The 112299-nt window shown below is 62.8% G+C and carries 113 protein-coding genes, 1 tRNA gene and 3 pseudogenes (2 of these 117 running past the window's edge); 52 read left to right on the forward strand and 65 right to left on the reverse strand.

What is annotated here, in order from left to right; translation table 11 throughout:
• Positions 1-122, reverse strand: partial view of a family 16 glycosylhydrolase gene (locus JQ627_RS13080; RefSeq protein ID WP_212484616.1) — the beginning only. The gene continues 880 nt to the left of window position 1, outside the view; 122 of the gene's 1002 nt are visible here — the first part of the coding sequence; its start codon is at positions 120-122; its stop codon lies beyond the left edge, outside the window.
• 345 nt (positions 123-467) lie between these two features.
• Between JQ627_RS13080 and JQ627_RS13085 the strand changes: the two genes are divergently transcribed.
• Positions 468-1715 (forward strand): glycosyltransferase family 87 protein, encoded by a 1248-nt coding sequence (locus tag JQ627_RS13085; protein ID WP_212484617.1) that lies wholly within the window; start codon positions 468-470, stop codon positions 1713-1715.
• A 5-nt stretch (positions 1716-1720) separates the two neighbouring features.
• On the opposite strand, the gene JQ627_RS13090 is transcribed toward JQ627_RS13085, so the two are convergent.
• Positions 1721-2602, reverse strand: a complete 882-nt coding sequence (locus JQ627_RS13090) for a DMT family transporter (RefSeq protein ID WP_212484618.1) — start codon at positions 2600-2602, stop codon at positions 1721-1723.
• Between the two features lie 146 nt (positions 2603-2748).
• On the opposite strand from JQ627_RS13090, the gene JQ627_RS13095 reads away from it, so the two are divergent.
• The 3 genes from JQ627_RS13095 to JQ627_RS13105 all read left to right on the forward strand — a co-directional run bounded on the left by JQ627_RS13095 (position 2749) and on the right by JQ627_RS13105 (position 4028).
• Entirely contained in the window at positions 2749-2970 is a 222-nt protein-coding gene (locus JQ627_RS13095; RefSeq protein WP_028159220.1) for a dodecin, read from the forward strand.
• A 26-nt stretch (positions 2971-2996) separates the two neighbouring features.
• Positions 2997-3278, forward strand: coding sequence for a helix-turn-helix domain-containing protein (locus tag JQ627_RS13100; RefSeq protein WP_249143063.1), 282 nt, complete (start codon positions 2997-2999; stop codon positions 3276-3278).
• An 87-nt stretch (positions 3279-3365) separates the two neighbouring features.
• Positions 3366-4028 (forward strand): HAD family phosphatase, encoded by a 663-nt coding sequence (locus JQ627_RS13105; protein ID WP_249143064.1) that lies wholly within the window; start codon positions 3366-3368, stop codon positions 4026-4028.
• A 377-nt stretch (positions 4029-4405) separates the two neighbouring features.
• Here the strand turns inward: JQ627_RS13105 and JQ627_RS13110 are convergent, their stop codons facing one another.
• The 9 genes from JQ627_RS13110 to JQ627_RS13150 form a co-directional block, all read right to left on the reverse strand.
• Positions 4406-6304, reverse strand: coding sequence for a TRAP transporter large permease subunit (locus tag JQ627_RS13110; RefSeq protein WP_212484816.1), 1899 nt, complete (start codon positions 6302-6304; stop codon positions 4406-4408).
• The gene (locus tag JQ627_RS13115) at positions 6304-6972 is read right to left on the reverse strand and encodes a TRAP transporter small permease subunit (protein WP_028159213.1); all 669 of its coding nucleotides are present in this window, start codon (positions 6970-6972) and stop codon (positions 6304-6306) included. Before JQ627_RS13115 ends, JQ627_RS13110 begins: the two co-directional genes overlap by 1 nt.
• An 82-nt stretch (positions 6973-7054) precedes the next feature.
• Entirely contained in the window at positions 7055-8191 is a 1137-nt protein-coding gene (locus tag JQ627_RS13120) for a TRAP transporter substrate-binding protein (protein WP_028159212.1), read from the reverse strand.
• 223 nt (positions 8192-8414) lie between these two features.
• Positions 8415-9383, reverse strand: a complete 969-nt coding sequence (locus tag JQ627_RS13125; protein ID WP_212484620.1) for an ABC transporter ATP-binding protein — start codon at positions 9381-9383, stop codon at positions 8415-8417.
• Positions 9380-10375, reverse strand: a complete 996-nt coding sequence (locus tag JQ627_RS13130; RefSeq protein WP_212484621.1) for an ABC transporter ATP-binding protein — start codon at positions 10373-10375, stop codon at positions 9380-9382. Before JQ627_RS13130 ends, JQ627_RS13125 begins: the two co-directional genes overlap by 4 nt.
• Entirely contained in the window at positions 10375-11292 is a 918-nt protein-coding gene (locus tag JQ627_RS13135; protein ID WP_212484622.1) for an ABC transporter permease, read from the reverse strand. The genes JQ627_RS13130 and JQ627_RS13135 overlap by 1 nt, the downstream gene beginning before the upstream one ends.
• On the reverse strand, positions 11258-12217 hold the full coding sequence (locus tag JQ627_RS13140; protein WP_212484623.1) for an ABC transporter permease: 960 nt from the start codon (positions 12215-12217) through the stop codon (positions 11258-11260). Before JQ627_RS13140 ends, JQ627_RS13135 begins: the two co-directional genes overlap by 35 nt.
• Positions 12218-12246: 29 nt before the next feature.
• On the reverse strand, positions 12247-14037 hold the full coding sequence (locus JQ627_RS13145) for a peptide ABC transporter substrate-binding protein (RefSeq protein WP_212484624.1): 1791 nt from the start codon (positions 14035-14037) through the stop codon (positions 12247-12249).
• A 260-nt stretch (positions 14038-14297) separates the two neighbouring features.
• Entirely contained in the window at positions 14298-15716 is a 1419-nt protein-coding gene (locus JQ627_RS13150; RefSeq protein WP_212484625.1) for a M20 family metallopeptidase, read from the reverse strand.
• A gap of 285 nt (positions 15717-16001) precedes the next feature.
• Between JQ627_RS13150 and JQ627_RS13155 the strand changes: the two genes are divergently transcribed.
• The 3 genes from JQ627_RS13155 to JQ627_RS13165 all read left to right on the forward strand — a co-directional run bounded on the left by JQ627_RS13155 (position 16002) and on the right by JQ627_RS13165 (position 18368).
• Positions 16002-16973, forward strand: a complete 972-nt coding sequence (locus JQ627_RS13155) for a S1C family serine protease (RefSeq protein WP_212484626.1) — start codon at positions 16002-16004, stop codon at positions 16971-16973.
• A gap of 35 nt (positions 16974-17008) precedes the next feature.
• Positions 17009-18079, forward strand: coding sequence for a phospholipase (locus tag JQ627_RS13160; RefSeq protein WP_212484627.1), 1071 nt, complete (start codon positions 17009-17011; stop codon positions 18077-18079).
• Between the two features lie 82 nt (positions 18080-18161).
• A complete protein-coding gene (locus JQ627_RS13165) occupies positions 18162-18368 on the forward strand; it encodes a hypothetical protein (protein ID WP_028159206.1) in 207 nt (68 codons plus the stop codon).
• A gap of 79 nt (positions 18369-18447) precedes the next feature.
• Here JQ627_RS13165 and JQ627_RS13170 read toward each other — a convergent pair whose 3' ends face one another.
• The 3 genes from JQ627_RS13170 to JQ627_RS13180 all read right to left on the reverse strand — a co-directional run bounded on the left by JQ627_RS13170 (position 18448) and on the right by JQ627_RS13180 (position 20107).
• Complete coding sequence (locus tag JQ627_RS13170; RefSeq protein ID WP_212484628.1) at positions 18448-19107, reverse strand: DsbA family protein; 660 nt, start codon at positions 19105-19107, stop codon at positions 18448-18450.
• A 61-nt stretch (positions 19108-19168) separates the two neighbouring features.
• Positions 19169-19678 (reverse strand): PaaI family thioesterase, encoded by a 510-nt coding sequence (locus JQ627_RS13175; RefSeq protein ID WP_212484629.1) that lies wholly within the window; start codon positions 19676-19678, stop codon positions 19169-19171.
• A gap of 3 nt (positions 19679-19681) precedes the next feature.
• Positions 19682-20107 (reverse strand): thioesterase family protein, encoded by a 426-nt coding sequence (locus tag JQ627_RS13180; RefSeq protein ID WP_212484630.1) that lies wholly within the window; start codon positions 20105-20107, stop codon positions 19682-19684.
• Between the two features lie 111 nt (positions 20108-20218).
• On the opposite strand from JQ627_RS13180, the gene JQ627_RS13185 reads away from it, so the two are divergent.
• A complete protein-coding gene (locus JQ627_RS13185) occupies positions 20219-20767 on the forward strand; it encodes a TetR/AcrR family transcriptional regulator (RefSeq protein WP_212484631.1) in 549 nt (182 codons plus the stop codon).
• Between the two features lie 45 nt (positions 20768-20812).
• On the opposite strand, the gene JQ627_RS13190 is transcribed toward JQ627_RS13185, so the two are convergent.
• Entirely contained in the window at positions 20813-21295 is a 483-nt protein-coding gene (locus JQ627_RS13190) for a hypothetical protein (protein WP_038942687.1), read from the reverse strand.
• Positions 21296-21499: 204 nt separating this feature from the next.
• On the opposite strand from JQ627_RS13190, the gene JQ627_RS13195 reads away from it, so the two are divergent.
• On the forward strand, positions 21500-21787 hold the full coding sequence (locus tag JQ627_RS13195; protein ID WP_212484632.1) for a PsiF family protein: 288 nt from the start codon (positions 21500-21502) through the stop codon (positions 21785-21787).
• 101 nt (positions 21788-21888) lie between these two features.
• Positions 21889-22974, forward strand: coding sequence for an AbrB family transcriptional regulator (locus tag JQ627_RS13200; protein ID WP_212484633.1), 1086 nt, complete (start codon positions 21889-21891; stop codon positions 22972-22974).
• Positions 22975-23086: 112 nt separating this feature from the next.
• Here JQ627_RS13200 and JQ627_RS13205 read toward each other — a convergent pair whose 3' ends face one another.
• Positions 23087-23629, reverse strand: a complete 543-nt coding sequence (locus JQ627_RS13205; protein WP_212484634.1) for a disulfide bond formation protein B — start codon at positions 23627-23629, stop codon at positions 23087-23089.
• Positions 23630-23785: 156 nt separating this feature from the next.
• Here JQ627_RS13205 and JQ627_RS13210 point away from each other — a divergent pair.
• Positions 23786-23870 (forward strand) — tRNA-Leu (locus JQ627_RS13210).
• Positions 23871-24383: 513 nt separating this feature from the next.
• Here the strand turns inward: JQ627_RS13210 and JQ627_RS39775 are convergent.
• The 4 genes and pseudogenes from JQ627_RS39775 to mobF form a co-directional block, all read right to left on the reverse strand.
• A pseudogene (locus tag JQ627_RS39775) lies at positions 24384-25688 on the reverse strand (recombinase family protein); the annotation flags it as partial.
• The gene (locus JQ627_RS13225; protein WP_212484635.1) at positions 25636-26004 is read right to left on the reverse strand and encodes a hypothetical protein; all 369 of its coding nucleotides are present in this window, start codon (positions 26002-26004) and stop codon (positions 25636-25638) included. The pseudogene JQ627_RS39775 and the gene JQ627_RS13225, both read right to left, overlap by 53 nt.
• Before the next feature lie 24 nt (positions 26005-26028).
• Positions 26029-26208 carry a hypothetical protein gene (locus JQ627_RS13230; protein WP_212484636.1) on the reverse strand — a complete coding sequence of 60 codons (180 nt, stop codon included), beginning with the start codon at positions 26206-26208 and terminating at the stop codon, positions 26029-26031.
• Positions 26209-26850: 642 nt separating this feature from the next.
• Complete coding sequence (gene mobF / locus JQ627_RS13235; protein ID WP_212484637.1) at positions 26851-29523, reverse strand: MobF family relaxase; 2673 nt, start codon at positions 29521-29523, stop codon at positions 26851-26853.
• Between the two features lie 288 nt (positions 29524-29811).
• Between mobF and JQ627_RS13240 the strand changes: the two genes are divergently transcribed.
• From JQ627_RS13240 to JQ627_RS13290, 11 genes and pseudogenes are all read left to right on the forward strand, one after another.
• Positions 29812-31182 (forward strand): hypothetical protein, encoded by a 1371-nt coding sequence (locus JQ627_RS13240; protein WP_212484638.1) that lies wholly within the window; start codon positions 29812-29814, stop codon positions 31180-31182.
• A 124-nt stretch (positions 31183-31306) separates the two neighbouring features.
• Positions 31307-32008 carry a hypothetical protein gene (locus JQ627_RS13245; protein WP_212484639.1) on the forward strand — a complete coding sequence of 234 codons (702 nt, stop codon included), beginning with the start codon at positions 31307-31309 and terminating at the stop codon, positions 32006-32008.
• 116 nt (positions 32009-32124) lie between these two features.
• Positions 32125-32358: pseudogene (locus JQ627_RS13250) on the forward strand (ATP-binding protein); the annotation flags it as partial.
• 279 nt (positions 32359-32637) lie between these two features.
• Complete coding sequence (locus JQ627_RS13255; RefSeq protein WP_212484640.1) at positions 32638-33216, forward strand: hypothetical protein; 579 nt, start codon at positions 32638-32640, stop codon at positions 33214-33216.
• Positions 33213-34595: a 7-cyano-7-deazaguanine synthase gene (locus tag JQ627_RS13260; RefSeq protein ID WP_212484641.1), complete on the forward strand. Its 1383-nt coding sequence runs from the start codon at positions 33213-33215 to the stop codon at positions 34593-34595. The genes JQ627_RS13255 and JQ627_RS13260 overlap by 4 nt, the downstream gene beginning before the upstream one ends.
• On the forward strand, positions 34579-35760 hold the full coding sequence (locus JQ627_RS13265) for an XRE family transcriptional regulator (RefSeq protein WP_212484642.1): 1182 nt from the start codon (positions 34579-34581) through the stop codon (positions 35758-35760). Before JQ627_RS13260 ends, JQ627_RS13265 begins: the two co-directional genes overlap by 17 nt.
• Positions 35761-35794: 34 nt before the next feature.
• Positions 35795-36361: a hypothetical protein gene (locus tag JQ627_RS13270; RefSeq protein ID WP_212484643.1), complete on the forward strand. Its 567-nt coding sequence runs from the start codon at positions 35795-35797 to the stop codon at positions 36359-36361.
• A gap of 901 nt (positions 36362-37262) precedes the next feature.
• Positions 37263-37484 carry a hypothetical protein gene (locus JQ627_RS13275; RefSeq protein ID WP_212484644.1) on the forward strand — a complete coding sequence of 74 codons (222 nt, stop codon included), beginning with the start codon at positions 37263-37265 and terminating at the stop codon, positions 37482-37484.
• 132 nt (positions 37485-37616) lie between these two features.
• Entirely contained in the window at positions 37617-38312 is a 696-nt protein-coding gene (locus JQ627_RS13280) for a Crp/Fnr family transcriptional regulator (protein WP_283817098.1), read from the forward strand.
• Positions 38312-38707, forward strand: a complete 396-nt coding sequence (locus tag JQ627_RS13285) for a DUF6894 family protein (protein WP_038959699.1) — start codon at positions 38312-38314, stop codon at positions 38705-38707. Before JQ627_RS13280 ends, JQ627_RS13285 begins: the two co-directional genes overlap by 1 nt.
• A gap of 360 nt (positions 38708-39067) precedes the next feature.
• Positions 39068-39379 carry a hypothetical protein gene (locus JQ627_RS13290; protein ID WP_309248130.1) on the forward strand — a complete coding sequence of 104 codons (312 nt, stop codon included), beginning with the start codon at positions 39068-39070 and terminating at the stop codon, positions 39377-39379.
• 335 nt (positions 39380-39714) lie between these two features.
• Here the strand turns inward: JQ627_RS13290 and JQ627_RS13295 are convergent, their stop codons facing one another.
• Both JQ627_RS13295 and JQ627_RS13300 read right to left on the reverse strand, forming a co-directional pair.
• Complete coding sequence (locus tag JQ627_RS13295; protein WP_212484646.1) at positions 39715-42855, reverse strand: chemotaxis protein CheB; 3141 nt, start codon at positions 42853-42855, stop codon at positions 39715-39717.
• A gap of 903 nt (positions 42856-43758) precedes the next feature.
• Positions 43759-44166, reverse strand: a complete 408-nt coding sequence (locus JQ627_RS13300; protein WP_212484647.1) for a transposase — start codon at positions 44164-44166, stop codon at positions 43759-43761.
• A 94-nt stretch (positions 44167-44260) separates the two neighbouring features.
• Between JQ627_RS13300 and JQ627_RS13305 the strand changes: the two are divergent.
• The 3 genes and pseudogenes from JQ627_RS13305 to JQ627_RS13315 all read left to right on the forward strand — a co-directional run.
• Positions 44261-45427: pseudogene (locus JQ627_RS13305) on the forward strand (chromosome partitioning protein ParB); the annotation flags it as partial.
• A 746-nt stretch (positions 45428-46173) separates the two neighbouring features.
• Entirely contained in the window at positions 46174-46485 is a 312-nt protein-coding gene (locus JQ627_RS13310; RefSeq protein WP_212484649.1) for a DUF736 domain-containing protein, read from the forward strand.
• A gap of 397 nt (positions 46486-46882) precedes the next feature.
• A complete protein-coding gene (locus JQ627_RS13315) occupies positions 46883-48076 on the forward strand; it encodes a DUF932 domain-containing protein (protein WP_212484818.1) in 1194 nt (397 codons plus the stop codon).
• 281 nt (positions 48077-48357) lie between these two features.
• On the opposite strand, the gene JQ627_RS13320 is transcribed toward JQ627_RS13315, so the two are convergent.
• From JQ627_RS13320 to JQ627_RS13350, 7 genes are all read right to left on the reverse strand, one after another.
• On the reverse strand, positions 48358-49992 hold the full coding sequence (locus JQ627_RS13320) for a type IV secretory system conjugative DNA transfer family protein (RefSeq protein ID WP_212484650.1): 1635 nt from the start codon (positions 49990-49992) through the stop codon (positions 48358-48360).
• A 4-nt stretch (positions 49993-49996) separates the two neighbouring features.
• Entirely contained in the window at positions 49997-50581 is a 585-nt protein-coding gene (locus JQ627_RS13325) for a hypothetical protein (protein WP_212484651.1), read from the reverse strand.
• Positions 50578-51321: a chromosome partitioning protein gene (locus JQ627_RS13330; protein WP_212484652.1), complete on the reverse strand. Its 744-nt coding sequence runs from the start codon at positions 51319-51321 to the stop codon at positions 50578-50580. Before JQ627_RS13330 ends, JQ627_RS13325 begins: the two co-directional genes overlap by 4 nt.
• A gap of 128 nt (positions 51322-51449) precedes the next feature.
• Positions 51450-51929, reverse strand: a complete 480-nt coding sequence (locus JQ627_RS13335; protein WP_212484653.1) for a hypothetical protein — start codon at positions 51927-51929, stop codon at positions 51450-51452.
• Between the two features lie 794 nt (positions 51930-52723).
• Entirely contained in the window at positions 52724-52936 is a 213-nt protein-coding gene (locus JQ627_RS13340) for a hypothetical protein (RefSeq protein ID WP_212484654.1), read from the reverse strand.
• A gap of 609 nt (positions 52937-53545) precedes the next feature.
• A complete protein-coding gene (locus JQ627_RS13345; protein WP_080669694.1) occupies positions 53546-53743 on the reverse strand; it encodes a hypothetical protein in 198 nt (65 codons plus the stop codon).
• Positions 53744-54331: 588 nt separating this feature from the next.
• Positions 54332-54727 (reverse strand): response regulator, encoded by a 396-nt coding sequence (locus tag JQ627_RS13350; protein WP_312015758.1) that lies wholly within the window; start codon positions 54725-54727, stop codon positions 54332-54334.
• Positions 54728-54817: 90 nt separating this feature from the next.
• On the opposite strand from JQ627_RS13350, the gene JQ627_RS13355 reads away from it, so the two are divergent.
• The 4 genes from JQ627_RS13355 to JQ627_RS13370 all read left to right on the forward strand — a co-directional run bounded on the left by JQ627_RS13355 (position 54818) and on the right by JQ627_RS13370 (position 57752).
• Complete coding sequence (locus JQ627_RS13355; RefSeq protein WP_212484655.1) at positions 54818-56077, forward strand: GAF domain-containing sensor histidine kinase; 1260 nt, start codon at positions 54818-54820, stop codon at positions 56075-56077.
• A gap of 262 nt (positions 56078-56339) precedes the next feature.
• Positions 56340-56540 (forward strand): hypothetical protein, encoded by a 201-nt coding sequence (locus JQ627_RS13360; RefSeq protein WP_212484656.1) that lies wholly within the window; start codon positions 56340-56342, stop codon positions 56538-56540.
• Positions 56541-56798: 258 nt separating this feature from the next.
• A complete protein-coding gene (locus JQ627_RS13365; protein ID WP_014491583.1) occupies positions 56799-57035 on the forward strand; it encodes a DUF6894 family protein in 237 nt (78 codons plus the stop codon).
• 477 nt (positions 57036-57512) lie between these two features.
• On the forward strand, positions 57513-57752 hold the full coding sequence (locus tag JQ627_RS13370) for a DUF6894 family protein (protein ID WP_014491582.1): 240 nt from the start codon (positions 57513-57515) through the stop codon (positions 57750-57752).
• 60 nt (positions 57753-57812) lie between these two features.
• Here JQ627_RS13370 and JQ627_RS13375 read toward each other — a convergent pair whose 3' ends face one another.
• The gene (locus tag JQ627_RS13375; protein WP_035701104.1) at positions 57813-58622 is read right to left on the reverse strand and encodes a transglutaminase family protein; all 810 of its coding nucleotides are present in this window, start codon (positions 58620-58622) and stop codon (positions 57813-57815) included.
• Positions 58623-58667: 45 nt separating this feature from the next.
• Here JQ627_RS13375 and JQ627_RS13380 point away from each other — a divergent pair, with 45 nt between their 5' ends.
• From JQ627_RS13380 to JQ627_RS13390, 3 genes are all read left to right on the forward strand, one after another.
• Positions 58668-59015, forward strand: a complete 348-nt coding sequence (locus JQ627_RS13380; protein WP_212484657.1) for a hypothetical protein — start codon at positions 58668-58670, stop codon at positions 59013-59015.
• Positions 59012-60019, forward strand: a complete 1008-nt coding sequence (locus tag JQ627_RS13385) for a putative zinc-binding metallopeptidase (protein WP_028160515.1) — start codon at positions 59012-59014, stop codon at positions 60017-60019. Before JQ627_RS13380 ends, JQ627_RS13385 begins: the two co-directional genes overlap by 4 nt.
• Positions 60020-60329: 310 nt before the next feature.
• Positions 60330-60512 carry a hypothetical protein gene (locus JQ627_RS13390; RefSeq protein WP_014491578.1) on the forward strand — a complete coding sequence of 61 codons (183 nt, stop codon included), beginning with the start codon at positions 60330-60332 and terminating at the stop codon, positions 60510-60512.
• A gap of 14 nt (positions 60513-60526) precedes the next feature.
• On the opposite strand, the gene JQ627_RS13395 is transcribed toward JQ627_RS13390, so the two are convergent.
• The 3 genes from JQ627_RS13395 to JQ627_RS13405 all read right to left on the reverse strand — a co-directional run bounded on the left by JQ627_RS13395 (position 60527) and on the right by JQ627_RS13405 (position 61346).
• Positions 60527-60742, reverse strand: a complete 216-nt coding sequence (locus JQ627_RS13395) for a hypothetical protein (RefSeq protein ID WP_014491577.1) — start codon at positions 60740-60742, stop codon at positions 60527-60529.
• 55 nt (positions 60743-60797) lie between these two features.
• A complete protein-coding gene (locus JQ627_RS13400; RefSeq protein WP_212484658.1) occupies positions 60798-61040 on the reverse strand; it encodes a transcriptional regulator in 243 nt (80 codons plus the stop codon).
• Positions 61041-61136: 96 nt separating this feature from the next.
• Positions 61137-61346, reverse strand: a complete 210-nt coding sequence (locus JQ627_RS13405) for a cold-shock protein (RefSeq protein ID WP_212484659.1) — start codon at positions 61344-61346, stop codon at positions 61137-61139.
• A 448-nt stretch (positions 61347-61794) separates the two neighbouring features.
• On the opposite strand from JQ627_RS13405, the gene rpsU reads away from it, so the two are divergent.
• Complete coding sequence (gene rpsU, locus JQ627_RS13410; protein ID WP_014491574.1) at positions 61795-62073, forward strand: 30S ribosomal protein S21; 279 nt, start codon at positions 61795-61797, stop codon at positions 62071-62073.
• Between the two features lie 495 nt (positions 62074-62568).
• On the opposite strand, the gene JQ627_RS13415 is transcribed toward rpsU, so the two are convergent.
• The 3 genes from JQ627_RS13415 to JQ627_RS13425 all read right to left on the reverse strand — a co-directional run bounded on the left by JQ627_RS13415 (position 62569) and on the right by JQ627_RS13425 (position 63464).
• Positions 62569-62847 carry a DUF1488 domain-containing protein gene (locus JQ627_RS13415; RefSeq protein WP_014491573.1) on the reverse strand — a complete coding sequence of 93 codons (279 nt, stop codon included), beginning with the start codon at positions 62845-62847 and terminating at the stop codon, positions 62569-62571.
• A gap of 61 nt (positions 62848-62908) precedes the next feature.
• The gene (locus JQ627_RS13420; RefSeq protein ID WP_014491572.1) at positions 62909-63205 is read right to left on the reverse strand and encodes a hypothetical protein; all 297 of its coding nucleotides are present in this window, start codon (positions 63203-63205) and stop codon (positions 62909-62911) included.
• Positions 63198-63464, reverse strand: a complete 267-nt coding sequence (locus JQ627_RS13425) for a hypothetical protein (protein ID WP_212484660.1) — start codon at positions 63462-63464, stop codon at positions 63198-63200. Before JQ627_RS13425 ends, JQ627_RS13420 begins: the two co-directional genes overlap by 8 nt.
• 346 nt (positions 63465-63810) lie before the next feature.
• Between JQ627_RS13425 and JQ627_RS13430 the strand changes: the two genes are divergently transcribed.
• Positions 63811-64158: a hypothetical protein gene (locus JQ627_RS13430; RefSeq protein WP_212484824.1), complete on the forward strand. Its 348-nt coding sequence runs from the start codon at positions 63811-63813 to the stop codon at positions 64156-64158.
• 114 nt (positions 64159-64272) lie between these two features.
• Here JQ627_RS13430 and JQ627_RS13435 read toward each other — a convergent pair whose 3' ends face one another.
• Complete coding sequence (locus tag JQ627_RS13435) at positions 64273-64518, reverse strand: DUF6894 family protein (RefSeq protein WP_014491569.1); 246 nt, start codon at positions 64516-64518, stop codon at positions 64273-64275.
• Between the two features lie 275 nt (positions 64519-64793).
• Between JQ627_RS13435 and JQ627_RS13440 the strand changes: the two genes are divergently transcribed.
• Positions 64794-65051 carry a hypothetical protein gene (locus JQ627_RS13440; RefSeq protein WP_014491568.1) on the forward strand — a complete coding sequence of 86 codons (258 nt, stop codon included), beginning with the start codon at positions 64794-64796 and terminating at the stop codon, positions 65049-65051.
• 541 nt (positions 65052-65592) lie between these two features.
• Here the strand turns inward: JQ627_RS13440 and JQ627_RS13445 are convergent.
• Positions 65593-65766 carry a DUF3606 domain-containing protein gene (locus tag JQ627_RS13445; protein WP_080669711.1) on the reverse strand — a complete coding sequence of 58 codons (174 nt, stop codon included), beginning with the start codon at positions 65764-65766 and terminating at the stop codon, positions 65593-65595.
• A gap of 676 nt (positions 65767-66442) precedes the next feature.
• Between JQ627_RS13445 and JQ627_RS13450 the strand changes: the two genes are divergently transcribed.
• Positions 66443-66745, forward strand: coding sequence for a hypothetical protein (locus JQ627_RS13450; protein WP_212484661.1), 303 nt, complete (start codon positions 66443-66445; stop codon positions 66743-66745).
• Positions 66746-66779: 34 nt separating this feature from the next.
• Here JQ627_RS13450 and JQ627_RS13455 read toward each other — a convergent pair whose 3' ends face one another.
• Positions 66780-67241, reverse strand: a complete 462-nt coding sequence (locus tag JQ627_RS13455; RefSeq protein WP_212484662.1) for a DUF6314 family protein — start codon at positions 67239-67241, stop codon at positions 66780-66782.
• Between the two features lie 123 nt (positions 67242-67364).
• Here JQ627_RS13455 and JQ627_RS13460 point away from each other — a divergent pair, with 123 nt between their 5' ends.
• The 4 genes from JQ627_RS13460 (at position 67365) to JQ627_RS13475 (ending at position 73198) form a co-directional block, all read left to right on the forward strand.
• On the forward strand, positions 67365-67598 hold the full coding sequence (locus JQ627_RS13460; protein WP_212484663.1) for a hypothetical protein: 234 nt from the start codon (positions 67365-67367) through the stop codon (positions 67596-67598).
• A gap of 158 nt (positions 67599-67756) precedes the next feature.
• Positions 67757-70453, forward strand: coding sequence for a DUF2235 domain-containing protein (locus tag JQ627_RS13465; protein WP_212484664.1), 2697 nt, complete (start codon positions 67757-67759; stop codon positions 70451-70453).
• 127 nt (positions 70454-70580) lie between these two features.
• The gene (locus tag JQ627_RS13470) at positions 70581-71264 is read left to right on the forward strand and encodes a response regulator transcription factor (protein WP_212484665.1); all 684 of its coding nucleotides are present in this window, start codon (positions 70581-70583) and stop codon (positions 71262-71264) included.
• Positions 71261-73198, forward strand: a complete 1938-nt coding sequence (locus JQ627_RS13475; protein ID WP_212484666.1) for a sensor histidine kinase — start codon at positions 71261-71263, stop codon at positions 73196-73198. The genes JQ627_RS13470 and JQ627_RS13475 overlap by 4 nt, the downstream gene beginning before the upstream one ends.
• 136 nt (positions 73199-73334) lie before the next feature.
• Here JQ627_RS13475 and JQ627_RS13480 read toward each other — a convergent pair whose 3' ends face one another.
• Positions 73335-73616: a hypothetical protein gene (locus JQ627_RS13480; RefSeq protein WP_085399488.1), complete on the reverse strand. Its 282-nt coding sequence runs from the start codon at positions 73614-73616 to the stop codon at positions 73335-73337.
• Positions 73617-73842: 226 nt separating this feature from the next.
• Between JQ627_RS13480 and JQ627_RS13485 the strand changes: the two genes are divergently transcribed.
• The gene (locus JQ627_RS13485; protein WP_212484667.1) at positions 73843-74067 is read left to right on the forward strand and encodes a hypothetical protein; all 225 of its coding nucleotides are present in this window, start codon (positions 73843-73845) and stop codon (positions 74065-74067) included.
• A 130-nt stretch (positions 74068-74197) separates the two neighbouring features.
• Here JQ627_RS13485 and JQ627_RS13490 read toward each other — a convergent pair whose 3' ends face one another.
• From JQ627_RS13490 to JQ627_RS13515, 6 genes are all read right to left on the reverse strand, one after another.
• On the reverse strand, positions 74198-76081 hold the full coding sequence (locus tag JQ627_RS13490) for a hypothetical protein (RefSeq protein WP_212484668.1): 1884 nt from the start codon (positions 76079-76081) through the stop codon (positions 74198-74200).
• A 2-nt stretch (positions 76082-76083) separates the two neighbouring features.
• Positions 76084-76551 carry a hypothetical protein gene (locus tag JQ627_RS13495; protein WP_212484669.1) on the reverse strand — a complete coding sequence of 156 codons (468 nt, stop codon included), beginning with the start codon at positions 76549-76551 and terminating at the stop codon, positions 76084-76086.
• Positions 76552-76910: 359 nt separating this feature from the next.
• Positions 76911-77576 (reverse strand): hypothetical protein, encoded by a 666-nt coding sequence (locus tag JQ627_RS13500; protein ID WP_212484670.1) that lies wholly within the window; start codon positions 77574-77576, stop codon positions 76911-76913.
• Positions 77577-77663: 87 nt separating this feature from the next.
• Positions 77664-78371 carry a hypothetical protein gene (locus JQ627_RS13505; RefSeq protein ID WP_212484671.1) on the reverse strand — a complete coding sequence of 236 codons (708 nt, stop codon included), beginning with the start codon at positions 78369-78371 and terminating at the stop codon, positions 77664-77666.
• A gap of 131 nt (positions 78372-78502) precedes the next feature.
• Positions 78503-78751 (reverse strand): hypothetical protein, encoded by a 249-nt coding sequence (locus tag JQ627_RS13510; RefSeq protein ID WP_014491549.1) that lies wholly within the window; start codon positions 78749-78751, stop codon positions 78503-78505.
• A gap of 167 nt (positions 78752-78918) precedes the next feature.
• Positions 78919-79884, reverse strand: a complete 966-nt coding sequence (locus JQ627_RS13515; RefSeq protein WP_212484672.1) for a nitronate monooxygenase family protein — start codon at positions 79882-79884, stop codon at positions 78919-78921.
• 124 nt (positions 79885-80008) lie between these two features.
• Between JQ627_RS13515 and JQ627_RS13520 the strand changes: the two genes are divergently transcribed.
• Positions 80009-81571, forward strand: a complete 1563-nt coding sequence (locus JQ627_RS13520) for an AMP-binding protein (protein ID WP_212484673.1) — start codon at positions 80009-80011, stop codon at positions 81569-81571.
• Between the two features lie 420 nt (positions 81572-81991).
• On the opposite strand, the gene JQ627_RS13525 is transcribed toward JQ627_RS13520, so the two are convergent.
• The 7 genes from JQ627_RS13525 to JQ627_RS13555 form a co-directional block, all read right to left on the reverse strand.
• Positions 81992-82765, reverse strand: a complete 774-nt coding sequence (locus JQ627_RS13525) for a thioesterase family protein (protein ID WP_212484674.1) — start codon at positions 82763-82765, stop codon at positions 81992-81994.
• A 185-nt stretch (positions 82766-82950) separates the two neighbouring features.
• Positions 82951-83919: a nitronate monooxygenase family protein gene (locus JQ627_RS13530; RefSeq protein WP_212484675.1), complete on the reverse strand. Its 969-nt coding sequence runs from the start codon at positions 83917-83919 to the stop codon at positions 82951-82953.
• Positions 83920-84104: 185 nt separating this feature from the next.
• Positions 84105-85505 carry an aspartate ammonia-lyase gene (locus tag JQ627_RS13535; protein ID WP_212484676.1) on the reverse strand — a complete coding sequence of 467 codons (1401 nt, stop codon included), beginning with the start codon at positions 85503-85505 and terminating at the stop codon, positions 84105-84107.
• 36 nt (positions 85506-85541) lie between these two features.
• Complete coding sequence (locus tag JQ627_RS13540) at positions 85542-86066, reverse strand: hypothetical protein (protein ID WP_212484677.1); 525 nt, start codon at positions 86064-86066, stop codon at positions 85542-85544.
• Positions 86067-86111: 45 nt separating this feature from the next.
• The gene (locus JQ627_RS13545) at positions 86112-86714 is read right to left on the reverse strand and encodes a YqaA family protein (protein ID WP_212484678.1); all 603 of its coding nucleotides are present in this window, start codon (positions 86712-86714) and stop codon (positions 86112-86114) included.
• Positions 86715-86748: 34 nt separating this feature from the next.
• A complete protein-coding gene (gene hisE, locus JQ627_RS13550; RefSeq protein ID WP_212484679.1) occupies positions 86749-87153 on the reverse strand; it encodes a phosphoribosyl-ATP diphosphatase in 405 nt (134 codons plus the stop codon).
• Positions 87154-87316: 163 nt separating this feature from the next.
• A complete protein-coding gene (locus JQ627_RS13555) occupies positions 87317-87694 on the reverse strand; it encodes a hypothetical protein (RefSeq protein ID WP_212484680.1) in 378 nt (125 codons plus the stop codon).
• 230 nt (positions 87695-87924) lie between these two features.
• On the opposite strand from JQ627_RS13555, the gene JQ627_RS13560 reads away from it, so the two are divergent.
• The 6 genes from JQ627_RS13560 to JQ627_RS13585 all read left to right on the forward strand — a co-directional run bounded on the left by JQ627_RS13560 (position 87925) and on the right by JQ627_RS13585 (position 95541).
• A complete protein-coding gene (locus JQ627_RS13560) occupies positions 87925-88974 on the forward strand; it encodes an ABC transporter substrate-binding protein (RefSeq protein ID WP_212484681.1) in 1050 nt (349 codons plus the stop codon).
• A 91-nt stretch (positions 88975-89065) separates the two neighbouring features.
• Positions 89066-90862: a glucan ABC transporter ATP-binding protein/ permease gene (locus tag JQ627_RS13565; RefSeq protein ID WP_212484682.1), complete on the forward strand. Its 1797-nt coding sequence runs from the start codon at positions 89066-89068 to the stop codon at positions 90860-90862.
• A 190-nt stretch (positions 90863-91052) separates the two neighbouring features.
• Positions 91053-92501, forward strand: a complete 1449-nt coding sequence (locus JQ627_RS13570) for a D-alanyl-D-alanine carboxypeptidase family protein (RefSeq protein WP_212484683.1) — start codon at positions 91053-91055, stop codon at positions 92499-92501.
• A 189-nt stretch (positions 92502-92690) separates the two neighbouring features.
• Positions 92691-94376: a long-chain fatty acid--CoA ligase gene (locus JQ627_RS13575; RefSeq protein ID WP_212484684.1), complete on the forward strand. Its 1686-nt coding sequence runs from the start codon at positions 92691-92693 to the stop codon at positions 94374-94376.
• Between the two features lie 16 nt (positions 94377-94392).
• Entirely contained in the window at positions 94393-94947 is a 555-nt protein-coding gene (locus tag JQ627_RS13580) for a DUF924 family protein (protein WP_212484685.1), read from the forward strand.
• 108 nt (positions 94948-95055) lie between these two features.
• Positions 95056-95541, forward strand: a complete 486-nt coding sequence (locus JQ627_RS13585; RefSeq protein ID WP_007597501.1) for a peroxiredoxin — start codon at positions 95056-95058, stop codon at positions 95539-95541.
• 155 nt (positions 95542-95696) lie between these two features.
• Here JQ627_RS13585 and rnhA read toward each other — a convergent pair whose 3' ends face one another.
• Genes rnhA through ispH form a run of 3 tightly spaced genes read right to left on the reverse strand, consistent with a single transcriptional unit; the run spans position 95697 to position 98116 of the window.
• Positions 95697-96161, reverse strand: coding sequence for a ribonuclease HI (gene rnhA, locus JQ627_RS13590; RefSeq protein WP_212484686.1), 465 nt, complete (start codon positions 96159-96161; stop codon positions 95697-95699).
• On the reverse strand, positions 96158-97141 hold the full coding sequence (locus JQ627_RS13595) for a homoserine kinase (protein WP_212484687.1): 984 nt from the start codon (positions 97139-97141) through the stop codon (positions 96158-96160). The genes rnhA and JQ627_RS13595 overlap by 4 nt, the downstream gene beginning before the upstream one ends.
• A 6-nt stretch (positions 97142-97147) precedes the next feature.
• Complete coding sequence (ispH, locus tag JQ627_RS13600; protein ID WP_212484688.1) at positions 97148-98116, reverse strand: 4-hydroxy-3-methylbut-2-enyl diphosphate reductase; 969 nt, start codon at positions 98114-98116, stop codon at positions 97148-97150.
• Positions 98117-98381: 265 nt separating this feature from the next.
• On the opposite strand from ispH, the gene JQ627_RS13605 reads away from it, so the two are divergent.
• Entirely contained in the window at positions 98382-99077 is a 696-nt protein-coding gene (locus tag JQ627_RS13605; RefSeq protein WP_014491531.1) for a DUF1013 domain-containing protein, read from the forward strand.
• Between the two features lie 121 nt (positions 99078-99198).
• Here JQ627_RS13605 and JQ627_RS13610 read toward each other — a convergent pair whose 3' ends face one another.
• From JQ627_RS13610 to JQ627_RS13625, 4 genes are all read right to left on the reverse strand, one after another.
• Entirely contained in the window at positions 99199-99468 is a 270-nt protein-coding gene (locus JQ627_RS13610) for a hypothetical protein (RefSeq protein ID WP_212484689.1), read from the reverse strand.
• 192 nt (positions 99469-99660) lie between these two features.
• Complete coding sequence (locus tag JQ627_RS13615) at positions 99661-101583, reverse strand: propionyl-CoA synthetase (protein WP_212484690.1); 1923 nt, start codon at positions 101581-101583, stop codon at positions 99661-99663.
• A 269-nt stretch (positions 101584-101852) separates the two neighbouring features.
• A complete protein-coding gene (locus tag JQ627_RS13620; protein ID WP_212484691.1) occupies positions 101853-103238 on the reverse strand; it encodes a tetratricopeptide repeat protein in 1386 nt (461 codons plus the stop codon).
• 132 nt (positions 103239-103370) lie between these two features.
• A complete protein-coding gene (locus tag JQ627_RS13625) occupies positions 103371-104135 on the reverse strand; it encodes a tetratricopeptide repeat protein (RefSeq protein WP_212484692.1) in 765 nt (254 codons plus the stop codon).
• Positions 104136-104242: 107 nt separating this feature from the next.
• Here JQ627_RS13625 and JQ627_RS13630 point away from each other — a divergent pair, with 107 nt between their 5' ends.
• Together JQ627_RS13630 and JQ627_RS13635 are read left to right on the forward strand one after the other, a co-directional pair.
• Positions 104243-105820 carry a sodium:proton antiporter gene (locus JQ627_RS13630; RefSeq protein WP_212484693.1) on the forward strand — a complete coding sequence of 526 codons (1578 nt, stop codon included), beginning with the start codon at positions 104243-104245 and terminating at the stop codon, positions 105818-105820.
• Positions 105821-106033: 213 nt separating this feature from the next.
• Entirely contained in the window at positions 106034-106804 is a 771-nt protein-coding gene (locus JQ627_RS13635; protein ID WP_212484694.1) for a hypothetical protein, read from the forward strand.
• Between the two features lie 64 nt (positions 106805-106868).
• Here the strand turns inward: JQ627_RS13635 and JQ627_RS13640 are convergent, their stop codons facing one another.
• The 5 genes from JQ627_RS13640 to JQ627_RS13660 form a co-directional block, all read right to left on the reverse strand.
• Entirely contained in the window at positions 106869-107675 is an 807-nt protein-coding gene (locus tag JQ627_RS13640; RefSeq protein WP_212484695.1) for an SDR family NAD(P)-dependent oxidoreductase, read from the reverse strand.
• A gap of 46 nt (positions 107676-107721) precedes the next feature.
• Positions 107722-108099 carry a DUF1850 domain-containing protein gene (locus JQ627_RS13645; protein ID WP_312015759.1) on the reverse strand — a complete coding sequence of 126 codons (378 nt, stop codon included), beginning with the start codon at positions 108097-108099 and terminating at the stop codon, positions 107722-107724.
• Positions 108096-110204, reverse strand: a complete 2109-nt coding sequence (locus tag JQ627_RS13650) for a TRAP transporter permease (RefSeq protein WP_212484697.1) — start codon at positions 110202-110204, stop codon at positions 108096-108098. The genes JQ627_RS13645 and JQ627_RS13650 overlap by 4 nt, the downstream gene beginning before the upstream one ends.
• 184 nt (positions 110205-110388) lie before the next feature.
• Positions 110389-111336 (reverse strand): TAXI family TRAP transporter solute-binding subunit, encoded by a 948-nt coding sequence (locus tag JQ627_RS13655; protein WP_212484698.1) that lies wholly within the window; start codon positions 111334-111336, stop codon positions 110389-110391.
• 196 nt (positions 111337-111532) lie between these two features.
• On the reverse strand, positions 111533-112012 hold the full coding sequence (locus JQ627_RS13660) for a hypothetical protein (RefSeq protein ID WP_212484699.1): 480 nt from the start codon (positions 112010-112012) through the stop codon (positions 111533-111535).
• A 196-nt stretch (positions 112013-112208) separates the two neighbouring features.
• Between JQ627_RS13660 and JQ627_RS13665 the strand changes: the two genes are divergently transcribed.
• Positions 112209-112299: the 5' end (the start) of a hypothetical protein gene (locus JQ627_RS13665; RefSeq protein ID WP_212484820.1), read on the forward strand. 227 nt of this gene lie beyond the right edge of the window; the window shows 91 of its 318 coding nt (coding positions 1-91); its start codon is at positions 112209-112211; its stop codon lies beyond the right edge, outside the window.

Genomic DNA, 112299 nt, shown 5'->3' on the forward strand with positions numbered 1-112299 from the left:
GTGGTCACTTGCAGCGTCATCGTGCCGGGCGCAGCATCGAGATCGTCCTGCGCAAAGCCCGGCGCGGGCACGGCAGACAGGCCGATCGCAACCAGAACGCCCTTCGTCCAACTGTCGATCATCACCGCACATCGAACTTGGCAGAAGACTTGGCAGAACACTTGGCAGGACATGCGCAGGTTAGCTCGCCTGTCTTCGAGCGGGCAAGCACGGCCATCTGTGCGGGCGGGCGATTTCGAAAAGGTCATTTCGACACCGCATTCAGGTCGGCCGGAAATCGCGTCACCCCGGCGCAAGATCGGCGGTTAACCGGGCCCAGTTCCGCGCACCCCAGCTCCGCCAGAGAGGCGCCGGCGCGAAATCCTTCCGCATTCGTTACCGTCCCTTAAGCCTCCGATGGCAGTTTGGCCGGGATCCGCGGCCCTGCCCGTCCCACCGCCGATCCGTCAGGTCCAAGGTCGTCGCTCATGTTTGCCGAGACGCTGGAAGCGGTTCAGTCCTCGCCGTCGAAGCGGACTGCCTATGTCCGCTTCGTGCTGGCGGCGCTGGCGGCGATCGCCGTCTTCAAGGCCTTCTGGTTCGCACGCTTCGGCGGCTGGACGGATCGCGAGCTCGCCGATTTCGATGCCTTCCACATCGTCGCGCAGCACGTCTGGCGCGGTGATCTCGACCAAGTCTATCATTTCGATGCCCTGCTGAAGATGCAGATGGAGGCGGCCGGCGGCGCCACCGGCTTCATGCCCTGGACCTATCCGCCGCAATACGACCTCCTGCTCGCGCCGTTCGCATTCCTGCCGGTCGGCATCGGCTATCTCCTGTTCACCGCCGCGACACTTGCGCTCTATCTCGTGACGCTGCGGGCTATCGCCGGCCGGAATTTCGCGCAGGTGCTGGTGATCCTGTTTCCGGCGATGGCGATCACCATCGGCTGCGGGCAGAACGGCTTTCTGACGGGGGCGCTGATCGGGCTCGTTTGCCTCAACGTGCAGCGCCGGCAGCTGTTGGCCGGCCTCGCGCTCGGCGCCATGGTGATCAAGCCGCATCTTGCGATTGCCGCCGCCGTCTATCTGCTGGTGACGCGGCGCTGGATTGCGCTCGGAACGGCCGCGGCTGTCGTCATGGCGAGCTCACTACTCTGCACGCTCCTCTTCGGTTGGCAGATCTGGTTCGCGTGGCTCGGGGCGATCAGGGAATCGGCGAGCTATCTCGAGCAGGGCTTCTATCCACTCTTTCGCATGATCTCGACCTATGCGGCGCTGTACAAGGCCGGCTTTCCCGCAAGCGCCGCCTTCTGGGGACAGACGGCCGTTGCCGGGCTGGCCTTGTTCGCCGTCCTTCTCGGTGCAGCGCGGGGCGCTTCACACGCCTTCACGCTCGGCGCCGCCGTGATGGTATCCGTGATGATCAGCCCCTATGCGTATGATTACGATCTGCCGATGCTCGGGATCGGTCTGGCCCTGATGCTGCCCGATCTCGCCAGGATGGCGAGCCCGCGCGAGCGGAGCGTCATATACGGACTGATCCTGTTCGCCGGAGCCTATGGGCTGTTGCAGTCGGCGCGGCTCGCGGTGCAATTCGGGCAGAAGGCCGATCCCGATCAACATTTCGCGCCCGCCCTGGGCGGCTTCGCCCTGATGGCGCTCCTGGTCCTGCTGCTGCGGCTGCTGTGGCGCGGGACGCAGCCGGCGCCCATCCTGTCGCAGCCCGCGGAATAACGTCTCTAGGCCCGCTGCAACGCCAGCGTCACGCCGCCGAGCGTGAGCGCCATCGCCGCCCATTCGCGCAGGCCCAGCGGCTCGCCCAGGATGATCGCGGCGGAGACGACGCCGATCACGGGGACGATCAGCATGCCGGTCGAGGCCGAGGTCGGCGGCAGGCGGCGCAATGTCTCGAACCAGGTGACGTAGCAGACGCCCATCGGCACCAGCGTCATATAGACGAAGCAGCCGAGTCCCAGCGGGGAGATCGCGGTGACATCGGGATGCTCGAACAGGATGCCGAGGATCAGCATCGTGGCGCAGCCGAGCCCAACCTGCCATGCGACGACCACAAGCGGCGGCATCGGCAGCGGCTTGCGATTGAGCACATTGCCGAGCGCGAACAGGATGGCGCAGAGCAGCGCGAGCGCGATGCCGAGCAGTTTGTCTGCGCCGAACGCAAAGCCGTGGCCGCCGAGGAGCAGCGCGACACCGGCGACACCGAGGGCGAGACCCAAAATATCCCGCATGGTCGGCCGCGTACCCAGCACCGGCCAGGCGAACAGCATGGCCCAGATCGGCATTGTATAGGCGAGCAGAGCCCCCTCGCTCACGGTCACATATTTCATCGCGACCGTGCCGAGCCCCATCCAGGCAAGGACGTTGGTGAGAGCCGCAAACAACAGCCGCGGAATCGCCTCGCGCGGAACGGCGAAAGATTCTTTTCGGCTTAGTGCCAGCGCGCCGAGAATGAGCGAGGCGCAGACGCCGGCCAGCCCGCGCGCGAACAGCGGCGGCCATTGCTGGAGCAGCAGCTTCATCAATGGCCAGTTCAGCGCCCAGCCGAACGCGGTCACACCGAGGCATAGAGAGCCGATCGTCCTGTCGCGCCGCGCCGAATCCATGAACAGCGCTTAGCAGGCGGGTGGGACGCACTCCACCTCGCCTGGCGCATGCGGGCCATGGCGGACGATGGAACCCGGAACGCCGGTACCCGTTCAAATGGGAGCGGGTGGCGGTGGTGCCGCAACGCAAACGAGGGAGACGTACCATGCCCACAGCCGAAACGGATCACGTCTACAAGATCCTGGAGCTGGTCGGATCATCCGAAACCTCCATCGAGGATGCGATCAAGAACGCGATCAGCCGCGCCGCCAAGACCGTTCGCGAGATGAAATGGTTCGAGGTGGTGCAGACACGCGGTCACATCGAGAATGGCGCCGTCCGCCACTACCAGGTGACGCTGCGCGTCGGCTTCACGCTGGTCGGCTGACGCGGCGGACGGCGCGCGAAACCGGCATGGCCGCGGCGGCGTGGTTAACATCCGACGATGAGAGTCAGCGGCTCAATCTCGCTTTCCGGCAGCTGATATCGCCGTCCGCGGAGGACACGCGGCTGATCGACCTTGCCGTCGGCATGCGCTTCAGCAGCGATTCCACCTTCATTCGCGCATTCCGCCGCAAGTTCGGCTTGACGCCGGGCGAACTGAGGGAGCTGGCCGACAATTGGCTCCGCGAGACCGGTGCAGTCCCGACCATCGGCACGGTGCTGCATCAACTGGCCCGCCGCCGCACCTCGTAGCCATGAAACTGCCACGCTCGACACCTGTGTCGCAACGTTCGGCCTTTGCGCCCGGATTTGTCGCCCACGTTCCGGTGGGATATGACCTTGAGCACGGCCGGACGTTTCGGCCCGGCCGGGAGCGTTGCCGTGCCTGACGAGATCAAGCTTGTCCTCTTCGACTTGGACAATGTCCTCTGCGAATACGACAGAGGCAGGCGCGTCGCTTTTCTGGCGGAGCTTGCGGGCACCACCAATGAATTCGTCTACAAGGCGATCTGGGAGACCGGATTCGAGCTGCTCGGCGACTCCGGCGCGCTCGATGCAGCCGACTATTTGCGGGGATTTGGCGAGCGCATCGGCTATCCCCTGTCCCTCGACGAGTGGGTCGAGGCGCGGCGCCGTTCGATGCAGGCCGATCGCGCGATGCTGGAGATTGTCCGCCGCCTGCGTGAAACCGTCGATATTGCAATCCTGACCAACAATACCACGCTGGTCTCCGACCATATCGAAAAGCTGCTGCCGGAATTGCGCCCGCTGTTCGGCTCCGGAATCTACACCTCGGCCCAGTTCAAGGCGGCGAAGCCGGACCCGCGCTGCTATCGGCTCTGCCTGTCGGAGCTGCAGGCGACACCGGAGACCGTCCTGTTCGTCGACGATCTCATGGCCAACGTTGCCGGCGCGCGTGAGGCGGGGCTGTTCGCGCATCGCCACACGTCGATGGAGGCGTTCAGGCAGGCCCTCTCGGAATATGGCCTGCTTCATGGATGAATATGCGTAACATCGTAACGTCGGTGAAGGCGTCCAGGCAGGCTCGGCCCGGGCGCGATCACCTGTCGTGGTTGGGGACCCATTCCTCCGCGGTCGAGTCCCAATGATGGGTATCGTCGAAGTGCCGCCACGGGGCCCGCTGTGGTTTGGGCTCAGCGGGCTCTTTGCGCGGTTGGGGCATGAGCGCGCCAAGCCTCATCGTCCAGTCACGGGCGCTCTGTTCCCAGTACGACCCGTTGAAGGGTGTCAGCATCGGGGCCTCCTTCAAGCAAGAAGCCTGGCCATTCTAGCACCATCGGAGGCATGTGGTGTAAGATGGTTCACAGTCCGAAATGAGTTTTTCCGCCCACTCCTTCGCCCAAGGGGCGGCCCGATGCTCAACTTCCGTACAGATAGTTCGGCAGCCACAGCGTCAGGCCCGGCCAGATGTACATGAACACCATGCAGAGGATCACGATCAGCATGTAGGGCATCATGCCGGAGAAGATCTGGTTGAGCGTGACGTGCTTTGGCGCCACGCCCTTCAGATAGAAGGCCGACATCGCCACGGGCGGCGACAGGAATGCAGCCTGGAGGTTGACGAAGACCAGCACGCCCCACAGGATCGGATCGATGTTGAAGTGCTTCAGCATCGGCAGGAAGATCGGCACGAAGATCACGATGATCTCGGTCCATTCCAACGGCCAGCCGAGCAGGAAGATGATCGCCTGCGACAGGATCATGAACTGGACCGGCGACATGTTGAGCGAGAGCACCCACCTTTCGAGTAGCGCCTGGCCGCCGAGGATCGCGAACACCGCCGAGAACAGCGCCGAGCCCACGAAAAGCCAGCACACCATCGAGGTGGTCTTGGCGGTCAGGAACACCGCCTCCTTGGTGCGCTTCCAGTCCAGCGTCCTGGCCTGGAACGCGAGCAGGAAGGCGCCGGCCGCACCCACTGCCGCCGATTCTGTCGCGGTGGTGATGCCGAACAGGATCACGGCGAGCACGACCACCGTCAGGATGCCGAGGGGCATCACGGACATGACCAGGAGCCGCAGCACCTCGAACTGCTCGGCCTCCATGGTCCAGTAATAATAGAGGAGCATGAGCGCGCAGATACCGGCGACGACGGCAAAGTAAGTATAGAACTCGGGCGGCGGTCCGGACTCCGTGGGCGCGGCCGTGGTCTTGCCCCGCAGCTCGGCACTGCCCATTTGCTGGAGCACCTCGGGCTCGTTCGGCGTGGCCCTCTCCGACCGGCTGGCGGCGCCGCCGAGCTCCTCGAGCTTTTCTTCGGCGCTCTCCTGCTCCTGGGCGCCCGCGCCGAGCGGCTGGAGCGTCTCCTCTGCGCGCGGCTGTTGCTGCGTTGCGGCCGCGACCGGCGTTTGAATGTCAGCCTGCTGGTGGATCACGACATACCACCAGGCGGCCCAGAGCGTTGCGAGCGTGAGGACCAGCGGCACCAGCGCATAACCGAGACTCCTCACCAGCGTCAAATAGGTGACGCGGGCGCCATCGACGCCGGCATTGACGATCCTGGCAGGCGCCAGCAGCGCCGCAACGAGCGCCGGCAGCACTTTGCGCGAATAGGCTTGCTGCAGCGTGACGATCCACGGACGGACCGGAACCTTGACTTCGCTTTCGGGAAGCTTCGGCGCAATCTTCGGATTGAGGAGTGCCCAGCCGACGATGTAGACGAGATAGAGGAAGGCCAGGAAGAAGCCAGGAAACATCGCCGCCGCGTAGAGCTTCACCACCGACTGTCCGGCCACGGCCGCGTAGACGATGATCATCACCGAGGGCGGAATCAGGATGCCGAGCGTGCCGCCGGCGGTGATGACGCCGGAGGCGAGCTTGACGTCATAGCCGGCCTTCAGCATCGGATTGAAGGCGATGACGCCCATCAATACCACGACCGCGCCGACGAGCCCGCTTGCGATGCCCCAGAACGTGCAGACAATCAGCGTCGCCACCGCGAGCGAAGCAGGCAAGCGGCGGAAGGCGAGCTGGATCGAGTAGAACATCTTGTCGACCAGCGCGCCGCGCTCCATGACGTAGCCCATCAGCACGAACAGAGGGATCGAGATCAGGACGTCGTTGGTCATCGCACCATAGGTGCGCTGAACCATCAGGTCGAAGATGTGGTTGTCGCCCCAGGCTTCGCCCGCCCGGTGATAGGCGAAGAAGCCGAAGAACATGCCGAGCCCCATCAGGGTGAAGGCGGTCGGAAAGCCCATCATGATCACGACCACGATGAGGGCGAGCATCAAGAGTCCGAGTGCCGGATCGCTGATCATCCCTGCAGGTCTCCGCCCATGCCGCGCTGCCGCGCGCTTTCCTCGATGTCCTGTGCGCGTGCGATCGCGGCCTTCCGCGCCTCTTCGTCGACATGTTCGCTGTGCGCAAGCTGCTCCTCGATGACGTCGATTTCGGAGACATCGGCGAGCCGGCTCGGCCAGGTCCCCGTCTTGAGACAGAGCACGCAGCGGGCGATTTCGGCTGCCCCCTGCAGCAGCACCAGAGCGCCCGCGAGCGGAATCATGAACTTGAAGTGGTAGACCGGCGGCCCTTCGGCGGTGACATTGGAATGCTCGTTGATGCGCCAGGAATCCAGCGCATAGTCCCATCCCGCATAGACCAGCGCGGCGATGCCGGGCAGGAAGAACGCGAAGTACAGCACGAGGTCGAGGCTCGCCTGGGTGCGCGGCCGCATCGAAGAGTAGAGGAAGTCGCCACGAACATGGGCGTTCTGGGCCAGCGTATAGGCGCCCGCGACCATGAACAGGGTGCCATACAGCATGTTCGAGGCGTCGAAGATCCAGGCGGTCGGCATGTTGAGGATGTAGCGCTTGAAGACCTCGGCGCAGACCAGTGCCATCAGGCCCACGACCAGCCAGGCCGCGATCTTGCCGGTCCACGTGCTGATCGCGTCAATGGTGTACAGAAAGCGCTGCGCATTCATTGCGTTGCCACCGCCAATCCTAGAAGACGAGCGCCATCCGGGTTGCGGTCCCGGATGACGCTTCGATCGTGCGATGAGCCGGCTAGCTCTTCTTCTTGGCGTTCGGACCAAAATAGTGGGTATAGGCCATGCGGCGGCTGACCACCGTATCCTGCTCCCACTGCGTCGCCCGCTTGGCGAAGGCCAGTTGCGATTCGATGATCTCCTTGAACAGCGGGTTCTCTGCCGACTTCTTCTCGGCCACCTGGTCGAACACCTCCAACTGCTTCTGGAGGATCGTGTCCGGCGTCTTGTAGAACTTGACCTTGTCCTTGGTCTGCAGCTCCTCGTAGTCCCTGGAGTAGCGGTCGATCGCCTTCCAGGCCATGTCCTGGCCGGCCGCGTCGACAGCATTGGCGATGATCGCCCTCATCTTCTCCGGCAGCGCGTCGAACTTGGTCTTGTTGAATAAGATCTCGAACTGCTCGGCGTTCTGGTGGTAGCTCTGGAGCATGCAGATCTTGGAAACATCCGGGAAGCCGAGGACGCGATCGGATGTGGCGTTGTTGAATTCGGCCGCGTCCAGGAGGCCACGGTCCATCGCCGAAACGATCTCACCACCCGGCAACGCGTTGACCGCTGCGCCGAGGCCAGTGAACACGTCGATGGAGATGCCGACGGTGCGGAATTTCAGGCCCTGGAAATCCTCCACCTTGGTCATCGGCTTCTTGTACCAGCCGAGCGGCTGGGTCGGCATCGGCCCGTATGGGAACGAGACGACGTTGGCGCCGATCGAGGCGTAGAGCTTCTCGAGGAGCTCCTTGCCGCCGCCATAGCGGTGCCAGGCGAGCAGCATGTTGGCATCCATGGCATAGCCCGGACCCGAGCCCCACAGCGCCAGCGCGTTCTGCTTGCCATAGTGATAGGCGAGCACGCCGTGCCCGCCGTCGAGCGTGCCCTTCGACACCGCATCCAGCAGGCCGAAGGCCGGCACCACGGCGCCGGCGGGAAGCACCTCGATCTTGAGGTCGCCGCCGGTCATGTCGTTGACCTTCTTGGCATAGTCGAGCGCGTATTCGTGGAAGATGTCCTTGGCCGGCCAGGTGCTCTGCCAACGCATGCTGATCGGCCCCTGCGCCAGCGCGATGGTTGGCGCGGCGACAGTGGCGGCCGCCCCTGCTGCGGCCGTCCTGAGAAAACGGCGACGCGTCGACGCGCCGTCCTTGCTCGTCTTCGTCATGATGTCCTCCCTCAGCGCGATCCGTGACGGATCGCCCCTTTTTTTGTAAGGAGAAGACAAGGACTTGCGCCGGACTTTGGCAAGAAAGTTCCTGACGATGCGACGCTACGACGCGGCGGGCGTGCAGGACGCCGCCAACTCGCCTGTTCGAATTATTCCCCGCCTGTCGGATTAAATTAAGCGGCAGCGTAAAGGCGCCTGCTGCGCTTGGCGCTCTGCACCATTACGCCAAGTGGCACGCCACGAAGTGCCCGCCCGCCCCTTCCCTCAGCTCGGGCGCGCTTTCCGCGCAGCGCGGCTGGGCGATCGGACAGCGGGTGTGGAAGTGGCAGCCAGATGGCGGCTTCATCGGGCTCGGCACGTCGCCCTTGAGGCGAATGCGTTCACGCTTGAGCTTGGGATCGGGCACCGGCACCGCCGACAACAGCGCCCTGGTGTAGGGATGCTGCGGATTGCGATAGAGATCGCTCGCTTTCGCCAGTTCGACGATCCGCCCGAGATACATCACGGCGACGCGGTCGGAAATGTGCTCGACCACCGACAGGTCGTGCGCGACGAACAGATAGGTGAGGTTCAGCTCGGCCTGGAGATCCTCCAGCAGATTGATCACCTGCGCCTGGATCGACACGTCGAGCGCGGATACCGGCTCGTCGCAGACGATCAGCTTCGGCTCGACCGCGAGCGCCCGCGCGATCACGATGCGCTGGCGTTGGCCGCCGGAGAACTCGTGCGGATAGCGACGCATGTGCTCGGCCTTGAGACCGACTTTCACCAGGAGGCCCGCGACGCGCTCCTCGCGCTCCTTGGCCGAGGACGTGAGATTGTGGATGGTGAAGGCCTCGCCGAGGATCGCACCGACCGTCATGCGCGGATTGAGCGAGGCGAAGGGATCCTGGAACACGAGCTGCATGTTCCGCCGCATCGCGCGCAGATCGGTGCCGCTGAGCCGGCGCACGTCCTGGCCGTCGAACACGACCTCGCCGTCGGTCGGCTCGATCAGGCGCAGCACGCAGCGACCCGTCGTGGACTTGCCGCAGCCGGATTCGCCGACGAGGCCGAGCGTCTCGCCGCGATTGACCGAGAACGAGACCCCGTCGACCGCATAGACGCTGCCGACCTGGCGCGACAGCAGGCCGCCGAGCACGGGGAAATATTTCTTCAGGCCGCTGACGCGGAGCAAGGGCTCGGTCATGCCGTGCCTCCCAACTGCGTATCTCCGAGGTGACAAGCCATGCGATGGCCGGGCGCGATCTCGCGCAGCAGCGGCTCCTTCTCGGTGCAGACGTTCATGGCAAACTTGCAGCGCGGGGCGAAGCGGCAACCGACCGGCGGATTGATCAGGATCGGCACCGAGCCGCCGATCGCTTCGAGCCGGGTTTTGTGCTCGCTGTCGAGATCGATGCGCGGGATCGAGCGGATCAGGCCCTGCGTATAAGGATGACGGGGATCGCCGAAGAGGTCGTCGACGGGCGCTTCCTCCACTACCTTGCCGGCATACATCACGACGACGCGCTGCGCGGTCTCGGCGACGACGCCCATGGCGTGGGTGATCAGCATCACCGCCATGCCGAACCGCTCCTTCATGTCCTGCAAGAGGTCGAGGATCTGCGCCTGGATGGTGACGTCGAGCGCGGTGGTGGGCTCGTCGGCGATGATCAGCTTCGGCCTGCAGGCGAGCGCCATCGCGATCATCACGCGCTGGCGCATGCCGCCTGAGAACTGGTGCGGATAGTTGTGCACGCGGCCTTCGGCGTTGGGGATCTGCACCAGCTTCAGCATCTCGATGGTGCGCTCGAGCGCCTGCTTCTTCGTCACCGCTTCATGCCGGCGCAGGCTCTCGGCGATCTGCTCGCCGATGGTGAGCACCGGATTGAGCGAGGTCATCGGCTCCTGGAAGATGAAGCCGATCTCCTTGGCCCGGATATCGTCGAGCTGACTGCTCGTCAGCGGCACGAGATCGCGGCCCTCGAAGATGATCTGGCCGGCCGCGATGCGGCCCGGCGGCATGGCGATCAGCTTCAGGATCGACATCGCGGTCACGGTCTTGCCGCAGCCGGATTCGCCGACGACACAGAGCGTCTCGCCCTTGTTGATGGAGATGTCGACGCCGTCGACGGCCTGCAGGATGCCGTCGTCGGTCGAGAAGTGGGTTTTCAGCCCCTTGATTTCCAGCAACGGTGCCATCAGATCACCCGTCGCGCATCGAGCGCGTCACGCAAGCCGTCGCCGATGAAGTTGATGGCGACCACCGCGATGAAGATCGCGCCGCCCGGGAACAGCGCCCAGTGCGGGCCGATGTCGAGGAAATCCTTGGCGTCGAACAAGAGCCGGCCCCACGTTGGCGTATCCGGCGGGAAGCCAAGGCCGAGGAAGGACAGCGTCGATTCCGCGATGATGGCGGCAGCGACGTCGATGGTGCCGGCGATGATCACCGGACCGAGCGCATTGGGCAGGATGTGCCGCACCACCTGGCGCACCGGACTTGCGCCGAGCGCACGGGCGGCCTCGACGAACTCCTTCTCGCGGATCGACAGGAACTGCGCACGCACCAGCCGCGCGACAGGCATCCAGCGCAAGCCGCCGATCACGAGCACGATCAGGATGAAGATGCCGCCCTCGGGACCGAACATCTGCTTCAGCCCGTCGCGGAAAAGGTAGATCAGCAGCAGCAGCAGCGGCAGTTGCGGCAGGGACAGGAAGAGGTCGGTGAGCCACATCAGGCCGTGGCCGAGCGCGCCGCGCGACATGCCGGCAAGCGCGCCGATCAGCACACCGATAAAGACCGAGACCAGCATCGCGGCAAGGCCGACCGCAAGCGAGATGCGCCCGCCATAGATCATGCGGGCAAGGATGTCCTGCCCGAGATCGTCGGTGCCGAAGGGATGGGCAAGCGACGGCCCCTGCATGCCTGCCACGATATCGATGTCGTCGATCTTGACCCGCCAGACGAAGGGGCCGGCCACCACCGCCACGATCAGAATGAGGAGCAGAAAGGCACTGACCACGGCAAGCTTGTGGCGGCTATAGCGCCGCCACATCTCGCGCCAGGGCGAGTAGACGCGCCGCTCAACGGAGGGAGATGCGAGGGTCAAGCCAGCCATAAAGGACGTCCGCGATGAGATTGAACAGCACAACGAGGCACGCGAAGACGAAGGTGACGGCCATCACCACCGGCGTGTCGTTGGAAAGGATGGAGGAGATGAGCAGCGAGCCGATGCCGGGGATGCGGAATATCTGCTCGGTGACGATGGCGCCGCCGAACACGGCCGGCATCTGCAACGCAATCAGGGTAACGACCGGGATCATGGCGTTGCGCATGACGTGCTTGACGATGACCTTGGCCTGCCCGAGGCCCTTGGCGCGGGCGGTGGTGACGTAGTCGAGCCGGATCACGTCGAGCATCGCCGAGCGAACGAAACGCGTCATCGATGCTGCCTGAAACAGACCGAGCACCGCCACCGGCATGATCGCCTGCCGGATCATCTCCAGCACCCAATGGATGCCGGTGCCCTTGATGTCGGTCGTATAGACGAAAGGCAGCCAGTCCAGCGTGACCGAGAAGATCAGGATGAACAGGATGCCGGTGAAGAAGGTCGGCAGCGAGAAGCCGACGAAGGCGAGCGTGTTGGCGATCTGGTCGAACAGCGAATAGGGTTTTGTCGCCGCATAGACCCCGACCGGGATCGCAACCAGGAGCGCCAGAATCTGCGCCGAACCGATCACGTAGAGCGTCGCGGGCAGACGCTGGAGGATCAGCGTGTCGACGTTCATCCGGCTGACGAAGGAGAAACCCCAGTCGCCGTGCAGCATGGCGTTGAGCCAGTGCAGGTAACGGAGGTAGATCGGATCGTCGAGGCCGAACTTCGCCCGAAGCGCGGCCTGCACTTCGGGCGGGACGTTCGGATTCGTCGCCAATTCCGAGAACGGATCGCCTGGCGCAAGCGCCAGCACGACGAACAGCACGACCGAGATTCCGAGAAGACTCGGAATCGCGATCAGGAGGCGACGCAGGACGTACTGACTCATAGGGAAAGACCCCGTCTAGAGCTGGGGGATCATTCCTCGCGGTACCAATCGTGCAGATTGTCGGTTTCGTTGGCCCAGCCGCTGATGATCGGACGCAGGTTGTTGGCCGCCGCTTCCACCTTTAGGCGATGCTGCGCCGGGATGAACACGGTGTCCTGGAACATGAGATCGTTGGCCTTGATATAGTGCGCCGCGCGCTTGACCGGATCCATTTCGCTTTCGGCTGCTTCGATCGCTGCGTCATAGTCCTTGTTGACCCAGCGCGGGAAGTTCGTGCCCTGCCACTTGTTTTCCTTCGTGGCGACGTTGGTCGACAGATAGCGACGCATGTGCTGGGCCGGATCCGGCTGGCTCAGCGGGATCTGGAACATCTCGAGATCGGCGTAGAAATGCGCATAGGTGTCGGGGTTGGCGACATCGGAGGAGAAGAACACGGACGCCACCACCGATTTCAGCTCGACGTCGATGCCGGCCTTCTGACAGGCCTGCTTGACGATCGCCTGGGTCTTCTGACGCGGACCGTTGATCGAGGTCTGGTACAAAAGCTTCAGCTTCTTGCCGTCCTTCTCGCGGATGCCATCCGCGCCGGGCTTCCAGCCGGCGTCGTCGAGCAGCTTCGAGGCCTTCTCGATGCTGAACTCCCAGGAGGTGTTCTTGGAGACGAACTTCTCGGGACCGTTGAGGAAGTTGGCGGTGGTGCGGCCGGCGCGGCCGTAGATCGCCTTCTTGATGGACTCGCGGTCGACCAGCATCGACAGCGCCTTGCGTACCGCCGGATCGGAGAACAGCGGATGCTTGGTCTTCATCGAGGAGCGCTCGCCGTCGACCTCGACGTTCGGATCGGTGAAGTTGAGCGCGATGAATTCGGTGTCGCCGCCCACGGCATAAATGGTCTTGCCCTTGCCGCCCTTTTCGAGGCGCAGCAGCACGTCGTCCTCGACCTGGATGTTCCATCCGAAATCATATTCGCCGGTCTGGATCACCGCGCGCGCCGCAGAGACGGCGTCGCCGCCGCCCTTCATCTCGACCGTGTCGAAATAAGGCCGGTTCGGCATGTGGTAATCGGGATTGAGCTGGCCGCGGACGAGATCGCCCGGCTTGAACTCGACGAACTTGTAGGGGCCAGTGCCGACCGGGGAGAGATTGGTGGGCGCCTCCCGCGATTTCGATCCCTTGTAGTCGGCGAACAAATGTTTGGGGATGATGGTGTTGGGAGCACCGACGAAGGCGTCGGCCCAGAACGGCGTCGGCTTGTTGAAGAGGATGCGGACCGTGAGATCATCCACCTTCTCGACCGTGATGTCGCGGTGCGTCGCGATCGTCAGTGCAGAGGTCGCCGGATCCCTGGCATATTCCCAGTTGAACACGACGTCATCGGCGGTGAACGGCTTGCCGTCATGCCATTTGACGCCGGGTTTGAGCTTCCAGGTTACCGACTTGCCGTCGGCGGCGAGGCCGCCGTTCTGGATCGAGGGAATTTCGGCCGCCAGAACCAGCTTCATGTTGCCGTCCGGATCCCAGCAGGCGAGCGGTTCATAGAACAGCCGCGAGCCGTCCTGGTCCTTGGTGCCGGTGGCGAAATGCGGATTGAGCAGGGTCGGCCCCTGCCACCACAGCAGCTTCAGCGCGCCGCCGCCGCCGCGCTTGGTCGGCTTGTAGGTCTGGGCACCTTCCGCCATGGCGACGCCGCCGAGCGCGAGGATCTGGTTGGCGAGGGGTGCGGTGAGGCCGACCGCGGCCATGCGCTTGATGAAGGCGCGCCGATCCATTCGGCCGTCCTTCACGTCACCGATCATCGAACGCAGTTCTTTATCCAGCATCGTTGTCCCCCGTCTGGTTCCCGTATGGATGCAGGCAGCCGCAAGGCGGCCACCGGGTTTTGCTGGCGGTAGATGGCACACCGAATGGGCCGCGCGTCAACTCCGACCGTGTGTATGCAAACGGTGTTCTGACTGTCTGTTGGGCAAAAGCAACGTTCGCAGCCCATCAGCACGGCAATCCAGCATCAAAACGCGCTGGATTTCACGTTGCACTGCGGAAAATTTGTTCGCCGGATCAGACGAAGTATCAAGGCCAAATTCTACGCCACGGACATGTTCAGCGGCGGCGCGACGTGGTCCGGCAGCGGACATACGTAAGGCGTCTTGGCCGTCCGCTTCTGAAGGTCCGCCTTCGCGGCCTTTATCAGCTCGACATCCGTCAAAGCCTTGATGCCGATACCGGCCATCGCCTTGGCCGCCTGCACCATCGCCTTGTGGGCATGTCCGCTCTTGCCCTGCGCCACCACCTGCCAGGTGTGGAACGGCGTGCCGATTGCAACCGTCGGTGCATGGACCTGCACGGTCGGCACCACCCAGCTCACGTCGCCGACGTCGGTCGAGCCGACCAGCGGGTTTCGCTTGGCATCGAGCGGCACCAGGAAGTCGGCCAGCGGCCGATCGGTCGGCTCCATGCCGATCGCGTAATAGACCGACGCGATGTCCTTGTCGCTGAGCGTCGCGCGGATCTGGCCGGCAAAACCCTTGTCGGCGTCGTCGAAATGCGGCGGCCCCAGCTCTTCCATCACCCGGTGAAGCGCTTGCTCCAGCGGCGTATTCGGCAGGATGTTGGAGACCGCCGAGATGATCTTCATCTCGACCTTGGTCTCGGTCATCAACGCCGCGCCTTCTGCGATCTTGCTGACGCGTCCGACCAGCTCGTTCATTCCGGGCAGATCGCGGGCGCGGATCGAATAGCGCACGCGCGCATGCGCCTGCACCACGTTGGGAGCGATGCCACCGGTGTCGAGCAGGGCGTAATGCACGCGCGCGTCGCTCGGCATGTGCTCGCGCATGTAGTTCACGCCGACATTCATCAGCTCGACCGCGTCGAGCGCGGAGCGGCCGAGATGGGGCGAGGCCGCCGCATGCGAGGTGCGGCCGGTGAAGATGAAGTCGGCGCGGGTGTTGGCGAGCGACGGCGTCACGGCCACTTCCCAGAAGCTGTGCGGATGCCAGGTGATGGCGATGTCGGCGTCTTCAAACGCGCCCGAGCGCACCATGAAGGCTTTTGCCGCGCCGCCCTCTTCGGCCGGGCAGCCATAATAGCGCACGCGGCCCGGCACCTTGTTCTCGGCGAGCCAGTCCTTCACCGCGGTCGCGGCGAGCAGCGCCGCGGAACCGAGCAGATTGTGGCCGCAACCATGGCCGTGGCCGCCGCTCTCGACCGGGCGGTGTTCCGCGACGCCCGCCTCCTGGCTGAGGCCCGGCAGCGCGTCATATTCCCCCATGAACGCAATGACCGGACCGCCCTCGCCCCACTCGCCCATCAGCGCGGTCGGGATGCCCGCGACGTTCTCGGTGATACGGAAACCCTGGTGGCGCAGCTCGGCGAGATGCTCGGCGGCGGACCGCGCCTCGGTGTAGCACACCTCCGGCATGCCCCAGACCCTGTCGCTGAGGTCGATGAAACGCGCCTTGATCGTGTCGACGCCACGCCAGATGTCGCTGCGGTTATCCATGCTTCGGTCCGTGATCTCTTGGTCAAACGAAGCGGCAATGGTTAGCAGCTTCATTGCACCCCGCCTAGCACCTCGCGGGACAGCAGCCATGCGGCCGGTGCCGGATCGCGCGGCCGGTTGCCGCTTGTGCAGGCGTTCCTGTGCCTGTCGAAGATTTCACGCGGCGTTCTCCGGAATAATTGGGGAGCGAGGCTTTCAAGACGGCCTCCTCCGGCCTAAATTATGCGTGCTTCGCGCGTCGTTCCGCTAGCAAGGCGGAGCAATGCTCTCAGCCAGGAGAACTCCATGCCCGCCCTGACCGAATGGAGAGTGCCGCCGGCCAATCAACCGCGCGCGAGCGATTACGGCTTCGATCTCGACCGCGCGCTCGCGTCCGTCGTCGGCCTGCACGCCATCATTCCGCCCGACGCCTTCAGCGCCGAAACGCTGGGCACCGAACGCGCCGGCAACGGCGTCGTGATCGACAACGGGCTGGTGCTGACCATCGGCTATCTCATCACCGAAGCAGAGTCCGTGTGGCTGCACCTCGGAGACGGGCGCGTGGTGGAAGGGCATGTGCTCGGCTTCGATGCCACCACCGGCTTCGGGCTGGTGCAGGCGCTCGGCAAGCTCGACGTCGAACCCTTGCCGTTCGGCACCTCGGCCGAAACCCGGATCGGCGACCGCGTCGTGGTCGGCGGCGCCGGCGGACGCACGCGCTCGGTCGCAAGCCAGATCGTGGCCAAGCAGGAATTCGCCGGCTACTGGGAATATCTGCTGGACGAGGCCATCTTCACCTATCCCGCACACCCGAACTGGGGCGGCACGGCGCTGCTCAACGAGCGCGGCGAGCTGATCGGCATCGGCTCGCTCCAGCTCGAGCGCGAACGCGACGGCAAGGCCGAGCATGTCAACATGATCGTGCCGATCGACCTGCTGAAACCGGTCCTGGACGATCTGCGCAAGTTCGGCCGCGTCAACAAGCCGGGGCGGCCCTGGCTCGGGCTCTACTCGACAGAGATCGACAACCGGGTGGTGGTGATCGGGATCTCCGCCAACGGCCCGGCCGCGCTCGCCGAACTCAAGACCGGCGACGTCATCCTCGCGGTCGACGGCGAGAAGATCACGAGCCAGACCGCATTCTACAAGAAAATGTGGGCGCTCGGCGCCGCCGGCGTCGACGTGCCGCTCACCGTGCATCATGAAGGCGTCACCTTCGACGTCACGGTGACGTCGACCGACCGCTTCAAGCTGTTGAAGGCGCCGAAGCTGCACTGACAAGATCGACATGACATCAGGCAAGGAAAGCGGCGATGAGCGAGGCCGTCGTTGACGACATCGTGACCGTGCTGCCGCCGCTGCTCAATGCGCTGGAAGCACTCGGCTTCTTCACCCGGCATCTGCATCCGCCGGCCTTTGCCTCGGTGATGAATGCGATCGGCACGCCAGACGAGGCGCTGCAAGCGACGCACGCTGCGATCGGCACCTGGCCCGAGCAGTTCACCGGGCTGCGCGAGCGGCTCGACCGCGCCTGCAACGAGACGCTCGCTGCCTTTGCCGGCATACGCGAGGTCGAGCGCGGCAATGGCGATCTCGTCGCGGTCTTCCGCGCGCTGCGCCATCTGCCTCGCGCACAGGAGGCGCTGTATTCGCTGTCGACCCAGTTTCCGCCGGTAAGCTGCTTCTTCCTCAACGCCGCCAATCGCGAGAATGACGATCTGCTGGCGCGGCTGGAAGCCGGCGCGGGCGAACACACCGGCATCTTCCACGACCACAATGAGCCCGGCAGCCGCGGCGGCTTCTCGGTCTATGTGCCGGAATATTATTCGCCGGAGCGCGCCATGCCGCTGGTGATGGCGCTGCATGGCGGCAGCGGCAACGGCCGCGGCTTTCTCTGGAGCTGGCTCCGCGACGCCCGCAGCCTTGGCGCGATCCTGGTGGCGCCGACCGCGACCGGCCCGACATGGGCTCTGATGGGCGACGATAGCGACACGCCGAACCTCATGCGCATTCTCGACACGGTGCGCAGCCGCTGGACCATCGACGCCTCGCGCCTGCTGCTGACAGGCATGAGTGACGGCGGCACCTTCTGCTACGTCACCGGGCTCGACGGCGCCTCGCCCTTCACGCATCTCGCGCCGGTGTCGGCGACCTTCCATCCGCTTATGGCGGAGATGGCGGACGCCGCGCGCCTGCAAGGACTGCCGATCTTCATCACCCACGGCAAGCTCGACTGGATGTTTCCAGTGCAGACCGCGCGCCAGACGCAGGCGGCCCTCTCCGCCGCCGGCGCCGACGTCATCTATCGCGAGATCGACGACCTCAGCCACACCTATCCGCGTGAGATCAACGCGGAGCTGTTGGAGTGGCTGAACGGCGGATGAACGGGGCGTCCTTACCTGCGCCGTACTGCCGCGGAACCATCACTCCGGGCCGACGTTATCGCCCGTCACCGGAGGTTCGCAGATGCAGACTTTTTTCGGAATGATTTTGGGCGCGCTGCTGCTCGGTTGCGGTGTGTACGTCTATGACTCCATGCAGACGTCGTCGGTCGCCAATGGCGAGGTCGCGACGACCAATCGCACTATCGTGAACTGGGATGTCGCCAAGGCCGATTGGGACGCGCTGCGCGATCGCGCGCACAAGGACTGGGTCCGCATCTCGTCGAAGTAACGACGCCGTATCATGAACAAGGCGCCGTCGCGGGTTCGCGGCGGCGCCTTTGTGTTGACGGCGATCGACGCGGCTCGCGTCAGTTCATCTTGGCCTTGCGGGCATCGGCGATGACCTGCTCGAACTCGGTCATGCTGAGCACGCCCGGCACGCGGTATTTGCCGACGATGAAGGAGGGGGTACCGCGGAAGCCGAAGGCTTCGGCCTGCTCGTTGTTGCGCTTGAGGACGGCGTCGATGTCCTTGGCGCGGTCGGTGAGATCGCGCTTCAGGCGGTCCATGTCGACGCCGGCGGCCGCGAGCAGCTCGTTGATGCGCGGCTCCGTCAGGCGCGAGCTGACTCCCATCATGGCGTCATGCGCCTGATGGTATTTGTCCTGGAATTTTGCCGCGAGCGCGATCCGCGCCGCGGTGACCGAGACCGGCCCGAGGATCGGCCAGTCCTTCATCACCAGCCTTACCTTGCCATCGTCCTGGACGACCTGGCGCAGCTCCGGCTCGAGCTTGCGGCAATAGGGACAATTGTAGTCTGACCATTCGATAATGCTGATGTTGCCGTCGGGATTACCGGCGACGGGAACATCGGGGTCGCGCAGCACCTTGGCTTCGGTCAGCACCTCGTCATCGCTGGCGGCCGCGCGCGCCGAAGTGATCCTGCCCGCCGCAAGGGCACCCGCCCCGATCAGCGTCAGCGCCGCACGCCGCGTCGCCACGAGGCCCTTGTTCCTGAATCCAGCCATATCTCGTCCCGTTTCGGTCCCATCGCCGCAGATACGGTTCGGGACCGGGAATTGTTACGCGTCATATAGAGCCTTGCGCACGCGATGTCATCGCCTGGGCGCGGATCGCGGCCGGCGTTTGCGAAGCCGCAGCGCGGGGCAGCATCGCCATCAGCGTCCCGGTCATGGTGGCGATCAGCGTGGTGTTGCCCTCGTGCTCGGCAAAGGCCCTGGCCTCGCAGAAAGTGAGCGTGCGGCCGGGCTTGACCACCTCGGCCTTGAAGACGAAGCGCGCGCCGCGGGCGGGCGCGAGCAGCGTGGTCTTGAACTCGACGGTCAGGATGTCGGCTTCACGCGGCATCAGGGTGAAGGCGGCGACGCCGCAGGCATTGTCGAGGCCTGCGGTGATGATGCCGGCATGGACAAAACCGTTCTGCTGCGTGAAGGCAGCCGAATGCAGCATTGCCAATTCAACCTCGCCCGGCGCCAGGCGGACGATCACGATGCCGAGCGTGCGCATCGCCGGCTGGCCGTCGAACATGGCAATGGCCGCGGCACGATAGCCCGGATTTTTCGGCTCGAAAGCGGCCATGGCTCAGGCCTCGGCCGGCTCGGCAAGGTGCTTCAGAGCAACCGCGCGGATCGCATCGGTGAACGGCGCCGATTTGCGCTGGCCGCGGTCCATGTGCACGCCGGTGATCTCGCAGAACGCCGCGATCTCGCCGCTCTCGGCATTCGTCATGTCGTGCCGGAAGCGGATCGACTTGTCGCGGACCTCGAGCAAATGGCTGCGGACCTCGATGATGTCGCCGGCGAGCAGCTCCCGCTTGTAGGTGATGTTCTGCTGCACGGCGGCCATGCCGCGGCCGGACGAGCGCAGATAGCTCGGCGTCAGCCCGAGGCGGGCGAACAGGTTCCAGTTGGCCTCGTCGAATTTGCCGACATACCACATGATGTTCATGTGGCCGACGTGATCGCACTGCCACGGATAGACCGTGCCGCGATAGGTCGCCTCCTGCATCGCAATTCCTCCTGCCGTTTTTCCGCCTTCCGGTCATTGATACGGTAGCGTATCAGCACCTGCTCGCGTTAGCAATACGGTACCGTATCAAGAACCGGTGAGGCTTTTTTCATGAGCGACGGCAAGGGCGATGTCTGGGTCGAGGCAGGGTTTGCGGAGCTCGCCCGCTCGGGGATCGAGGGCGTGCGGGTCGAGGTGCTCGCAAAGAACCTCGGCGTCACCAAGGGCGGCTTCTACCGCCGCTTCGCCGACCGTGCCGCGCTGCTCGATACCATGCTGGAACGCTGGCGTGAGGGACGTTCCGCGTCGATCGCGCAGCAGACGAGCCTCGACGGGCAGGAGCCTCGCGAGCGGCTGAAGGCGGTGATCCAGCTCTATTCCGAGCGGCTCAATCCGGAGGGCATGGCGATCGAGCTCGCGATCCGGCAGTGGGCCCGCTCGGACGAACACGCCGCGGCGGCAGTCGCGAGCGTGGACGCGGCGCGGCTCAAGCACGTCGCCGAACTCTATCGCGCGACCGGCCTCGAGGCCGAGGCGGCCGAGGCGCAGGCCTTCCTGTTCTACTGCTTCATCTTCGGCCAGAGTTTGCTGTTCGTCGAGCGCGGTCCGCGCAAACGCTCGCAGCTCGTGGCGAAGTCGGCCGAGAAGCTGCTCGGCTAGCGAAATGGCCGGAGCCTGGCTCCGGCCATCGCATCATGTCGAAGCTCAGGCGGCGCCCTTCAGCTTCTTGTTGCACTCGCTGTAATAGCCGCCGCCCTTCTCGATCCACTTCATGCCGCCATTGCCGTTGGTGGTCTTGTTGGCGTTGTACTGGTCGACGCAGGTGTGGAGGCGCGCCTTGCCGGCGGTCTCCTTGGCGTATTTCGGGTCGACCGCATTCGGATAGATCGCGGGTCCGGCCGGCAGGGTCGGTGCCGCAGCGGGGGCCGCCTCCTTCTTCGCCTGCTTCGGCTCGGCGGGCGCAGCCGGAGCCGCCGCAGTCGGCGCAGCGGCCGGCGTCGCGTCCGCACCGCACTGGGCCTTGCGGAAGTCATTCCACTTCGTGGTGCCGAGCGAGCCGTCCTTCTTGGCGGCCTGGTACTTGGCGCTGCACTCCTGCGAGGTCAGCGCCTGCGCCGGCGCACTCGCCACCAGCGCGGCAAAGCCCGTCAACGCAACCGCACACAGCAATTTTGATTGAATGGTCATCCTTGGGTCCTCCTCCTTGGTCTTCCCCGACGGAAGTGAAACGAGGATTGCTATCCTAGCGTGCCGCCCGCTCGCGACAAGGAAGCGATGGCTCCTGCCGCCAAAATATAGTGATCCGCCCGGTTCAGATTATTCATGTCGCGTTCAGCAAGGCGAGCCGACGTTCTCAACCCTCCGCAATTCTCGCAAGAAGAGTGCACCACCATGACCTTCACGTCTCGCCTCGCCGTCGTTGCCCTCGCCTCCCTGCTCGCCACCGGCACCGCCTTCGCGCAGACGGCCGCGCCGGCTGCCAAGACCGACGCCAAGACCACAACCGCCGCCGCCCCCGCCGACAAGAAGGCGCCGAAGGAGCGTTCGGCCGAGTCGCTCGAATGCTCCAAGCAGGCGGACGCCAAGGCACTGAAGGGCAAGGAGCGCAAAAAATTTCGCCGTGAGTGCATGAAGGAAGCGAAGGCCGGCACCGCCGCCCCCGCAGCCGACAAGAAGTAAATCCGTCACACTACGGTTTGCGAGCATCCGTGAGAGGCGCGCGCATTGCGGCATGACGAGCCTGCAATTGTGCGCCTCTCGCCGATTTGCGATAAGGTGGCGTGAAGCAAATCACCGCCTCCCTGCCGTTCGAATGGCCAAGCCGTGCCAAGATCTTGAGCACGGTGGAGACGCTCGTCATCGGCACCGTCGGAGGCCTCGTGTTTCTGGTCGCCGGACTTCCCGGGGGACTGATCTCGGGCTCGATGATCGCGGTCGGGATCGCCGCGATCGCCGGCCGCCAGCTGGCGCTGCCGCCGATCCTGACCCAGACCGTGCTGGTGCTGCTCGGCATTTCACTGGGCTCGGTCGTCTCGCGCCACCTGCTTCAACAGGTCAGCGCCTATCCCCTCACCATCGGCCTTCTTGCGCTCGCCACCTTCTGCTCGACCTTCGGCTCGAGCTACTATCTCCAGCGCATCCATGGCTGGGACCGCACCTCGGCCTTCCTCGCCGGCAGCCCCGGCGCACTGTCGCAGATTACGATCCTGGCGGTCGAGCGCGGCGCCGACCTGCCCGGCATCGCGGTGGTGCAGACCATGCGCGTCATCATCCTCACCGCGGCGCTGCCGATGGTGCTCGCGTTCGCGGGCGTGGCGCCCTCCGTCGCGCCGTCGCTGACGACGATGATCGCCTCGCCGCTCGACCTCGTGGCGCTGGGCGCGGCCTCGCTGGCTGCGGCGCTGCTGCTGCGGCTGATCAAGTTTCCGGCGAGCTGGATGTTCGGCGCGATGATCGCTTCCAGCGTGCTGCATGGCGCAGGCTGGGTCGAGGGCGGCCTGCCGAACTGGGTACGCGGGGTGGCGCTGATCGGCATCGGCGCGCTGATCGGCAGCCGTTTCGCGCGGATGCGGATCAAGACGCTCGCCGGCCACATCCATGCGGCGCTGGGCTCGTTTGCCGTGGCCATCGCCGTCTCGGCCATCTTCGTCGGCATCATCGCGCTCACCACGCAAGTGAAATTATCGGATGTCGTCGTCGCCTTCGCGCCGGGCGCGATGGATGCGATGCTGGCCCTCGCGCTCACGCTGCACATCGACCCGATCTTCGTCGGCGCCCATCATTTGTCGCGCTTCGTGTTCGTGACGATCGCGACCCCGGGCATCGTGCACCTGTTCGGCCGCACGCAGGACGATGTGGATGATTGACGGGACACAGCTCCCGTAGGGTGGGCAAAGGCGCGTTAGCGCTGTGCCCACCATGCCTCCGCAATGTCGGTACAGATGGTGGGTACGCTACGCTTTGCCCACCCTACGGCAGCTACGAACGCTTCGCCGTCGCCGCAAATCCCCACGCAGCGATCGCGGCCATCAACAGGGAGATCAGCACGTTGTATCCGGCGAGCGAGAGACCGAGGAAGCGCCACTGCACCTCGTCGCAGCGCACCACCTTCACGGTATCGAGCTTGGACAGCAGGTCGGCGGCATTGCCGAGGTTGACGACGGGGCCGGAGCAGTCGGTCGGTCCCTTCCAAAAACCCCATTCGACGCCGGAGTGGTAGGTGCCAAGGCCCGCATTGGCGAGCGCTGCCAGCGCAAGGATCGCAAGACCCGCGAGCAGCAGCGGCCGCGGCGCGCCGCTTCGTGCCGCGAGCGCCGTGAGCACACCGACCGGGATCGCGAGATAATAGGCGTAGCGCTGCTCCAGGCACAGCGGACAGGGCAGGATCTCCAGCACGAGCTGGAAGAACCAGGCGCCGGCGATGGTCGCGGCCGCAATCAGCGTGACGAGCACCGAGGCGGCCAGCGCGGGACCGGTCGCAGCCGGCCTGAACGCAGGTATTGCGGCACTCGGGGTCGTCACGGCAGCCTCTTCCAGTAGTCGCTTTCCTTAGGCTGTAGCCCCACCCCCGGCGGCTGTCGAGAACGACCGGGATCACTTTGGCGCGGGTTGACCCTGCCCTGTCCATGGCTATAGTCCGCCGGCTTCGCTAGGCCCCTTTCCAGGGGCCGAATGGGGGCCCCTGTGGCGGAATTGGTAGACGCGCTCGACTCAAAATCGAGTTCCGCAAGGAGTGCTGGTTCGATTCCGGCCAGGGGCACCATTCCTGAACAGATTTACGAACCAGAGTTCGCGGTTGGCCGTTCGGGCCGAGCGTGGCTCTGATATTGTCATTTGAGCCGATGATGCGGATGGTGCTGTCGCTGACAACGATCGCATCCACGATAGCGCTGAGGTAGGCCTTCCGGGCGCCCACATCGCCTGACACGAGCTGTTCCCGCATCAAGCGGGTGAAGCGGTCGATGGCGACAGGGTCGATCTCGATCGGCGCCGCGCTGGACCTCTTGGCGTAATCGAGGGCCTCTACAGCCCGGTCCCGGGTCGTTTTCAAGGCGGCCACCCGTTCCTTCAGCGTCGGGTCGGTGCCGTCGATGGTCCCCGCCTCGATCGAGGCATAGAGACGGGAGAGGCGTTCTTCAGTATCGGTGACCTGACGGGCGAGATCGACCAGTCGGCGGTCGGCGGTGGCCCGGCGGTCATCGCGGCGGGCCTTCAGGGTGGTCAGGATGGCGGTGACCCGTTCGGGCCGCAGAAGTCGATCCAGTAGAGCTTCGACCACGAGCTTCTCAATGACGGGACGGGGAATCTTGCGGTTGCTGCAGGAGGTGCCATCGTTGTGCTTATGCTGCCCCCTTTTGATGGACTGGATGCATTTGTAGTAGTTGTAGACGACGCCGGTTCGAGAGGTGCCGGTGGCGGTGGTCAAGGCACAGGATTTGGCGCAGTCGCACCGGACGAGACCGCCCAGCAAGGACGGCGCCGAGGCGAGCCGCGGCCCACGTGACCTCGGCCGGCGTGAAACGAGCAGTGCCTGAACCGCCTCGAAGGTCACCTGGTCGACGATGACCGGAATCTCATATTCGACGATCTCGGACTGCGCCTTGCGCTCGCCGTCGCCCTTCCGATCAAATTCGTTGAAGTTTCGCACGCCAGTGTAGGCGCGGCGTGTGAGCATTTCGTGGACGGTGCCGGTCCCGAACAGCGAGCCATTGCGCGAGCGATAGCCATGCGCGTTCAGCCACTCAGCGATCTTCTTCGTTCCGAGCGGGCCGCTATTGCCATCACCGTTCTTTGCCAGATCAAAGGCGCGGATCACGATCTCCGCTTCGACCGGCTCGACGGCGAGCTTCTTCTTCTGCTTGTTGCCTATCACCTCTGCGTCGATAGATTTGTAGCCGAAGGGAATGATGCCACCGTTGGAGTAGCCAAGCTGCGCATTGGCCTTCATCGTTCTCATCGTGGAACGACTTGTCTCCTTGGACTGGTATTCGTTCACGATACCGATGAACTTTCTGAACATGTCGCCCGTATCATCGTTCGCCAAGGGCTCGGCGTGCGAAATCAGTTCGACCTTGTGCTTGCGCAGGGTTTGAACCGTGAGCTCTTGCTCGACTTGGTTTCGGAACGCCCGGGAGAACGAGTACACCATGATGGCGTCGACGCTGCGCGTGCCGTCGGTCGCGCGCGCGATCATCTGCTCGAATGCCGGGCGCTTCATGTTGGTGGCGGTTTCGCCCTCTTCGCGAAAAATGCCTGCGATATGGTCGCCGTCGCGCTTGCAACGCGCGATCAAATTTTTTTCCTGTGAGTTGAGGCTGAGCTGGTTGCTGCTCTGCTTTTCAGTCGAGACGCGAATGTAAATCAGGACACTGCGCGGCCGCGGGTTAGCGGTACTGTCGGGCGCTTCTGAGACCTGAAGGTGCTTACGGGCCATGACGAGCTTCCTTACGCGATACTGAAACGAGTCTACCCATGCAGGGGAATCAGGGGAAGAGATACTTCGTCCTTGCTCCCCTGCACGGTTAAGATCAGCCAAGCGAAACCTCGTTGGCGACGACATTCCAGCGCTGCCGGAAGGCATCCCACAACAGCGGCTTGTGCTCGGCCAACAGGAGCTCGAACGCCTCGTGCGCTCCGTTCGGGATGTGACGGAAGCCCTCCACGAACATGTCGTGACGCTGCTCTTCCGTCAGGTCGCGCAGTTCGCGGATAGCAGGCAACCGGCCCATCACCCTGAAGCATTTTTCCGGATCCGGATCGAAGTCGGTCTTGTTGGCGATCGCATCCATCGATTCCCGCACCAACCAGAGCGCGGACTCGATGGCGAACTCGGCAAACATCTCAGCTGGCATGGTGAGGATGGTGTTGGGGTCCATGGGGGGATTGTGGTCGGGCATAGTCAGTGGTCCTTTTAGGTTGGTCTAAGGAGACGTCTTGCGGGATGCGAAGACGTCATCGAGCACCGCCGAGAAATAGCGCTCGATGGCGTCGAGCTCGGCGGGCGCGATCGGTGTCGGATCCGCGATCTCGTTGATCACGGTCCAGAACTCGGGGTCGGATGGCCGCAAGCGGCCGGAAGGACCACGAACCTGCGCTGCCATGGTCGGCCTCGTGCCGGTCGCCGGGGGTGCCGGCAGCGTGGTCTGGGCAGTCTCTCGCGGTCGCAACCGGATTTTGGTGATGCGGGATTTAGCCACGGTTGGCCCCCGCGACCCGCGCAGCAGGGCTGAGCTTGCGATCAAGGATGCAAGCCTTAAATTGGAGCCAGGCCAGCCAGATGGGAGAACGGACCGGTCGTCGTCCGCCGAAGCTACGCTGGGATGAGGCCCAATAGCTTGCAGGCTCACTGCAGCCCAGATGATACCCGGGCCACCTAGTGAGCCTGCTCGCCGTTGTTTCCGCTGCGATCGTCGCAACCACGAAAGCCTCCATCAATGGAGGCTGTCTGTAGTGACGTTTAGCGGATCAGGTTGCAGACCAATTGAACAAGATCGGTGCTGTCCTAGGCGACGCCCCGGGTCACCGGTCGTTGCAAGAGTCGGATTCCAGATAGAACGTATGGAAGCCTTTCGCCCCCTCGACATGACGCGCCAATACTTAAGCGTTGGGCTTCAGCAAGGGCGCGGCAACGTACTTGAGCCGGACATCATTCCATGTCCGAGAAAGGGCCATAACCGTTGCGAGCTCTCGCTTCTGGCGCTCGCTACGGCGGACGCTCGCATAGCAGTCGCGTTGGAACACGTTCAGCCGCGCTCGTACGCCGCCGGCTCGCGCTCGCGCCCGCGATCATTGACACGCACAGCATGGTCGAGCATCGGGTCGAGCGTGCAAGTCTTGACCTGCAGCCGCGACAACCGGCCTGCGAACCACTCGAGCCGCCGCTCCGGCGTGATCGTGGCCTGGAGCCGCTCTGACAGCGGCAAATCGAGGCGGACTTGTGCATCGATTTCGCGGAGGTCGGCAAAAATTTCGAGGTGATCCCGCGCACGTGAGAATGCGACATACGCTTCGTTTCGTGTCATCGACGGGCCGGCCCAGACGAAGGCCTGATCCGTGGTCAGGCCTTGGGATCCATAGATGGTCGTGCTGTAGGCGTGACCAAGACGTGCTCGACCGTGCTCGTCGGCAAGCTCCGACACTCGAAAACTCGCCTGACGTCCGGCAATCTCGACGTGGAGGGTTGGATCCTGCGTCTCGCCGCCATTGATGCGGATGACAGTGGCCGTGGTGCCGTTGATGACGGCGAGGCGGTCATGCCGGACCAGGAATCGGATGTGATCGCCGGTTGCGAAGGCGAGCGCCTGGCCGTGGCCCGAGGGCGTCACGGTGGCCACCTCGACATCCTCACCCGTAATGCGCCCGTCGCGTTTCAGTCGGACACGAACCTCATTATTGAGGGCGCGCACCTGGGCGTTGGTCTTGGCGATCAACAAGACTGTGGGGCTCGACGGCGCGCGCTGGGCGTTCTCCCAGGCGTCCACTACGCGCGTAACAGTCGCCTTCTCGCCGGCCGCAAATTTCAGGAGGCCGCGCTCCTCGAACGCGGCGAAGCCCTGCTTGGCGCGGCCCTTGGCGAAATCCGTTACCGCGGTACGCATCCAGGCTTCGCGCTGTCGTACAATGGTGTCGACGCGGGTCGTACCCGTGACGCTGGCGAGGATGGACAGACCCGGGCCTGCCCCCAACGCGGGCAACTGCTCCCGATCGCCGACGGCGACGATTTTTGCACTCGCCTCTGCGGCCCTCTCGACGATTGCCAACATTTGGCGCGAGGACAGAAGCCCGGCCTCGTCCACGACGAGCACGGTGTTGGCGTCGAGGAACGGCTCCTTGGTGCGGGCGAGCCAGGCGTCGGTGGCCATCGCCTCGATGCCCAGCTTCTGCAATTCCTTGGCGACCTTCCACGATTGACTTGTGCCGATGATCCGCCACGCGGGGCCAGCAAGATTTGATGCAAATCCGGCAGCATTACCTTGGGAATAGGCCGCCACGATCGTTGCCAAGGTCGTGGACTTTCCTGACCCGGCGGCGCCCTCGATTACCGCGATGGCGGCTGAGCTCGTTGCCATTTGTGCGGCATGGGTCTGCTCTGCGGACAGCCCTCGTTCGCGACAAAGCTGCAGCACGTGCTCCGGGTCAGGGGCCGCGCGGTGCTCCCGCGCAAGGCGCTCCGCCACGGAGACCAATTCGCGCTCGATCGCGATCTGCTCAGGCGTCGAATAGACCGGCTGTTGCAGGGAGTCCCGCCCAAGCTCGACGACGCGGCCTGTTTCCAGCAGGTGGTCCACTTCCTGTTCGACCCGCATCGCGTCGGCACCTGTCCCCACCAACGCCGTCGCGACGGCTGCGTACAGTTGGCGCCGTTCAAAGACGCTTTCATGTTCAGTCAGCTCGGCGGGCACTGCAGCCACGCGCGCGGCGATCAGCTTCTCTTGCTTAGCCGGATCCCAGGTCCGTGAGGTGCGCAGATTTGTCACGAGCCGATCCACGTCCAGGAACGGAGCCGCTTCCTCGGCCCACAATTCGAAACGATCGGTCGTGCGCGCCTCCTGCTTCGTCGAGCGCGTCCCAAGGGCAATCGCCGCCGCCAGCGCCGGTGCTTCCGACGTCGACAATCCTTCAGCAGCGATGGCCTGTTCGATTTCCTTGCGGCGCCCCGAGAAGTGGTGCTGCAAAGCCGCAAAGCTCTTGGCGAGGACCGCGGATTGATTGTCACCAATCTGCGGGACGACGAGATCGAACAGGCCGTTCCGACCGACCTCACCGATTTCGAATCCAAGCTTCTTCAAGTTTGAAGAGAGTGCGAGGTGGTAGACCGCACCGGCGGCCATCTTGTGAGCGAACAGGTGGCGCGCATCGAGCGCGCCCACGGTGCCATCCTGGCGCAGTGAAAAGTTTAATAAAACTGCGTGCGTGTGCAAGTTGGGGTCAGCGTAGACCTTGCCATCATCGTGCTCAACCGGACGCGCTTCCCCATGCTGGAACGAGGCGACCGTGAGCGTGGCACGTTCGAGACGGTGGCCATCCTTGCCGCGACGGCAGAACGCCGCATTTCTTTCCAGAAACGCGATCGTTGCCTCACAGGCTTCGTGCTGAGCTTTCTCGATGGCGCCACGCGTCTCGGCATCGGCGAGCGCGAACGCGACGGAAACCGATTTCGGCGCCGACAGCGTCAGGTCGATGCCGCCGACGCGTTTTGTCGTGTCGCCGCTATTGGACAGAAGGGGTTGTCCATCCGCATCAAGCGACGCGTGGAGCCGCTCGAAGAGCGCATTGTCGACCTCAGTGCCATGCCTGACGCCGAAATCGTTCGTCGACGAGATCCAACGACCTGCAGGCTCGCCGCCGCCGAGATAATATTCTGACTGCTTGCTGTAATATCGAGCCGTTGTCCCAGCGGCGATCGTTGCAACCACGTAAGCCTCCATCGCAGGAAGCCCGTCCGTAGTCGCGCCTATCGTCTCATGTTGCAGACCAATTGAAGAAGAAGCGCTCAAGCGGCCGGCGAAAGCCGCGCCTGGTCACCTGACGATGTGGCAACAGATCGGATTTTACTCAAAACTCCGGAATGCGTTTCGCTGACCCTAAATAGCCATCCGTGTATCAGCAACGGCTCAAATGGAAGAGGAAGCTTTATGCTATTTGGAAGGCCGGACGTTTTTGGGAATCGTCACAGCGCGCGCGTTTACCTGGAAGAAGACCACTTGGCGACGATGCGCGAACCGCGCCCAAACGTTGCAATTCATGACATCCGCGATCCCTTCAGCCTCAAGCCGATCCCCATCATTTACTACAACGCGAAGTTTGGCTTTCCGCCGCCTCCTATCGACGATGGTGTCCTCGCTCAGTGGCGCACGAGAGACTATCGGGCGGTAACGGAGTTTCAGTTACGTACCCGCGGCGTTCAGCTTGACGACGCTCAGCAGGTCGGATTCGCGCAGGGAGATTGGATCGCCATCATTCCAGCTCACGACGACGAAGGTAGAAGGGGCAATCCGGATCAAGGAACGATCGTAGGCACCCTGAGGACGGCGCTGTACGGTCATTGCGTGCGAGCAAGCCGGGTGCTTCAGATGGCTCAATTTCGATCACAGCGCGACAGGAACCCTCACACGCGCTTAGACAGAAGATTTCGAGACCGCCTGAAAGATCCGGCACTGGCGGAAGTAGAGACGATCTTCAGGGAAGTCAGCAGGCTCTATAAGGCCCCTGAAGTGCGAGACAATCGCGCGCGGGACGTTACTACAGATCATTTCGAGACCGAGGGACGAACCGATGTCAAAGAATGGTTCGGCCTGACTCCCACCGCGATCCAATCTCAAGCTCACGCTGAAATCCTCTGCTATGAGCAGATTTATGGACCCTTCAGCTACGACGCGGTAGCAGAGCGCGAGCTTCACATCATCAGTGTATTGCGGCGCGGACATTTGCGGGCAATCACCATGCGCCGTATTGCACGGGAAGTCGCCCGGCATCAGGTGGCGGAGGGCAAGCCCGTAAGTTCTGGTACGAAGGCGCGGATGGCATTCGGGAAGGAGTTCGATTTGAACCTCTGGGGCTGCTTTCTCTTGGCGCTCTATGGAAGCATCAACTCGGCCGCGCTGTATACCGAATTCGAGTCGTTGACCGATCTGTTCGATCTCGCTGCCTGGTTCGGATGCTACGCGCGCGGTGACTATGAAGAGCTGCCGCCCGAGATTGCCGTGACCCTGGACTGCTGTCTTTCATCGAGCCCTTGTCATGCTGTAAGCGAGTCCGATATTTCGGACCTCGAAAAGATCTATGAAGAGATCCGTTATCTGGCTGGCCTGCTCGTGGGCGAAGAGAGCCTCCGTGGCACTGCCCAGCAGGCCATTGCAACGCGCAGTCCTGTTCAAGTGGCTCCGCTCTATTACAATATCGTCATCACACCGAGCAGAGCCAAACCTGGCCACCCGGCCGCACGTATCGATGCGCGGTTCAAGGTCGGAAAAGGTCAAGAAGGCATCAATCTTTCCGTGGACTACGAGAATTTTCCGCAGATGACTAAAGGCGAGAATCTTTCCGTGCGACAGTTCCGCCCCTTGCTGTGGTGATGAGCCTGCATCCGCGATAGGGGCAGCCTCGATATTCAATTGGTCTGCAACATGGCACTCGCTAATCGGCCACCCTGCTCGCACGACAGCACCCGCTGCCGTGAAAGCAGAAGGAGACCAGCCGATGAGCATGCGGCGAATTTACAACTTGATCCGGACAATCGTGCAGGCGCGCCTTGCCGAGATCGCCGCCTCTATCCAGGAAACGCCGTGGGCCCAGGCCATCCGCAACGTGCGGCAAGCCTGGCGCCACCGCTCCTCCACCGCCGTGGCCCGCGCCATGCTTCAGCGTTATCCGCATTGCTATCTGGTCAACGCAGATTTCATGGGCTTTCCCGGTATCGAACTGGCCGAATACAGGACCTGCTCGACTGACGACGTGCCACTGGTTCGCGTCAGTCAGGCGGACGGGGCTGAACTGATGACCGACCGTGCGGCGCGCCCGATCCGGTTCCTGGACCTTGGTGCGACCCTGATCCCGGGCGACGGTGAATCGCCCTTTCCTCCGGCGACCGCGATCATCGAGGCCATCGAGGCCGAGGGCTGGCATATCTTGACCGTTGATGATGCTCGTCGCATCGTCGAAGGCCGTGATATGGCGCGTTCGGTCGGCGCCTGTCTCTCGACGCGTAACACCTGGTTGACGATGGTGGAGAACGCCGCCGACCGCATCGGGATCGCGGACAGCCTGTTCCCGTTCTGCGAACAGGTGATCGCGACCCGGGCCGCGATCATCGTCGTCTACACGCCGGGGCTGCCGAGGCCGCTGAGGCTCTGGCGTCTGAGCATGAACTGGATCATGCCGCCGCTTCCGCCCGTCGCCTAGACTAGACGGCAGTTTGCAACATCCAACAGGGCGCCCCAAAGGGCGCCCTGACCTTCTAGCTCCTACACACAAGACCGGCGAGCCGAGGCTTGAATTAGCGAAAAGGCTTGCGGTGGTCACGCACCGTTGCCGAATGGGGCACCGTGTTCGCCGATCCGGTGGTCGCCACCGCGATCCTCGACCGGCTCCTGCACCACAGCCACGTGCTGACCATCCGCGGCGACAGCTACCGGCTCCGCGCCAAGCGAAAGAGCGGCCTCATCAAGCCGCCCGCCGCTGACGGCCCTCCGGTCGGCTCCGGCTCCCTCCATCCCGTCAGCGGCGGAGCCAACCTTCAACCGACATCATGAACCCGAGGTGGGGGCAGTTCTTCATGACGCAAAGGGGGCAGTTCCGGATGGCGTTCGACACCAGACATCCAGCCTTCCCGAAACATGCGAACTTCGCGATCAAAAAGTCAGGCGCCCGCACGACGGTGTGGGTCCGGCCAATTTGCTTGCTCATGAATACAACTAATAAGTGTTAAATAAAATCAATACGCGCAAAGGTTGATTTTCGCGACTTCGCCGCAAATCTTACTTTGACATTGTCAGATTTTCATTGGTATAACTTTGACATGGAGAATCGCAGTGAGTGATGGTCCGTACAAAAGTTTGAATATGACGCGCGCCTGGAAGAAGTTCGCGGAATGGGCGCACAAGGCTGCATTCGAGCCGGAGGAAGTTGCCGGACGTGTTGTCCCAGCCCTGGAAGAGACGTGGCGCGATGAAGGCTGCGGCGAGGTCGTCCGCTCGATCCGCTCAATCCTGGGCGATGCCCGGCAGGCCGACATGTTTGGACAAGATAAGTCAGTCGAACTGGAAGCTGCGCGGCGGGATCTTTCTGCCGGCTACCCAATGCGGCGTCTGATCGTCGATCACGTCATACAGTCTGTGGCGAACGGAAAGCTCGGCATCGACGCGGTCTGCGACGGCGTCGAAAATGCGCTGCGGGACCGCGCAGCACGGGGGCCGCGGCAAGTAGAAGAACATTACCTGCGCAAGCAGAGCCCCGAGGCGATGGCGACCCGCGTCAGGAATCGCATGGAGGATGCCGTCGCGAGCGCTCCAATTGCGGGTCTTGCCCGTCGCTTGTCGGGCCTGGACGCTGCTACGCAACCCCCATCCGTCAAGCAGCAGGGTCTTGAAGACGGCGTGAGGCTGCCATGAGCGAGGACAAACTGCCCGGACTCCAAGTCGATGTGCACGAAGCCGGGGGACGCGCCCGGGCAGGTCGGATCTCTTGCGAGATCGACACCAATCTCATCTTCAAAACGCATAATCTTGCAGCCTATTTTTTTTCGAAATGGGATCCCGCCGTATTCGACTTGATGCTATTGGCGGCATCCGTTGAATTCTGTGATCGGATACAGCGTCGCCCGGCCTTGGGGTGGGGCCGTGCCTTTGAACTGCGCCTGCCGGTGCATGATCCCCACGTCTGGAATCGGAAGAGTGTGTCTGAAGCCTTGCATGAAGCACTCGAGCTCCTGACGGGCGATCAATGGAAAATCACCTTCGTAAAGCGGAAGACCCCCGCAGACGAACCTGCACAGCAGCTCTTCCATCTGGATATGGGGGCCGAAGCGGTCATTCCGTTCAGCGATGGGCTCGACTCCCGCGCAGTCGGCGCGCTGATGGCAGAGGAATACGGCGGCCGGTTGATCCGCGTCCGTCTTGGGTCAAAGAAGAAAGACCAACCGAAAGATCCGTCCGGCCGTAGGCAACCTTTCATGACGTTGCCGTACAAAGTAAAACCCGGCGCTTCCCGCTTCGTCGAATCGAGTGCCCGGTCTCGTGGCTTCAAATTTGCTGTGCTGAGTGGTTCGGCTGCCTATTTTGCCAAAGCGGGAAAAGTCATTGTACCGGAAAGCGGGCAGGGGGCTATCGGCCCTACCCTCGTGCCTGTCGGTCAGGCGTATGAAGATTACCGCAACCATCCTCGATTCATGAAACACATGACCGCGTTCTTCAAAGCGCTTCTGGGCTCCGATATCGCCTTTGTATTCCCGCGCCTGTGGTTCACCAAAGGCGAAACCCTTAAGGAATACATGGCTCTGAGCAGCGGCAAGGATACCGAATGGTTGAAGACGAGATCGTGTTGGCAGGATAACCGGCATGTGTCCGTCAATAATCAGCGACGCCAATGCGGCATCTGCGCGGCCTGCATGCTGCGTCGGCTAAGCGTTTATGCGGCTAATCTAACGGAACCCGCAGATATGTATGTGTGGGAAAATCTCTCTGCGCCAACCTTTGACGAGGGAGTTGCCGAGGGGTTCGACAAAAGGACCCGCGCGCAAAGGCAATATGCAATCGCAGGCACCTTGCATCTCGATCACCTCGCGTATTTAAAGCGGTCACGCGCGGCCGAACGCTCCCTCGATCTTGCGGCCTTTCAACTCGCGCGCTCGCTCGACGAATCGGAAGCGGTCATCCGTCCAAAGCTGGACCGGCTGCTCTCCCAACACCAAAAAGAATGGAAGAGTTATATGACCTCTCTGGGACCGCAGTCATTCGTTGCTCAGTGGGCCGACAATGACCAGTGTGCTTGAAACTATGCCGCCGACGGAAGTTGGCGAGCGCCTCCGCGAAGCGCGAGACCGCGTAAAGCTCAAGCAAGCGGACGCGGCGGAATCTGTCGGACTTTCACGGACCACCCTGGTTGCAATCGAGCAAGGCCAGCGGCGCGTCCGGATCGACGAGCTGCGAAAGCTCGCGAATCTCTACCGGATGTCCATTAACGAGCTGATGCGGCAAGAGGCGATTCACGCGGATCTGACTCCGAAATTCCGCAAGTTGTTCCAACAGGAGGATGGCGCGATAGAACTTGCTGTGAAGCAATTGGAGGATCTGGCCCGTGCCGAAGCCGAGCTGGAACAGCTCCTCGGCGTTCAACGGCTGCGCAACTATCCATCGGAGCGGCCGATTCTTCCCGGTGACGTTCGGGCACAGGCGGAACTGGATGCATTTGAATTGCGGCAGCGGCTTGGCTTGGGCTTGAGCCCGATCTCCGACATTGTAACGCTGCTGGAGCTTGAACTTGGTGTGCGCGTCTATATCCGACGCATAGATGGTGGAATTTCCGGTGTGTTCGCGTACGACGAAGCGCTCGGTGCTTGCATCCTTCTCAACGGCAATCATCCGCGCGATCGCCGCGCTCAGACCGCAGCCCATGAGCTCGGTCATCTGGTTTCCACGCGGCGGGAGCCGGAGGTGCTGGAAGAGGGCATCACTGAAAACTCCCGCGAGGAGCGTTACGCCAACACGTTCGGCAGGGCATTCATGACCCCGGCCCGCGCGGTCATGCAGAAATTCAAAGAGGTGACTGTCGGATCGGAAAAACTGACCCGCCGGCACGTCATCATTCTCGCCCATTTCTTTGGCGTCTCACGTGAAGCGATCGTGAGGCGGTTGGAAGAGCTCAAGCTGGCGAAGTCCGGCACGTGGGATTGGTTTCAAGCAAATGGAGGCATTAGCGATCAACAGGCCAGTCAAGTTTTGGGAGACCTGACGAGTCCCGACGTCCACAAGACGGATGCGGACAGGCCGACGACGCTTCGGCTTGGGCTCCTCGCCGGCGAGGCTTGGCGCCGCGGGCTGCTGAGCGAAGGCCAACTCGCCCGCATGCTCCATTTGGACCGTGTCGAGCTGCGGCGGATGTTCGATGGCCTGGAAATAGAAGGGAGCGAAGCCGATGGGGCTCTCATGCCTGATTGACCCCACGGCGCCGGTTGTCATCGATGCGAGTACCGTGATCAATCTGAATGCCACGGCTTGCGGGCCGCGCATTTTAAAGGCAATACCAAATCTTTTCATTGTCACCGATGTCGTACAGAGGGAGCTTCTCGAAGATCGGCGCAACGGTCGCAACGATGGACGGTTGGTCGCTGAACTTGTTGCGTCAGGCCTTATCTCAGTGGCGAAGCTTGACGATCTCACCGAGTCCCATTTCGAAGATCTGGTGATCGGACGAGGTGAAGCGACTCTCGACGACGGTGAAGCGGCAACGATCGCTTATGGCGTGGAGAAAGGGGCGATCGCCTTGATCGACGAGCGGAAGGCCACGCGAATGTGTGGTGAACGATATCCGCGCCTGGTCGTCGGAAATTCCTTGGATGTGCTCGCTCATAGCGCCGTGCTGACGGCACTGGGTGACGGCGGAGCCGCGGATGCGATCTTCAACGCACTCCGTTCGGCCCGGATGCGGGTCCCGCCATCAGCGCTGCAGTGGGTAGTCAACTTGATCGGGCCAGAACGTGCCGCGATATGCGAGTGCCTTCCGCGCGCATTTAGAACGAAAGCAATTTCTGCTTCATGAGCCTGAGGACCAATTGGGCTAAATATCATTTCCAATCGCATCGGACCGCGCTGCCGAGATTTACGCGGCTCGCGTTATGCTATCGGCGGAATATTCGAGCCAATGCTCGCGCACTTTGCCAATTGATTCGTGCGACCTTGCACTAATCCGGCTTCGATCCCCTTCTGTAATCCGAACTGAAAGGTCAAGCCTTTTCCAGCTCTCCATGTCCCATCTTGGGGTAGAAGCGACCACTTAGCCATCCAAGGCAAAGGTCTCTCTTTGACCCATTCCGGAAACACACTAGGCGAGCGGATGTGGTTGTCCGGTGGGCCTCTGCAGCAACTCGCGGCGTCTCAACGCGTTTCTCGCAGAGATTTGTCTAGAGGCCCGTTCGTCTTCTAGGTAGCGCGTGAGCGTCCCAGACATACCGGTCAGAGATATCAGCCGATCGGGGACCGGTCATAGGCCCGCTGCCCCGGGCTCCGCCGCGACCCGCGAGTCCCTCGGCGTGCCAGGGAAGATCGACTACCAAAAAATCTCCGAAGGCGTGTCCCTGATCATTTGGTCGCGGCAATAACTTATGTGAAACAATCCGGTGCGCGACTAACATACGTTAACTGCAGAACGTTTCAGTGGTATTTTCGGAACCGCGCTAGAGCTACGGCGGTTGTAGATTTTGTTGGGCGGCCCTTGAAGCGGGATGAGAATGTGAAATAACGAAGACGAGTGAAACAAGCGCACTCACTCGAGGTGCGACTTGCCAACGAAGCCCGAGAATTGCGTACGCGGGCCAAGCACCTTCCTCCAGGCCCCGAGAGAGAATACCTGCTCCGTCGGGCCCGGTTCGACGAGACTGCGGCACACATGACGGAGTGGTTGACGTCCCCCCGATTGCAGGCGCCGAAGTAGGGCGATCGTAATGGCCATCTATCGACTATTGAAAAACAGCCAGTTGAATCCGATAGAGGTCGATCGTATCGCAGCGGCTTACGACCACACGCTACGTATCCTTTGCGTCAAGGATCGCGACGATCCACTAACGGAAATGGTCGCCAAGAAGATCATCAAGATCGCGCAAACTGGCGTACATGACCCCACGGACATTTCAGCGTTGGCAATCAAAGAACTGGAAATCAGGTAAACTCTTAGGAAAGGTCATTCCAAACCCACAGACCAAGGCCGCGTCGCTGGTTCATCTTCCGTCTGTGGCAAGACAACAGCACAAGGTAGATTGATGCCCCTTACGCCGTTTATGACAAAGCTTTCCTCTCGGATGACGTTGCCGATATCAGATCAGCACGCTCTCTTTCGGGCGGCTTCTGCGCCGCGGCACGCGCTAAAAGGTGAATGCTTGATCGAAGAGGGCGCGGAACTATCGTCGCTCCTTATTCTTTGCAGTGGCATGGCCAGAGCGGTGCGCACCTTCTCTGACGGCAATCAGCAAATTGTCTCGGTGTTCGTGGACGGAGATACGCTGAATGCCGGCGAGATCGTGTTTCGTCAATCCCGAAAAGCGGTCTACGCCCTCACCACGGCGATCTATCTTTCAATTCCACTGCGCGAATTGAATTCGCTAATGGATAGTAGTCCGGCGATCGCGCGTGCGCTCTGGTTGGAGACAGCCGCTCAGGCCGCAATTCAGCAGGAATGGATGGTCTGGCTTGGACAGCGCGCAGCTCAAACCAGGCTGGCGCATTTCCTGTGCGAAGTGTCGCACCGATTGCAGCTCAGCGGACGCGACGCGCACGCAACCTGCGAGTTTCCGCTCACCCAGCGCGATCTTGCGGACACTCTCGGCTTATCGTCAGTGCACATCAATCGGACACTGCAGACCTTGCGGAGCCAGGGCCTGATTGAGCTTACCCGCAGCCAGTTGACGATTTTGGACAAAGAGGGGCTTTACGCGATGGGGGAATTCGACCCCGAATACCTCGATGGACTCAAGTTTGTCGACGAAGGAGCGAACTGATGCCCCGTTTCTTTATCAACCACACCTCACCGAGCGAGATTTGTGTCGACCATATCGGGATTGAGTTTTCCTCGCTCGAGGCGGCCTATCTCGACACCTGTGAAGCTGCACTTGCCATCGCATTTGAAAAGCTCCATGAGCGACAGGATCCGACAAGGGATGCATTCGAAATCATCGATGAAAAGAAAAACTTGCTGATGCAAGTGCCGTTCTCCGAAGTGCTCCGGCCGGCGGCGATGACAACCAGGCAGGCAAACACCGTGGCGTTCGAAAATTGCCGACGCCAAATCGCCCGGAGCGGACGGTTGAAAGACGAAATTCGCGCCGAGCTGACAAGGACAAGAGGAATATTCGACGCCATTCGCGCGAATCTTTCCCCTCTCCGTCCGGTGTAACCGGCATTCGCTGCTTTGCTCATGAACAGTCGAGCGGACACCGGCCGCGGTTGGCGGCCCGCTCCTAGTGCGCTGGGCGTCGTCCCAAACGTTCCCCGGCCCGAGACTGTCATAGGTTAGCGACGGGCCGCGGAACGTGCATTAGCATGCTTGGCTAGAAAGCTGGGTCGCGCATCGTGAAGGCAAAAAGAAAACGCTATCGAATGGTTGAACCCCTTGAGGTTCGTCTGCAGAGATTTGCTGACGAGGCGCGGGCGTCGGCACGCGCAATGCCGGCTGGTAACGAGCGAGATCTCCTGTTGCGAAAGGTTGAGCAGACCGAGAACGCATTGGAAATAAACAGTTCGCTAGGTAGACGTCATGCGCCAAGGTGAGGGAATAGATCAGCAGCCGGGATCCGGTTGGTGGAGCGAAACGACCGAGGAAAGATTTGACCGTCGCACCCTCGCAACTATGAATCTTGCTCTGGACCGCGTCTGCGAGAATGTTCCCTATGGAGAGGATCATGTCGTCCGCAAACGTGTCGCTGAACAAATTATTAAATGCGCGACGAGCGGCAAAACGGCGCTCGGCGAACTGACCGATGCCGGCCAACGCGCCCTAATCAGCCTCGGTTGCGCGGCCAATAGCAAATCCCGCCCGCGCTGGACCAGCCCATTCGATGGCGGTTGAAGAGATCGATGCGGGCGCGCCGTCCCTCACCGCCACATTGTAGGCGCGTTGTGCAGAGCGTCGTGGCCCGCTTTCCTAAGATCGTCAACCGACCATTCGCCGCTCCTTGCAACCTCCAATATCCTGGAAGCAACGCGGGCTCGCGTCGATGATTCCAGCACCGGCACCTGTTCGCAAAGTTCTGCGAGGACTGCGCGCAACACCACGGTCGTGTCGGGATCGAACATAGCGGCCCCCTTGAAACCCGAGACCATGTTGGCGCGAACTAGCGATTGCCGACCTTACATATGTTAAGGTTGTGAAAATTTTGGGGGCATCCCCTCGACGGGACGGGGCTATCTTCCAACGCGAGCCCTGCTCGCAGGCATTTGCACCATCCATCGCAACCCGTCCGGTGCGAGGTCAGCTTGCACGGTGGCATCGAGAGAACGTGTAACCATCTGATCGGTGACAAAGTGGCCAAAACCCTTGCGGGTTGACGGTTTTACGTGAGGTCCGCCTATCTCTTGCCATTCCAATTTGAAGACTTCCGACGCACCATTGCCGCCCACGAAACTCCAACGAAGAACGACTTTTCCGTTCGGTGTTGACAGCGCGCCATATTTCGATGCGTTGGTCGCGAGTTCATGCAGGGCCAGCCCGAGCGTCTGGACGGTTTCGGCCGTCATCGTAACCGTCGGCCCCACCATCTCAAACCGCGTGGAGTCGGAGCCAACGAATGGAGCGAGCTGTGCTTCGATCAATTTGTCGATCGAGACGCCTTTCCACTGTTGATCGATGAGCAATGCGTTGGATTGGGCCAATGACTGCACTCGCGCCCCAAACTGCTCCTCAAAGTCAGCCAGAGAGGCGCTGGTGCGCACAGTCTGGCGCGCCATCGCTTGAATGACCGCAAAAAGATTGTTGGTGCGGTGCTGCAGTTCCTTCATCAATACCTGCAGATGATCGTGCTGCTGCTTTTGCTCGCTGACGTTGTTGAACGTCATCACGACGCCGGAGATGACGTTGGCGACGGTGCGGTAAGGCCTTATCCGCATCATGTAGGCCGCGCTCTCGTCTTTCAGATCGAGCTGATGCTCGACGATCTCCAGAGTGCGCTGGACCTTCCCGACGTCCTCGCGGAGTTTGTCATAGGAAAGCAGCGACACGATATCGGTCACGGGCCGGCCGCGATCGCCTTCGCGCAGGGAAAACACCTCCCTCGCCGCCGGCGTGAAATTCCTGATGCAGAGTTCGTCGTCGAGAAAGATGGTCGCGATTTGCGTGCTGTCGAGAAGATTCTGCAGGTCGTTGTTGGCTTGCATCAGCAGATCGTTCTTGCCGTGCAGCTCATTATTGATGGTTTGGAGTTCCTCGTTGACGGACTGCATTTCCTCCTTGGCCGTTTCCAGCTCCTCATTGGACGATTGCAGCTCTTCATTCACCGACTGAAATTCCTCCGTGACCGACTTCATATTTTCGATCTGGCTTTCCAACTCGTCGCTGGTCGCCTGATGGCGGATTTGTAGGGCGTGCAATTCCTGCTGGAGTGCCTCAACGTCCCGTTTGCTGGCCGGCGATGCATCGCCCTCGGGCGCTCGTTCGCCCTGCGGCCGGCTCGGGCGAAACCCCACCACGACAAGGCCGGGCAGCCTGCCCGCTTCGACGATCGGTTCGACGAGGAGGTCGACCAGCTCGCTCCCTTCGACCTTCAAACTAGCTTCTTCAATTGCTTGGCCGGATGAAAAGGCACGCTCTACGGCGTGGCGTACCCGAGTTCGTACGCTCCTGGCCAAATTCGCAAACAAATCAAGGCTCGCGTTGCCTTCCGAAGGTTCGAGATATCGGCCGGTCTCGCCGCCGGAATACCGCACGATATTGTGGTGGCGGTCGACGACGAAATAGGCTGGAGAATGCTTCGCCATGACGCGGCGAGCGCTCTTGTCGATCTGATCCTCGGTGCGGGTCGTAGTAGCTTTTGCGGCTGCGCCGCTGGCTGCCTGGGGTAGAAATTCCGGCAACGTCGCTCGTACGCTGTCGTGTCGCTGCAGAATACGATGCTTCTTGTCGGCGGCGCGAAACAGCCGCGATTCTCGGCTGATACTTTCCGACGGTCCGATGAAGAGATAACCGCCGGGCCGTAGTGCATAGTGGAACGTCTGCATGACGCGGTGCTGAAAGTCGTTGTCCATGTAGATCAGCACGTTGCGGCAAGAGATTAGGTCAATTCTCGAGAATGGAGGATCCCTGACAAGATTGTGCTCGGAGAAGACACACATTTCGCGAATGGCATGGACCGGAATGTAATCTTCGCCATCCATCACAAACCAGCGCTGCAGCCGCTCCGGTGACAAGCCATCCATCCGCCGGAACCGCGCCGTACGTGCGAACGTGATGGCTTGTGGATCGATATCTGTTGCAAAGATGGTGACCTTGGCCTCGCTGCGATGGACCGCGAGCACTTCTTGCAAAAGCACGGCAAGGGAATAGACCTCCTCGCCGGTCGCGCACCCGGCAACCCAGACCCGGATCGGATCGTCGGCGTCCCTCGCTGCGAGCAGCGACGGCAGGATATTCGCTTTGAGCGCCTCAAACGGCTCTTCGTCTCGGAAAAACTGCGTGACACCGATCAGCAACTCGCGAAACAGCGCGTCACCCTCTGACGGCTCTCGGCGCAGATGTTCAGCGTATGCGGAAACGGCTTCGATCTGCAGTACCTGCATTCGGCGTTGAATCCGCCGGATCAGGGTATTTTGCTTGTAACCGCTGAAGTCATGTTTGAGCCGCTTGCGTAGCAGCGCGGTAATCGCGGCCAGGCTTTCGCGGATATCCTCGCGGGCCCCATCAGCACCCTTCTGCTCCTCGACCTTTGCCAGATAGGCCTGATGCTCAAGAACCTTCGCCGGAAGGCTCTCGACTGAGGCAACACGATCGACAAGTCCTGTCGCCGCGGCGCTGCTCGGCATTCCCGTCATGGCGGTTTCGTCGAATTCCGCCTGGGCGAGGGTAAAGCCACCATATTCCTTGATCGCCTTGATGCCCAGCGACCCGTCGCTGCCGACGCCCGACAAGATTATGCCGACCGCGCAATCCTCCTGACTTTCCGCTAGGGAGGCAAAAAACGTATCTATTGGGCGGCGATACTCCCGGGGAGGTACCGGTGTCGAAACCCGCAGCACATCGCCTTCAAGGGTTAGCGTCGCATTCGGCGGAATTACATGAATCCGGTTGGGCACCAACACTGCCTGATCCTGCGCCTCCACCACTTCCATGGCAGTGTGCGGCCGCAGCAAATCTACCAGCAGGCTATTGTGGTCGGGATCGAGGTGCTGAACCAAGACAAAGGCCATGCCGGTATCGGCGGGCATATGATCGAAGAAACTTCTAAACGCGGCGAGCCCACCGGCCGACGCCCCAATGCCCACTACGAGCGAGGGCGGACGTCTTCGCGCGAGATTTGCTTTATCGCCAGCAATGTTCGATGGATTCTCTTCCATGTTTTCCTCGGCCGGGGCAGGGAATTCGCACGGCGCAAGCCGCAATGGATCCTGTCCCCTTGACCGTCCGGTTCCCACACTAAGCCTTTGCTAAACCTGATAGAACAGAAAAGCTAGAGAGACGCGCAGAGTTCCCGCCAAGACGGCTGCGGCCGGCCAGGTCTTTCGCCTGGTCGAGGTCGGCGACTCCGTGCCGATAACTGCGACGTCCTCACTTGGGCGAGGAGCGCTTCGAAAAGCTGATCAATCTTGCGGTAAAGCCGAGGTGTTTCAAACTGCTGCTCGCTCGTGCCCACGACGCAGTCTAATGATTTAGACGACTTCGGAAATTGGCCCATCGTGGCCATCTGCGGCTTACCGGCCAACGTCTCCTTCTGAGCCAGAAAGAGACGTGCATTGCTTTGGCGGCCCGCCGTTCGTCGGTCACGCTCTACTCGCGGGCATGCGCCCGCGACCGGAGCCGCAATGCGTCTCCGCCCCTTGGGTCACGATCGTTGCCGCCTACCGCTTCTGCCTGGTCCGCGCTTCTGTTCGGAGTCGACCAAATGGTTCGCTCCATGATGGGGTCCGGCGAGGCTAGGTCGTCCAAGCTCACAGCACGTGCTGAAACGCACAGGGATCGAAACGGACTGACCTCCCCCACGTCCTCGGCAGAGCAGTCGGCTACGCCGGAACGATCCTTAAGTCGCGTTCGAAGCTGACGGCTGGACGAAGCGGAAGTCTGCACCGGTCACCCACATACGGTGCATGATGATCGCGAGCTTCCTGGCTACGGCTACGCATGCCTTCTTCGCCCCTACGCGTTTGGCGAGCTTTATGCCCCACGCACGCAGAACGGACCACTTCTTCGCTATCCGAAGATGCGAGTTCGCAGCTTCGTAGAGAGCGTGGCGCATCAGCTTGTCACCGGCACTTGCTGATATTGCCAGACCGGTCGATCTCGCCAGACTGATATACACGAGGCGTCAATCCCAAGTGCGCCGCTACGGCCCTCGAGTCCTTAAACCGTGCAGGATCGTCAATCGTCGCCTTGAAAGACAGGCTTACAATCGGCCCTACGCCCGAGACTGTCATCAAGCGCCTGCAGACCTCATCTTTACGCGCCATTTGCGAAAGCTGACGGCCCAATAGAGCCTTCTTCGCTCGCATAGCGTTACGCACGTCGAGTAAAGGTTCGATTGCCAATCGCAACTCTGGTGCGTCAGCGAGCGCGGCTTCGACCTTGGTGGCGAAACGCGCACGGTGCACAAGCCCCAGCTTGAGGCCATGCACCTTTAACAAGCCGCGAGTGGTATCTTCGATCCCCAGCATGTGATCGACGAACTTCCTACGGGCAATCAACGTCGTCCGCAGGATCTGCGAGGCCTTGCTCTTGACGTGTACCGCCCGGTAATGGCCGAGCCGCGTCGCCGCGACATTGCAGACGAATGAGGGCTGGAAATGGGTGCAAGCCAATCTTGATTTTCCGCATGGTCACGGGCTTCGGCGGGTTTATCCACGACAGATCGAGCTCTCGGCAGAGGATCAGGCCGCCTATCAAGCCGCGCAGGCCGAGTTCGACCTCCTCACCAAGCAGCACGAGAGCCTTGAAGAACTTCCCGACGATGTCGATATCCGCTTCGGCGAACTTGAGGCGGAGATCGAGCACTTTGAATCCCTGCGTCGGGCCTACGACGCCGATGACATCGCCTGCGGCGGCGCCTTCGTTGTTCTCAACCATGACGGTGACGTTCGTGTCGAGCGCGGCTTTATCCGCCCAGAGGACGACAAGCGTCGACAGACTACGGCCAAGGGCCGCGTGCAATACGAGGATGAGGATGACAACGGTGACGACGATAGAGAGCCCGACGCCGGGCTTCCGGACAATCTCGTCGCCGACCTCACGTCGCACCGAACTCTTGGCCTTCGACTTGTGCTGTCTGAGCAGCCCGATGTTGCACTTGTCGCCGTCACCCATACGCTGCTGGCTCAGATGTTTTATCGGGGAGCCGAGGCCAATGTCCTCGATCTCAGGCCAACCAGCCTGTTCCTCGGCTCCCATGCGGACGGCATCGGGGAGACCCAAGCGGGTCGCTCGTGGTCGGAGCGCCACGCCCGCTGGGCGGCGCAGTTGCCGCGAGATGTCGCCGATCTCTGGTCGTTCGTCGTTGCCCTCGACCACGACAGCCGCATGGCGATCTTTGCGCATTGCGCGGCTATGACCGTCAACGCCGTCAAATTGCCGCGCGATCATCGACCGCGGGCGCTGGCAACTGCCGACGGACTGGCCGAGGCCGTTGGTCTCGACATGACCGACTATTGGCGACCGACCGTGCGAACATATCTCGGGCGCATCACCAAGGCGCGCATCCTCGAAGCGGTGCGGGAAGCTGTCAGCGCTGAGGCAGCGGACCGCATGGCCGACATGAAGAAGCCGGACATGGCGGAGGCTGCCGAGCAGTTGCTGGTTACAACGGATTGGCTGCCTGCGCCGATGCGGATGCCGCAAGCCGTGCAGCAGGACGTACCGCAATCAGTGGCGGATGCTGCCACGGATGGGTCTGCGAACGCCTACGCCAACGCGGCGGAGTGATCGGCAAGGCCGAGACCGTGTCGCGGTCCCGGCCTTCTCGCCCGCAACTGTTTTGGGCCGCGCGCCTTACGGCGCGCGACCATCATCACGATTCACATATCCCGACCGGTAGCCTTTCGAAGGCAGGACAAGAAGAGGCGCGTCGTGGCGCGTGGTGGTCTCGCGCCTGGAGAACCAGTGGTCGATCGTTCCCGCTGGATCAGCCGCCGTTGCGGCGGGACCAGATCAGCATGGAGCAGCCGTCGTTGTGGCTCTTTTTGCGAGGTCGACCGTCTGGACGATCGCAGTCTCACGCCAAGATCGTACACGGGCTCAACTCCGCGAGGTCTTCTTTCAGAGGCATCCGAATGTGCGCGCACAGATGCTAAATCGAACTCTGTCAGTCCCTGTCGTCGTGGCGCGCCAGCAAGCGTCCTTTCCCTCAGTGAGGCCGTGTCCTTGTGACAGTTGGATGATCGCAGCCATGATATCTCCGTCAGTTCGTTTGATGTGCCACGTCCTCTGCAACCTCGAATGGACGGATCAGGACCGGGGGACGGCAAGAGCCTCGATCGCCTTCCCGCAACGGCTTCGCCGGCTTTTTTCCCCTGCCGCGAAGTGGCGGCATTCCTCGCGAGTCAAAAAAGCCGTCTTACGCCGTCCTTCGCTCTGCTGCGGGCCTGACGGCTGCGGGCCGATCGCTCCCCGGGCCAAGGACCGCCATCGAGGCTGCGACGGTCGCGGCCCGACAACAGAACGGAGACACCATGGCTACCATCGGCACCTTCACCGCTTCGAACAACGGCTTCACTGGCTCGGTCAAGACGCTCACGCTCAACGTCAAGGCAACCTTCGTCGCATCCGAAAAGGAAAACGACAGGGCGCCAGACTATCGCATCCGGTCGGGAGCAACGGAGTTCGGTGCCGCCTGGAAGAAGACCGCACGGGAGACCGACCGCGAATATCTCTCGGTCAAGCTGGACGATCCGAGCTTCCCGGCGCCGATCTACGCCTCGCTGGTCAAGGGCGAAGGCGACGACAGCTACACGCTGATCTGGTCCCGCCGCAACGGCGAGTAACCCGCCGAAACGATCCGCCCCTCCTCCTCGGAGGCGGGGCCCTTTTTCGTGCCCATGGCAGCGCTGCGCAGAAGGAAGAATGAAGGACCTCCAGCGAGAGCCTCGGCCATATTTTTCAGGACGATTGCTAAGGGCTCCGCCCTCGCGCGAGCAAGGGTAAAGCACCGAGTCGGTGCCGGCGGGAGCGGTTTCCCCGGTCTTCCGCGCCCACGAAAGTTTTGAACGACATGGTCGTCATGGCGCGTGCAGACGCGCGCTGGACGCGCGCCCCTTCGGGCGGGTGATCCCCCTCCGCGTCCCGCCGCCCTTGCTCTTGCTATCCCGGTCTCGCCGACGGGCAGGGTTGCAGCGCAGCGCTGCGCTTTAACCCCTGCCCATAGGAGAAAGACCCATGACCATGATGACCCTGAGCCGGAACGAGCAGGCTGTTTCCAGCGCCTTCCGCGTGGACGTTTCGCGCGGCGAACGCGTCGGCCGGGTGTCCTCGGAATGGTTTTCCCGCCCGGCTGACGAGCGTTATCTGAGCCTGACCGATCTTCATGACGCCGTGCGCCGCCGCGCTGATTGCGCCCAAACCCGCACCGTGGAAAGCCGAGCCGTGCGCGTGGAGGCGAGCCGTGACGACGGGGAACGGCTGGCCTTGATGGTGCCGGGTCGCAGCGAGCCGGTTGCGCCGACGCATTGGAGCTTTGGGCAGTTGTGCAATCTTGTCGGTGCCCCGACATCTTACATGCGGCAGCTTCCTGCGCCGCTCGCCGGGATCAACCTGCAACACGGCTTGCTGTCACATCGTGGAGAGTTACTGAAGACACTGGAAGCCGACGACGGTCGGGTCGAGCTTCGCGCCGTGACTGGTCCGGACTATGGCCGTATCTGGGATCACGAATTGACGGCTGCCGTGATGAAGATCGCCGGCAATGGGACCGGTGATACAAGATGGAAGGTCCCGGGCGTGCTGGATTGGGCGACCATGACCCACAATCCCTTTGTCGACGTGGCCAAGGAAACGACCACGCTCTACGCCAGCGACCGCGATGTTTTTCTGTTTCTGGTCGACGACACCAATCCGATTGAAGCGGGGCGCCTGGCGGACGGATCGCCGGATTGGTATTTTCGAGGGTTTTACTGCTGGAATAGCGAGGTCGGGTCGAAGACTCTCGGCATCGCCTCGTTTTATCTCCGTGCCGTCTGCATGAACCGCAATTTGTGGGGCGTGGAAAATTTCGAGCAAATCACCATCCGCCATTCCAAATTCGCGCCGCAGCGCTTTGCGCACGAAGCGACACCGGCGCTGACAAGCTTTGCCAACTCCTCGGCCAGTCCGTTCATTGCGGGAATCAAGGCCGCGCGCGAGCGGATAGTTGCCCGGACAGAAGAGGACCGAGATAGCTTCCTGCGCAAGCGCGGGTTCTCCAAGTCAGAGACGAGCAAGATCATTGAAACCGTGCTGCACGAAGAAGGCCATCCGCCGGAGAGCGTGTTTGATTTCGTGCAGGGGATTACTGCGCTTGCCCGCGGCAAAGCCCATCAGGATGCGCGGCTTGAGCTTGAGGGCATAGCCAAGCGATTATTGGAGCAGGCCGCCGCCTGAGTAGCGCAAGGAGCCGTGCAGCCGGTCACCTGGTTGCACGGCTGATGCTCTATCTCATAAGGAGCTGGGAATTTGCCGCCGATCCGGCCAGCCGGATCGGCGGTTAACGCGCGACCGCGCGTACCGCTCGCCGGGCCTTTCGGCCCGGCTCGCAACAAAACGGCTCAACCTTTAGGAAGCATCGCATCCAAGACCATGAGCATTATCGCGACCTTTGCTCCCGGGCGGCGATGCCCGATGGTAATCGCCTGGAGGCGTCGAGTGCTTCTCAACAATATTCGTTACCGCCGCTCGGAAACGACATGTTTCCTCAGTCGAGAATCGTTGTGGGCGGTCTTGCATAGGATCATCGGCCGCTTAGAGTACCGCTTGCTGTTGGGAAACACGATAACGTCCGTCGTCGGAACCTGACCGACGCCATCCTCTGTCATCAGGCGCACCGCCTTTGGCTGAAACGCCCGGGTGGTCTTGCCGGTGCTCTCGTCCGTGGTTTCGACCGATTCCATCAAGGTGAAGTCGCCGATCGATCGCGAGAGAAATTCGCGTTCGTCCGGATCGGTGAGGGGCAGATCGGAGTAGGTGGTGAACTCCGCCGTGTTGAGCAGCGTACGGGCACCCTCCGCGCCGTAGATGTCGGTGATCTGGCTGCGGCTTTGCCAGAACGTCCAGAGCCGAAGATTTTGTCCAGGCAGCTCGCCGGCAGCGATCAGGAGTTCTTTGAAGCGGCCAAGCGTCGCCGCCTCGTCAATAAAGCACACAATGGGTTCGCGAGCGCGGTGGCGCCGCACTGCGGTGAAGAGTTCGCAGAGCAACCATCGCGTCAGCGGCGTCAGCGTTTCCATGTCCTCGGCCGGCAACGTGATGAACAGGTCCATGTTGCCGGACGTCATGTCCGACATGGAAAAGCTGCTTTCGTCGGTCAGGCGCTGCAATCTTTCATCGGCGCACCAACTGAAGGCCTGAGCCGCGGTCGACAGAATCGAGTCCCGCCCTTTCGGATCCATAGCGAGAACTGCCTTGGCGGCTCCCGCAGCCACTCCTTTCAAGGGCGCAAGCGCCTTTTCGAAGTGAGGAAGGTTCGACAACAGCCATGCCGCACATTTGGGCGTCGGGCGCTTGATGTCATGCGCAACCAGGAACGCGCCTACGATGACGTCCACCGCGCGGTTCTGAAAGTAAACCGCCTCACCTTGCGGCTGCTCTGGCAGGAGAGAGCGAGCGATCCGCTGCAGATGGAGGATGTCCTTGGAATCGACTTCCGCAAGCGGATTCCAGGTGTCCGTCCCACCGACAATCCCGATGGGATCGAGGCAATGCACGGTGCGACCGAGCGCGCGACGGCGGGCGGCGACGGCGCGATAAGCCTCACCTTTCGGATCGATGACAACGGCGGGTCCACACCAGCCCTTGCTGTCGGGCACGGCGAGATTGGGGATCAGCAGCCCCGATGTCTTACCTGTGCGCGGCGGCGCAACGGTGATGAGGCTGCTTTCGGTCGACACGCGGATCGGCCGACGGGTGTCAGGATCGAGGCCCAGCTCGAGGCCGATCCGCATGCGCGCCCGCTCTTTGCGGCTCGCCCACCGGGCATTGCCGTAGGTGCCGCGCGGGTCGCGCCGCGGTCCGTAGTTCGGCACAAAGCACGCGACGAATGCCAGAAGTGGGCCAGCCACGATCCAGGCGAGAGCTGTCCTACCATATGGCCCAAGCGCCTTGGTCTGGCCGAACGCCATGTCGCGGTAGGCGAGCAGCGAATCCAGACCCCAACTGTTTCGCATCGCCGTAAACCAGACGGACGGCGCCTGGATCGTGTTCGGCCATAGCGATGCGTCGAGGCCGTGCACCATGAATTCCGCAACGGGAAAGCCGAACAGGAAGGCCAGGAGGGTGAGTGGCACGAAGATCTTCCAGAACACTGATTTACTCCTTGGAAACTGCAAGCCGGGCGTAGGCTTCTGCCAACATGACGGCTTCGAGGTGGCCTTCTGCGGGCGACCAGACCCGCAGCCGAACGTCTCCAGCCGCAGTCCGGCCCACCACGACAACTGCCGTGTCGGTCGTCAGGCGACGAAGTTCGGTATGCCCGTCCGGAAACGTCCAGGTGAGGTCGAGGTCTCGGTCGAAATGAACCTTCGCGTAACCGGTGTTGTGGACCGCGAAGCCGCCGATCACCATGACGGGGATCGAGATCAGGGTGACCACCACCAAGCCTCGCCAATGGTAGCGCGCGTGCCGAAGTCCGGACCGCAAGGTGGCCCCGATCGCTCGGGGAAACCGGACGCGCCGCCGCGGCATCACGTCCGCGAGCGCATGCTCCAGAACCTCGCGATCGGAGGGAAGCAGGGCCGGATCCTTCATGCCCGCCAGCCGCGCGGCGGGATCCGGCAATGCCCGAAGTTCAGCGAGCTTTGCTGCGCTCGCCTGACGCACCTCGCGTTTCGACGCGTCGGCGTCCGCCTTTGCGTCGATGAACCGCTTGCGCAGAGTTTCGAGGCGCTTGCTCATGACGCAAGCCACACAGCCGCGGGGCGGACTGCTTCCATCACCGCGAGGCGGAACGCCTTGAGATCACTCACCATGCGCCGTGCCTCGTTGAAGCCGTACTCCTTCTGGAAGTCGGACGCCTTCAACTGCGGGATGGCATAGAGCCCCGTGGCCTGGAGGAAGCCGAGCGTCCGCGGTTCGAACCCGAACTTCGGCAGCACCGTGACTTGCGCGCCGTCGGCGACGCGCTTCAGCATCGCGGGGTCAACGTCGCCCCGCAACTTGTTCTCGACCACGAAGCGGGCCTTGGCCCAACGCTTCGACGCCGCCAACAGCTTGGCGCCGTCGGTCAACGCGGCGGCATCGGCCGTCACCACCACGACCAGCGCCATCTCGATCCCGGTGTCGGCGATACCCGTGACGAATTCATCGTCGAACGAAGCAAGCAGCGATGAGGCGGTGTTGGCGCCGACATCGATGATGGTCGGCAGCTCGGCGCCGACCATGGCGTTGATCGGCCCATCGAACTCGGCACGGGCGGCCTGGCCGCCGGTACGGTCGATGGAGACCCGGTCGGCACGCACCGGGAAATGCGAGACCCGCTTCGGACCCTTGGCCTTGCCGTGATCGAATTCCAAGATCCGCGGCGTGGACTCCAGTTCGATGATGGGTGCGTCGGGCACCGCTTCCGCGACGCCGCGGGTGAGCGTGGACTTACCGACACCGCCGGTCTCTTGGGCAACGAGCAAAAGGCGTGGCATGGGGACTACTCCTGAGGCACTGAATGGCGAACGCAATCCGCTTGCGGTCTGCCAGGTGGGTGAAGCAGGAGGTCTAGCGAGAAAGGCCGTTCCGGGTTGCAGGCCAATTGAAAATGCCTGCGTTTCGGTCACCGCTTGCCGAGGAGGTGCGCGTGTTTGGCGAGCTCGGTGCGTCGGATCTCGTCTTCGCTGATGGTCTGATCCGGCACGCTCCCGCCGAGTGGTCTATTCATCTCTGGGCTGAGCGAGACCGTCTTCCTGGCAGTCCGGCCGTCCTTTTGGGAGCGTTCGGACAGGATTTGCGTCCGACCTCGCACGATAGCCTTGCCCTTCAGCTTCTCTGCGCGAGTTCTGATGTTATGCATCAACGCGGTCAGCCGCCGGCCCGTAAGCGGTTGGCCTTCCCCCTGCGTCACACCCTGCGCTGCCAGACCGCTGGCGATTTCGGTCCAGGTCGCACCCTCCTCACGGTGCAAGCGCTCAAGCTCGTCGAAATTGCTTCGGATGATCTCGGTCGCGCCTGTCTTGATTTTGCCTATCGGCGAGGCGACGCGAGCAGCTTTGAGCCGCTTCATGTCGCCGCGCAGACGTTTCAGGTCGATTTCCATGATCCCGCTAAGTAGTCGGCGGAAGTTAACGGCACCACCCGGGGGACACGCGGGGCCACACGTAAGCCAGGATAGGGCCAATCAACCACCAACCGGATCGTGCAAAGTTGAATGATCGCGCGCTCCGAACTCGCAGAACGGCGACTACCAAATGCCGACCGGAGGGAAAAGCCGTCGCCTAGACCTCAAGCGAGGCGCAGTTGTGGGCTAACCTAACGAGCCAGGTCGGGACGGGAGCCCTGCAAGCTGGACGGCAGACGATCGCCAGCCGTTCCGTGCCAAACTGCTCTGCCATCGCTTCCTCGACGAGGCAGCCCGCGCGATCTCAAGATCCACGCCGACCACACAACTTCGCCCTCGCAGGCGGACCACCCATGACCACCGTGGTCCGTAGCATGGCCACTGAGTACCACACTAAGGCCAGAGAAAGTACCACACAGAAGACCACTCAGGTTTTGGGCACACCTGTGCACCATGAGGTGCTTTACCCGTGGCTTGAAACGGATCGGTCGCCTACCTTGAACGACGACGATACGAGCGACGTCAGCCTTGTGCCGATGGAGGCGCCCCGGCAGCCCAATATATGGCGATGCGCCGATAGCAAACCCAAACATCTGTCAGAGAGTCATCGCTTGGGACAAAGGGAACAAAAAACGCCGCCCGCTTAAATAAAGCGCAGGCGGCGGATCACCAGCCCCGGGAGGGTGAGAGTAAAATCCCGATAAAGGTTAGTCCCGACGTGTCGCCCTAAGGTTCATCGGCATCGAGTGGCAACGCCCGAGGTCAAAGATAATTCAAGAATCCGCAGGTCGCAGACCGAGCGTATTTGATCGAAGCTGCTTTTCCCTGAGCCATTGGATGATGGCACGTTGAGCTGCGATGATAGCCTCTGCTCGATTGAAGCCGATGCCTGTTTTCGATGACCAACCGGCTCGCTCAAACGACCATTTCCAGCCAGGTGGATTGATCGTTTGAACCACCGTATACTCAATACCCTGATATTCCATGCACCGTCATGGCTCTGCGACGAATCAACACGTTAGACAGCGAGAAACGCTGATCAATCAGCGTCGCTTGAAGTCTTCTCTGAACGATCGACTCGAACTTCCCTAAACTCCGCGGGCCCGTCGAGAAGACGCTGCTTGCGAATCTGGTGCTCCTGCGAGCTCGCGGAGCTGTCGGCCCTGTCATCCAGCACCGCACCCGCCAAACGAAGGGCTCGCCTTCGTTGGCGGCCCGTCCGACGACCTCTTGCATCCTCGTTCGTCATCAAATTGAACCCTCAAATAGGAGCGTACATGATCGGATACGCCCGCTCGGTCGGTGAAGCTCAGCAACCGCGGCAAATGTTCTTCAGCTTTGCGGCGGTTCGAGCCTCTTCCGCAACGAATGGGTCCTTGTACCCTGACGATGGGGCACTATCGGTTTCGGCGGGCTTCTTGGCCTTTGGCGGAAACGCCGCATCGTAACAGGAGAGCCGGGCACTGGTGCTCTCGATCGCGCTGCAATTCGGTTCCGCTACGGAAGCGGGTAACGCAGATGTGCTTAATCCCGACGCGAGCAGGAGCGCCGCCGTCCGCATACCGGATCGAGTTCTGCTCACACCGAAGGTCCCGTCATGATCCACCTTTGTTGACCCAAGAAGGACGCTGGCCGGTCCAGATTGGAAGAGCATCCCACTCAGAGCAGCGCATCCGGCGCTCCTCACCCCCGACGCTCACGAAAACAAAAGGCGCATCGTCCCGGCCTGTTTTCGAGCCAACGAAAATTGCCGGAACGCCGTAGGCATCCCTGATGATTGCGGTGTTTGCCATTATCGGCTCCCATTGGCCCAAACTTGCTCCAGGCATTCGATTTGCATTTTGAACGCATGGTTGCTGAACCGCTTGCAGCTACAGAATAGCCACAACCGCGATCAGCAGTGCGAGGAAGACCGGCACCAATAGCGGCGGCACAAGCCACTCACGGATTTCGAATTTGTCGGATTTTGACATCTTACCGCCTTCACTGGGTTGAGGCGGGAGCGCAAAGCTCTCAGTCACCGATAACAGCCACTAAGCGCGCGGTGATACCAATCCTATAGCAGTCTTCTTACCACCGAGCCAGATCAATCTTGGTCCATTGCTGCCGAAAGTAGATTGGCAGTCGATTGCGTCTCCGGATCGGGCGGTTCACTTCCAAAAAACGGCGGCGATCAACCAACACGACCGGGATAGTCCCGAGTACGATCATGCCTATGCGGAAGCCAATTTCGCCAGGCATTGGGAACTCCCGCCAAGGCAAGAGTGTAAGCTGTCCTTCTGACCCAGATAGACGCTTTAAGCACGCTGCATGATTGACCATTTTCCAAACCTTCGCAGGCCCGCATCGAAATCAAAACACAGGGGACGGGCGGCTGGCCATCATCCGGTGAGAGCATGGAGATGCTGGCCGAGCTGCCTCTGCACATAGGGCTTGGCCAGGAAGCGGGCTCCGGCGGGAAGATCCTCGACGGCAGGTTCTACCTGGCCCGAAGTGACCAGCAGTGCGATCGGAGGCCAACGGTCGCGAACGGTGGCTAGAAGTCCCAGGCCATCCATCGAGCCGGGCAACTGGATATCGGTAAATACGATCGCTATATCGGCGGTGTTCTCCAGGAGCTCGATTGCGTGATCCGCATCGGCGGCCTCTATGACCTCGTAGCCCAGCTCGCGTACCATCTCAGCCGCGTTCAGACGAATGAGGAACTCGTCCTCGACTATCAAAACAACAAATTTGTGAGCCACCGAATAGGGGTACTTTACTCTAGAGGTCAACACGCAACGGCTCCCGCCTCGCGTTGTTCCGAGAACATTCTATCTCTTCCAGAGTTGGGTCAGGAACCCAGATGCTCCCCTGAGTATAGTTCAATGATAACCGAACTTAGCGGCGAAATCACCGCCGTTCAGCAAATCAATGCTGTTCCGAAAATTTTGGATGCCGTAACCCGCTTAACGGGCATGGGCTTCGTAGCGGTCGCCAGGGTGACCAGCGATCGCTGGTTGTGCTGTGCTGTTCGCGACAGCATAGATTTCGGCCTCGTGGAAGGGAGCGAGCTTCACGTCGAAACGACGATCTGTAATGAAATTCGCGGCCACGGCGAACTGGTTGTCATCGATGACGTCGAGACGGATTCCAGATTTTGCAATCACCCGACGCCACGCATGTATGGCTTCAGGAGCTACATCTCAGCTCCGATCAAGCGTGCGAACGGAGACATCTGGGGCACGCTCTGCGCGATCGATCCGCGACCGCGTGAGTTAAATCGACCTGAGATCGTCGAAAGCTTGCGGCTTTTTGGGGAATTGATCGCTGCGCATTTGGATCTCAACGAGCGCTTCGAGCAATCTCAGGCCGACCTTGCCAAGAGATCAGAAAGCCTGCTGGCCAGTGAGGTGGGGCGGCAGTCTGCCGAAGCGGACCTGAAAAGCACCCGAGCCGATCTTCTTGACGAACGGAAGACGTCGGAGCTGCGCGAGCAATTTATCGGCGTGCTGGGACACGACCTCCGCAATCCGCTGGCGTCAATAGCCGGCGGCATGCGTGTTCTCCTCAAGAATGCGAATAGCGAGCGAGCGCCCGACATCGTCGCATCAATCCAGAAATCCGTGATGCGAATGGCGGGTCTGGTGGACAACATCATGGATTTTGCCCGCGGCCGCCTCGGCGGCGGATTGACGATCAGGCCCGACGCAAACGAGCCACTGACCCCCGTGATCGAACACGTCATCAACGAAATGCGTCTGGCGTGGCCAAGCCTTAACATCGAGACCGATATTGCCCTAAACGAGCCGGTTCGATGCGATCGCATCAAGATCAGCCAATTGTTCTCCAATTTACTCGGGAATGCGGTCACCTATGGCGACATCGACAAGCCAATCATTGTTTCGGCAAGGACGAGCGATGGAAGATTTACCCTCAGGGTGACAAACTACGGTACGCCGATCTCGGACAAGGCGATGCAAAGCCTGTTTCTGCCTTACACCCGCGGCGACCGTCCCAGCCAGCAAGGTTTAGGTCTCGGCCTCTACATCGCATCCGAGATTGCGCGAGCCCATGACGGGACGCTTAAGGCCGTCTCGAGCGGCAAAGAGACAATTTTTGAGTTCAGCATGCCTGCAACGACTTAGGTCGCTCCTGCGGGTAGATAGAGTAGATTGAGTAAGTAGCTCAAGACACCAAGAAGCTCTCTGTATCGGCCTGTCGGCCAGCCGAATCTGGATGCATTAGAACGGAGAGCTGCTGTGTGCGGCCTGCGCCAGATTTTTTCGGTCACATTGATCTTTGTTATGGTTTGAACCTGTCTGTTTTGTAGCGTTATGTTCACCGTGAGCCCGCGGCTTTGCCCGGAGCAGATCGCCGGTTGTCGCCATCAACTTGGAGATGAACGCCATGCAGAAGCGACGTCGTTTCAAACAACAACTCACGTTGCAGGAGCGACTAACAGTGTGGTCCAAAGAAGTTCTTGACCAGGCCGCCAAGCTCCCGCCGGGACCAGAAAGGGATGCGCTGATCAAGAAGGCCCGTCAGGCCGATGTCGCCTGCCACCCGGATGAATGGGCGCATTCGCCGGAATTACAGCTACCGGTCTGATAGTCTTGTCGTCGGAACAATCCATTGACCAAGTCAGGTGATGGTGGTCGATGCCGATGGCTCGAATTCGATTCTGAGGCGCTTACGGAGGCAACCTGTCCAAGTTGCCGCTGCTTAGACCCGGCTGGCCCCGGAATCTCTGGCAACCAAGTTAGAGCTGGCGTATTGTCTTCCGATCACCGGCCGAGGCTTGTCCCGTAGGCGTCGGTGACTGAGAGACCGAGAGCGCTCCCGCCTGCACGGAAGTGGAGTGCTCTTATGGAACGCTATTTCTTTGACATCCAGAGTGGCCGCGAGTTTTTCGCCGACGAGGAAGGACTACGACTGCCCAATCAGAAGGCTGCTGAAGTTGAAGCGATGCAAACGCTGACGGGGATCGCCAGAGAGTCCGTGTTCAAAGGCAGTCGTCCAGATTTGGCGGTTGAAGTGCGCTCGATGACTGAACGGCTTTTCTGCGTATCGATCGTCTATCGAAGTGAGAGCACGAAACATTGAGGCTGCCTGTGAGAACAGACGCCTCCATCTCGACTGGGTCTCCGGCTCCGGTTGGAGTACTCGACTAGCCGTGAGGCTGTCCAAAAACATTTCTTCAATCATGTCTGGTCGGAGCGCCTTCGAGCACATATATCAAGGTCGTCACCGCCCCACCCGAGGCAACCATCGGTGATGAGAACGCCTGTCGCGCTCCCGCCCATTCAAGGGAGAAAGCCGTGCAGGTTCGTAGCGAGTCTCAATCTTCGACATTCGAATACCGTCTCACTCAAGAGGCGATCAATTTGCGCCAGCAGGCTCAAGAGATGCCTGTTTGCGTCCGGCGCGCCGAACTACTTCAGAAGGCCCGGCAGATCGATGTTGCCCTGGAGGTGAACAGGTGGCTCAGTTCTCCGGGACTTCAGCCGCCAATGTAATTCGAATCCTGGATCGGCTTGCGGACCTCTCGCGCTGGCGCAGACATCTTTCCAACAGGCGCTCATGATGATCCGATATTTCTTCGATATCAGAGACGATCGGGAACTGTACCCGGACGAAGACGGAATAGAATTTTCAACGCAACGTGAGGCCGAGATGGAGGCGGCTCACACATTGGCGGGACTGGCCCGCGATTTGGCCGGTGAGGAAAACCGGCCGGACGTTGCTATCGAGGTTCGAACGGAAGCCGGGCACGTATTTCAAGCCGCGTTGACCTTCGAAGCGAATAAGGCCGGGCAATAGTTCTGTCTTTCGCGGTTCCGGGGATTCGATATGGACCGTCGCATTGCAGCCCTTTTGCGATCAGCCGGTGAGTTCGTCGGCCCAAACCTTGAAACTTAGCAACGTGTTGGGTCCGAATGTCTGGGTGATCGGAACGTCGGCGGCATCGCGGCCCTGCGCGATCAGGACGCGACCAATCCGCGGAATGTTGTTACGTGGATCGAACGTGTACCAGCGACCACCGATATAGGCTTCGCACCAGCCCGCGAAATCGCCGGCGGCATATGGAGGCGCCATGCCGATGTCACCGAGATAGCCGGTGCAGTAGCGCGCAGGAATGTTCATGCAGCGGCAGAACGCTATAGCCAGATGTGCATAGTCCCGGCAAACGCCTTTGCCTTCGTTGAACACTTCCCAGGCGGTCTTGGTCGGGCGGGCGTGCTCATAGCCGAAAGCAATGTGGTTATGCACGAAGTCGCAGATCGCCTTGACCCGTGCCCAACCGGGCGCGGTCTTCTCGAACAACTTCCACGCCACGTCGGTAAGTCGGTCAGTCTCGACATACCGACTGCCGAGCAAATATACGATGGTGTCCGACGGAAGATCTTCCACTGCGTGCTGTTGGGCCGATGGTACGATCACGTCGGGTAGACCGCTGTCTCGGACTGTGCCGTCCGCTGAGAGGCGCATGCGGCCGGCTGGCGCGACAAGACGACTGCACCAATTCCCGAAACCGTCGCGGTAGGGCGTGATCGGCACCGACGGCTCGCTGACAAGATGATCGGGCAGGACAATGTCGGATGCCCGTGTGAAGTGAGTGCCGACAACTGCGATAAGAGGGGTCGGTTGCGGAAAGTCGTAGATCATCTCGAAGCCGACGCGGATCTTCATGGAAGTAGCTCCAAAGAGATGATTGCGATCGTTACGAACCCCCATTTGGGCATCGTCACCGATGAAGGCTGCGAGCGCTCGGGTGTGAACAGTATGCCATCGCTGTCCCGACCGCCAACCGTATGCTCGATTGAGTGGAGAACATCCGCCCAGCGCCTGACCGGAACCCGTTTCAAACTGAAGGCTTTGTTGAAGATGAAAATGCGATCCGGAGTCACGCCCATGTCCATTCAACCCACGCAAGACTGGGGGGCGCGGCCTGTATCTGAGAAGGCCTCTTACCAGGGCGCGCGTCGAACCGTGAGCGAGGTTGATGCTGATATTCTGAGGAAGCGCGCGTTGAAGAAGCAACGTGCGTTGATCGACACCCTCAATGGTCGTGCGCCATCATGAGAGATTTCAAATGTCCTCATTGCGGGCAACTATCGGCCTTCGAGCTCTCCAAATGCAACGGCTGCATGCAGCCGTTGATCTTCGATCCCGAGAATATGGCGATGATCGGTGCGGAAAGTGCCCTTGAATGCGTCAATCGGAATATCATCGGTTGCAACTGGTGCGCGGTTTCCACGACTTCCTACTGCATGTCCTGCTCCCTGACCCATGTCATTCCCGCCACACAGAATCCCCGTAACGTAGCCCTTTGGAAGCGCGTGGAGGAAGCCAAGCGCAGGCTGATCTACGACCTGAGACGGCTTCGCGTGCCGATCGCGTTCGCGGGTGGATTTCGCCTGGCATTCGAGATTCTCTCGGACGAGCATGGGCCGGTCCTGACCGGTCACGAATCCGGCCTGATAACGCTCAACCTTGCGGAGGCCGATGACGTACAACGCGAGATCAGGCGTGTTTCCTTTCGCGAACCCTATCGCACCCTGCTTGGTCACTTTCGACACGAGATAGGGCACTTTTACTGGAATGCCCTGATCCACGAAGCGGGTTTTCGAGCGCCGTTTCGGCTGGTGTTTGGCGACGAGACAGAGAACTACCAGGCAGCGCTTGCCTATTATTATGCCCGTCAGGATTGGTCTTGCGATCCGGCGAGTCACATCAGCATGTATGCGACGTCTCATCCCTGGGAGGATTGGGCAGAGACTTTCGCTCACTTCCTGCACATCGTCTCGACCCTGGATTCCCTGGCAGGACTTCCGTTGTCGTTGGACGCGCGCGGAAAGCACACGCTGAATGACCCGTATCTGGAAAGCGATTTCGGTGCGCTCCTTGAGTTGTGGACCCCGCTCGCTCTGACGATCAACCGCCTCAACCGCTCACTTGGTCTTGCCGACGCGTACCCGTTCGACATTTCACCCGCAGTCGAAGGCAAACTGCACTTGGTGCATATGGCGATTACCGCCTTCAGGAATCGGCAAGGAAACGCGCACACAACGCCGATGATGTGCTAACCTGAGTTCTGGTGGAAGCGCTTAGCTCGTGAGCGGCGCCACACTGGTTGCGATTTTAGCTGAACGTCTGGCAGACGAGCGGCGGCGTGGGCTTCGGTTCGCCCCTCGGGAACATGCGTCCCGCGAAAGCGTTGATAACTATAGGCAGCGTCCGCTTGCCGTTGTTCGACAACGCGCTGAGACCTCGCGAAAGATCTGGCGCAAAGCGGAGCGTTCACGCTGATCCGCTCCCGGCAAATATCGCTTGCGCTGTCATGGCGAATATCCGAGCCCCAGACCGGCGCTGATCCAATTCCTGGAGATCAAAATGATGAAAAACGAAGCGAAGGCTGCCCGGCATCTGCGGGAGGCGAACAACGCGTTCAAATTGGTGCGAACAGAAAAACCAATGACCGATTACGCGAAAGATCAGCAATCCCTGCACGATAATCACGAGCGTCTGAAGGCGGCCCGATTGGCGCGTGAAGCCAAGCCGAAAGACTCCCGGGCATAATCGTCGCTCTCGATTTAGAGCATCGAGAGCACGACGATTCCGTTTTCGAGCTCGCCGGAGGCGAGCCGCGCACGGGCTATATGCTCGAATTCTTTTCGATATTTGTGAAGATAACTGAAGGCCTGCTTGTCGGTCTGAAACGTCGTTGTAAGCCTGCACATCTGCCGTGCTGCGCCAAGCGCAAGCATGAAAGTGATCGTTCCCCCGCCGTCTGCTTTGACTCTAGGCATCCACCCAGCCCGTGCAATTCGGTTTCACGATGATGCCGTGCGATCGCGAGTTCGACTATCGCGCCGACCTGTTTTTGCGCTTCGTCGGTCGGGGGGCAGGCAGCGATGCCCGAAACGCGATGTCGGCAACTTCCTTGGCCTCACGCAGCTCGCGGAGGCGCGCCATGTTCTTTCGCACCTCGATGGCCTGCCGTTCCGCGTCAGCCAATGCCCGCGCGCCGTCTTCAGCGGCCAATCGCTTGCGGTTCGAGCGCGCGATGCCTTCGGGCGACGGCTCTGCCGATTTCCTGGCGATCATCCTCAACCCGCATTATGAAGAACAAAACCCGCTCCATCCGAAGATCGAGCGGGCAGCCTGCCGTTTCAGTACATCCGTGAAAGCGGCGTCGACAAATCAAGCCAGCGAGAGGTTTTCGGCGCTCACTTTGCCGCGCATCTTGTCGGTCTTGGCCTCAAAGTTAACCTTTTGGCCCTCGGCGAGACCCGCAAGGCCAGTCCGTTCGACCGCGCTGATGTGAACGAACACATCATTGCTGCCGTCGGTCGGCTGGATAAATCCAAAGCCTTTTTGGCCGTTGAACCACTTAACAGTACCTGTCGTCATTTTCATTCTCCAAAGCGCGCGAGCGCGCATCGCGTGACGAGCACGCGATTACTTCAACTTCGTCGATGTCTTTGGAAAAGGAGCCCGCGGGCGCGTTCAACAAGGCACAGCGGCTAATCGAATTTCTTTAATATATATCATTTTCGGCTTTTTGCAAGGCAACACTCAAATTGTTTCCGAGAGCGCTGCTAGCGAGCGCGTGTGGGCGAACGTTCCTTTGCGATCGAGGGGCTCCAAACGACGTGTGGGAACGGCTCTATCCATTGACAGCGCGGCTGACAGTGGTCACGTTGCTCTACCGAACTTGATTGCCGTGACGCATAGACCGGCTTGTTCGAGGCCGGCGGAAGAAGACGCCGTCACTCCCATCATCGCAATCGCCACGAGACTCCTGCGCAATTGGCTGCATGCAGGACTTGCGCATTCGCAGCCCAGCGAGGAATGTCAATTGCAGGTACTTGTTCGCGACAACAATGTCGACCAGGCCCTTCGTGTTCTGAAGAAGAAGATGCAACGCGAGGGTGTCTTTCGCGAAATGAAGCAGCGGCGCTCATACGAAAAGCCTTCCGAAAGAAAGACGCGCGAAAAATCCGAGGCTATTCGCCGGGCCCGTAAGCTCGCTCGGAAGCAGGCCATCAGGGAAGGTTTGCTGCCGGCGCCCCCGAAAAAGAAGCTTCCCGAGCGCAAGCCTCCCTTGCCGCAGATCGCCGGCAAGGAGCGCGCGTAACGGGAATGCGCGTAGAGGAACGTTATTGCCATAGATTAATTGCCATGGTGGTTGCGCCGAGTTCGACGCAGCAAAAGCGGGGGTGCGTAGCTGCCAGATTTCAGTCGCGGTCTGTAATCCAGGAGATCGAGATCACGAAGACGGGCAGGAGTGATCATCGCATTCTGACCCAACGCGCGCGTGCCGCTCACCTGGCTGGCAAAGTTATAGACGAGAGGGCGGACAATTCTGCGAAGGGCGATGATCAAGCGATGCGAAGGCAGCGTTTGATCGAGGGACCATCGGAGTTCAGGGCCGTCCGCGTCGATCGTTCAAGAAAAACTATTGATCGTTAACTGGCCTTCAGTCGCTTACGGGTTCCTTGCGACGTCCAGAACGCATTGACGTTGTCTTGAGCATCGGCCTGTCCGTCTCTGCTGGGCGAGTTATCGGGCGCCGGGGCCAACTTGTGAAGAATTCTCCTAAGCGATTCCCAGATCACGACATGGCATGTTGTTAGGTTCTGAAATCGATGCCGCGCAGCACGATACCCCGAGGATCTCCTTCAAGTTCCGTCGCTCGATACTTGCTGGCCGCGCGGGCCTCGATGCGGTCGCGTAGGCGGACGAATTGGGCTTCGCGCTGCTCGGGGCGGACCTGCGGGCCGCGCTCAAGATAGTCCATCGCGGTGGTCGAGATCGCGCAGGGAATTTCCTTACCGCCGTCCTGCATCGAGAACAGCACGATCATCCGGTCATATTCGTGGCCGATGTAGCGACCGCTCGTGAGCGTCATGGCTTCCTCCTTTAAGTGACCGTTGCTGGCACGATCGCGCGTGCGGAGAGTTGCTCTGCCGTCAGTCCTCGCCCGAGAGCCGGACGAAGTCGTCGAGCAACGACGCGACCAGCGCCCGGTGCCTCGTATCCTCGGCGGGCAGGCTCGCGGCATAGAGGTTGAGCAGGTGCCGCGCCTTGACCGCAGCCTCCGGCCAGGAAGCGGCGGGCACCGTCATCATGCGGTGTTCAAGTTCGGCCTCCCGCTCACGCAATTCCCTGACATGGGCCTCGACATCTGCCAGCGCGCGGCGCAGATCGGTAGCCTTCTGCGCAGCCATGCCGCGATGCTTGTCGAGATCTACGGGATGGTCAGTCATGCGCGGCGCTCGCATCCGCAGCCTGCGCATTGGCGAGATCGACTGAGCCGATCGAGAGCATCTCCATTGAGTCGCGAACGCCTTCCGCCGGCACCATAATCATCGTCGCGATGCGGCGATAGGCCGAGAAGGTGAGACCCTCGATCGCTTCTTCATCAGTGATGACCTCGTAGGCGCCGGCGGGCAGCAGCCGCTCGATGCCGCGGATTCGGAACGGATGTCTGAACGTGACGGTCTCTCGCCGTGAGCGGATGGTCATGCACGCCTGCCTTTTTGCAAGAGGGGCCCTAACCGACCGACAGCGACGACCATGCGCCCGTCATTGAGCAATAGCCAGCACATTCGCCATTGCCGCGCGCTGACGTCGCAGTGCAGCCTTGCCCGAACTGCGTTTTAGCACTCGCTATTGGCGCCTCGCAGGCGTAGGGTTGTCGCATCACCGCACTTCTCAACGGCATCGACCGGTGACTGAGGGTCACGTGCGCTCCCGCCGACAGAGTTGCAGGAGCGCTCGATGTCGCGTTTTCGCGCCTCGGAATGGATGGTCCCGCCGGTGATCGTTCCGTTATTCCTTTTGCTTCTGGTGTGTGCTGCGGCCATCCTCAATGGCTAAGGCAACGCGCGTGCCTTACCTGGTCATGGGGACCAACGAATATGGCAGCGCCAATCTCGGCCGTGGCAGCGCGATCGTTGCACTGCGGCTCGCGCGAAAGCTGGTGCGCGACGGTTACATGGATGTCCGCGTCTGCACGCCTCGCGGGCGCATCCTGCAGTCGGACGAACTGAAAGAACTTGAACCCCAACAGGAGATGGACGTCATGGCCAAGGGACAGCAACGCGGCAATCGCGAAGCCAAGAAGCCGAAGAAGGAAAAAGCCAAGGTGATCGCAGCACAGCCCAGCCGGAAAGAGGTCGCCTGGCAGCCGGATTTCGGGTCGGCAAAAAAGAGGTAGGCGGCGCAGTCAAGCGTGAGGCGGACGCTTGACCGCTATTGCGGCGCGACGAGGGGCCACCTCATGGATGCTCGAAGGTGGATCGAGGAGCAACGCCGGCACCCATAGGCCCTGTCACTGTTGCCGCCCTCCGTCGCCAAATTCGAACCCCACATGCATCACGGGACCGGCGTCGTCCCGTACCGCAATTGCCATATGGCGCTTTGAAGAACTGCCAGATTCATACGTCGCATCCCGTGCCATGTCGGCCAATGACTTTGCCGCCTCAACCTGCGCCGCCCGAAAGTCAGCAAGTTCCAGACCTTCCTCGTCAAGGAACAGGCCGTCATCGTCGACGAGATCGAAATAGTACCGGGTCATGACGCACTCCGGAGACAGACGGGAGTTCCATGTGCCAGCGACCGATGCCCCTTGTGCAGCCTCGATCGGTGATGGAGGACAAGAGATGTGGCAGAAAATGGTTGCTGGTCCGACGGCCCGCACGAGGATCTCAAAGTCCGCTGTCTAGCCTGGCACACCTGCGTAAGCTGCACGGCAGCCTTCGGGTGACTATCACTGCGTCGACTGCGTTGCGTGGAAGGCGATCGTTGTTGTTAGCTCCGCGCTGGGGTCGAAGATAGATCGGACAACCACGGGTGATCGTGCTATCGGCATTGATGGAAAAGATCTTGGTGGTCGGCGCGATCCTCTTCTTGTCATCCAGTGCTAATGTTCGAGCGGCCGAGCAAGCGCCTGCTGCAACAGAAATGTCAATTCGCGACCAGATCAAGGCCGCACGCGCTAAAGATGTATTGGAAGAGAAATCAGCATCGGTTGCGCGCCCATGGGATCGTGACGCGTCCGGCAAACGCCCATGGGATACCGCGAAACCGACTGAGCCTGTGAAGCGGTGAAATACCTTGGCGCAGCGTGCGGCCCCGAGGTGAAGCCTGTCGAGCATTCTTCTACTGTTTTGTTTGCCGGTTGGGGCGCCATTTGCTGAGATTGATCAAGCTCACGTTGGCAGCAGCCATTGCGCTCGCGCTGATTCCCCATGCCGTGAGATACTATGCTTTTCCCCGCGACCGTCTGATTCAGATCGCAAAGCAGTGCGAGAATGATGCAGACAAGTTAACGGCCTCCGACGCGGCAAAATGGACGGAAGCTCACAACGGTGGGACAAATAATCCGTATCGAGCGCAAAGGGACGCTCGAGTCGAGATCTGCATTAAGGCGGACGGCTGGTGTTCAATGAGTGATGACCGGCCGGCAGTCAGTAACCCAGCCATGTTCGCGCCGCGTGATCCGGTTGCCCGGGCGCTATATCGTTGGCGATACGCCGACGAATCTGGAAGCATCTGTCGCGATTGAGCTACTGGGACAATCGAAAAGACAATCAATCGCGTCGCAAGACAATGGAGACAAGACTATCTTCATCCCCGTCGCTGCTGTTCGTTACTTCAAAGTAGCGGCTTCCTTGGCGATAGCCGAGATTGAAATGCCCGATTTGCGAAGGACGCTGCTAAACTGCTCATCCGTCAGCTTGAGCCGCTTGCGCAGGATCTTGACCTGCACCTTGTCTCTCAAATTCAACGAGTTGCGGAAATGGGTTGGCTTCGACCTGTTCATGATATTTCTCTTGCTTGGAGGGATGGCTTGATCGCGACTAAGCGGGCATTACGCCGCTCCGGCCGCGATGGTGACTGTCCTGCTCCTCGCAAAATTTCCGCCGCCGCAGAGGCAACAGTCCCCCCAGACCGGCGTTCCCCCATTTCGGAAATATCTAGGCGCGTAGCGCTAAGGTGGGCTTGGCCGGGGACCGCAATTAGGATGGACCGGCTTCCCCCGCGGGCCATAATCTGCAAATCTCGCGGCATTCGGAAAAGCTGCCCTGGACACCACACAATGTCCGTGTCCACATTTCGGTCCCTCGGCCGACAATTGTGCAACTTAACAACTGCCCAAATTGGGCTCCGCCCCGCTCACAAGCCCCGGTACTTGTTCGGGGAGCACTCGCTTCCTAAACTCGACCACTTGTCAGGCATGTTCATTTTATATAATAACTTCAATGATATATGAGTTCGCAGTTTTGTTCTGAATGGCGCACCAGCCTTCGCTGCTTCGCAGCTACGGCTGGGCGAGCCAGGCGCAAGTCTATCCACGCGAAGCAGCGAAGGCTGTCCCGCCGAAGCCTTGGCGAAGGCCGACTAGATCAGCGAGTCCGGTATCCTCCTCCCCTCCCTTCCAATCGTCACATCCCTCCTGTATAAACCGGTAGCTTCTTCTGTAACTCGAAGGAGCTCACATGAACGACCTGCACACGTGGCTTTCCGAACAGCACCACGGCCTGCGCACCTTCCGGACATTCCAGCAAAAGCTCGAGACGCTCGGCCGGGACGATCCCGCCCAGCGCGGTCTTTGCCGCCTGTTGAGCGGTCTCGTCGGCAACTATGTCGAGGCCTTTGACGAGGCTCCGCTGCCGGTCGAAATCGCCGACGGCGCCTATCAGCGCCTGCTGACGCTGGTCGCGAGCATCGACCTGAACGCCGACGCCAACCGGCGGCTCGCCGACATCAACCGCGTGGCGGAGAGCGAGCTCTGGCAGTGAAGGCGGCACGGCCGTCGCGCTCGCGCCGGCTTTGTCACGAACGACGCGTGTAGATCGTGTTCATCGTGTAGTCCTTGCGTGGACCCGACACCACGTGACGGACGACGAACGTGCCATCCGGCATGAACATGTAGGTCGACTGATAGTCGTCGTGCTTGCAGAGATGGCCCGCACGCCCGATCAGCTCCCCTCCGGAAGTTGCGGACAGTGAAATCTCGTGAAACAGCCGAGGCGGATCTTCCCTAAAGAAGACCATGAACCCTCCGTCGCTGTTGCTGAAGACGTATTCGCGTTCGGCCTGCACCGTGGTGCCGTTCGCGAGCTTCAGATATCCCTGCTCGCGATAGGCCAGCCGCCCCCCATCCAGTGGCGTGAAGATCGCGACACCCTGCATCGTAGCCTGGCTTTCGATGACCCGGTTGAGGGACCACGAACCGATCAGCTTTTTCGTGACTTCCGAGGCATCACCCCAGCCGTCGATCGTGGCTTCGTTCATATCTTCAGACCTGCGCACTAGCCATCCGGTCCAGCTTCACAGGACCCACAGCTGGAAGTTCGACTTCAGCGAGCCGATACCTATATCCTATCGCAACGGATGGTGATGCAGCGAGCAGCTTTGATGGGCAGGCGACGCACAACCGAAACGGACGCCAACGACCTCCCGCGCTATTTCGTCTGGGTCCGGGGCCTTGAAGGCCCCGAGCCGCAGAAATGGACGACGATGGATTTCGGCATCGGTGACTGGAAGCGGCCGATGGTGCTGGCCTTTCTGGCGCTGCCGGAGGACGAGCGGCATCTGTCGCTGTCGATGCTGGCACGGCGCTATCCGCCGCCGAGGGTTGACCTCCTGTAGGGATGGGTCCGCCTGCGGCGGCGCGATCCCGCTTGCTACCTCAGCGGGACTATGCACAAAATGCACCTGTATTTTCATGACGCCGCCATTGATTGAAATCGTGGAGTGCTGCCGGGCTCCGGCCTGAAGTGCTTCACCGTCGATTGCCGAGGGGCCCCATGACGCACCATGATGGCGCGCCGAATGTCGATTCTGACAGACCCAAACACACGCATGACCATGTAAGCGCCGGCGGGACGACCGCCACCATCCCGTCGAAGCGCAAGCTCGTGCTGTTCGCCGACGGCACGGGCAACGCATTCACCGCCCAGGAATCGAGCGTCTGGCGTCTCTATGAGGCGCTCGACCACACCCAGCCCGACCAGATCGCGCATTACATCAAGGGCGTCGGCACCGCCGGCTGGGCGCCGCTCGCAGCCATCGACGGCGCCACCGGCATCGGCGTGCCCTCCAACGTCCGCAAGCTCTACCGCTTCCTGTGCTGGAACTGGCGCGAGGGCGACGAGATCTACATCTTCGGCTTCAGCCGCGGCGCCTTCACCGCGCGCACGCTGGCAGCGCTGATTGCGAGCCAGGGCCTGGTGCCTGCGGTGATCGACAAGGTCGCGGTGTCGCATGCCGAAATGCAGCGCAACACGATGGCTGCCTGGCGGGAATATCGGAAAGCATCGGTCGGCTACTGCAGCCTGCCGACGATCTGGATCGTCCGCTGGATCCGCGACGTCCTCATCTATCTCTATCACCTCGTCCTTGGGCATCGCTCCTACGCGAAGGTGCGCGACGCGATGGACGGCCGCAAACAGGTCGCGATCGAATTTCTCGGACTGTTCGACACAGTCGAGGCGTTCGGCGTCCCGGTCGAAGAACTCCGCCTCGCGATCGACTGGGCAATCTGGCCGGTCTCCTTCCGCAACCATCGCCTGTCGAAGACGGTCAAGCACGCCTGTCACGCGCTTGCGCTGGACGACGAGCGCACCACCTTCCACCCGCTGCGGATCGACCAACGCGATCTTCCGCCGGGTCAGGTCGTCAAGGAGGTCTGGTTCGCGGGCGTTCATTCCGACATCGGCGGCGGCTATCCGGAATCCACGCTGTCCTTCGTGCCTCTGGTCTGGATGGTCGAGCAACTCGGCGGCCAGCTCCGTTTCCAGGACGGCACGATCGAGCGTTTCCGCGAATACCAGTCGGCGATCGGACCGATGCACGATTCGCGCAGCGGCGCCGCGGTGCTGTACCGCTACGGCCCGCGGCCGATCGCGGACCGGGCCGAAGATGGCGGACCGCCGGTAGTCCACTTCGCCGTCGTCGAACGCATGCTGCACGGATGCGACAATTATGCGCCGCTGATGCTTCCGGCGAATGCCAGGGTCCTGTTGCCGGGCGGAGAGGTGTTGCCGCTCACGAGGGACGAGACACGCAAGGCCATGAAATCCGCCTACGCGAAAAGGATCGGCGATCCGCAAAAGGCGGCCGAGGCCGACGCGTTCATGGAGATGAGCCCGCCCGATGCGGAGATGGCCAGGCAGGTGCTCGACTCCGTGTGGTGGCGCCGGGTGGCCTATTTCTCGCTGGTGATCGCGCTCGGCATATTGGTCGCATGGCCCTGGATCGCGCGTACGGTGGTCGGGTCGTCCAAGGAGCACGGCCTCGAAGATACCACGCTGCTCAAATGGATCACGGCGTTCGACAGCGGCACGGGCACGGTCGTCAAGCCGTTCGCCGATATCCTCGCGAGCGTGCTGCCATCCTATGCGGGGCCATGGCTGGCCATCGCGCTCTATTATCCCTTCCTCACCACGGTTCTTGTCGTTGTCATCCTCATCGCCTGGAACAGGAATGCGGCGCTGCGCGACAGCATTCAGGAGCGCGCGCGGCTGGCCTGGTACAGGCCCGATCGAAGGGCCTCCAGACGCCGGGTTAGCAAATCGGGCTGGCTGCTCGCGATCGGACGCTGGATGCGGCTGCACGCATGGCCGGTGCGCATGGCATTCACCAACGTCCTGCTGCCGGGCATTTTCCTCGTCGCCATTTTCGGCTCCGCGTTGCTGCTGGCATCCCGCAGCTATCTCGACTGGCGCGAAGGCACCGGCGACATTTGCGTCGGCAGCAATTCCACGCGCGCGGTCGGCGACGTACCCGTTACGGCCCGCGACGGCGAGGTGTTCAACGTCAGCGATTTTTGCTGGGCGAGCCGGCTCGCGGTGGAGAAGGGACGCAAATATCGCGTCTGGATTCAAATGGCGGATCCCTGGTTCGACCGCACCATCATGACCGGTCTGAACGGCTTCAGGACCCCGCCGGATCTGACCCATCGTTCGGCCGTGCCAATCCTGCGGCTCTACGGCGCAGACTGGTTCCAGCCGATCGTGCGGGTCGGCACCAGGGGATCGAACAATCTGCCGCTGCTGGCCGTCAACGAGATCCCCGCCGACGAGTTGCCGCGTCGGGTCAACGCGACGGTGCCGGCATATGAGGACACCACCAGGAGCAACTACCCCATCCGGATCGAGGACTCCGCGGAGTTCAAGAAGCCGGACAGCGAATTGAGACGAGTCTGGCGTTCGTTCGGAGATTTCGAGCCCATCCCGCCTCAGGCGCTGCCGGCGGCACGCGCTCTCTGGCGCAGTCAGGGATTGTCCGAGCTACTCGTCGCGGAGTTCGTGGCGCCCGAGGCGGGCGAGCTGTTCTTCTACGTCAATGATGCCGTCCAGCTCTTCCCGCAAGTCGTACCATTGCGGTTTGCGCCGCGGTGGCTCGTTCCACTCCAGGGACCGCGCGTCCAGTTCTACAACAACAACACCGGTACGGCGACGATCCGGGTCCAGCGCATTCCGGCTCCTCCGCCGGCGAACTAGCCGCGACCATCCCCAGCGGGTGGAGCCGAGCATCGTGGCGGCCCCCATGATTATGGGTGTCGCGGCGTCCGCGCCGCGGCTAAGCTTGGCTCGGGCCGCGGGGGACACGCGGTGCTGGACGATGATCATGACCGAACAGGGCGAGACGGGTGAGGCCATCACCATCCTCCTCGTCGAGGACGATGCGCCGACCTGCTGGCGGCTCCAGGATGCGCTGGTCAAGGCCGGCTATGAGGTGCGCAGCGCCGGTACGCTGGCCGAGGCGCGTCAGGCCCTGAACGGCGGCGCCCCGCGCGTGCTGCTGACCGATCTGCGGCTGCCCGACGGCCATGGCATCGAGCTGATCCGCGAGACCCGGCAGCGCTTTCCCGACACCGAGATCATGGTGATCTCGGCGCTAGGGGATGAGGAAAGCGTGATCTCGGCAATCACGGTCGGCGCCACCGGCTATCTCTTGAAGGACGCCTTCCCGACCGACATCGCCACCACCGTGCGCGATCTGGTCGCCGGCCATTCGCCGATCTCGGCCTCGATCGCCCGCTTCATCGTGCGCAGGACGCAAGGCGCCGCGCAGAGTTCGGCCGAGCCGCCGCCGGGTCCTGTGCTCAACACCGCAAGATTGACGCCACGCGAGATCGACATCCTCTGGGGCATAGCCAAGGGATTCAGCTACGCCGAGATCGCGAGCCATCTCGGCCTCTCCCGACAGACGGTGCCCGGCCACATCAAGAACATCTATCGCAAGCTCGAAGTGCACACGCGCAGCGAAGCGGTGTTCGAAGCGGTGCAGCAGGGCCTGATCAAGCTGTGAGCGAGATCGCGGCGAAGGCACCTGCACGCCCGCGGCGCCGGCTGATCGTGTCGCGCCTCGTGCCTTATCTGCTGCTCCAGGCGCTGATCGTGATCGCCACCATCCTTGGGCTGCGGCTGCTCCAGCCCAGCGATCCCGAGGACTTTGCGCTGAGCGGATTTTCGCTGCGCGAGGATGGCACCACGCGCGCGGTGACGCTGCCGCATTTCACCTCGTCGCGCTATTCGCTGGCCGACCCGCCGCTCTATACTGGCGCCTTCACGTTCCGGCGCACTGACGCTGCGCCGGGATGGTCGGTGTACCTGCCGCGCTTCAGCAACGCGGTGGAGGTCGCGGTCAACGGCGTCGTCGCGCTCGACTCCCGCCGCGATGCCAACGCCAACCGGCCGGATCGCAACACGCCGCAGATCGCGCTCATCCCGGCCTCGCTGCTGCACGACGGCAGCAACGAGATCACCGTCCGGCTGTTCGTCTGGGGCCCGCTCAAGGGGTTCCTCGACACCGTCTATGTCGGACCGGACACCGCGTTGCGTCCGTCCTACGAAACGCGGACGCTGCTGTTCGTCACGCTGCCGGTGGCGTTCTCCGCCTGGCAATCGATCCTCGCCGTGATCCTCGCGATCATGTGGCTGATGCGGCGCCGCGAGCCGGTCTATGGCGTGCTGGCGGTGGCGATGGTGCTCGGCGTCGTGCAGGCCTTCTCGCCGCCGCCGGTGCCGCCGGCTACCGTATCCCGGCTCGCCGCGGTGCTGCTCGCGTCTGCGCCGATCGAGAGCGCGCTGATCGTTGCCTTCGGCGTGCTGTTCTTCGGCTGGCGCTGGCCGCGCTACGGCTCGCTGCTGTTCGCGCCGGGGCTCGTCGTCTTCGTGGTCGGGCTGATCGGTGGACCGCCGCTGCCGCGCATTCTGTTCCTGGTGCTCGGCATCCCCACGGTTGGGCTCTGCCTGTGCCTGATGGCGTGCGTCACCGCGGCGGCGGTGGTCCGGCGGCAGGACGCGGCGAGCTTCACGCTCGGCTGCGCGGTGACTATCGTGCTGACCTGCTGGGTCCATGACATGCTGGCGGCCTTCGAGATCATGACCAACGAACGCATCTTCGTCTCGCGACTGTCCTACTCGGCAATGCTGGTCGCGATCGGCGCCGGATTGACTTGGCGTTTCGCCCGCGCATTGAACCAGGTCGACGGCTTTGCCAATCAGCTCGTGACGCGCGTGCGCGAGGCCGAGGAGCGGCTGAAGGCGAGCTTTGCCCGCGAGGAGGAACGTGCGCGGGCCGCCGCGCTCGCCAACGAGCGCACGCGGCTGATGCGCGACCTGCATGACGGCCTCGGCGGCCAGCTCGTCAGCATCGTCGCGCTCTCCGAGCGCGGCCATGAGGGCGCGACCATCACGGACGCTGCGCGCGCCGCGTTGAAGGATCTTCGCCTCGTCATCGATTCCATGGACGACATCGGCGGCGACCTGATGCTCGCGCTCGGCTCCTGGCGCGAGCGCGTGGCGATGCAATTGCGGCCGCACGACATTGCGCTCGACTGGCGCGTGACGACGCCGCAGGGCTTGCCGCTGCATCCGGAGCTGCGGCCTTGGCACGTCATCCAGATCGTGCGCATCCTCGACGAGGCCGTGACCAACGCGGTCAAGCACGCGCAGGCGCGCCACATCACCGTTACCATCGAGACGCTCGACGATGGCCAGGGAGATGCCTCCGGGCCGTGTGGCAGCATCAGCGTTGCGGACGACGGCAAGGGCTTTGCCCTGTCCGGCAACGGCAAGGCCGGGAGCGCGGGCCAGACCGCACGGGGCTTGCGCAACATGGGAAGTCGCGCCGCGCGCTGCGGCGCGATGCTGGATCTGGCCTCGGATTTGTCGGGTACGCGCGTACGGCTGCAATTGCCGAAAATCTTTCCCGACAGCGACGCCGCCGCCGCGGGCTGAAAAGCCCCCTCCCCGAACGTGTGGGACGCACGGAGAGAGGGAACGGGCCGGATTGTTGTCATGCGGAGGACGGGGGGTCGTCCGCAAGTCATCCACTCGCCCGAAGCAATGCAATCAACTCAATCGAACGAGATCGTCAGCGCACGCCGACGCGATTGACCGGGCCGCCGCGATTCATCGGCGTTCCCGCGCGAACGCCTACGCCGGGCGCGCCGACGCCGGGCGTCGCCACCGCGACCGCTGCGGCGGGCGCAACCACCACCGCGCCGGCCGGCCGCACCACGCAGCCCTTGGGCACGCCGACCGTCTTGCAATAGACCACCGCCTGAGCCGGGCTCGTGCCCAGCGACACCATCGCCGCACCCGCGAGCATCATGACTGTCAGCCCGGCGCTCAGCGCTCCCACGTTTTTCGACATCTTGCTCTCCTGCTTCCCGTTCGGCGCCCCGATGCAATCACCGGGTCTCGCAGCCGACGTGCAGCCTGAATGGCAAAAGACGGCGCGCGGATACATGCCATGAAGATGGGGGTGCGGCGGGCGAGCCGATGCCATGAACATGGCATGGACCGGCAATGGGCCTCCGCGAGATGGTCCGGCTCGCCCGACCCCAGCGGGACCAGTCACAATCGCAAAGAGGTGCCTTATGAAGACTTCAGTTCTTGCCGCGTTGCTGCTCACCGCGGCTGCACTGCCCGCCGTTGCCCAATCCGGTCCGACGCCGCTGGAGCAGATGGCCTGCCGCGGCGACGCCGGCAAATTCTGCGCCGAACATATCGGCAAGCCGCCGCAGATGAATGCCTGCCTGCGCGAGAACAAGACAAAGCTCTCGGACGCCTGCCGCAAGGTGGTGGAGTCGCACGGCGGGTGATCTTCTTCCCCTCTGTGGGAGAAGGTGCCTTGCCAATAGCAAGGCGGATGAGCGTTGCCTCGACGCACCCGGAGCAGAGACTCTCTGCCGCGAGCCACCCTCTCCCGCGAAGAAGGGAGAGGGACAGCAGCTAGTTCGTCAGGCCATAGACGTCGATGCGGCCGTCATAAGTCGGGCGATAGATGCGGCCTTTCCAGACGATCGGACGGTTGAACTTGGGATGCATGAAGGCGTGCTCCGGTCCCCAGTCCTCGCTGTCCCAGATCACCTGGAGCCGCTTGGAGCCATCCGGGTTGGTGGCGAAATTCTGCGCATCATAGACCAGGAAGCGGCCCGGGCTGAGAATCATGTTGCTGTCCTGATAGGGCACCATCGCCACGATGATGCCGTCAGCGCCGTTGTTTGCGGCAAGCGTGATGCTCCAGCCGGGCATGCCGCCCGGCGGACGCGGCGATTGCGGCGAGGCAATCTCGTTGCCCCCGGCAAGATAGGTCGTTTTTCCGTCGGCCGCGATCGACCAGGCCCGCAAGGCGCTGTTCTCGCCGCCGACGAAATGCATGGTGCCGTGGACGGACGACTGGAACAGCAGCGGCGTGCCATGCAGATGCCGCGTCGCGCCGCCGGGAAACAGATTCAGCTCCATCGGTGATGCCGGCGCCGGCGGCACGGCGGGATCGAAATACGTGTACAGGATCGGCGGCATGCGAAGCCTGTTGTAGTTCGCCGCGAAATGGCCGGCCACGAGCTCGCCCGGCTGCGTCTTGCCGAGCGCATTGGCATTGCCGGTGTAGAGGATGCCGTCCTTGCCCGCGGCCAGAATGGCGTGGGCGGAGGCAACATAGACCGGACCGCCGGAACCGAAATCCTGGTCGCCCCACATCGACTCGTTCATCGCCTCCATGTGATGCGCCACCACTGGCGCGATCTGCGCGTCGGTTGCACTGCGAGCCGAGGTGACCGCGACATCCGGCATCTCGCGCGCATGTCGAGGCTTCAGCGGCATTCCCATGCGCCTTGCATGCGCGATCACGGAGGGCAGGTAAACGTTGGACGGCAACGCCGGCTCGTCATCGTCGTCGGCTGCTGCGACCGCGGCCGCGCCGATCCGGTTGGCGTCGGTCCATGGCGCCCACCACGACACGACCTCGAAATGCGCATGGCTTCCGGTGTGCAAGGCGAGCCGCACGATGCTCTCGCCGAAGTCGCCATGCTGCGGCGAGAACGCTCCGTTGCCGGTGATGACGTAGATTGAGCCGTCGGGAGCGACGGCCGGGCCGGCCCCGCTCTGCCACAGCCCGCCGCCGGAGCCGGTGACGGTGGAGCACCACGACGCAGCGAGCCGCCAGGCATGGGCGTCGACCGCGAGCAGCCAGCCGCGCGCCGTCTTCGATGTCTCGGCGATCGTGCCGAAGGGAATCAGGACGTGGTTCTGCATCAGCGTCAGGGCGCTGCGCTGCTTGCGCTGGGCCGAGACGAATTTCTGCACCGGCAGGCCGTTCGGCGGCGTGTAGATCGCGCCCTCCAGGTTCAGCAGCCCGTGCACCTTCGAGCCGTCGCGGATTCGCAGCGCCGCGAGGAAATGCTGCCCCTTGGCGACGCTGCCGTCGTCGCTGATCCAGGCGCAGGCATAGAGAATACCCGCCCCCTCGTCGATCACCGGGGTCGAGAGAATGCCCCAATGGACGTTGGTCATGTGGCCGTCGATGGCCCTCGTTCCGATAATGGGACGTCCGAGGTTGGTCGCCCAGATCTTCTCGCCGGTCACGGCGTCGAATGCATAGACCCAATTGCCCATGCTGGCCTGGAAGATCAGGTCGCGGGTCTTGCCGTCGGCCATGTGCACGCCGCCGACCGCCAGCGGCTGCGCCTCAAGCCTGGGATCGTCGGGAATCCGAAGGCTGAAGAGTTTGACGATGCCCCTGGTGCGGACGGCGGTCGCCGTCAGCACCGTCTCGGAATTGTTCGCACCGGTACGGGCACGGTCGTAGCTGCGGGTCGTGACGGAGGCGACCATGGTCAGGCTCCATAAGCGAGGAGGCTTCCGGCCGCAATCAGGCAAGCCGCTGCAAGCGGTCGTACGTCGCGCAAGCCTGCGCGCCACCCGCTCGACACGACGGCTCCGCAGGCAAAGCCGAGCCCGGCCATGATCGCGCTCGACAGTGCGGTAACGGTCGGCGCATCAGGCGTGCGCGACACGAAATTGTCGATCGCCAGCAGCGGCGGCAGCACATAGAACCAGCCCGGCGCATTCAAAAGACGTTGCGCGACTGGATGGCGCAGCAGCAGCGATGCACCGCATGCGATCAACAGGATCGCGACGAGCCTGTCCGCGACCGGCATGGTGACACCGAGCGCGGAACCCAGCGCATCGCAAACGCCGAACATCAGAACGAGCGGCAGCACATGCCGCTGCGGAACGACGAATGCGAGCGCAAAGGCCACGATGAGACTGTCCGCGGACGTCCACAACAGATGAAATGACATGGCAACCTCTGAAAGGTTTGTAACGCGCGACAAATGAGGTTCGTCGAGAAGGCCGCGCCGCCGTCCGCCTTCGAGGGCAATTGCAGCGTGGTGAAGCCGCGGCTCCGCGCATGTCGCGCTGGAAGGTGGAGCAGCCAGGCGGTACCGGCCCGTCAACCGGCGCCGGCACGGTGACGCCTTCGCCTTGCGGCGCGAAGAAGCGATCCCAAGCGAACAGCGCTACGCCCATGACGCGGCCTATGGCTAGCCGCGCCAATCATGCATTGAACGGAGATCGTCTGGAAGTTGAAATTCGAGGCAAGCACGTCCGCAGAACGAACCGTCGCTCACGATCGCGTGCGCGACGACGAGGAGGGACGCTAATCGTCGTCAGGCCCGAACAGCCTGAAGCCGCCGCGCGGCCGGCTCGCGACATCGCGCGCATCGGAATCTTCGCGGATGTTGCGCGCGACGTCGTCCCAATCGGTGCGGTCGCGCATGCCGCGCGACTCGCGGGCATCGTAGTGCCGGCGCTCGGCCCAGCGCTCGCGGCGCTCCATGCGGCGCCGTTCGGACGCGGCGCGCTTCACGTCGGAATCCCTGGCCTTGGCATAGGCGTTGTCGGATGAGGATGAGGATGAGGATGGCTGCTCTGTCGATGCCTGCTGCTCGGCAGGCTTTGCGACTTGCGGAGGCGATGCCGGTGCCGGCTTGGGCGGTTCGGCCGCGGCCGCTCGGGAAGGCTGTGGGGCCGGCGGTTCAGCGTTCGCCTGCGTGTCCGGCTTTGCGGCTTCGGCCTGCGCCGGCGCGGCGATCATGGCGCCGAAGGCTTGCGAGCCGGTGAGATATTGCAAGCGCTCGGATGGCGCGTTCGTCGTCGCGGGTTTGGTGGCTTCAGCGCGCTGCGCCATCTTGCTCGTGTCCGGACCCTGCTTGGGCGAGACCGGATTCATGATATTGCCGGCGACGATGCCGCCGCCAAGACCAATGGCGATGGCGGCAACGATCGTTCCGGCACCGACGAAATAGGCAGTCGAGGCGCGCATTGATCCACTCCCTCTCTGGAGCGGGCAACGCTTGTCGATTGCCGGATGTTCCTGATACGGGGGCCAGTTCCCAGAGGAACTTGCGCGTCAGATCTGCTGCGCGACCTTCTCCAGCCCGATGATGCGGGCGAGCTTGCGCACTTCTTCCTTCTGATCGTCGCGCAGCTGGAACAGCAGCGGCATCGCGGCCGATTTCAACTGCTGGACCTCGTCGCAATTCGGATCGATCGGCACGCCCGGCGCGTTCGGATTGGAGAGCTTGTTTGCTGAGATCTTGCGGACAACATTTCGCAGGGCGGTCTCGACCGAGGGCCAGTAATATTCCTGCGACGACGACAGCTTCAGGCGATCCCTGATGCCCGCGATCTGGGCCTCGGACAGCAGCGAATAGGATTTCTGCGGGTGCGGCTTGGCGACGACCTTCGGCTTGGCCGGGACTTCGACGGCAGGAAGCTCTGCCGCGGCCGGCGCATCATGCGCACTTGCCTTGGGCATCGGAAAGTCGGACGGCGTGGCGGCGGCAAAGGCTTGGCGCAGCGGCTCGGTCAGCACCGGGGTCTGCGAAAGCCTGTCGGCGGGCACCTGTACCGGCTCGATCGCGGCCGAAGCCAGCGCCAGCGTCGGAACCAGACGGTCGGCCTTGGCGGCGCGGTTGGTCGCGAGCGGCTTCGGCGGGGCCTGCGTGATCATCTCGGCGCTGACGCTGGGCACGCTGTCACGGCCGAGGATGGCAGTGGTGGCCGCGCCGAGGACGAGGAAACAGGTCAGCACGACGATGGTGATGGTTTTGGACAAACGTCTCTCCGCGCCCAACTTCAAGTCCACGTGATAAGTGCCCGGAAACTGGGCGGTAATTAAGGCCTAACCGTGCCATCGCAACGGCAATCGCGCGGACTACAGCGACATGCTCTGAAATTTCAAGGAAATCAGGCAGCTAGCGCGAGGTCGTAGGCATCCTGGATGTCGGCGACGATCTCCGAGGCCTCCCAGACCGCGCGCGGCTCGACCGATTGCAGGGTCACCGTCCAGTTGCCGCCCCGGCGGGTGCGGGGGACGCTGACGATGTCGAAGCGCACGTTGCGGCACAGCGGATGACGGGCCAGGGCATGGGCCACGCGGACCCGGATCTCGTCCAGCGTCGCGGCTGTCTTGCTATTGAGAAAATCGAAGTCCATCGCCTGTCCCTCTCGGTCCTGATTGGCGGCCGTGAGGGATTGTTGGCGGGCGTTGGTTAATCTGCCGTTAAATGTGGGGCAGCGGAGGAGGGCTCGATTAACTGTGATCGGGAGCGATGGCGCCTCCTCTTCCTCCCCCGCAAGCGGGGCGGAGTGTGGGACGCCGCCTACCGCCCGCCCGCATCGCGATATTCGGCGAGTGTCCGCGCAACGAGATCGTCGACCGCCATGACGTCGGTCACGCCCGATGTCGAGTGCCCCCCGCTCCAGATATCGCGCCAGCGTTTCGGGCGGCTTTCGCGCGCGTCGACGTCAATGTCCTTGCCTATGTCGATCGCGCCACGTGCCGGCAGATCGTCGGGATCGAGGCCCGCAGCCACGATCGACGGCTTCAGCATACTGGTCTGCAATCCCGTGAACGCGGTGGTGAGCAAGATGTCGTCGGCGCTGCTCCCGACCAGCATCCGCTTGTGGCGCTCGTCCGCCATGCTCTCGCGCGTCGCGATGAACTTCGTGCCCATGTAAGCGAGATCGCAGCCGAGCACTTCGGCCGCACGCAGCGCGCGGCCGTCGCTGATGCCTCCGGCGAGCACGATGATGCCGTCAAAGAATGCGCGCACCGCGCGGACGAAGGCGAACGGATTTAGCCAGCCCGTCTGCCCACCTGCGCCCGCGGTGAGCAGCACGAGCCCATCGGCGCCGGCTTCCGCCGCGCGCTCGGCGTGGCGGATCGAGGCCACGTCCGCCAGCACCAGCGCGCCGGCTTCATGCAGCGGCTTCAGCACCGGCGCGGGCGATCCAACAGAGGTGATGACGATCTCCGGCTTGTGTCGCAGCAGCACGGCGAGATCCTGCTCCAGCCGCGCGTTGGAGCGATGCACGATCAGGTTCGGACACAGCGGCGCGGCCTTGCGGCCGGCTTGATCTTCGTGCTGCCGCAGCCGCGTTTCGATCCCGGTGAGCCATTCATCGAGTTGTTCCGTACTGCGGCAATTCACGGTGGGGAAGCTGCCGATCACACCGTTGCGGCAGGCTGCGACCATGAGCTCGACGCCTGACACCAGAAACATCGGCGCCGCGATCAAAGGCAGGCCGAGACGATCGCGGAAGTGCTGCAGCCGATCGGATGCCACCGAAGCCTCTCCTTCACTCAAACGTCACTGTGCGGGCTTTGTCGTTCCATCCCGCATTCTCTGTGCTAGCGTTGCACGCAACATTGGCACGTCAGAAGCCGATGACAAAGCAACGAGGAAACAAATGTCCGATCCGCTCCACGCGTCCTCCCCGGCTTGTGCGCAGACGCTACGAGCGCTGTCGCGCTATCCCGGCCGCACCGCTTTCGCCTGGCCCGGCGGATCGCTGAGCTATCAGGGCACCATCGACCTGATCGGGCGGATCCAGGGCGTGTTCATGCGGCTTGGATTGCAGCCCGGCACGCGCGTTGCCTTCCTCACCGCCAACCGCGCCGACACCTGGTGCGCCGGCGTCGCTGCGCAATTGTCGCGGTTCTGCATCACCTGGCTGCATCCGCTGGGATCGCAAGGTGACCAGCTCTTCCAGCTCGATGATTCCGAGGCGGAAGTACTGGTGGTCGATGCGGCCGCCTTTCGCGATCGCGGCGGCGAGCTCGCCGCGCAGGCGGGCCGGCTCAAGGCGGTCTTCACCATGGGACCGGCCAACTACGGTGTCGACCTGTTGCAGGCGATCGAGATCGAAGGCCAAGCCAGCGCGCGGTGCCTCGCCGGCCCCGACGATCTCGCCACGCTGAATTACACCGGCGGCACGACCGGCAAATCCAAGGGCGCGCTGCGCTACCACCGCGAAAACAGCGGGGCCGCCGGCGCGATCCTCGCCGATTTCGAAATCCCCGAGGCCGCGCGCTATCTGGCGGTCGCCCCGATCAGCCATGTCGCCGGCACGAAGGTGCTGCCGACCCTGATGCGCGGCGGCACCGTGCACATGCTGAAAGGTTTCGATCCCGAGGCTGTGCTGGCGACGATCGCGCGCGAGCGCATCAATTTCACGCTGTTCGTGCCGACCATGATCTATGTGCTGCTCGATCATCCCGCCTTGAGCAAGACCGATCTCTCCTCGCTCGAGCTCGTGCTCTACGGCGCCTCCGCGATGTCGCCGAGCCGGCTGATCGAGGGGATCGAGCGGATCGGGCCGGTGTTCTCGCAACTCTACGGCCAAACCGAATGCTATCCGGTCTCGGTGCTGCGCAAGGCGGATCATGATCCCAAGACGCCCGACCTGTTCCTGTCCTGCGGCTTCCCGATCTCGGCCTGCGAGGTCAGGATTCTCGGCGACAATGACCAGGAGGTGAAGACGGGCGAGGCCGGCGAGATCTGCGTGCGCGCTCCGCACGTCATGGCGGAATACTGGAAGCGGCCCGACATCACGGCCGAAACGCTGAAGAACGGCTGGGTCCATACCGGCGACATCGCGCGCAAGGACGAGCGCGGCTACATGTTCATCCTCGACCGCAAGAAGGACATGATCGTCTCCGGCGGCTTCAACATCTTTCCGCGCGAGGTCGAGGACGTGCTGTCGCAGCACGCGGACGTCGCGATGGTCGCGGTCGTCGGCGTCCCCGACGAGAAATGGGGCGAAGCCGTTACCGCCGTCGTCGTTCCCCGCGAAGGCGCAAAGCCGGATGCGGACGAGCTGGTCAATATGGTGCGGGTGCGAAAGGGCTCGGCCCATGCGCCAAAGCAGATCCAGTTCGTCAAGCAGCTGCCGATGACCGGCGTGGGCAAGGTCGACAAGAAGGTGCTGCGCGCAGGCTTCTGGAGCGGACGGGACCGGATGGTGGGGTAGTCATCTCGATCTGCAACTTGTGGCACGCAGCACCGCACGGTTGCTCGCGCCCCGCCCCGGGGTTTTACGGTGTCGCTGTGACCCGCGAACAACAGCTCGGAAGGGACTTTCAGGCACCCCGTCCGCGCAATTGCGGGCGAATCAACGAATCAACTAGACCGCTAGCGGGGCTGGGAAGCGGAGTACCAAATGAGAGTCGCTTCCTTGGAAAGTGCGTTGGCCGCGATCACGTTGATCACGGCTATCATCGTCCTGCTGTGGGAGATCAAGATCGTCTACGGCAGCTGAACTGGCAGGACGCTGGCGTCGAACAGAGACCTCCGGACAAGAAGAGGTTCGCGACCAGGGCATCCCTTCCGCGGCGGCGGAAGTCTGCCGTTCAATCGGCTCAAGGAGCGATCGCGGCGCTTGCCGTCACGCTTACCGCTTTTCGATCACCAGACTCTGCACCGCGCGGCCGAAATAGCCTTGGCGATCCGCAAGCCGCGACATCGCGAGACCGGCGCCGTCTGTGCCGATCCAGGATTCGCCGTCGAGCAAGATCCACTCGCCAACCGGCTGGCGTGAAAGGTTCACGGTGAGATCGGCGTTGATGTAGGTCCACGCACGGAAGTCGAGCGTCGAAGCGGTGCCGTTGGAGAAATCGGCGGCGACCACGGCGCGCATCGCCTGCGAGATGGCTTCGCCTTCAATCAGCGGATGATCCACGCGAAACCAGATCGCGCCAGCGCCGGCCTGGCCGAAGCGGCCCCGCGCAGCGCGCATCGAGACCGCTCTCACGAACGGGCTGGTGGCGGCGTGGCCGTCCTCGACCAGCGAGTCCTCGGGCGACGGCAGCGTGACCGGCAACTCCTTGACGTCGTCCGGCAACGGCTGCGATTGCCGCTTGATCTTGAGCACGGTGGCGCCGACGACCTGCACACCGTCGGCGAGCAGCTTGATTTCGCAGAGCTGGATCTTGCGGCCTTCGCGCAGGACTTCGGTCGCAATCGTCAGCGGCGCCACCGGCACCGGCCGCATCAGATCGATGGTGACGCGCGCGATGTTCATCGGCACCGGCGTCGGAATGCGTTCCGCCGCCCACGTCACCAGCGATGCCGGCGCCGAGCCGTGCTGCATGCGCCGGTCCCACGGGCCGGCGGCGTCAGGGCCGGTGACGACGCTGTTGCCGTCGACGCGATAGATGGCGGTCATCGCTTAAATCTCTGCTGGCTTTGACGGTTGGTGACCGAAATCAGGTGTCGTCCCTGCGAAAGCAGGGACCCATTACCCCAGGAAGAAGCTGTGGCGCGAGACTGGTAACCACGAGTCTTCGCCAAACTCCTCCCTGTGATTGTGGGTCCCGGATCTGCGCTTCGCTTGTCCGGGACGACAACAACTCACAACGGCGGATCGATCGCTTCGTCGTATTCCTTCTTGAAGCGCGCGATCAGATCGGCCGCGGGGATGACGCCGTCGATGCTGCCGATGCCCTGGCCCGAGCCCCAGATCTCCTTCCAGGCCTTCGGCTTGGCGCGTTCGCCGGAGGCATCGGTGCCGAAATTCATCTTGGACGGATCGGACGTCGGCAGGTTTTCCGGATCCATGCCGGCGGCGAGGATCGAAGGTTTCAGATAGTTGCCGTGCACGCCGGTGAAGAGGTTGGAGTAGACGATGTCGTCGGCCGTCGAGCCCGCGATCATCTCTTTGTACTTTTCGACCGCGTTGGCTTCCTTGGTCGCGATGAAGGCGGAGCCGATATAGGCGAAGTCGGCGCCGAGGATGCGCGCGGCGCGGATCGCCTTGCCGTTGCCGATGGCACCCGACAGTGCGATCGGGCCGTCGAACCATTTTCGCGTTTCTGCAACGAAGGCCAGCGGCGAGATGGTGCCGGCATGGCCGCCGGCGCCGGCCGCAACCAGGATCAGGCCATCGGCGCCCTTCTCGATGGCCTTGTGAGCGAACTTCTGGTTGATCACGTCGTGGAAGACGATGCCACCCCAGCCGTGAACGGCCTGATTGAGCTCCTCGCGCGCGCCGAGCGACGAGATGATCATCGGTACCTTGTACTTGGCGCAGAGCTGCATGTCGTGATCGAGCCGGTTGTTCGACTTGTGCACGATCTGGTTCACCGCGAACGGCGCCGAGGGCTTGTCGGGATGGGCGCGGTCATAGGCCGCGAGCTCTTCGGTGATCCGCGCCAGCCATTCGTCGAGCAGCTCCGGCGGCCGCGCGTTCAGCGACGGAAACGAGCCGACCACACCGGCCTTGCACTGCGCGATCACGAGATCGGGCACCGAGATGATGAAGAGCGGCGAACCAATCACGGGGATCGACAGGCGTCCCTTGAACAAGGCAGGCATGGACATTGCGGAACGATCCTCTATTGGCCGACGAATTGAAGGTTGGGACCCATACCAACAAGGCAATCTTTCCACTGTCAAGTATTGCGTTTTGACGCCGGACCGGACGTCGTTACCGCAATTCCAAACAGCGGAATTCCTTTTCGTCATTCCGGGGCGACGCGCAGCGTCGAGCCCGGAATGACAGCAAGTTACCCAATCAGATCCGGATTGATCAGCCGCTCGAACGAGAACATCTCGTCCCACTTCTCCTGCGTCAGCAGCTTGCGCTCGACCACGACGATCTGGTGCAGCGTCTTGCCGCTCTTGTAGCCCTCGCGCGCGATCTCGGCGCACTGCTTGTAGCCGAGCAGCGGCTTCAGCACCGTAACGATACCCAACGAGTTCAGCACCATGTTGCGGGTGTGCTCCTCGTTGGCGGTGATGCCGAGCACGCAGTTCTCGCGCAGGCTGTTGACCGCGCGCTCCATGGTGCGGATCGAGAAGAACAGCGCGAACGAGATCACCGGCTCCATCACGTTGAGCTGAAGCTGGCCGGCCGAGGCCGCCAGCGTCACCGTGGTGTCGAGACCGATGACGAGGAAGCTGGTCTGGTTGACGACTTCAGGGATGACCGGATTGACCTTGCCCGGCATGATCGACGAGCCCGGCTGGAGCTGCGGCAGGTTGATCTCGTTGAAGCCGGCACGCGGACCGGACGCCAGCAGGCGGATGTCGTTGCAGATCTTTGTCAGCTTGCTCGCCGTGCGCTTGAGCACGCCGGAGAGCTGCACATAGGCGCCGGTGTCCGAGGTCGCCTCGACGAGATCGCCGGCAAGGATGAAGTCGATGCCGGTCAGCGCACTCAAATGCCGGACCGCAAGCTTGGGATAGCCCACAGCCGCGGTCACCGACGTGCCGATCGCAGTGGCGCCGAGATTGATCTCGCGCAGCAGCGCGCGCGCCTCCGAAATGCGGTCGACCTCCTCGCCGATCGTGGTGCCCCATCCGCGGAATTCGGCCCCGAGCGACATCGGCACCGCGTCCTGGAGGTGCGTGCGGCCCATCTTCAGCACGCGGTCGAACTCTCGGCCCTTGGTGAAGAACGCCTCCTGGAGCTGGCGCAGCGCCGTCATGTAGCTCTCGAGCCGCAGGATCAGCGCCAGGCGAAATGCGGTCGGATAGGTGTCGTTGGTCGACTGGCCATAGTTGACGTGATCGTTGGGGCTGACGTGCTGGTAGTCGCCCTTGCCGAAGCCGAGCGATTCCAGCGCGAGATTGGCGATCACCTCGTTGGCGTTCATGTTGGTGGAGGTACCGGCGCCGCCCTGGATGAAGTCGGTGACGAACTGATCCATCATGTCGCCGGCAATGACGCGGTCGCAGCCGAGGATGATCGCGTCGGCCACCTTGGCGTCGATCGCGCCGAGGTCGCGGTTGGCCATCGCCGCGGCCTTCTTCACGTAACCGAGCGCCTTCACGAAGTAAGGCTCCTGGTTCATCGGAATGCCGGTGATGTGGAAGTTCTCCTTACCCCGAATGGTCTGGACGCCGTAATAGATGTCGTCGGCGATCTCACGCTGTCCGAGGAAATCCTGCTCCGTACGGCTCATAGGCGCTCCTGGTTGCATGCGCGCGAGGCCATCACCTCAGTTCTGGCACAGCGCGCTGGTCACAAAAGTATCGGTGCGGCAGTCATCCGGTTTGCGTTGCCTGCCGGGAATGAGAACCTTGGCCGAGCATTTCTCGGCGGAGTCGGCGTTGAGGCTCTTGCCTTCCTTGTAGCCCTTGGCCTGGCAGAGCTGATCGGCGGCCTGCTTGCAATCCGGCGCGCCATTCGACGAGGCCGGGCAGGCCACACGCCCCGATACCACGGTCGACGGCTTCGCCAGCCGCGACAGGTCGTTCATGGTCTCACCAGGGCTTTTGATCGGCGGCAGGATCGAGGGCAGCTTGTCGAACAGCTTGCCCATTTCGTTGATCAGCCCGGGATTTTCCTCGCGCGCGGGCGGCGCAGGTGTCGATGGCGCGGCCTGCTGTCCCTGCTCCTGCAGGCCGAGCGACGGCGGCGGAGATTGCGGCCGTCCCGTGCCGCCCGCGCCGAGCAGGATCAGCAGCACTGCTGACGTCAGCGTCCCAAGCCGCACGGCCGGATTGCCGGATCGAACCATCATGACGGCAACCGTAGCCGAAGCCGGCGCAACGGCAAAGCGTGGGGTCTAGATCAGCTTGACCGCCACGACAAAGCCGAGCACCAGCACAATGGCGCCGATCGCCACCCACAATCCGAGATGCTCCTCGAGCTTGTGCCGGATCCAGTCGCCGTACCGGTTGAGCAGGATCGCCACGATAAAGAAGCGTCCGCCGCGCGCGACGATCGAGCACAGTATGAAGAGAATGAGGTTATAGCCGGCAAAGCCCGAAGTGATGGTGACGAGCTTGTAGGGGATCGGCGTCAGTCCCTTGAGCAGGATGATCACCGCGCCCCACTCGGCATAGGAGGCACGGAAGGCATCGACCTTGTCGCCGAGACCATAGACCTGGATCAGCCAGTGACCGACCGAGTCGAACAGCAGCGCGCCGATGGCGTAGCCGAGCAGGCCGCCGAGCACCGAGGTGACGGTGCAAATCGCCGCATAGACCCAGGCGCGCTGCGGGCGCGCCAGCGACATCGGGATCAGCATCACATCCGGCGGGACCGGAAAGAAGGAGCTTTCTGCAAAAGCCACGGCTCCCATGATCCAGAGCGCATAGGGCTTGTGGGCGGCGTCGATGCACCAATCGTAGATACGTTTCAGCATGGCGCCGCGATGAAGCACCATGGGACGGATTTGTCCATCGCGAGTTTGTGACGTTCTAGTGGCGCTTGCGCGCGGTGCGGCCTTCCAGCGCGACAATTGGCCGCCTGGCGGCAACGCGCGGTGACGCGACCTTGGGCAGCTTCATCGGCGACTTCGGCAGCTTCTCGGCGATGCCGAGCATGTCTTCCCGCCGCGCCATTTCGCGCCAGACATCCTCGGGGCGCACGCCTGCCGAGGCCCAGAGCACCGTGAGATTGTAGAGCAGGTCGGCGCTTTCCCGGATCACGGCCTCGCTATCGCCATTGACCGCGTCGATGACGACCTCAATGGCCTCTTCGGCCAGTTTCTTCGCCATTTTGGATGGCCCACGCTGAAATAGCCGGGCGGTACGCGATGTTGCCGGATCAAGATCCTTGGCCGCGAGCACAGCCAGATATAGCCGCTCAAGCGAATCACTCATGGTACTCAAACTACTCTAAACCAATGGCGGGCGCGTTAACGTGTGGTGATAAAAGCGAAAAACAGGCCGCCGCGGCAAGCGCGACAGCCTGTTTTGGTCAAGACTTGGTAGCCAGGGACCTGGTAGCCAGGGACTTGGTAGCCAAGAACTTGGTTAGCCAAGGCTAGTAGCAGTTCTGCATGTAGCCCTGGCCACAAAGCTCCGACGGAGCCGAGCCGCCATAGCGCTGATATTGGTAGTTCGGGCCCGGGCCGTAGTAAGGACCGTAGGCGGGGCCACTGTAGTAGACAGGGCCGCCGTAATAGCCATAGCCCGGACCCGGACCGTAATCATAAGCGTAGGCGTCACGGGTCGCAGCGATCGCAAGGCCGGTGCCGATGATGCCGGCAAAGGCCGCGGCAGCCGCAGCACCGCCGCCACCGCCATGCCAGTGGCGGCCGCCTGCATATGAAGCAGTCGGGGCGACCGCGGTCAGCGCGACCACGGCGGCAGTGGCAAGAACGGCCTTGCGGCCGGCGAATCTCGACAATCTGTCAAACATGTCCTGGACCCTCCTTGGGACCGCGAATGGTGTGCCTGACGACAGGCTCATGTCCTTCAAACACCCGCATCCCATGTTGGGTTCCCCAACCACAACAGAAGCTGAACGGGGTTGCGTAATCATGACGCAACCGCCGCTCATCCGCCGTTCATGTTGGCGCGCGCAAGGCTACCGGCCTGCCGGCGCTGCGAGCGTCACCAAACCGTAACAATGCGGGACCGGCGCGACTGATGTTCGAATTCAAGACGATCGCCCTTCGCGGCCTGTTGGCCGTTGCCATCTCGCTTGCCGCGCTGACTGCGCGCGATGTCACCGCGGCCGAGACCGCCACGCCATCCACTGCGATCCACTTCACCTTCGATCGTCCGATCGATGCGAGCATGGCGCCGTTCTTCCTTGCTGCAAAGGACGGCAGCTTCAGCAACGAGCGTCTCAACGTTTCCTTCAAGACCGCAGCTGGATCGCCGGAAGCGCTCGCACGCGTCGCCAAGGGCGACAGCGAGCTCGCGCTCGTCGACATCAACGAGCTGATCCGCTTTCGCGACAAGGACGATGCGGCGCCGATCAAGGCGGTGTTCGTGCTGTTCGACCGCGCGCCTTACGCGATCATCGCGCGCCGAAGCCGCGGCATCCACTTGCTGCCCGACCTCGACGGCAAGACCGTCGGCGTCGCCGACGGCGACCTGTCGATGCGGCTGTGGCCGGCGCTGGCGCAGCAGAACGGCATCAACGTCTCGCGGGTGAAATTCCACAAGATCAGTGCGGCGGTGCGCGAGCCGCTCCTTTCCGCCGGCCAGGTCGATGCGGTCGCGGGCTTCAGCTATCTCTCGGCGGTGAACCTGCGCGACCGCGGCGTGCCCGGTGGCGATCTCGCGGTACTCCGCTATGCCGACTATGGCTGCGAGGCCTACGGCTTCGCCGTGGTGGCCAACCCCGCTTTCGCCGCCACGAAACCCGACGCAGTGAAGGGGTTCGTCCGCGCATTGATCGCCGGCGTCAGCGCGACCGTCAAAGAGCCGGCACGTGCGGCGGACGAAGCCACGAGCCGGATCGACGACGGCGACCGCGACCTCGAGCGGGAACGCCTGCGCAGCGTGCTCATCGACAACATCCTGACCGACGAGGTCAAGCGCAACGGCCTCGGCGGCCTCGACGCGGCGCGCCTGGATCGTTCGATCGACCAGATCGCGCAGGATTTCAAATTCCGCAAACGGCCGGCCGCGGGAGATATCTTCGACGACCGGTTCCTGCCGCCGGTCGCGGGACGGCTGATCAACTGAGCAAAACCGGTAGCTTCCGCTGTATCTCGCGGGCGATCCCTGCTTAGAATGCGGACTCACACCGTTTTGTCCGCTCGAGTTCGTCCCCCGCATGACCATCCTTCGTCTCTACACCCGCGTTCTCGAACTGCTCGGCAAAGAGGCGCGGCTGGGCTGGTTGCTGGCGTTTGCCAACCTCCTGCTTGCGGCCTCGCAGTTCGCGGAACCCGTGCTGTTCGGCCGGATCGTCGACGTGCTCTCCGGCAAGACGGTCGCCGGATCGAACTCGGCCTGGCCGTTCCTGATGGCCTGGGTGGCGTTCGGGCTGTTCACCATCGCCTGCAGCGCGCTCGTGGCGCTGCAGGCCGACCGGCTCTCCCACCGCCAGCGCCAGGCGGTGCTGACCGACTATTTCGAGCACATTTTGCAACTGCCGCTGACCTTCCACTCAGGCACCCATTCGGGCCGGCTGATGAAGGTGATGCTCAACGGCACCGACGCCTTGTGGCGGCTGTGGCTCGGCTTCTTCCGCGAGCACTTTGCCGCGATCCTGTCGGTCGTGGTTCTGCTGCCGCTGTCGCTCTACCTGAACTGGCGGCTCGCGATCCTGCTGTTCGTGCTCTGCATCGTCTTCACCGCACTGACCACCTTCGTGGTGCGCAGGACCTTCGGCATGCAGATGGAGGTCGAGGAGCACTACAGCGAGCTTTCCGCCCGCGCCTCGGACGCGCTCGGCAATGTCGCACTGGTGCAGAGTTTTGTCCGTGTCGAATCCGAGGTGAAAGGACTGCGCTCCGTCGCCGACGAGTTGCTCGCCGCCCAGATGCCGGTGCTGTCGTGGTGGGCGCTCGTCACCGTCATCACCCGCGCCTCGACCACGATCACGGTGCTCGCGATCTTCTCGCTCGGCATCGCCCTGCACGACCAGGGGCTCACCTCGGTCGGCGAGATCGTGATGTTCGTGAGCTTCGCGACGATGCTGATCCAGAAGCTCGAGCAGGTCGTGAGCTTCATCAACAACGTGTTCATGGAAGCCCCGCGCCTGCGCGAATTCTTCACCGTGCTCGACGCGGTGCCCGCGGTGCACGACCGCCCCGACGCGATCGATGCGGGGCGGCTGTCCGGCCTCGTCGAATTCAACGACGTCACCTTCTCCTATGACGGCAAGCGGCCGGCAATCGAGGACCTCTCCTTCACCGCGCTGCCCGGCCAGACCATCGCGCTGGTCGGCCCGACCGGCGCCGGCAAGTCGACCGCGATCGCGCTGTTGCATCGCGCCTTCGATCCGCAGTCCGGCTTCATCAAGATCGACGGCATGGACGTGCGCGGCGTGACGCTGACGTCGCTGCGGCGAAACATCGGCGTCGTGTTCCAGGAAGCGCTGCTGTTCAACCGCTCGATCGAGGACAATCTGCGCGTCGGCAAACCGGATGCGACCGAAGCCGAGATGCGCAAGGCGGCCGAGCGCGCGCAGGCGCTCGAATTCATCGAGCGCAGCGGCGGCTTTACGACCAATGCCGGCGAGCGCGGCCGCATGCTCTCCGGCGGCGAGCGCCAGCGGCTGTCGATCGCCCGCGCGCTGCTGAAGGATCCGCCGATCCTGATCCTGGACGAGGCCACCAGCGCGCTCGACGCCGTCACCGAGGCCAAGGTGAACGCCGCTCTCGACGAAGTGATGAAGGGCCGCACCACGTTCGTGATCGCCCACCGTCTCTCCACCATCCGCAACGCCACGCGGATCCTGGTGTTCGAGAATGGCCGCGTGATCGAAAGCGGAACTTTCGATGAACTCGTGGCCGAAGGCGGCCATTTTGCCGAGCTCGCGAGGGCCCAGTTCATGGTTCAGGAGACGACACGGGCCAGCGTGACGGCCGCCGAGGCTGCCGCGACAGCAGCCAAGTCCCCATAGCAAGTCCTCACAGGACCGTCGAAATTCGGCCCACTTCCTTGCGGAATACCCGCTCCAAACCCCTATTCTCGACGCACGAGCCGGTATAGGTTTGCGACGCCGCAAGCGGCGGCGCTGGATTTCAAAACCCGAAACTCAGATCACGAGAACCGTCCGGAACCGGCGGGTCTCCAAGGACCGGAATCGGATAGTGCACGCCCTTCGCCCGCTGCTTCGCAAGTCCCTGTTCAATCTCTTCGCCGCGGCCCTCGCAGCCGCCGCGCTGCTAGCACCGCGCGCGGCGGGCGCCGAGGCACTGCTGCTGATCGAGGCCGACAGCGGCAAGGTGCTGCAGGCGGAAAACGCGACCATTCCCTGGTATCCGGCCTCCGTCACCAAGATCATGACCGCCTATGTGACGCTGAAGGCGGTGAAGGACGGCAGGCTCACGCTCGACACGCTGCTCACGGTGTCGCCGACGGCGGCTTCGCAATCGCCGTCGAAGATGGGGTTCCGTCCGGGAACGCAGCTCACCGTCGACAACGCGTTGAAGATGATGATGGTGAAGTCGGCGAACGACATGGCCGTGGTGCTTGCCGAAGGCGTCGGCGGTTCGATCGACGGCTTCTCCGCGATGATGAACGATACGGCGCAGAGGCTCGGCATGACGCAGACGAGCTACGTCAATCCGAACGGCCTGCCCGCCGACGGCCAGATCACGTCCGCGCGCGACCTTGGCATTCTCGCGCGCTCGTTCCTGCGCGACCTGCCGGAATACGAATACTTCGTGCACATCCCGGCAATCCGCTTCGGCAAGCGCGTCACCGGCAATTTCAACAAGCTGATCGGCCGCTACCCCGGCGCCGACGGTTTCAAGACCGGCTTCATCTGCGCCTCCGGCTACAATCTCGTTGCGTCGGCCACGCGCAACGGCCGCCGGCTGATCGCGGTGGTGCTCGGCGCGAACTCCGGCACCGCGCGCGCGGTGAAAGCGGCGCAGCTGCTCGAGCGCGGCTTCAGTCAGGACAATCTCACCTGGCTCCGCCCCTCGCTCGGCACCGTCGACAGGCTGGTGCCGGTCGACGCCTCGCCGCCAAACCTGCGCGAGGACATGTGCGGCGGTCATCGCAAGCGGCCGGCCAGCGACGATGACGACGCGCTGATCGCCTCCAATGGAGGCACCTCCGGATCGGCCTCCGCCACCGGCGGCGAGGCCCAGGTCAGCTTCTTCACCGCGGGCCTTCAGCCGCCCTTGGTGAAGGCCTCCGAGCTGATGGCCTCCGCCCCCGCGGCGGCAGAGCCCGTGCTGGTCTATACCGGCCCGACCCGCACCGGCACCGCCTTGATCGCGGCAGTCGCGGCCGATGCCGACCAGCAGGCCACGCCAAAGCCGCGTGGCAAGAAGTCGCGCGTCGCCAGGAAGCCTGACGCAGCTGACAAGCCGAAAGACGCGGGCGCCAAGACCGCGGCGGCGAAGCCGGGTGCCAAGCCCGACGCCAAGCCCGATACCAAGAGCGCAGTCAAACCGGCCGGGACCAAGCACGCGGCAGCCAAGTCTGATGCAGCGGCGAAGCCCGCAGCGAGCGGCGAGCAGGCTGCCAAGCCCGCCAAACCCAAGGCCGCGACCAAGCCTGGCGCCAAGCCGGCCAACAACAGTTAACGCGCTCGAGGCCAAAACCGCCGCGCTTCGCACCTGCGGCAGCGCGGCATCTCGACGATTCCAGTAGCTACTCCCTGACCTTTGGCCTAAGCCTCGACCGGCTTGCCACCCGTTCCGGCAGGCTCGATACTGCCGGCAATGAGGCAAGCCCGAGACACAACGGGCTCTGGTAGATGAGGGGAGTTTTCCATGGAGCGCATCTGGCTCAAGCAATATCCGCCCGGCGTGCCTGCTGACATCGAGCCGACCCAATACGCATCGCTGGTCGACCTGCTGGAGGAGAGCTTCACCAAGTTCGCCGACCGCAAGGCGTTCATCTGCATGGACAAGTCGATCAGCTATCGCGACCTCGACCAGATGTCGCTGGCGCTCGCTGCCTATTTGCAGGGTCGCGGTCTCCAGCGCGGCGCCCGCGTCGCGATCATGATGCCGAACGTGCTGCAATATCCGGTCGCCACCGCCGCCGTGCTGCGCGCCGGTTTCGCGGTGGTCAACGTCAACCCGCTCTATACGCCGCGCGAACTCGAGCACCAGCTCAAGGATTCCGGCGCCGAAGCCATCATCGTGCTGGAGAATTTTGCCCACACGGTCGAGCAGGTGATCGCGAAGACGCAGGTGAAGCACGTCATAGTCGGCAGCATGGGCGACCTGCTCGGCTTCAAGGGCGTGATCGTCAACCTCGTCGTCCGCCGCGTCAAGAAGATGGTGCCGGCCTGGTCGCTGCCGGGTGCGGTGTCCTTCAACGACGCGATCTCGGCCGGCCGCGGCCTTACGTTCAACAAGCCGAAGCTGTCGCCGGGCGACGTCGCCTTCCTGCAATATACCGGCGGCACCACCGGCGTCTCCAAGGGCGCCACCCTGCTCCACCGCAACATCGTCGCCAACGTGCTGCAGAACGATGCCTGGCTCCAGCCGGCAATGGCCGCGCCTCCGCATGTCGATCAGCTCATGATCGTCTGCGCGCTGCCGCTCTACCACATCTTCGCGCTGACGGCCTGCTACCTGCTCGCGGTGCGCGCCGGCGGCTGCAATCTGCTGATCCCCAATCCGCGCGACATCGCAGGCTTCGTCAAGGAGCTGGCGAAGTACCAGGTCAACAGCTTCCCGGCCGTCAACACGCTCTACAACGGGTTGATGCACCATCCCGACTTCAAGAAGCTCGACTTCTCCAAGCTGAAGATCTCGAACGGTGGCGGCATGGCCGTGCAGCGCCCGGTGGCCGAGCAGTGGAAGGCCGTGACCGGCTGCTTCATCGCCGAAGGCTACGGCCTGTCGGAGACCTCGCCGACCCTGACCTGCAACCCGGCGACCACGACCGAGTTCTCGGGATCGATCGGCATCCCCGTGCCCTCGACCTGGATCTCGATCCGCGACGACGACGGCAACGAACTGCCCCTCGGCCAAGCGGGCGAGATCTGCGCCAAGGGCCCGCAGGTGATGTCGGGCTACTGGAACAGGCCGGAGGAGACCGCCAAGGTGATGACCGCGGACGGCTATTTCCGCACCGGCGACATCGGCGTGATGGACGAGAAGGGCTACACCAAGATCGTCGACCGCAAGAAGGACATGATCCTGGTCTCCGGCTTCAACGTCTATCCCAACGAGATCGAGGAAGTGATCGCGAGCCATCCGGGCGTGCTCGAATGCGCCGTGATCGGCATTCCCGATTCCAAGTCGGGCGAGGCGGTGAAGGCCTTCGTGGTCAAGAAGGATCCGAACCTCACGGCCGAGTCCGTGATCAAGTTCTGCCAGGAGCAGCTCACCGGCTACAAGGTGCCCAAGCACATCGAATTCCGCACCGACCTGCCGAAGACCAATGTCGGCAAGATCCTGCGCCGGCAGCTCCGCGACGAGAAGAAGGCGGAGGCGGCGTAGGCCGCGCCTCGGGCTCATGACTGACGTCGGCGACATCACGCCATCAGGCATTCTCGCCTTCTGGCGCCAGGCCGGTCGCGAGCGCTGGTACAAGCACAGCGACGCCTTCGACGCGGAGGTCCGGCGTCGCTTTCTTCCGCTTTGGAAGAGGGCAACCGCCGGCGAGCTGGCCTCCTGGGAAGAAAGTGACGAGGGCGCGCTCGCGCTCGTCATCGCGCTCGACCAGTTTCCCCGCAACATGTTTCGCGGCACGCCGGAAGCCTTTGCCAGCGACGCGCTGGCGCGCGACGTCGCCCGCCGCGCAATCGCTCGGGGCGTCGATCGCAGGATCGATCCCATCCTGCTCGAATTCCTCTATTTGCCCTTCACGCATTCCGAGCACCTGCCCGACCAGTTGCATTGCGTCGCGCTATTTCAGAACACCGACAATGCCGAGAACCTGAAATACGCACGGCAGCATGCCGACATCATCCAGCGGTTCGGCCGCTTTCCCCACCGCAACCGCCTCCTCGACCGCGACACCACCGAGGAAGAACAGGCCTTCCTCGACGCCGGCGGTTTTGCCGGCTGATGACATAACGGTGAAGGACCGCGCCCCTCGCCGCCTCCCCCGCCGGCAATATTGTGCAGCGCCGCCGCACGGTCTAAAAAGCGGGACCGATTTTCAGGGAGACTGACGATGGCGATCCAGACTGGTGACAAGCTGCCCGAGGCGAAATTCCGCGTGATGACGGCGGAAGGCCCGCAGGTGAAGACCACCGACGATATCTTCAAGGGCAAGAAGGTGGCGCTGTTCGCAGTGCCCGGCGCCTACACCGGCACCTGCCACAAGATGCATCTGCCGAGCATCTTCCTCAACGCCTACGCCATGAAGGACAAGGGCGTCGACACCATCGCCATCGTCTCCGTCAACGACGCTTTCGTCATGAACGCCTGGAAGCGCGACACCGACCAGCGCGACGAGGCCATCTTCCTCGCCGACGGCAATGCCGACTTCGCCAAGGCGATCGGCATGGAGCTCGACGCCTCCGGCAACGGGCTCGGCATCCGCTCCAAGCGCTATTCGATGCTGGTCGAGGACGGCGTGGTCAAGAAGCTGAACCTCGAAGCGATGCCCGGCAAGGTCGAGGTGTCCGGCGGCGATACGCTGCTGGGGCAGCTGTAAGCTTAGGCCAGATCTCCTTCCAAGCGGGAAGTGCCGTAGGGTGGGCAAAGGCGCGTCAGCGCCGTGCCCACCGCGTTTCCTTGATTGAGAAGAAGCCGTGGGCACGCTTCGCTTTGCCCACCTTACGCGACCGGGCGACGCCGATAGCGCGTCGCCTACTCCCCCACCCGCTGCTGCAAACGCGCCTTCACGATCCCGTCCCGCGCAAGCTGATCCGCGCGCTCGTTCTCGGGATGCCCGGCGTGGCCCTTGACCCAGTGCCAGCGCACATCGTGCTGCTTCAGCGCCGCATCCAGCCGCTGCCATAGCTCGACATTTTTCACCGGCTTCTTGTCGGCGGTGCGCCAGCCGTTGCGCTTCCAGCCGTGGATCCAGCCGGTGATGCCCTGCCGCACATACTGGCTGTCGGTATAGAGATCGACGGTGCACGGCTTCTTCAGCGCTTCAAGCGCGGAGATCGCCGCCATCAATTCCATCTGGTTGTTGGTGGCGTGGCGCTCGCCGCCGTTCAGCTCTTTTTCCTTGTCGCCGAACTTCAGGATCGCGCCCCAGCCGCCGGGCCCGGGATTTCCCGAGCAGGCGCCGTCGGTATAGATCGTGACGATGGGAAGCTCGCTCACGCGACCAGTCCTGACGGCATCAGCCCGTAATCGCGCGCGCTGGAAACGCCCTGGTGGAAGCGCAGCTTGCGAAAATATTCCAGCGGATCCTTCGGCTTGACCAGCGCGCCCGGCGGCACGTTGAGCCAGTCGACCAGCCGCGTCAGCAGGAAGCGGATCGCAGCGCCGCGCGCGAGCAGCGGCAGCGCGGCCTCTTCCGCCTCGGAGAGCTTTCGCACCCGGCCATAGGCATTGAGGAAGGCGCGCGCCTTGGTGACGTTGAACGAATGATCCGGCTCGAAGCACCAGGCATTCAGGCAGATGGCGACGTCATAGGCCAGCATGTCGTTGCAGGCGAAAGTGAAGTCGATGATGCCGGAGAGCTTGTCACCAAGGAAGAAGACGTTGTCGTTGAAGAGATCGGCGTGGATCACGCCCTCCGGCAGATTGCTCGGCCAGACCCCGCTCGAGAGATAGTCGAGCTCGGCGGCAAGAAACGCATGCAGGCCCGGCTGGACCTCATCGGCGCGGCTTGCCGCCGCGTCGAACAGCGGCCGCCAGCCGGACACTGACAGCGCATTGCCACGCTTGATCGCAAAATTGGCGCCGGCCAGATGCATTTTGGCCAGCCCCTCGCCGACGCCGGCACAATGGGCCGCGTTCGGCTTGCGCGGCCAGACGCCTTCGAGAAAGGTGATGATCGCGGCCGGCCGGCCCGACAGCTCGCGCAGCGCCTCGCCGTCGTTCGCCTTCACCGGCAATGGGCAGTTGACGCCATGCTCGGCGAGATGCGTCATCAGCGCGAGGAAGAATGGCAGATCGTTCTTTGCCACGCGCTTCTCATAGAGCGTGAGGATGAACGATCCTTTGGTGGTGTGCAGCAGGAAGTTGGAATTCTCGACGCCCTCGGCGATGCCCTTGTAGGAGAGCAATTCGCCGAGATCGTATTGCTTGAGGAAATCCGCTAGCTCGTCGGCGGCGACGTCGGTGTAGACCGCCATGCAGATTTACTCTGCAGCGGCTTCGGGGCGCACCGAGCGCGGCAGCGGGAAGAACTCGTTCTCTTCCGCGGCCGAGACCGTCTCCACATGCAGCGTGTAGCGCTCGGCGAAGGCGTCCATGATCTCCTCGACGATCACTTCCGGCGCGGACGCGCCCGCGGTGATGCCGAGGCTCGAGATGTTGCCGAACTTGTCCCAGTCGATGTCGGTGGCGCGCTGCGCCAGCACGGCGATCCGGCAGCCCTCGCGCTCGGCGACCTCGCGCAGGCGCTGCGAGTTCGACGAATTGGGAGCACCGACAACGATGAGCGCGTCCACCACCGGTGCCACCTTCTTCACCGCGAGCTGGCGGTTGGTGGTGGCGTAGCAGATGTCTTCCTTGTGCGGGCCGTTGATGTTCGGGAAGCGCTCCTTGAGCAGCGCCACAATCTCCGCGGTGTCGTCGATCGACAGCGTGGTCTGGGTCACGAAGGCAAGGTTGTTCGGGTCCTTCGGCGAGATCGTCTTGGCGTCCTCGGCGGTCTCGATCAGGGTTACCGCGCCAACCGGAAGCTGGCCGAGAGTGCCGACCACTTCGGGGTGGTGGGAGTGGCCGATCAGGAAGATTTCGCGGCCGCGCTTGAAGTGGATCGCGGCCTCGCGGTGCACCTTGGTCACCAGCGGGCAGGTCGCATCCAGCGAGAACAGGTTGCGGGACGTGGCGTCGGCCGGAACCGATTTCGGCACGCCGTGGGCCGAGAACACCACCGGCGCGGTGGTGTTTTCCGGGATTTCGGCGAGCTCTTCGACGAAGATGGCGCCTTTTTTCTTCAACCCGTCGACGACATATTTGTTGTGCACAATCTCGTGGCGAACATAGACGGGGGCGCCGTATTTATCGAGCGCTCGTTCCACGGTGTCGATCGCCCGGACCACCCCGGCGCAGAAGCCGCGGGGAGAACAAAGCACGATCTTGAGGTCTGGTTTGGCTGACATTGAGCGATCTCGGGACCGAATCACCCGTTTCGCCTTCTGGCGGGGGCGGTCAATGGATGGAATAGGGCTTAAAAGGGTCTGTTAGGACTTTACAGGCGCTTCCAAGGGAATTGGGCCCCCTTTCGGGCGCTGTCAAGGCACTATCTATAGCAGAACCATTGCGTGGCTAGCCCCTCCGGGCTTATATAGCGCGAATTCCCTGTCATCGCTGATGACCACCGGTTTCGCCTCCAGAGGGGTGGGCGAAGCACAAAGGAGATTTGCCATGAGCAACGCACCTCTGATGCCCAAGGCGACCGCCGTCTGGCTGCTCGACAACACCGCGCTGACCTTCGACCAGGTCGCCGATTTCACCAAGATGCATCCCCTCGAGGTGCGCGCGATCGCCGACGGCGACGCTGCTCAGGGCATCAAGGGCATGGATCCCCTCTCCAACGGCCAGCTGACCCGCGAGGAGATCGAGAAGGGCGAGAAGAACCCGGACTACCGGCTCCGCCTTCAGGAGAGCAAGGTCGTGCTGCCGCCCCAGCCCAAGCGCAAGGGCCCGCGCTACACCCCGGTCTCCCGCCGCCACGAGCGCCCGAGCGCCATCCTCTGGCTGCTGCGCAGCCATCCGGAGCTCAAGGACGCTCAGATCATGCGCCTGGTCGGCACCACCAAGAGCACCATCGCCAGCGTTCGCGACCGCACCCACTGGAACACCTCCCAGCTTACCCCGATCGACCCGGTGACGCTCGGCCTTTGCTCGCAGATCGAACTCGATTTCGAAGTGGCGCGCGCGGCAAAGGAAAAGCCGATCGACGCAGCCTATGGCGGCGCCACCCTGCTGCCGGCCTCCGAAACCACCAAGAAGGACGAGTTCGAGCCGGCGGAGCGATCGAGCGACGACCTCAACGTCGACGCCGTGTTCGCCAAGCTGAAGACGCTCGGCGGCAAGAAGCAGGACGAGGAGGAGGAGTAAGGCTCTCCTCTCAATTCGTCATCGAACGCAATCAAAGCGCGGCGGGGAAACCTGCCGCGTTTTTGCTTTGTCGACATGTTGCGATCGAAACGATCCGCGGGGCTGCGAGCGGGATGCCGCCTCAGGGCCGCTCGGGATGGTTCAGCATGTATTCGCCGAGATCGCGCTGGCGGCGGTCGGCGCGCGCGGTCGCGGCGTTGCGCTGGACGTCACGGTCCTTGCGGCACGCCACATATTCGGGCGAGCCTACCGCATAGCCGCGGCTCTGGCAGACCGCGTCGTCATCGTCGCCGCCGACCGCCACCGGCGTCTGGTAGCGCGCGGAGCAGGCGGAGACAGCGATGGCGAGCAGCACGGCTGCAAGCAGGCGCGGCGCAGTGGCGAGAGGCATACGAGGTCCCTTGTTGGCCGGCCCTGTTTAGCGCGGAATGAGGAGATTGTAAGTCCCTGGGCGTCGTTCCCCACGCGCTGTCATTCCCCGCGAAAGCAGGGAATCCAGTACTCTGCGGTCATTGGGTCACACAATTCCGGCCGCGGCGTACTGGATCACCCGCTTTCGCGGGTGATGACAGCGGAGATCGCCTCACACCCTGCCCTTCAGCGCCTCGCCGATCTCGTCCAGCACCTTGGGATCCTCGATCGTGGCCGGCATGGTCCAGGCCTCGCCATCGGCGATCTTCTTGATGGTGCCGCGCAAAATCTTTCCGGACCGCGTCTTGGGCAGGCGGCCGACGGTGATGGCGAGCTTGAAGGCGGCGACGGGGCCGAGCCGGTCACGCACCAGCGCGACGATCTCCTTCTCGATCTCGGCCGGAGCGCGCTTCACGCCGGCCTTGAGCACCAGGAAGCCGCAGGGCACCTCGCCCTTGATCGTGTCCTTGACGCCGAGCACGGCGCATTCGGCGACATCGGGATGCGAGGCAAGAATCTCCTCCATGCCGCCGGTGGAGAGCCTGTGGCCGGCGACGTTGATGATGTCGTCGGTGCGGCCCATGACGAAGACGTAGCCGTCCTCATCCTTGTAGCCGGCATCCGAGGTTTTGTAATAGCCGGGGAATTCAGTGAGGTAGGCCTCCTTGAAGCGCGCGTCCTGATTCCACAGCGTCGGCAGGCAACCCGGGGGCATCGGCAGCTTGATGACGATCGAGCCCATGGTGTTGGGGCCGACGGGCTTTGCGGCTTCGTCGACGACGTCGACCTGGTAGCCCGGCATCGGCACCGTCGGCGAGCCATGCTTCACCGGCAGCATGCCGAGACCGACCGGATTGCCGGCGATGCACCAGCCCGTCTCGGTCTGCCACCAATGGTCGATCACCGGCACCTTGAGCTGCTGCTCCGCCCATTCCACCGTCGGCGGATCGGCGCGCTCGCCGGCGAGGAACAGCGTGCGGAATTGGGAGAGGTCGTATTGCCGGATGAATTTTCCTTCCGGATCCTCTTTCCGGATCGCGCGGAACGCGGTCGGCGCGGTGAAGAAGGCGACCGCTTTGTGCTCGCTGATGACGCGCCAGAATGCGCCGGCATCGGGCGTGCCGATTGGCTTGCCCTCGTACATGATCGACGTCGCACCATGCAGCAGCGGGCCATAGATGATGTAGCTGTGGCCGACGACCCAGCCGATGTCGGAGCCACACCACCAGACCTCGCCCGGCTTGACGCCGTAGAGGTTGAACATCGACCATTTCACCGCGACGAGATGGCCGCCATTGTCGCGCACGACACCCTTGGGAATACCGGTCGTGCCCGAGGTGTAGAGGATGTAGAGCGGATCGGTGGCGGCGACGGGCACGCAAGCGGCCTTCTTGCCGTCGTTGATCGCCTTGCGGCGCAGGCTCGCCCAATCGTAGTCGCGGCCGGGCGTGAGGTCGCAGATGTACTGGGGACGTTGCAGCACGATGCAGGCCTTCGGCTTCGTGCCCGCAAGCTTGATCGCTTCGTCGAGCAGCGGCTTGTACTGCACGATCCGGCCGGGCTCGATGCCGCAGCTTGCGGAGAGAATGAGCTTTGGCTGCGCGTCATCGATCCGGGTGGCGAGTTCCTTGGCGGCAAAGCCGCCGAACACCACCGAATGCACCGCGCCGATACGCGCGCAGGCGAGCATCGCGACGACGGCCTCCGGCACCATCGGCATATAAAGAATGACGCGCTCGCCCTTGGCGACACCAAAATCCTGCATGATGGCGGCGAGCGCCTGCACCTCACCCAATAGCTCGGCATAGGTGAATTTGGTGACGCTGTTCGTCAGCGGCGAATCATGGATCAGCGCGACCTGATCGGCGCGGCCACGTTCGACATGGCGGTCGAGCGCGTTGTAGCAGGTGTTGACGACGCCGCCCATGAACCAGCGGCCGTAGACACCCTGCGAGGCATCGAAGATCGTCTTCGGCGGCTCGATCCAGTCGATCTCCGTGGCCGCCTCGGCCCAGAAGCCCTGGGGATCAGCCAGCGAGCGCGCGTGGACCTCGTGATAACTGCTCTTCCCGTCGACGTTCCCTCGGACGCTCATTCCCGCGCTCCCGTTCCCTTTATTCGCCTAGCCTTGACCATGCGACGGGACAGACGTCCCGCCATGACCCGGATCAAGTGCCGGCCTTGTTTGAGACGTATTTTCCCGGGAACGGGCCGCGGTTCAAGCTGAAAAGGATGGGCCTTTGGGAGGGAGGGAAGAAAGGCCATCGAGGCAAGCTGGAGCCACAGCAAAGGTGGGCCCTGTCCCCCTCTCCCTAAACCTCCCCCGCAAGGGGGGAGGGAACGCAGCGTGCGCGTAGAGGCGCCTCAGCTCTCCATCGCATTCAGCCGCTGCAACCGATCCTGCATGACCTTCCTGAGATCGTAGCCGGGCCGGCCGAAACTCGTGTTGCGGAGGTTGAGGAAATCGCGCTGGGTCTTGCGCAGGTCGCCGGCCGAACGGCCTTTCGAACCCTTCAGCACGCGCTCATAAGTCTCGGCGATCTGGCGGTCGAGAACGCCGAGTTGCGGATCGGCGCAGATCACCTTCTCAACCTCGCGCTTGGCCGTGGCGCAATCGAACGACGGGCCGTTGCCGGAATTCGCCGCGAGCGGACGCAGCGGCTCTGCGCCGAATTTCGCGATCTCCGCGATCACAATGCGGCGGCCGGCGGCGGCGTTCTCGTTACCGGGATCGAGCTTCAGCGCCGTCTCGTAATCGGCCAGCGCCTTCTTGCGCTCGCCCATCTTCTTGTAGAGCACGGCGCGGTTGTTGTAGGTCTGCGCAAAATTCGGCTCGATCTTCAGCGCAGCCTCGTAGTCGTTCAGCGCTGCACCGAGCTCGCCCTTGAGCTGGTAGGAATCGCCGCGGTTGGTGAAAAAGTTCGGCCGCGGCGCCAGCCGCAGCGCCTGATCGTAGTCCGCAATCGCCTTGTCGTGCTCCCCCATTGCGGCCAGCGCCAGGCCGCGATTGTCGTAATATTCGGGGACTTTTGGATCGAGCCTGATCGCCTCGGCGTCGTCGGCGACCGCCTTGTCGAGCTGGCCGAGCTTCTTGTAGGCCGCGCCGCGGTTGGTGTAGGTGCGCGGCCGGTTCGGATCGAGCCGCAGCGCCTCGCTGAGATCGCGGATCGCCTTCTCGTTGTCGCCGCCGAGATAGTAGTTCACGCCGCGGTCGGACCAGGCCTGCGCATCATCCGGCTTCAGCTTGATCGCCTGGTCGTAATCGGCGAGCGCGCGGTCGAGCCGGCGCTGGTTGGTGTGGACCACGCCGCGCAGCTCGTAGGCTTCTGCATCCCGCGGATCGAGCTCGATCGCCTTGCTCAGATCAGCCGCGGCACGGTTGAGATCACCGCCGGCCTCGCGCAGCAGGTCGCCGCGCAGACGCCAGGCCTTTGCATTCTTGCCGTCCAGCGCGATGGCGCGGTCGATGTCCCGCAGCGCCTGCGTGAGTCCGCCCGAGGTCCGCGCATTGGCGTCGGCGCGCACCAGCAGCGCGGCGGCGCGGTCGGAGCTCGAATTGGTGGTCTGGTCGATGATGGCGCCGCACGCCGTGATCAATTCCGCAGCCGCAGCCTTGCTGCCCATCACGCAATCGGCGCCGGCCGAAGCCGGGGCAGCGACGACGAGGCTCATCGCCGCGCCGAGGAGGAAGGCGCGAAGCGAGATTTTGGCAGGCGAAAACGCTTGCGCGGAAAGATGCGTGCCGCACATGACCTAGGGCTCCGTGACGTCAGGTTTTCACCGTTGTCGCGGCGGGCGAGGAATGGGTTCAATTCGGCCCCGTTGGGACGCAACCGCCGCCTGCACTCCCGCGCGCCCCGCGCGCGCGAGTGGCGAAGAACCTCAATACCCGTCCCGCCCGTTGATCCGCTGCAGCCGCTCCTGCATCGCCTTCTTCAGATCATAGCCCGGCCGGCCGTACCCGGCATTGCGACGCGCGATGAATTCGTCCTGCTCGCGCTGAAGCGCCTTGGCCTCCGCGGGATTGCGCGCCTCTCGGATCACGCGGGCATTCGACCCAAAGATCTCGCGGTCAAGATCGGCGAGTTCGCGGTTGGCACAGATCGCCTTCTCCACGGCGCGGGCCGCGCTCCTGCAATTGAAGCTGGGCTTGCCTGCGACCGCCATCTGCGCGCCGATCCGCTCGAGCTCGCGCGCCATCGCCTTGTGATTGGCCTTGGCCTTCTCGTGGTTCGGATCGATCTTCAGCGCCGCGCCGAAATCCTGCACCGCCTTCGGCTTGTCCCCCTTCTTCAGCCAAAGCTCGCCGCGGGCGTTGAAGAGGTCGGCCAAGGTCGGATCGAGCAGAAGAGCGCGGCTGTCGTCCGCGATCGCACGGTCGATCTGGTCGTGCCGCGCCATAAGCGCGCCGCGCGCGATCAGCGCCTTGACCAGGTCCGCCTTGGCCGTCTTCTCGTTGTCGATGACCGCCGCGCAAGCGGAATTGGCCTTGTCCATGTCGTCGGCCGCGGCCGCGGCAAGGCACGGGGCGATATCGACCTGCGTGACGGCGGCCGGCTCTCCACCGGTCGCGGCGCGGGCCGGACTGAGCGACAGCACAGCGAGCACCACGGCGCCGGACAATTGAATGAGAGTTTGAGAACGCATGCTTGCCGCAGTCGGAAAAGTCTTGGCTTGGGGCTTGGCTTGGGGCTTGGCTTGAGGCTTGCCTTGAGGCCGCATTATCCATCATACGGCCGGATTGGTGCTAGCTTGTGGCACAGCCAAAATCGGTTTCGGGGATCAACGTGTCGACATTCGAATGGATCATCGTGCTTCTGCTCGGCGCCGTTGCATTATCGGCGCTGGCGCGGCGGATCAAGGTCCCCTACCCGACCTTCCTCGCCATCGGCGGCGCGCTGATCGCCTTCGTGCCGAACAGCCCGTCCTGGACACTCGAACCCGACTTGGCATTGGCGCTTTTTGTCGCACCGGTGCTGATGGATGCCGCCTTCGACACCTCGCTGCGCGATCTCCGCAACAACTGGGTTCCGGTCTCGACCCTGGTGGTGGCCGCGGTCGGCCTGACCACGGTCGGCGTGGCCTTCGTTGCGCACCGGCTGATGCCTGACATGCCCTGGGCCGCCGCCATTGCGCTCGGCGCCATCGTGGCCCCGCCGGATGCGGCGGCAGCGGTCGCAATCCTGAGCCAGGTCAAGCTGCCCTATCGCATGGTGAAGGTCCTGGAAGGCGAGAGCCTGCTCAACGACGCCAGCGCGCTTCTGATCTATCGCATCGCGGTCGGCGCTGTCGTCATGGAGCATCTGAAATGGAGCGAGGTCGCGCCGACGATCGCACTCGGGCTGGTCGGCAGCGTCCTCGCCGGTCTTTTGGCCGGGCGCATCATCCCGCTGTTCCTGGAACGCGTGAAGGAAGCGCCGAGCGCGATCATCGTGCAGTTCGCCACCACCTTCATGGTCTGGATCGCAGCCGAGCATCTCGGCCTCTCCGGCATCCTCACCATCGTCGTCTACGCCATCACCGTCGCGCGCACGGCGGGGGCGCGCATGCCGGCGCGGTTGAGGGTGCCGTCCTATGCGGTCTGGGAGACGATGGTGTTCGTGCTCAACGTGCTCGCCTTCATGCTGATCGGCATGCAGATGCGGCCGATCTGGACGCGGCTCGACGCGGAGGTCCGCTGGGAATATTGCGTGGCTGCCGCCTGGATCCTGCTCACGGTGGTCCTGGTGCGGCTCGCCTGGATCACGTTCTACCGCACGACGCTGCGCGTGCTGATCGCGCACGGCATCTATCACCCGAAGGATCCGAAGCAGGTCGCCTCGCCGAAGGGCGGCCTCATCATCTCCTGGTGCGGCATGCGCGGTCTCGTCACGCTCGCCACCGCCTTCGCCCTGCCGGAAAACTTCCCCTATCGCGACTTCATCGTCTTCATCGCCTTTGCGGTGGTGCTGGGCTCGCTGATCATCCAGGGCCTGACGCTGCGGCCGCTCATCCTCGCCTTCGGCCTCAAGGACGACGATCCCGTCGGTATCGAGGTCGCGCGCGCCCGCGCGGTCGCCTATCGCGCCGCGCTCGATGCGATCGAGGACGATCCGTCGGAGGAAGCGGAAATCCTGCGGCTCGAATACCGCGCCATCCTGATGCAGGCCGACGACGATCCGCACGGCGGCATCGCCAAAGGCGAGTTGCCCGCCGATCCCCTGCGCCGCCGCGCCATCGAGGCCGCGCGCAAATCGATCTTCGACCTCCGCGCCACCGAGGTGATCGGCGACGACGCGTTTCACCGGATCGAGGAAGAGCTCGATCGCGCAGAATTGAGCGCGGGGGGATAGGTCCGCAAGCACCGCCGCCGTCCCGGGCAAGCGAAGCGCAAATCCCGGACCGATACGCCGCAGCAAAAGTTTTGCGAAGACTCGGAGTTACCAGCTTCGCGTCAAACCGCTCCCTTTGGTTATGGGACCCGGGCTCGCGCTGCGCGCGCCCGGGACGACGTTGGAGGGGCGGCCTGCGTTGAACCAAACACCGCCTCTCCAGACTCATTCCAGATGACGACCTTGATCGACGACCGTCGTGTACGCGCGCGTGATGCGTCGCCTGCACGATATTTTTATCTCAATATGGCACTGGCCTGTGCGGCCACCGCGTTTCTCGGCTTCGCACCGACCTATTTTGTGCCGCTCGCGCAGCGGACGTTTTCCGCGAGCCCGGTGATTCATTTTCATGGACTCCTGTTCTTCACCTGGTCTCTCTATTTCGTGATCCAGACCTGGCTCGCGGCGTCGGGCCGCGTGGTCAATCACCGCGCGCTCGGGATTGCCGGCGTGTCGCTTGCCACAGCGATGACGATCTTCGGCTTCCTCGCCTCCGTGCATGTGATGCAGCATGCGGCTGCGCTCGGGCAGAAAGACGCCGGCATCGGCTTCTCGATCGTGCCGATGAGCGGCATCGCGTTCTTTGCTGTGGTGTTCGTGCTCGCGATCATGAACACGCGGAAGCCTGAAGTTCACAAGCGCCTCATGCTGCTCGCCGCGGTCTCGATCCTCGATGCCGCGATCGCGCGCTGGTTCCTGACCTTCCTTGCGCCTCCCGGGCCGCCCGGCCCGCCTCCGGTGCCCGCGACGATCGCCCCGGCCGTGGTCGCTTCGCTGCTGCTCGTCGTCGCCATGGTGCGCGACTGGCGCGCCGATGGCCGCGTGCACCCAGTCTACATCTACGGCACGCTCGCGCTGCTCGCGGTGAAGTTCTTGAACTGGCCGATCAGCGAGACCGCCGCCTGGCATGAATTTGCCGGCGGGATACTGGCGCTGGCGCAGTAGTTCTCCGATGTCGTCCCGGACAAGCGAAGCGCAGATCCGGGACGACAGCGGAGTATGAGGCGCCTTATGTCCCCGCCTTGCACGTGATCCCGCCGTCGACCACCAGCTCGATCCCTGTCACATATTTCGACTCGTCCGACGCCAGGAACAGCGCCGCATTCGCGACGTCCCAGGCCTCGCCCATATGGCCCATCGGCACCTGCGCATCGCGGGCGCGCCACATCGCCTCGACGTCGCCCTTGGCGTAGCTGTTGGCGAGCCCTACGGAATGCTCCACCATCGGCGTCTTCATCAAGCCGGGCAGGATCGCGTTCACCCGCACATGGTTCTTCGCGAACTCGATCGCGGTTGAGCGCGTCAGCTGGTTCATCGCCGCTTTGCTGGCGTTGTAGCTGACATAGGAAATCCCGACATGGCGGATCGATGCGATCGAGGAGATGTTGATGATCGAGCCGCCGCCCTGCTTCACCATGACGGGGATGACGTGCTTCATGGCGAGATAGGCACTCTTGAGGTTGACGGTGAAGACGCGGTCCCAGCTCTCCTCGGCCACCTCGACCACGCTGCCCATCTCGGCGATGCCGACATTGTTGTCGAGCACGTCGATGCGGCCGAAAGCCTTCAGGCACGTCGCGACCATCGCCTCGATCTCGCTCGCGCGCGAGACGTCCGCGGTGAAGGCGGCCGCCTTGCCGCCCTCATCCGTGATGATCTTCGCGGTCTCTTCGGCCGCGGCACCGTTGCGGTCGACGCAAAACACCTGCGCGCCCTCGCGCGCAAAGGTCACGGCGGTCGCCTTGCCGTTGCCCCAGCCCGGCCCGATCGAGCCGGCGCCCACCACCATCGCAACCTTGCCCTTGAGCCGATCCATCGCTTTTCTCCCGTGTTGTTGTTGATTGTAGCCCGGGCGTGGCGAGCTACGGATCGTTGCAGATCTTCATCGTGGTGACGTTAGCACCGATGGGATGGCCGACAATCTCCGAAAGCGTCCGGCACTTTCCATCATGGCATAGCCGCCATTCACCGGCCGCACCGGAATTACCCAGCACGACCTCCGGCATCGGCGCGCGCGCGGGCCTCCACTGAAACCAGCCGTCGACGAGCCGCGCCTCAGGCGGCGGCTCCATGCCGGGGCCGGTGCCCTTGACGCGGGCCTGCACCAATTCGAGGCCGGCCGGCGTCACGCGCCAGTCTTCCTGCCAGTCGACCTTGGCGATCGAATGCGTCCACACCAGCGTGAAGGCGGAAAGCGCGAGCGCCTTCACGCCTGAAGCTGTTGCGAAGCAGAGGCTCACACCGCCTCGATTACTGCCGGCGGACGCTGCCGCCACTGCCACAGCACGAGCGCTGCCGAGAGCACGAAGCCCGCGGTGTCGCTGAAGGCGAAGTCGCCGAGCAGGCACATCGCGGCGCCGAGCGCGACGACACGTTCGAGCAGCGTCAGCCGCGTGAACAGGAAGCCGATCGCCACCATGCCGAACAGGGCGATCGCTACCAGCGCCTTGAAGGTCGCGAGCGCCACCGCGCCGTAGAAGCCAAGCTTGGCCGCCATGGGATCGCCGGCCTGCAACATCAGCGCCGGCGAATAGACGAAGATGAAGGGGATGACGTAGCCGGCGAGCGCGATGCGCATCGCCTCCCAGCCGATCTTGTCCGGGTTCTCCTTCGCGATCGGCGCCGCCGCGAGCGCCGCGAGCGCCACCGGCGGCGAGAGGTCGGCCATGATGCCGTAATAGAACGCGAACATATGGCTCGCGATCAGCGGCACGCCGAGTTTGGCCAGCGCCGGAGCTGCGAGCGCAGCGGTAATGATGTAGGTCGGGATGGTCGGGATGCCGGTGCCGAGCAGGATCGACAGCAGCATGGTCATGATCAGCGCCAGGAACAGGCTCTTCTCGCCGAGCCCGATCACCCAGCTGCCAAAGATGGTGCCGACGCCGGTCTGCGACATCATACCGATGATGACGCCGACAATGGCGCAGGCCATGCCGACGGTGATGGCGGACTTCGCGCTTTCCGCCAGCGCATCGCGGCAGTCGCGCAGAGCCTTCAACCCACCACGGATGAACGCGGTGATCACGATCAGCCCGACCACGACGCTGGCGACCGGGACGATCTGGAGGCCATCACGCGACAGCGCGGCGACGACGAGCGCGAGCCCGATCCAGAAGATGTATCGGATCACGTTCGAGGAGGCACCGGTCGTGATGGCGGTGCCGAGGATCAGCGTCACCGTCAGCGCAAGGCCCATGCTGCCGGCATAGAGCGGTGTAAAGCCTTCGAACAGCATGTAGACGAGAGCGGCCAGCGGCAGCACGAGGTACCAGCGCGTCACCAGCGCCTTCCAGGCGCTCGGGATCTCCGAGCGCTTCATGCCGACCAGGCCGTGCTTGCCGGCCTCCAGGTGCACCATCCAGAACGCCGAGGCGAAATAGAGGACCGCGGGAATCGCCGCCGCCTTGACGATCTCCGAGTACTGGACACCGAGCGTCTCCGCCATGATGAAGGCGACTGCGCCCATCACCGGCGGCATGATCTGCCCGCCCATCGAGGCCGTCGCCTCGACGCCGGCGGCGAACGCGCGGCGATAGCCGAACTTGATCATCAACGGAATCGTGAACTGACCGACGGTGACGACGTTGGCGACGCCGGAGCCGGAGATCGTGCCCATCATGCCCGAGGCGAACACGGCGACCTTGGCGGGGCCGCCGCGGGTCCTGCCAAACAGCCCAAGAGAAACGTCGGTGAAGAGCTGAATCATGCCGGCGCGCTCCAGGAACGAGCCGAACAGGATGAACAGGAAGATGTAGGTCGCCGAGACGTAGATCGGCACGCCGTAAAAACCTTCGGTGCCAAACGACAGATGCGTGACGATCTGGTCGAAATCATAGCCGCGATGGTTGAGCGGCGACGGCAGATATTGTCCGAAGAACCAGTAGAGCAGACAGGCGCCACACATCAGCGGCAGCGCCGCGCCCATCAGGCGGCGGGTGCCCTCGAAGATCAGCACCGCGAGCAGCGTACCAACCGCGAGATCGAGCCTGGTCGGATCGCCGTCGCGCGCGATCAAATCGGCATAGAAGATCCACTGGTAGAGACCGCAGAAAAAGCCAGCAGCGCCGATCGCCCAGCCGAGCGCACGGCCAAGGTCGCTCTTCGCAGTGAAGTTGGCGATCAGGCCGAAGGTGAGCAGGACGAGGAAGCCGACATGGACGCCGCGCACCACCTGGCTCGGCAGATAGTTGAAGGCGGCGACATAGAGCTGGAAGGTCGCGAACGCGATGCCGATCCAGTAGGCGAGATTGCCCCACCAGCCCGGACCAAAACCTTCGGGGAAACCGTGCTCGAAATTGTCGAATTCAACCTTGATGGGCTCGGCGGAGCCCTCTGCCTGCAACATCGATATGTCCCCAACCGTCCAGCGCTTTTAATATTGCACAGCGTCTCCAGACCGTCATGCCCGGGCTTGTCCCGGGCATCCACGGACTTTCTCGCCTAGCCTTAGAACGTGGATGGCCGGGACATCTGCGCGAAGACGCGCTTCGCGCTTTTGCCCGGCCATGACGTCCGACGACGAAAGCTGATTACTTGATCAGCCCTTTTTCCTTGTAATAGCGGATCGCGCCGGGGTGCAGCGGAACCGGGCTGCCACTGGCGGCCGTCTCGAGCTTGATCTCCTTGCCCGCAGCATGGGCATTCTGCAACTCCGGCAGCGACTCGAACACCAGCTTGGTCATCTGGTAGGCGAGATCGTCCGACACTGCCGAGCTGGTCACGAGATAATTGACCACGGCCGCGGTCGGAACGTCCTTGTCCTGGCCGGTATAGGTGTTGGCGGGAATGGTCGCCGAGATGAAGGGCGGGCCGATCTTGTCCACGGTCTCCTTCGGCACCGACACGACAGTGATCGGGCTGGAGGTCGAAAGGTCTTTCAGCGAAGCGACGCCAAGGCCGGCCGACTGGAGCGTCGCACCGAGCTGGCGGTTCTTCATCAGGTCGACGGATTCGGCGAACGGCAGATATTCGACCTTGCCGAGGTCCTTGTAGCTCATGCCGGCTGCGCTGAGGATCGCGCGCGAATTCAGTTCCGTGCCCGACTTCGGCGCGCCGACCGACAGGCTCTTGCCCTTGAGGTCCGCCAGCGTCTTGATGCCGCTCTCGGCGGTCGCGACGATCTGGATGTAGTTCGGATAGATCGCGCCGATGGTCCTGAGCTTGTCCAGCTTGTTCTTGAAACCCGCTTCCTCGTCGCCGTCCCAGGCGGCCTTGAGCGAGTCACCCAGCGTGAACGCCAGTTCGCCGCGGCCCTGCTGGAGCAGGATCAAATTCTCGACCGACGCCTTGGTGGCCTGCACCTGCGTCTTCACGTTCGGAATCTTGTCGCCGTAGATCTTCCCGATCGCGACCCCGAGCGGATAGTAGACGCCGGAGGTGCCGCCGGTCAGCACGTTGATGAAGGATTGCGCATGCGCGCAAGGTGCTGACGCCGCCAGGGCAAGAGCCGCGGCCGCGCCGAAAATCGTCCGTTTCATGGTTGTTGTACTCCCCAAACCGGCCGGGAAATTGGCCGGATGGGGGAAGCGGGTCAACCCATCCAAAAGTCACAACAGGACTGCGGTAAACGGCTGACCCGGCTCGACTTTCGGGAACCCGGCGGGTGCGGCGAGGTGGCGCAGTTTGGATCTGACGCCCGTCTCACCGTCGCTGGCAAGCTTGACTGGCAACCTCCTACTGGAAGGTCATGTCCAGGCACTTGGAGATGTCGGAGCCGAGGCCGGAGGAGATGGTGATGCAGCCGCGGATCTTCTGCGCGGCCGTGTCGGCCGCCCAGATCGAGTAGCCGCCGGGGCCGAAGAACGAGTTGGTGTTCGGCGGCTCGGTCTCGGTCGCGTCGAAATCATATTTGCCGTCGGTCTCGAAGATGCGCGGCTTCTTGGTGCAGCCGCCGTCGGTCTGGACGTTGATGACTTCCTTGTTGTCGCGGGTCAGCGCCAGCGAGACCTGGCAGCGGAAATATTCCGAGGTCTTGGTATTGAACAGGTAGGTGTAGGACTTGCAGGTTGCGGTGTTCAGTTTGCCCGGGGCGAGGCCGCGGCTGCACGAAATCCGCTGGTTGTGGCTGAGCTGGTAGTCATCCGCCCGGGCGACAGGCGCCAGCGCCGTCAGCGACAATGCAGCAGCCCAGCAAAGTTTTATCACGTGGCGCATCCGAATCATCCCCACCAATAATTTTGTCGAATTGCGTTCTAGACGGAAAGCGGAACATAGTCGCGCGGGGACGAAGGGAAAATCACAAACTGCTGGGCAGGACGTGATGCGCTGCGGCGCTTTCGCAAATTGACCCGGACACGCCGTTCGTGATTTGTTCAATGTCGGCAACCCCAACGATGGGGAGGATGGGATGATGGCATTTCCAAAAAAGACATTTGCACTTGTTTCGACTGCATTCGTAATGGTGCTCGGCGCGTTCGCGGCTCCCGCATGCGCGCAGACCG

Source organism: Bradyrhizobium liaoningense, assembly GCF_018130785.1.
GTDB lineage: Bacteria > Pseudomonadota > Alphaproteobacteria > Rhizobiales > Xanthobacteraceae > Bradyrhizobium > Bradyrhizobium liaoningense_A.

Bases quoted from the DNA above. Each gene is read 5' to 3' on its own strand.
- JQ627_RS13635 (WP_212484694.1), top strand. From the start codon at position 106,034: ATGACGACCTTGATCGACGACCGTCGTGTACGCGCGCGTGATGCGTCG.
- JQ627_RS13445 (WP_080669711.1), bottom strand. From the start codon at position 65,766: ATGAACAGGTCGAAGCCAACCCATTTCCGCAACTCGTTGAATTTGAGA.
- JQ627_RS13420 (WP_014491572.1), bottom strand. From the start codon at position 63,205: ATGACTGACCATCCCGTAGATCTCGACAAGCATCGCGGCATGGCTGCG.
- JQ627_RS13355 (WP_212484655.1), top strand. From the start codon at position 54,818: ATGATAACCGAACTTAGCGGCGAAATCACCGCCGTTCAGCAAATCAAT.
- JQ627_RS13115 (WP_028159213.1), bottom strand. From the start codon at position 6,972: ATGAATGCGCAGCGCTTTCTGTACACCATTGACGCGATCAGCACGTGG.
- JQ627_RS13385 (WP_028160515.1), top strand. From the start codon at position 59,012: ATGAGAGATTTCAAATGTCCTCATTGCGGGCAACTATCGGCCTTCGAG.
- ispH (WP_212484688.1), bottom strand. From the start codon at position 98,116: ATGTCAGCCAAACCAGACCTCAAGATCGTGCTTTGTTCTCCCCGCGGC.
- JQ627_RS13330 (WP_212484652.1), bottom strand. From the start codon at position 51,321: ATGCCACGCCTTTTGCTCGTTGCCCAAGAGACCGGCGGTGTCGGTAAG.
- JQ627_RS13480 (WP_085399488.1), bottom strand. From the start codon at position 73,616: ATGTCGAAAAACGTGGGAGCGCTGAGCGCCGGGCTGACAGTCATGATG.
- JQ627_RS13585 (WP_007597501.1), top strand. From the start codon at position 95,056: ATGGCGATCCAGACTGGTGACAAGCTGCCCGAGGCGAAATTCCGCGTG.
- JQ627_RS13150 (WP_212484625.1), bottom strand. From the start codon at position 15,716: ATGGATAACCGCAGCGACATCTGGCGTGGCGTCGACACGATCAAGGCG.
- JQ627_RS13140 (WP_212484623.1), bottom strand. From the start codon at position 12,217: ATGAGTCAGTACGTCCTGCGTCGCCTCCTGATCGCGATTCCGAGTCTT.
- JQ627_RS13230 (WP_212484636.1), bottom strand. From the start codon at position 26,208: ATGGCAGCGCAGGTTCGTGGTCCTTCCGGCCGCTTGCGGCCATCCGAC.
- JQ627_RS13085 (WP_212484617.1), top strand. From the start codon at position 468: ATGTTTGCCGAGACGCTGGAAGCGGTTCAGTCCTCGCCGTCGAAGCGG.
- JQ627_RS13430 (WP_212484824.1), top strand. From the start codon at position 63,811: ATGGCTAAGGCAACGCGCGTGCCTTACCTGGTCATGGGGACCAACGAA.
- JQ627_RS13640 (WP_212484695.1), bottom strand. From the start codon at position 107,675: ATGGATCGGCTCAAGGGCAAGGTTGCGATGGTGGTGGGCGCCGGCTCG.
- JQ627_RS13260 (WP_212484641.1), top strand. From the start codon at position 33,213: ATGAGCGAGGACAAACTGCCCGGACTCCAAGTCGATGTGCACGAAGCC.
- JQ627_RS13460 (WP_212484663.1), top strand. From the start codon at position 67,365: ATGGGCAGGCGACGCACAACCGAAACGGACGCCAACGACCTCCCGCGC.
- JQ627_RS13415 (WP_014491573.1), bottom strand. From the start codon at position 62,847: ATGACGCTCACGAGCGGTCGCTACATCGGCCACGAATATGACCGGATG.
- JQ627_RS13375 (WP_035701104.1), bottom strand. From the start codon at position 58,622: ATGAAGATCCGCGTCGGCTTCGAGATGATCTACGACTTTCCGCAACCG.
- JQ627_RS13520 (WP_212484673.1), top strand. From the start codon at position 80,009: ATGTCCGATCCGCTCCACGCGTCCTCCCCGGCTTGTGCGCAGACGCTA.
- JQ627_RS13400 (WP_212484658.1), bottom strand. From the start codon at position 61,040: ATGATCGCCAGGAAATCGGCAGAGCCGTCGCCCGAAGGCATCGCGCGC.
- JQ627_RS13090 (WP_212484618.1), bottom strand. From the start codon at position 2,602: ATGGATTCGGCGCGGCGCGACAGGACGATCGGCTCTCTATGCCTCGGT.
- JQ627_RS13315 (WP_212484818.1), top strand. From the start codon at position 46,883: ATGATGACCCTGAGCCGGAACGAGCAGGCTGTTTCCAGCGCCTTCCGC.
- JQ627_RS13605 (WP_014491531.1), top strand. From the start codon at position 98,382: ATGAGCAACGCACCTCTGATGCCCAAGGCGACCGCCGTCTGGCTGCTC.
- JQ627_RS13595 (WP_212484687.1), bottom strand. From the start codon at position 97,141: ATGGCGGTCTACACCGACGTCGCCGCCGACGAGCTAGCGGATTTCCTC.
- JQ627_RS13170 (WP_212484628.1), bottom strand. From the start codon at position 19,107: ATGGCTGGATTCAGGAACAAGGGCCTCGTGGCGACGCGGCGTGCGGCG.
- JQ627_RS13125 (WP_212484620.1), bottom strand. From the start codon at position 9,383: ATGACCGAGCCCTTGCTCCGCGTCAGCGGCCTGAAGAAATATTTCCCC.
- JQ627_RS13155 (WP_212484626.1), top strand. From the start codon at position 16,002: ATGCCCGCCCTGACCGAATGGAGAGTGCCGCCGGCCAATCAACCGCGC.
- hisE (WP_212484679.1), bottom strand. From the start codon at position 87,153: ATGAGTGATTCGCTTGAGCGGCTATATCTGGCTGTGCTCGCGGCCAAG.
- JQ627_RS13225 (WP_212484635.1), bottom strand. From the start codon at position 26,004: ATGCCCGACCACAATCCCCCCATGGACCCCAACACCATCCTCACCATG.
- JQ627_RS13145 (WP_212484624.1), bottom strand. From the start codon at position 14,037: ATGCTGGATAAAGAACTGCGTTCGATGATCGGTGACGTGAAGGACGGC.
- JQ627_RS13300 (WP_212484647.1), bottom strand. From the start codon at position 44,166: ATGCTGGGGATCGAAGATACCACTCGCGGCTTGTTAAAGGTGCATGGC.
- JQ627_RS13310 (WP_212484649.1), top strand. From the start codon at position 46,174: ATGGCTACCATCGGCACCTTCACCGCTTCGAACAACGGCTTCACTGGC.
- JQ627_RS13175 (WP_212484629.1), bottom strand. From the start codon at position 19,678: ATGGCCGCTTTCGAGCCGAAAAATCCGGGCTATCGTGCCGCGGCCATT.
- JQ627_RS13450 (WP_212484661.1), top strand. From the start codon at position 66,443: ATGAACGACCTGCACACGTGGCTTTCCGAACAGCACCACGGCCTGCGC.
- JQ627_RS13625 (WP_212484692.1), bottom strand. From the start codon at position 104,135: ATGCGTTCTCAAACTCTCATTCAATTGTCCGGCGCCGTGGTGCTCGCT.
- JQ627_RS13545 (WP_212484678.1), bottom strand. From the start codon at position 86,714: ATGGTGCTTCATCGCGGCGCCATGCTGAAACGTATCTACGATTGGTGC.
- JQ627_RS13620 (WP_212484691.1), bottom strand. From the start codon at position 103,238: ATGTGCGGCACGCATCTTTCCGCGCAAGCGTTTTCGCCTGCCAAAATC.
- JQ627_RS13135 (WP_212484622.1), bottom strand. From the start codon at position 11,292: ATGGCTGGCTTGACCCTCGCATCTCCCTCCGTTGAGCGGCGCGTCTAC.
- JQ627_RS13335 (WP_212484653.1), bottom strand. From the start codon at position 51,929: ATGGAAATCGACCTGAAACGTCTGCGCGGCGACATGAAGCGGCTCAAA.
- JQ627_RS13325 (WP_212484651.1), bottom strand. From the start codon at position 50,581: ATGAGCAAGCGCCTCGAAACTCTGCGCAAGCGGTTCATCGACGCAAAG.
- JQ627_RS13470 (WP_212484665.1), top strand. From the start codon at position 70,581: ATGACCGAACAGGGCGAGACGGGTGAGGCCATCACCATCCTCCTCGTC.
- JQ627_RS13535 (WP_212484676.1), bottom strand. From the start codon at position 85,505: ATGAGCCGTACGGAGCAGGATTTCCTCGGACAGCGTGAGATCGCCGAC.
- JQ627_RS13190 (WP_038942687.1), bottom strand. From the start codon at position 21,295: ATGACCATTCAATCAAAATTGCTGTGTGCGGTTGCGTTGACGGGCTTT.
- JQ627_RS13165 (WP_028159206.1), top strand. From the start codon at position 18,162: ATGCAGACTTTTTTCGGAATGATTTTGGGCGCGCTGCTGCTCGGTTGC.
- JQ627_RS13495 (WP_212484669.1), bottom strand. From the start codon at position 76,551: ATGTCATTTCATCTGTTGTGGACGTCCGCGGACAGTCTCATCGTGGCC.
- JQ627_RS13390 (WP_014491578.1), top strand. From the start codon at position 60,330: ATGAAAAACGAAGCGAAGGCTGCCCGGCATCTGCGGGAGGCGAACAAC.
- JQ627_RS13290 (WP_309248130.1), top strand. From the start codon at position 39,068: ATGCGCCAAGGTGAGGGAATAGATCAGCAGCCGGGATCCGGTTGGTGG.
- JQ627_RS13100 (WP_249143063.1), top strand. From the start codon at position 2,997: ATGGCCGCGGCGGCGTGGTTAACATCCGACGATGAGAGTCAGCGGCTC.
- JQ627_RS13195 (WP_212484632.1), top strand. From the start codon at position 21,500: ATGACCTTCACGTCTCGCCTCGCCGTCGTTGCCCTCGCCTCCCTGCTC.
- JQ627_RS13465 (WP_212484664.1), top strand. From the start codon at position 67,757: ATGACGCACCATGATGGCGCGCCGAATGTCGATTCTGACAGACCCAAA.
- JQ627_RS13280 (WP_283817098.1), top strand. From the start codon at position 37,617: ATGACGTTGCCGATATCAGATCAGCACGCTCTCTTTCGGGCGGCTTCT.
- JQ627_RS13500 (WP_212484670.1), bottom strand. From the start codon at position 77,576: ATGCGCGCCTCGACTGCCTATTTCGTCGGTGCCGGAACGATCGTTGCC.
- JQ627_RS13275 (WP_212484644.1), top strand. From the start codon at position 37,263: ATGGCCATCTATCGACTATTGAAAAACAGCCAGTTGAATCCGATAGAG.
- JQ627_RS13265 (WP_212484642.1), top strand. From the start codon at position 34,579: ATGACCAGTGTGCTTGAAACTATGCCGCCGACGGAAGTTGGCGAGCGC.
- JQ627_RS13160 (WP_212484627.1), top strand. From the start codon at position 17,009: ATGAGCGAGGCCGTCGTTGACGACATCGTGACCGTGCTGCCGCCGCTG.
- JQ627_RS13655 (WP_212484698.1), bottom strand. From the start codon at position 111,336: ATGAAACGGACGATTTTCGGCGCGGCCGCGGCTCTTGCCCTGGCGGCG.
- JQ627_RS13095 (WP_028159220.1), top strand. From the start codon at position 2,749: ATGCCCACAGCCGAAACGGATCACGTCTACAAGATCCTGGAGCTGGTC.
- JQ627_RS13345 (WP_080669694.1), bottom strand. From the start codon at position 53,743: ATGGCAAACACCGCAATCATCAGGGATGCCTACGGCGTTCCGGCAATT.
- JQ627_RS13610 (WP_212484689.1), bottom strand. From the start codon at position 99,468: ATGCCTCTCGCCACTGCGCCGCGCCTGCTTGCAGCCGTGCTGCTCGCC.
- JQ627_RS13360 (WP_212484656.1), top strand. From the start codon at position 56,340: ATGCAGAAGCGACGTCGTTTCAAACAACAACTCACGTTGCAGGAGCGA.
- JQ627_RS13565 (WP_212484682.1), top strand. From the start codon at position 89,066: ATGACCATCCTTCGTCTCTACACCCGCGTTCTCGAACTGCTCGGCAAA.
- JQ627_RS13580 (WP_212484685.1), top strand. From the start codon at position 94,393: ATGACTGACGTCGGCGACATCACGCCATCAGGCATTCTCGCCTTCTGG.
- JQ627_RS13435 (WP_014491569.1), bottom strand. From the start codon at position 64,518: ATGACCCGGTACTATTTCGATCTCGTCGACGATGACGGCCTGTTCCTT.
- JQ627_RS13180 (WP_212484630.1), bottom strand. From the start codon at position 20,107: ATGCAGGAGGCGACCTATCGCGGCACGGTCTATCCGTGGCAGTGCGAT.
- JQ627_RS13490 (WP_212484668.1), bottom strand. From the start codon at position 76,081: ATGGTCGCCTCCGTCACGACCCGCAGCTACGACCGTGCCCGTACCGGT.
- JQ627_RS13245 (WP_212484639.1), top strand. From the start codon at position 31,307: ATGAGCATGCGGCGAATTTACAACTTGATCCGGACAATCGTGCAGGCG.
- JQ627_RS13540 (WP_212484677.1), bottom strand. From the start codon at position 86,066: ATGATGGTTCGATCCGGCAATCCGGCCGTGCGGCTTGGGACGCTGACG.
- JQ627_RS13370 (WP_014491582.1), top strand. From the start codon at position 57,513: ATGATGATCCGATATTTCTTCGATATCAGAGACGATCGGGAACTGTAC.
- JQ627_RS13340 (WP_212484654.1), bottom strand. From the start codon at position 52,936: ATGGAATATCAGGGTATTGAGTATACGGTGGTTCAAACGATCAATCCA.
- JQ627_RS13395 (WP_014491577.1), bottom strand. From the start codon at position 60,742: ATGCCTAGAGTCAAAGCAGACGGCGGGGGAACGATCACTTTCATGCTT.
- JQ627_RS13120 (WP_028159212.1), bottom strand. From the start codon at position 8,191: ATGACGAAGACGAGCAAGGACGGCGCGTCGACGCGTCGCCGTTTTCTC.
- JQ627_RS13185 (WP_212484631.1), top strand. From the start codon at position 20,219: ATGAGCGACGGCAAGGGCGATGTCTGGGTCGAGGCAGGGTTTGCGGAG.
- JQ627_RS13510 (WP_014491549.1), bottom strand. From the start codon at position 78,751: ATGGACTTCGATTTTCTCAATAGCAAGACAGCCGCGACGCTGGACGAG.
- JQ627_RS13295 (WP_212484646.1), bottom strand. From the start codon at position 42,855: ATGGAAGAGAATCCATCGAACATTGCTGGCGATAAAGCAAATCTCGCG.
- JQ627_RS13485 (WP_212484667.1), top strand. From the start codon at position 73,843: ATGAAGACTTCAGTTCTTGCCGCGTTGCTGCTCACCGCGGCTGCACTG.
- JQ627_RS13365 (WP_014491583.1), top strand. From the start codon at position 56,799: ATGGAACGCTATTTCTTTGACATCCAGAGTGGCCGCGAGTTTTTCGCC.
- JQ627_RS13530 (WP_212484675.1), bottom strand. From the start codon at position 83,919: ATGTCCATGCCTGCCTTGTTCAAGGGACGCCTGTCGATCCCCGTGATT.
- JQ627_RS13650 (WP_212484697.1), bottom strand. From the start codon at position 110,204: ATGTTGCAGGCAGAGGGCTCCGCCGAGCCCATCAAGGTTGAATTCGAC.
- JQ627_RS13560 (WP_212484681.1), top strand. From the start codon at position 87,925: ATGTTCGAATTCAAGACGATCGCCCTTCGCGGCCTGTTGGCCGTTGCC.
- JQ627_RS13555 (WP_212484680.1), bottom strand. From the start codon at position 87,694: ATGTTTGACAGATTGTCGAGATTCGCCGGCCGCAAGGCCGTTCTTGCC.
- JQ627_RS13660 (WP_212484699.1), bottom strand. From the start codon at position 112,012: ATGCGCCACGTGATAAAACTTTGCTGGGCTGCTGCATTGTCGCTGACG.
- JQ627_RS13615 (WP_212484690.1), bottom strand. From the start codon at position 101,583: ATGAGCGTCCGAGGGAACGTCGACGGGAAGAGCAGTTATCACGAGGTC.
- JQ627_RS13405 (WP_212484659.1), bottom strand. From the start codon at position 61,346: ATGACGACAGGTACTGTTAAGTGGTTCAACGGCCAAAAAGGCTTTGGA.
- JQ627_RS13455 (WP_212484662.1), bottom strand. From the start codon at position 67,241: ATGAACGAAGCCACGATCGACGGCTGGGGTGATGCCTCGGAAGTCACG.
- JQ627_RS13425 (WP_212484660.1), bottom strand. From the start codon at position 63,464: ATGACCATCCGCTCACGGCGAGAGACCGTCACGTTCAGACATCCGTTC.
- JQ627_RS13525 (WP_212484674.1), bottom strand. From the start codon at position 82,765: ATGACCGCCATCTATCGCGTCGACGGCAACAGCGTCGTCACCGGCCCT.
- JQ627_RS13575 (WP_212484684.1), top strand. From the start codon at position 92,691: ATGGAGCGCATCTGGCTCAAGCAATATCCGCCCGGCGTGCCTGCTGAC.
- JQ627_RS13130 (WP_212484621.1), bottom strand. From the start codon at position 10,375: ATGGCACCGTTGCTGGAAATCAAGGGGCTGAAAACCCACTTCTCGACC.
- JQ627_RS13285 (WP_038959699.1), top strand. From the start codon at position 38,312: ATGCCCCGTTTCTTTATCAACCACACCTCACCGAGCGAGATTTGTGTC.